The following is a 115,343-nucleotide window of genomic DNA, read 5'->3' as shown; positions in this document are numbered from 1 at the left end:
AAATCCATGACCGGCCGTGCGATCCTGCGGCTGATCCGCCGCCCGGGCCAGATGACGGCGGACCGGCTGGCGCTGGAGGGGCAGGAGCTGCAAACACTCAGCGAACGCCAGATGCGCAATATCCGCGGCGCGCGGATTTCAATGATCATGCAGGATCCGAAATTCTCGCTCAATCCGGTGATGACCATCGGCGCACAGATCGCCGAGGCGCTGGATGTCCACGAACGTCTCAGCCGCCGCGACACCCGCGCCCGCGTGCTGGAGATGCTGGAGGCGGTGCGCATCAACGACCCCGAACTGGTGGCGCAGATGTATCCGCATCAGGTCTCGGGCGGCATGGGGCAGCGGGTGATGATCGCGATGATGCTGATCCCGCGCCCGGATCTGCTGATCGCGGATGAACCGACCTCGGCGCTGGATGTCTCGGTACAGGCGCAGGTGCTGGATCTGATTGACGATCTGGTGCGGGACAAGGGCATGGGCTTGATCCTGATCAGCCATGATCTCAATCTGGTGGCGCGCTATTGCGACCGGATCATGGTGATGAATGCAGGCCGCGTGGTCGAAAGCTGCGCCGCTGCCGATCTGCACAAGGCCAGCCACCCCTATACCCAAGGTCTGCTGGCAGCGGTGCCCCGGATGAAGGAAACCCGCGACACGCTGCCTGTGCTCGACCGGTCAAGCTGGAGTGGCACATGACAGCGATATCTCTGAGAAACCTCGATATTTCCTACGGCGACACGAGGGTGGTGCAGGGCGTCACCCTGGATGTGGCCGAGGGGGAGAGCTTTGCGCTGGTCGGCGAAAGCGGATCTGGCAAATCCACCGTGCTGAAGGCGATTGCCGGGCTTGCGCCTGACTGGACCGGCGAGATCTCGGTTCTGGGTCAGCCGCGCAGCCACGGGATTGATCGCGCGTTTTCGCGAAGCTGCCAGATGGTGTTTCAGGATCCCTACGGCTCATTGCACCCGCGCAAACCGGTCGACTGGGTGCTCCGGGAGCCCCTGCGGGTGCATGGCATCGGCGCGCGCGACGCCCGCGTGGCAGAGATACTGGCCGCTGTCGGCCTCGACCAGCGGTTCCGCTTTCGCTATCCGCATCAACTGTCCGGTGGGCAGCGCCAGCGGGTCGCGATTGCGCGGGCGCTGATGCTGGAGCCCAAGGTGATGCTCCTGGATGAGCCGACCTCGGCGCTGGATGTTTCGGTGCAGGCGGAGATCCTGAACCTGCTGAAGGCGCTGCGCCATGCGCAGGGGCTGACCTATCTGATGGTCACCCATAACCTGCCGGTTGTCAGCTTCATGTGTGACCGTATGGCGGTGATGAACAAGGGGCGCATTGTCGAGATCGCCCCGGCAGAGGCGCTGCATGACGGCGCCTTTCGCGATCCCTATACTCAGGCGCTCTATGCCGCCAGCGGTGGCGCGGAGCTGACCGTGTGACAGCTGCTGGACTGACCATCAATCAGGACAGCAGACCCGACCCCATGCCAAAGGACAGACCCGATGCCCGACGATAACATGCGCAGCCGCCGAACAGACGATGCCTCCGCCGAGGCGCTGCGCCATTTCACCAACGCGCTGGCCGCCGCCACAACGGCCGAGGCTGCGTACGATGCACTCTGCGCGCTGACCAAGGCCACCGTTGGGGCAAAGCTGTTCACAGTGATGACGGTGGATATGGGCGCGATGCTGGCCTGTCGCACCTATACCGACGACAGTGTGAATTACCCGACCTCCGGCACCAAACCGATCGAGATGAACAGCTGGTTCGATATCGTCCACGGTCAGCACCGCAGTTTCGTTGCGAATACGCTGGAAGAGATCGACGCGGTGTTTCCCGACGCCGAGCTGATCGGCGCGCTGGGCTGTGGCGCGGTGATCAACCTGCCGGTTCTGCTGGAGGGGGAACTGGCCGCGACCATCAATATCCTGCACGAGCCGGGGTACTACACGCAGGCGCGGGTTGCGCAGGCGAAAGAGCTGTTGACGCTGCCCGCCATGGCAACGCTGTCGATTGCGCGACAGCTCTGATCGCCGCTGAAGGCCGAGGCGGTCCTGCCCGCCGACCCGCAGGCTCTCATGGATAGACAACACAGAGAGCCGCGCGGCGGCCGACTCTCTCTTGTCGGCGGTATGATGCGCGCGGCGCCGAGAGGTCCCCGCCCGGATCTGCCTCCCTGCACCGGGCTGGACGTCGGGCTTGACGCCGGGCTGCCCGGGATCGCTGCCGTCAGTCTTCGAGGCTGTCCTCGCGTTTTTCGTCAATCAGGCCGCGTTCCTCTTCCTTGCGCTTCTGGAAACGTGTGCCATAGCCTTCGATCTCCTCATCGGAGATGATCTCCTTGGCCCGGGTAAACACCTCGTTTTCCTCTTCCTCCATGTGGTGTTCGTAGTCGTGCTTCAGCTGCTGGAACTTGCTCATCCACAGGTCGGAGGACATTTTCATCACGTTGAGCTCTTCCATCAGATCGTCGAGCTGCTGGTGCTCATGCACGGAATGGCGGGCCGCATCCTGACCCCAGGTCTGGCTGATCAGCTTTGAGTAGAAGGTTTCTTCCTCGGCGGCGGCGTGGCTTTTCACATCCTCGTAGAAGCGTTTCCAGAGGGCGCCGCGTGCCTCAACCTTGCTGTCCTCGATCGAGGCGAGCAACTCGCGGTGGGCGTCGTGGTCCTGTTTGATGGCGTCATAGATGGATGGCATAGCGGCTCTCCGATTGATTGACCTATCTGGGCTGAGCCTCCCCGCCAGGGCTCTGGCCGCCGGGAGACAGGGGAAGAACGCCGCAGCCGGGCGGAGTGTTCCCGCAGACCGCAATATTATGCGCAGGATCCGGGTCGCGACCCATGGCCGGTGCAATTAGGTCAGGATCAGCATTGCCATGTGAGGCTGATATGACCCTTGAGACGACGCTTGCCCTGCTCGTGTTTCTGTTCCCGCTGGCCTATAGCCCGGGACCGGGCAATCTGTTCTTTGCCGCCAACGGCGCGCGATTTGGGATGCGCGCCACGATCCCGGCCACGGCCGGCTATCACATCGCCACGGCGCTGGTGACCCTCTTGATCGGATCCAGCGCCCTGCTGGCTCAGGCGGTCTCGCAGGAGGCGTTTCGATGGCTGACGCTGGCCGGGGCGGCCTATGTCCTGTGGCTGGCCTGGGGCATGTGGGGCGCCGACGGGGCGGCCTCAGGGGCACAGGCGCGACCGGCGCGCTTTGGTGATGGTGTGGTGTTGCTGCTGCTGAACCCGAAGGCCTATGTGATCATTGCGGTGATGTTCAGCCAGTTTCTGGCGCCCGCTGATCCTGCGCGCACCGCCGATGATGCAGCGTCCCTTCTTTTTTCGGGACAGCTGGGGCTGGTCATGATCATCACGCTGATCTTCACGCTGAACAATCTGGTGGCGTTTTCGATCTGGACATGGATCGGCGAGGGGCTTGCACGATGGATCTTCCGCGATGATCGGGCGCGCCGGATGAACCGGGGGTTTGCCCTGCTGCTGGCGGCTGTCGGCCTCTGGATGCTGTTGATCTGACTGCTAATCCGACGGGGCCTGTCTTGCCCGCGGCGGATTTCGACCGATCGCCCGATCAACAAAGCAGCGTAAAAAACGTGAGAGGATCCTGCCCGCGCCCGCAGGGGTGGAACATTTTTGCATCGGTGACGTTGGGTCTGTGAGCGAGCACGGAGCCCATTATGTTGGAAAGTGATCTGAGTACCGAGGCGGGTTTTGCCTCTCCCCTTGACGGCCGGTCGGCGGGACGCGCGGATGCGCAGGACGCTGTGAAATCGCTGCCGCAGATGTCTGGGGCCCCCACCGCCGCCGATGATCGCAAGGTCGGCGTCGAGATCGAGTTCGGTGGCCTCTCCGCCGCCGAGGCGCAGGGCATCGTCCAGCGCGAACTTGGCGGCGACATCCATGCGCAGGATGACACCGACGGCCCGAAACCGCACGTCAAGAACACCCGGCTGGGCGATGTCGAGGTCTATCTGGACAGCCGCTACCGGACCGAAGTCCACGGGCTGGGCAAGGCGCTGTTCTCCCTCGCAGAGCCGCTAATCCCTGTTGAAATCGTGACCCCGCCGCTGGCGCAATCGCAGCTGCCGCAGCTGGACCGGCTGTGTTCAAAACTGGCAGAGGCGGGGGCCACGGGCACCCAGGACGGTGTGCTGAACGGCTTTGGCGTACATCTGAATGTCGAAGTAGCGGATATGACGGCGGATCACATCGTCCCGGTGCTTACCGCCTTTGCTCTGCTGGATCCGGTGCTGCGCCGCAGCCCGGGCATCGACGTGTCGCGCCGGGTGCAGCCCTTTATCGCGCCCTATCCGGCGGCGCTGATTGATGCCCTCTGTGAGCACCCGCCAAAGACGATGGAGGCGCTCTGCGACCTCTATCTCGACCATGCGGCGGATAGAAACCACGCGCTGGATCTGCTGCCACTGCTGGCCGATTACGCGCCCGATCGCGTGCGCGCCGCGCTGGGCGAGGATGACAAAACCGCCGCCCGTCCGGCCTATCACTACCGCCTGCCGGATTGCCGTCTGGGGCAGCCGGGGTGGTCCATCAGCCAGGAATGGAACCGCTGGGCCGAGCTGGAACAGATCGCCCGCGACGGCCGGCTCGACCAGCTGATCAAGGCCTGGCGGAGCCGCCCGCGCAGCGAACAGCTGCTGAACCGCGAATGGGCCAAACACGCGGCCGACGTCCTGAACACCGCAGCACGAGGAGACGCCGCATGAAACCGGTTATTGCAGTCACCGTCTCGCGCCGCAGCGGCTGGCGGATCTTTCCGCTGATGGCCCTGAACATCTGGCTGGCCGGTGGCCGCGCCGTGCGCTGGCAAAGCGGCCGCGCCGCCGATCTGGCGCAGGTGGATGGTGTGGTCATCGGTGGCGGAGACGACATTGCCCCAACGCTCTACAAGGGGCAGATCATGCCGGAGGTCCGTCTGGACGCCGAGCGCGACGCGCTTGAGGCTGATATCGTGCGGCAGGCAACCCAACGGGATGTTCCGCTTCTGGGGATCTGTCGCGGGGCGCAGATGCTGAATGTGGCGCGCGGGGGCGAGCTCCATCAGGATGCCTATGCCTTTTACGGGTTGGAAAACTATAAGACAGTGCTCCCCCGCAAGAAGGTCACGATCACCAACAACAGCACACTGCGGCGTATCCTCGGGGTGCCTGAGCTGAAGGTCAACGCGCTGCACAGCCAGTCGGTCAGCAGCCTCGGGCAGGGGCTGCGCGTCACCGGGCGCGATCAGTCCGGCATGGTGCAGGCGATCGAGGATCCGGGCCGTCGGTTTGCAGTCGGGGTGCAGTGGCATCCTGAGCATCTGTTCTACCAGCCCGCCCATCTGAACCTCTTTCGCGCGCTGGTCGAGGCGGCGAGATCCAAACGCGACGACCCGGTCGAAGCGCTGGACATGGTCGGCTGATCCGCCCTGACACGTTCCCCCGAGGCTTTGCAGTCTGAACGAAAAAAACGCCCGGAACACTCCGGGCGTTTTCTATGGTCTAGGGGCAGCATGTCGCCCGAACACGCCGATGCGTGATCAGCCGATAATGCCGTTCAGCGTGGCGCTGGGGCGCATGACGGCGGCGGTTTTCACCGGATCGGTGTGGAAATAGCCGCCCAGATCAACCGCCTTGCCCTGAACCTCGGCCAGCTCCGACAGGATCTGCTCTTCCTTGGCCGCCAGCTCTGCGGCGATGGGCGCGAAATGCGCGGCCAGTTCGGCGTCATCCCCCTGCGCGGCCAGCGCTTCGGCCCAGTAGCGGGCAAACCAGTAGTGGCTGGCGCGGTTGTCCGGCTCACCCACCTTGCGCGAGGGCGAGCGGTTGTGATCCAGAATGCCCTGCGTCGCCGCCTCGGCAGCGGCACCCAGTACGCCAGCCTTGGCGTTGCCCTTGCTGTCGGCGAGGAAGTTCAGCGATTCACCCAGAGCACAGAATTCGCCCATCGAGTCCCAGCGCAGGTGGTTTTCTTCAACCAGCTGCTGCACGTGCTTGGGCGCAGAGCCGCCGGCCCCGGTTTCAAACAACCCGCCACCGTTCATCAGCTTCACGATCGACAGCATCTTGGCCGAGGTGCCCAGCTCCAGGATCGGGAACAGGTCGGTCAGATAGTCGCGCAGCACGTTGCCGGTGATGGCGATGCTGTCCTTGCCTGCGGTGATGGTTTCAAGGCTCTGGCGGGTGGCTTCGCGCGGTGCCATGATCTGGAACTTATCGGCCACGCCAGCTGCGTTCAGCACGGGCTGCACGTATTTGATCAGCTCGGCGTCATGGGCGCGGTTGGCGTCCAGCCAGAAAATCGCCTCGGAACCGGTCAGCCGCTGACGGTCCATCGCCAGCTGGATCCAGTTTTCGATCGGGGCCTTTTTCACGGTGCAGGCGCGCCAGATATCACCGGCCTCGACCTCGTGCGAATGCAGCGTCTCGCCATTTGCCAGCACGATACGGATGGTGCCATCTGCGGCCGCTTCGAAGGTGGTCGGGTGCGAGCCGTATTCCTCTGCCTTCTGCGCCATCAGACCGACGTTGGCGACGGAGCCTGCGGTGGTCACGTCGAGCGCGCCGTTGGCTTTGAAGAAATTGATGCTCTCGTCATAGACGGTGGAATAGCAGCGGTCGGGGATCACGCAGTTGGTGTCGCCCTTGTTGCCCGCTTCGTCCCAGCCCTTGCCGCCGGCACGGATCACCGCAGGCATGGAGGCGTCAATGATCACATCGGAGGGCACATGCAGGTTGGTGATGCCCTTGTCGCTGTCCACCATATACATGGACGGACGGTCCAGCGCGGCGATCTCTGCCTTGATCGCATCGCCATTGGGCAGGCCGTCGATGGTTGCCAGAACCGCACCAAGGCCCGAGTTCGCCGAGCCGCCAGCCGCTTCGATTTCAGCGCCGAATTTGTCCCAGACCGGACCCAGCCATGCCTTCACCGCGTGGCCAAAGATGATCGGGTCGGAGACCTTCATCATGGTGGCTTTCATGTGCAGCGAGAACATGGTGCCATCGGATTTGGTGTCTTCAATCGCATCCGTCAGGAAGGACGACAGCGCCTTGGCCGACATGAAGGTTGCATCGGCAACGGTGCCCTCTTCCAGCGGCCAGCTGTCCTTCAGCACGGTAACGGCGCCGTCCTTGCCGACAAACTCGATCTTCGCGGTCCCGGCCTGCGCGGCGGAAATGGTGGCGGAGACTTCGTTGGCGTAGAAATCATTGCCCGGCATCGAGGAGACTTTGGTCTTGCTGTCAGCGGACCATTTGCCCATCGAATGCGGGTTGTTCTGGGCAAAGTTCTTCACTGCGCGGGCAGCGCGACGGTCCGAGTTGCCTTCGCGCAGCACCGGGTTCACAGCCGAGCCCTTGATGGTGTCATAGCGCGCGCGGATCTCTTTTTGCGCATCGGTCACCGGGTCCGCCGGATAGTCGGGGATGTCGAACCCCTGCGCCTGCAACTCGGCAATCGCGGCGGTCAGCTGCGGCACCGAGGCGGAGATATTCGGCAGCTTGATGACATTGGCTTCGGGGGTCTTCACCAGTTCGCCCAGTTCGGCCAGATCGTTGCTCTGACGCTGGGTGTCGCTCAGCGCTTCGGGGAAGGTCGCAAGGATGCGGCCCGCCAGCGAAATGTCCTTGGTCCCGACGGAGACGCCCGCCGCATTCGCAAAGCTGCGGATGATCGGCAACAGAGAGGCGCTGGCCAGCTCGGGGGCTTCGTCTACGATGGTATACAAAATGTCGGGGGTCGAATTTTCTGCCATATTCCACAACCTTTTTTCAGCGATATCGGAAACTTGGGTGAGCGGTCGGCGCTGCACCTGATGGACGGGGTGCTGCTGCCCGGTGAGGATGCGGCGGGCGGTCATCTTGGGTCAGAACTGGTCTGACAGACCGGCAGCCCGCAAGGACAACAGCCATTCATATGGCCCCCGTGTAAATCAGGTCGCGCGCGGGTGCAATTGCCGGCATGGGCTTTGTGAGGCGCAGATTGCCGCGCTTTTGAGATTATTGGCGCGTTTTGGCGCCATTGGCCTCGATTCTATGCGATTGCGACAGGCAGGGGCGGGTCACATGCGCGACTCGGTCGCGCTCAGCTGCGCCAGCGCAGCAGGTGGCGTTCGATCAGCCCGATCAGGCTGCTGACCAGCACCCCCAGCACCGACAGGATCGCCACACCGGCAAACAGCCGCTCCAGATCATAGAGCGACCCGGCCTCCAGAATATACGCACCAATGCCATGCTCCGCCCCCAGCATTTCAGCGGCCACCAGCAGGATGATGGCAATCGCCAGGCTGATGCGCAGGCCGGACAGGATACCGGGCATCGCCCCCGGCAGCACGATCTTGCGGACAATCGACAGCCACGACAGGTTGAAACTCTGCCCCATGCGGATCAGCGAGCGGTCGACATTGTCCACCGCGCCATAGGTGGCCACGACGGTGGGCGTAAAGGTGCCAAAGGCGATCAGCGCATATTTGGACCCTTCATCAATGCCGAACCAGATCACAAACAGCGGCAAAAGCGCGATCTTCGGGATCGGAAATAGCGCCGCCACCAAGGGCACCAGCCCCGCGCGCACATAGGAAAACAGCCCGATCATCAGCCCGACGCCAATACCGACGCTGGCCCCCAAGGCCGCGCCCACGATCAATCGCGACAGCGAGACGCTGACGTGGGTCCACAGCAGGCCGGTGGCATAGAGCTCCTGCAACGTCGCCAGCACATCGCTGGGGCGCGGCAGGGTGAGGTTGGAAATCCAGCCCTGGCGGGTGCCAAGTTCGGCCAGAAGCAACAGCAGCACAAAGACCAGCCCGCCCACCCAGCGCCCGCCGCGGGGGGCGAAGCCGCCGCCGCGAAACTGAACCGGGCGGATCGTCGGTGTTGCGGGGGTGCCCGCCGTCTTGCCGGGCTGCGCCCCGGCCAATTGGGTGTCAGACATTCATCAGCTCCGCATCCGCCGCCCGCGCCTCGTCACGCATCAGCTGCCACAGGTATTTCTGTTTCTGTTCAAGCTCAGCATCGCCAAACTCGCGCTCGGCCAGCGGCGTGTCCAGTTCCACGATCTCGCGGATCTGGCCAGGACGGCGGGACAAGACCACGATGGCATGACCCAGCCGCACCGCCTCGGCCAGATTATGGGTCACATAGACGGCGGTGAAGGGCGTGCGCGTCCACAGCGCGACCAGATCATCCATCAGCAGTTCGCGGGTCTGGCTGTCCAGCGCCGACAGAGGCTCATCCATCAGCATCACTGCCGGGTTCACGGCAAGCGCCCGTGCTATTGCCACCCGCTGTTTCATCCCGCCCGACAGCTGCTTGGGCAGCGCCTCGGCAAAATCACTCAGCTTGGTGCGCGCCAGAACATCGTCAATGATCCGTGCCGCTGCCGCGCCGCGAATGCCGTGATCCTCCAGCACCAGGCTGATATTGCCCCGGACCGTGCGCCATGGCAGCAGGGCAAAATCCTGAAACACATAAGTCAGCGGATTAAGACTGCCCTCGGGCGGCTGCCCCACCTGCAGGACCTCGCCTTGGCTAGGGCGTTCCAACCCGCCGATGAACCGCAGGAGGGTGGATTTGCCACAGCCGGAGGGGCCGACGATACAGACGATCTTGCCGCTGGGGAACTCCAGCGTGATGTCCCGTAGGACCGGGATGTCGTCATAGGCATGGCCCACCCCGGACAGGCGAATATCCATAGTCTTGCTCCACGCATGAGAGGGCCGGGGCAGGCCGCCCCGGCGCTGGTGCCGGTCTGGGTCACCGGCACAGTCAGTTGTGCGTCACCGGTCCGGTGATCAGCCGATGGTGTCGACGTAGCTGGAGTCGATGATCGTCTCCAGCGTGATATCCGCATCCACCAGCTTTTCGGCCTGGAACCATGCCAGCTGATCCGCCAGCGATCTGGTGTTCATCGCCGCCCCTTCGTTCAGACGCATGGTGCCATTGATGATCGACTTGGCGGCTTTCTCGCGGGGGCGATCTGCGTAGACATATTTGTGGATCAGATCGACCATCTGGTCGACGCCTGCATCACCGCTGGCCCGGTCGATCATGGTGGCGTTGTAATCGGAGACACCGCGGCTGTAGGCGCTCAGGAAATCGCGGGTCATCTGCTGCTCACCGCTGGCATTGCTGGCCGAGGTGAACACCGTCGTCACCTGATAGTCGGGCAGATAGTCCGCCACATCACCGATGATATGCACAGCGCCCGATCCTGCCAGCGGCTTGGCGATATGAGGCACGATCGACCAGGCATCAATCTGCCCTGATTTCAGCGCGCCGATGATCGCACCGACCTTTTGCAGCGGCTTGAAGGACAGCGAGACACCTTCCTTCTGCGCCATCCGCGACCCCATATAGTGGAACGAGGAACCGGCGGTGGTCATGCCAAAGCTCTTGCCGTCCAGCGCCGCCGGGCTGGTGATCCCGGCCTGATAGGCGGCGTCGGAGACCAGAATCTTCTGCCCGTCGATACCCGGCTCCTCCGACAAGGCGCCACCGATCACCTTGATTGCACCGCGATCGGCCAGCGAGATCAGCCCGCCCGACATCGCGGTGATCGCATAATCCACATCGCCCGAGGCAATCGCCACCGACATCGGCGAGGCCGCCTGGAAAAACCGCAGCTCCACGTCAAGGCCCGCATCAGCGAAATATCCGCGCTCCTGCGCGATGAAGCTGGCTGAATGGCTGGTAAAGCGCAGCGCCCCCAGCACGATCTTGCGATTGCTTGCCAGCGCCGGTGTCGCCAGCCCCGCAGCTGCGGCAGCACCGCCAAGTGCTGCAAGCGTGCGGCGGCGTGTCCAATTGGTCATCTCTCAAATCCTCCCTCTTATGTTGGTGTCCCATCGGGTCCGTCAGGCCCGCTGATATCTAGTCTCGGTTTCCGGCGCACGTTGACCGCAGCCCGTTGTTAGCCGCCCATATCGCCGGTCACATAGATCTCCAGCGCCGCAATGGCGGCCTCGGTATTGCGGGCCAGCACAGCCTCGACCAGCACCTGCTGCTGTCGCGCGCGGGTGGCGAAATCGAGCCGCCCCTCGCGCAGTTGCGCCAGTCGGAACCGGCGGGACTGATCGTAGAATTTCAGCTGCATATCCGACAGCCGGGGCGATTGCGCGGCCTCCACCAGCACCGCGGCAAAGTTCCGGCAGGCCATGTCCCAATCCAGCGCCAGCGCGTCATTGGCCTCCTCAACCAGCGCTTCCTCGGTGCGGCGCAGCGCGTGATGCGCCGCCAGAACCCGGCCCTCCCACTGGACGTTGCCGCGCTCCAGCCCCATCCTCAGGCCCAGCCGTTCCACCTCCAGTCGCATGAACAGAATGTCCCGCAGATCATCCTCGGTCGCCGAGGTGACGCGAAAACCGCGCTGGGCGGTGGCCTCCACCAGCCCCTCGGCGCTGAGCATCCGTAGGGTCTCGCGCATCGAATGGTTGGAGCCGCCATAGCTCTGGCGCAGCGCTTCGATCTTCAGCTTCTGGTCCGGTCGCAGCACGCCAAAGGAAATATCCCGCCGCAGCGCTGCCGCCAGCACGGCGACAACCGTATCTTCCTCCGAGCGGGGGCGCCGACCAAACATGCTTTGATCCCTATTTTGGAAAATCTCCAATATTTTTGCCGGGCGATTGCGGGTCTGTCAATCCTTCTGCCCGCCGCGTGGCTGCCCGACGCCAGCCTGCCGACCGCCCGGCACCTGCCCTGAGCCGGCCGTGCAGACCCGCGTTGACGCCCCGGCGCGGCTCTGTCACTTCTGCACGTCACTCACCTGTGAAGCCCACCATCAGAGGACCCATTCCGCATGACCAGCCTGCGCCTGCTGCACACCTCCGATCTGCACCTGGGCAAACGCTTTGGCCAGTTCGATGAGGAAACCCGCGCCGCGCTGCAACAGGCCCGGCAGGGGATCCTGCCCCGGCTGGCGCAGACGGCGGCAGAGCAGGGCGCGGAACATGTGCTGATTGCGGGGGATCTCTTTGACACCGAAACCCCCTCGGCGCGGGTGATCCGGCAGGCGCTGGCCGCGATGGCCGCCGCCGAGCCGGTGCAGTGGTGGATCATCCCCGGCAATCACGACAGCGGCGCGGCCGAGCCGCTCTGGGCGGAGATGGCGCGCCATGCGCCGGACAATGTCCATCTGCTGATGCAGCCCGACCCGGTCGAGATGGCTCCCGGTGCCACGCTGTTGCCCGCCCCCTGTCAGCATCGTTTTGCCGGTCAGGATCGCACCATCTGGATGGAGAGCGCCGAGACGCCCGAGGGCCACCTGCGCATCGGGCTGGCCCATGGCGCAGTGCTCGATTTCGACCGCGACCAGAACGGTGCCGAGACCATCGCCACCACCCGCGCCAGCAGCGCGCGGCTGGATTATCTGGCGCTTGGCGACTGGCATGGCGATTTTACCCTCAATGCCCATAGCCGCTATCCCGGCACGCCGGAACGGGACCGCTTCAAACATCCGGGCCGCGGCAGCTGCCTGCTGGTGGATCTGCCGGGGCCGGGTCAGCCACCACAGCTGCGCCAGATCGAGATCGGCCAGTACCACTGGCAGGAGCTGGCGCTGGACCTGGCTCCGGGGCAGGATATCACCGCCCTGATCAGGGCCGCGCTGCCCGCCGACCCGCCGGACTGGCCCGACTGTCTGATCCGCCTGCGCGCGCGGGGCTGGGTCACCGCCGATCAGCATATGCAGCTGCGGCGTTTCGTGGCCGAGCAGGCCCCGGCCTTCTGCCATCTCAGCCTCGACGAGGAGGCGCTGCGGATCGAACACCGGGCCGAGGATCTGGACCAGATCGCCACCGCCGGCGCGCTGCGGGTCGCCGCCGAAACCCTGATGGCGGAAAGCCGGAACAGCACGCTGGCGCAGGACGACCGCGACGTGGCCGCAGCGGCGCTGAACCGGCTTTATGCGGCGGTGCAGGAGGGCGCGGAATGAAGCTGACGGCCGTTCGCCTGACCAATGTGCGCCGCTTTGTCGATCCGGTTGAAATCACCGGCATCGGCCCCGGTCTCAACCTGCTGAGCGCGCCTAATGAACAGGGTAAATCCACCATCTTCGACGCGCTTCAGGCGCTGTTTTTCAAGGATGCGAAATCCTGGGACAAGGACGTGCGCGCGCTGGCTCCCTATGCCGGCGGCGACCCGGAGGTGGAGGTCGAGCTGACCCATCAGGGCAGCCACTACCGCATCGCCAAGACCTTTACCAAAGCCTCCGGCAAGGGCACCGCGCGGATCTGGCGGGAGGGCGCGCTGCTGCATCAGGCCGATGCCGCCGAGGCCTGGCTGCGCGACCTCATTGCACCGCCAAAGGACGGCCCGGTGGGGATGCTCTGGCTGCGACAGGGGCTGACCGATTTTGCCGATGCCAAGGACACGCTGGAGGCGCGACGCGATCTGATGTCTTCGCTCAGCGGCGAGGTCGAGGCGGTGACCGGCGGTCAGCAGATGGAGAGCCTGCGCCGCCGCCTGCGCGCCGATCTGGACCGGATGGTGACCAGTCGCGGTGCCCGCAAGGGCGGCCCGCTGGCCGAGGCCGAGGCCCGCGTGGCGACGCTGGCTGAACAGCGCGACACTCTGGCAGGGCAGGTCGCGGATCTGCGCCAGCTGCTGGACCAGCGCCAGCTCCTGCGCCGCGAACAGGCCGATCTCTCGGCACCACAGGAAACCGCAGCCCGCCAGTCCCGGCTGAAAGCTGCCGAAGCCGCACTGGTCGCCGCCAAGCGGCACCGAGAGCAATGCGAACAGGCTCGCCGCGCGCTTGATCTGGCGCTGTCGCGCCGCGACGGGCAGGCGGCGCGGATCGAAACCCAGACGGCGCGCCTCGCGGATCATGCCCGCGCCAGCAAGGCGCTGACGCAGGCAACGGAGCGGCGGGAGGACGCCGCCCGCACCGCCGAACAGGCCGCCGTACAGTTGAACTCCGCCGAACTCGCCGCCGCCAAGGCGCGCGATGCCGTTGCCGCGATCCGCAAATCCATCGCCGCCGCCCTGCGCGCCGAGGCTGTGCAGCAGGCTCAATTGCGCCGTGCCGAGCTGACCGAGCGTCTGTCCCAGTTCGATGCGCTAGAGGCAGATCTGGTGGGCGATCGCCAGCTGGCCAAGGAGGCTGTCACAGCCGCCGCGATGGCCCGGCTGGAAGATCTGGCACAGTCGGTTGCTCTGGCCCGCCACGCCCGCGCCGCCTCCGCTGCCGCACTCAGCGTTGCCTATCTGCCCGGCGCCGAGGCGCGGCTGAGCCTTGACGGTGAACCGCTGCACGAGGGGGCAGAGGTGGCCCTGCCCGATGGCGGCAGGCTGGAGATACCGGGCCTTGCCACCGTGACCCTGCATCCCGCGCGCGGCAGCGATAGCGGCGCATTGTCCGAGGCCGAAACCGCCCTGGCGCGGGCTCTGGCCGACCAGGGTTTCGAAACGCTGGAACAGGCCCGCAGGGCGCATCATGCCCGCAGTGCCGCAACGGCCCGCCTGAAAGAGGGCGAGGCCACCCAGCGAGCGCTTGCGCCGGAGGGGCGCGAAGCGCTGGTCGCGGCGATCGCAGCCTTGCCGGTTGGGTCGGATGGGCAGGCCGATGCGGAGGGCGAGGCCCTGCCGGACCGGGCCGACCTGGACGCGGCGCAGGCCGGGGCTGAGGCTGGCGAACTGGCCGCAGATGCCACACTTGCACAGCGCCGCACCGAGGAGGCCGCCGCTCAGAAAGAGGCCCATGGCGCGCTGGCCCATGCCGAGGCTGCCGAGGCCGAGCTGGCCCGCGCCACCGTGGCGCTGGGAGATGCCGAGGCGGCCACGGCAGAGCTGGCAACCCTCCGCTCCGGGCTGCCCGCGCTGGAGCAGGCCGTGGCCGAGGCCCGCGCCGAAGAGGCCCGCCTGACCGCCGAGGCCCCGGATCTGGAACAGGCTCAGGCGGCCTGCCAGCGTGCCCGTTCGGTGGTCGAGACGGCGCAGGCTCGCCTGCAGGCGCTGGCGCGCGATCTGGCGGTTCTGGACGCGCGTGTCAGCGCCCATGCCAGCCACGCGGTGGAGGAAGAACTGGCCGAGGTCACCGATCAGCTGGCGGTTGCCGAAACCACGCTGGCGGCGCTGCATTTCGAAGTGGCCACCCTGCGCCGTCTGGATCAGGCGCTGGAAGCCGCGCAGGCAGGCGCGCAGGCGCAATATCTGGGGCCGTTGATGGCCGAGCTGACGCCGCTGCTGCGTAGGCTCTGGCCGGAGGCACAGGTGCAGGTTGATGCCGACAGCGTGCTGCCCAGCCAGCTGGCGCGCGGCGCCGCAGAGGAGCAGCTGACCCAGCTCTCCGGTGGCACACAGGAACAATTGGCGCTGATGGTGCGGCTGGCCTTTGCCCGGCTCCTGGCGAAATCCGGGCGCGGCATCCCGGTCATTCTGGATGATGCGCTGGCCTATACCGACGATGCCCGCATCGAGGCGCTGTTTGACGCGCTGACACTACAGGCCAATGATCTGCAAATTCTGGTGTTTTCCTGCCGTCAGAAGAGCTTTCGCGAACTGGGCGGCACCAGCCTTGCGATCCGCCCCGCCGACCGCCGCGACTGACGGGCTGATGGCTCAGTCGCGCAGCTCATCCGGGGCCACCCCCCACAGCTTTTCCTTGGGCGCCCAGCCGCGATAGCCACCGGCGGAGATTGAACACCAGCTGATGTCGCATTTGCCCAGCCGCGCCACCACGCCGAGCTCAAAGGCGGCGGTCACAGGGGCGTTGGGGTCCGGGCGGGCATGGACCGTCAGCATGTCCTCTTCGATCAGCACGGTGCGTGACCCTGACAGCAGCGCATAATGAACCCAGCCGCCGGCCCCGTCGCGATCACGCACGCGGCGCCAGTGCCCGTATTCGGCGGTGATCTCCAGCGGCATCCCGCGCCGCTTGAACACCCAGTCGATCTTATGCGTCAACGACGGACCCCGGCGCACGTTGCCCTCGGCAGCCTTCATCGACACGAACCGGGGCAGGGGCAGGTTGGTCACCGGCCCGCGTTCGTCACGGGCATGGCCGGGGGCAGGGGCCACCGCACCGGTCACGCCAATCAGGATCATGCCGACCACGGCCAGCCGGGACCGCAGATATGATGCCGAAATTTTCACTGCCTGCTCGCTTCTTATTGTCGCTGCCTGTTACCTGCCTGACCAATCCAAAAGCGCTGCGTTTTTTTGCCGACCTGCCCCTGATCTGATGTCCGGGTGCCGATCATCTGGAAAAAGAAAGCCGCGTCAGAGAGGCCGGAGGGCGGGATGGGTTCTTGTGCCTGCCCGCGTCCTGCGCCACGATGCCATGAGGCCAGAGAGATTGCAAAGCCGAGGGAGAGCAGCAGTGGCAAGAGAACGTCTGAGTGTTGTCGTTACGCGACGGTTGCCGGAGCCGGTCGAAACCCGGTTGAGCGAATTGTTCGATGTGCGTCTGCGCGAGGACGACACGCCGATGACCCGCGCCGAGCTGGCCACCGCGATGAAGGACGCCGATGTGCTGGTTCCAACCGTGACCGACACCATAGATGCCGCCTTGCTGGCGCAGGCCGGTGAGCGTCTGAAACTGATCGCCAACTATGGCGCGGGGGTCGATCACATTGATGTGGCCACTGCGCGCCAGCGGGGAGTTCTGGTGTCCAACACGCCCGGCGTGCTGACCGATGATACCGCCGATATGGCAATGGCGCTGATCATGGCGGTGACCCGCCGAATCCCCGAAGGGCTTGCGATCATGCAGAAAGGCGACTGGCAGGGCTGGTCGCCCACCGCCCTGCTCGGCGGGCGGCTGGCCGGGCGGCGTCTGGGCATTCTGGGCATGGGCAGCATCGGGCAGGCGGTGGCCAAACGGGCCGCGGCCTTTGGTATGCAGGTCCATTACCACAACCGCCGACGCCTGCGCCCGGAGATCGAAGAGCGCTTTGAAGCCACCTATTGGGAGAGCCTCGATCAGATGGTGGCCCGCATGGATGTGCTGTCGATCAACTGCCCCTCGACGCCCTCGACCTTTCATCTGATGAACGCACGGCGGCTGAAACTGATGAAGCCCGATGCGGTGATCGTGAACACCTCGCGCGGGGAAGTGATCGACGAACACGCGCTGACCCGTATGTTGCGCTCCGGTGAAATCGCCGGCGCCGGTCTCGACGTCTATGAACATGGCACTGACATCAACCCGCGATTGCGCGAGTTGGAAAACGTCGTGCTGCTGCCGCATATGGGCTCCGCCACGCTTGAGGGACGTCTGGAGATGGGCGAGAAAGTTCTGCTGAATATCAAGACATTCGAGGACGGCCATCGACCACCAGATCAGGTTGTCCCCTCCATGCTGTAGGGATATCAGGAAGGAAATATGTCCACCTGCAACTATCGGGGTGGATCAACGTTCTTAATGAAGTTCAGCTATTGGAATAGTGTTCCGGTTTATCTTTTAGTTTCGGAACATTATCCCCATGTCAATATGTCGCGGACGCACAGGCATCTGTGCGCCGATGGCGGTATCTCAGCATTGCCGGGTTGCTCTGTGAAATGCCAGCATGCGCAGAAGATCACCACAGACGAGAGGAGAGGGACGATGAAACGAACACTGATTGCAGGGGTTTGGATCACGACGTTGGGCGCTGCCCTGCCGCTTATGGCGCAGGAAGCGGCGGATGCCGTGGCGCCAGAGGGCGCGGCAGAAACCGCCGATGCCGGCTTTGCGGCCATCAGCGCCGATGTCGCCGCGGCCCTTGAGGCCAAATCCGCAGGCACCCCGGTCGAGTCCGAGAACTGGATGATTGCCGCTGCCAACCCCCATGCGGTGGCTGCCGGTGCCGAGGTGCTGCGCGCAGGCGGCACCGCTGCCGATGCCATGGTTGCGGTGCAGACCGTGCTGGGGCTGGTTGAGCCGCAATCCTCCGGTCTGGGCGGTGGCGCGTTCCTGGTCTGGTATGATGCGGCCAGCGGCGAGGTCACGACATTGGACGGGCGCGAAACCGCGCCACTGGCAGCGACGCCGACCCTGTTTCAGGACGACGCGGGCGAGCCGCTGAAATTCTACGATGCCGTGGTCGGGGGCCGGTCCGTGGGCACACCGGGCACGCCTGCCTTGCTGGAGGCGGCGCATCGTCGCTGGGGCCGTGCCGCCTGGCCGGGCCTGTTCACCGCCGCGATTGATCTGGCCGAAGAGGGCTTTGCCGTCTCCCCCCGGTTGGCCGGCCTGATCGAAAATGACGCCGACCGGCTGTCGCGCTGGTCGGATACCGCCGATTACTTCCTGCCCGGCGGCACGCCGCTGGCGGTGGGCAGCACGCTGAAGAATCCGGCCTATGCCGATACCCTGCGCCGCCTCGCGGATGAGGGCGCGCGCGGTTTCTACACCGGCCCGGTGGCCGAGGCGATCACCAATGCGGTGCGCAACGCCGAGGGCAACCCCGGCGTGCTGTCGGCGATGGATCTGGCACTCTATCAGGTAAAGGAGCGCCCCGCGGTCTGCGTCACCTACCGCGCGTTCGAAGCCTGCGGCATGGGGCCGCCGTCATCCGGGGCGCTGACCGTCGGGCAGATCCTCGGCATGTTGGGCAACTATGACCTGGCGGAACTGGGCGCCGACAACCCGCAGTCCTGGCGCCTGATCGGCGATGCCTCGCGCCTCGCCTTTGCCGATCGCGGCCGCTACATGGCCGACAGCGATTACGTGCCGGTGCCCACGCAGGGTCTGGTGGCGCCGGATTACCTCGCGACCCGCGCAACCCTGCTTGAGGGCGATGCCGCCCTGCCCGCGGTGAACGCAGGCGCGCCGGAGTTCGATCACGCGCTGCTGCTGGCCGATGATGAGTCGATTGAGCTGCCCTCGACCTCCCATATCTCCATCGTCGACCAGTATGGCAACGTTCTGTCGATGACCACGACCATTGAAAACGGCTTTGGCTCGCGGCTGATGGCGGCTGGGTTCCTGCTGAATAACGAGCTCACCGATTTCTCCTTCCGCACCCACAGCGACGGCGTGCCGATTGCCAACCGGCTGGAACCGGGCAAGCGCCCACGCTCCTCGATGGCGCCCACCATCGTGCTGAAGGACGGCAAGCCCGCTCTGGCCATCGGCTCCCCCGGCGGCAGCCGCATCATCGGCTATGTCGCCAAGACCATCGTCGCCTGGGCGGATTGGGGCATGGATGTGCAGCAGGCCGTGGCACTGCCCCATGCGGTGAACCGCTTTGGCACCTATGATGTCGAGGCCGGCACCAGCGCCGAGGAGATGGCCCAGCCGCTGATGGATATGGGGTTTGAGGTCAACGCCCGCGATCTGACCTCCGGCCTGCATGCCATCGAGATCGGTGACGGGCTGAAAGGCGGCGCAGATCCGCGCCGCGAAGGCATCGCGCTGGGGGGCTGATCGGCTCTCCGGGCCTCAGCTCAGGGCCGCACACTGCGCGCCCGCTCCGGACACCGGGGCGGGCGTTGTCTTTTGCGGATAATCCCGCACCTACCCTGTTCTGGGTATTGTCCGGGCCCGCGCGCCGACCTTAGGTTGACAGGTGACAGGTTCGGGCGTCAGCCCCGGCCGCTGAACGGGGGAGACTGAACCATGGTGCAAGCCACAAGACTGCCGCGCAACGGCGCCGGGATTGCCGCCGTCATTGACGCGTTGAAGGCGCGCTTTGGCACACAGCTACAGACCGGGCAGGCGATCCGCGAACAGCACGGCCACACCACCACCTGGATCAGCAATCAGGCGCCGGATGCGGTCGTCTTTCCCACCTCCACCGCCGAGGTGGCCGAGATCGTAAAGATCTGCGCGGACCACGGCGTGCCGGTTATCCCCTATGGCACCGGCACCTCGCTTGAGGGGCACGTAAACGCCCCCGCCGGGGGCATCTGCATCGACATGATGCGGATGGATCAGATCCTTGCTGTCCATGCCGAGGATCTGGATGTGGTGGTGCAGCCCGGCGTCACCCGCGAACAGCTCAACACCTATCTGCGCGATCAGGGCCTGTTCTTTCCCATTGATCCCGGCGCCAATGCCTCGCTCGGCGGTATGGCCGCAACGCGCGCCTCGGGCACCAACGCAGTGCGCTATGGCACCATGAAGGACAATGTGCTGGCGCTTGAGGCGGTGATGGCCGACGGCGGGGTGATCCGCACCGCTCAGCGCGCCAGGAAATCCTCGGCCGGCTATGACATGACACGGCTTCTGGTTGGCTCCGAAGGCACGCTGGGTCTGATCACCGAACTCACCCTGCGTCTGCAGGGCATCCCGGAGGCGATCCGCTCGGCCCGCTGCGCCTTTCGCAGCGTCGATGATGCCTGTCGTGCGGTGATGATGACCATCCAATACGGCATTCCCGTCGCCCGCATCGAACTGCTGGATGCGCTCAGCGTGCAGGCGGCCAATGCCTATTCCGGTCTCGACCTGCCGGAAATGCCGCTGCTGTTGCTGGAATTCCACGGCTCCGAGGCCGGTGTGGTTGAGCAGAGCGACATGTTTGCCTCCATCGCCGAGGAGTACGGCGGCTTTGACATCGCGGCCACCTCAACGGCGGAGGACCGCAGCAAGCTCTGGCAGGCGCGCCACGATATGTACTGGGCCTGCCTGCAGCTGCGCCCCGGTGCCAAGGGGATCTCCACCGATGTCTGCGTGCCAATCTCGAAACTGGCGGAATGTGTCAGCGCTGCGCGCTCAAAGGCCGAAGAGATGGGGCTTCTGGCACCGATGGTGGGCCATGTCGGCGACGGCAATTTCCACGCGCTGTTGCTGATAGATATGGACAGCGCAGAAGAACGCGAAAAAGCCGATGCCTATGTGGGCTGGCTCAATGAGCTGGCGATCTCGATGGAGGGTACCTGCACCGGCGAACATGGCATCGGACAGGGCAAACGCCCCTATCTGACGCAGGAACTTGGCGAGACCACCCGCTATATGGCTGCGATCAAGGCGGCGCTGGACCCGGAAAATATCCTCAATCCCGGCAAGATACTGGAGATCTGAGGACCGCCCGCCGCCGCCACCGCGCCGGGCTGGCGGCGGAATTTGAGTATTTGGAGAAAGGTGACGGGATGGACCTCGCTCTGTCACCTTTCCTGAAATACTCACGGCGCTGCCCTCGCAGGGGCAGAAGTTGGCCCGTTGCGAAGCCGCCGCACGGTCGGCTTACCTTTGCTCAATGGCGCAATGGCAGGATCTGAGCTGATCGCGATCACCGCCGGGCCTGACACCCCCGGCACCATGGAACAGGGCCCATTGGCATGGGCACGCACAGACGACGTTTTGCGTGCGGGGCAGAGTGCTCCGTCCCGCCTCCGCTTCTGGCGGCGCCGCCACTTGTTATTGCTCTTTGTTCTGGCCGGATATCACCACCGACCAAACAGCCGCAGCAGAGAACAAGAAAAGGACACTCCGGCAGGGCAATGCCCCGACCGGACCATATCCATGCGCATCGCGGCCTGTGCAAACCCAAAGAGGCAAATCGCGGCCAGGACCGCGAAAACCGACAGGGGGTGGGCAGAAACCTGCATTCAGGGCGATGCTAGGTCGGTTTTGTTATGTTTTGGGTCGGATGGATTTGGCGCGGAATTTGCAGGCGGGGCATAACTCCCTGCAAACGATTCATCATTTTCCGGAGAGCGGGCCCATGAAAACCCAAGTCAAAGCATTGGTCGTCGGCGGTGGTGCCGTCGGGACATCCATTGCCTATCACCTCGCCAATGCAGGCTGGGACGATGTCATGCTGATCGAGCGGGATGAGCTGACCTCCGGCTCGACCTGGCACGCAGCCGGCCTGCTGCCGCTGTTCAACATGTCCTATGCGACCACCCACATCCACAAGTACTCGGTCGATTTCTACAAGACCCTGGAAGAGGAAACCGGCCTGAACGCGGGTTTCGCCGTGGTGGGCAACCTGCGCATGGCGCAGACCCAGGAGCGCATGGACGAATACATGCTCTATGCCTCTACCGCAGAGACCTGTGACGTGGCCTATGAGTGGCTGACCCCGGATCAGATCAAGGAGCGCTGGCCGCTGATCGAGACCGGCGACCTGAAAGGCGCGATCTACCACACCGAAGACGGCTACATTAACCCGGCAGACGTGACCCAGGCGATGGCCAAGGGCGCCCGTCAGCGCGGCGTCGAGATCCACCGCAAGCTGCAGGCCGATGCCTTCCACTGGACCGGCACCCACTGGGAAGTCACCTGCACCAAGATGATCGAAAAAGGCGGCAACCTAGTGGAGAGCGACGAGCAGGTCGTGATCACCGCCGAGCATGTCGTGACTGCCTCCGGCAACCACGCGCAGCGCACCGCCAAGATGCTGGGCATCAAGATGCCTGCGATCCCGGTTGAACACACCTTCATCGTCATGGATCAGGACCCCGAGCTGGTCAAATGGCGCGAAGCCGGCAACCCCGAGCACCCGGTGATCCGCGACGCCGACAATGAATCCTACGCGCGCGAAGAGCGCGGCGGCTGGATACTTGGCATCTATGAGCACGGCGCGCCCGCGCGCTTTGAGCATGGCGTGCCCGACAGCTTCCGCGCCGACCTGTTCCCGCTGGATCTGGACCGGATTGCCGACCAGTATATGGCGATGGCGGAACGCGTGCCCTCCTGCGCCGAGAGCGGCCTGAAGGACGATTTCAACGGCCCGATCTGCTACACCCCCGACGGCAACCCGCTGGTTGGTCCGGCACCGGGCCTGCGCAACATGTGGCTGGCTGAGGGCTTCTCCTTCGGCATCACCGCCGCAGGCGGCACCGGCTACTATCTGGCGCAGATGATGGTGGATGGCGAAGCCGAGATCGACATGGCGTCGCTTGACCCGAAACGCTACTCCTCCAACTGGATGACCACCGAGTTCGCCGCGCGCAAGAACGAAGAGTGCTATGAGCACGTCTACATCCTGCACCACCCGGATGAAGAGCGCCCGGCAGCCCGCCCGCTGCGCACAGCGCCCGCGTATGAGCGCCAGAAAGCGCGCGGCGCACAGTTCGGCTGGGTCAACGGCTGGGAACGCCCGAACTACTTCGGCCCGCTGGATGCACCCGACAATTTCGACGAGGAAAGCCGCTCTTTCCGTCGTGGCAAATGGTGGCAGCACGCTGTGGACGAAGCCAAGGCCATCCGCGAAGGCGTTGGTCTGGTGGATGCAACCGCCTTTACCAAGCATGTCGTCAAAGGCCCCGGTGCGACCCAGTTCCTCGACTGGTTCACCTGCAACAAGCTGCCGAAGATCGGCCGCATCAACCTGACCTATGCGCTGACAGCTTTCGGCACCACCCGCACCGAATACACCATCGTGCGCAACGGCGAGAACAACTACTATCTGGTCTCCGCCGGCGCCTGGTCCGAGTATGACGCCGACTTCCTGCGTAAGGCGGCTGAGGACAAGATGGAGGAGTTCGGCTACATCGAGATCCAGGACGTGACCACCCAGTGGGGCGTCTTCGCCATCGCAGGCCCCAAGTCGCGCGATGTGCTGAAAGAGGTGATCGTCGACGCCGATCCGGAAACCGCGCTCTCCAACAAGCGCTTCCCCTGGCTGTCGGCCCGTCAGATCGAATTGGGCATGTGCCCGGTCAATGCGATCCGCGTGGCCTACACCGGTGAGCTGGGCTGGGAGCTGCATCACCCGATCGAGATGCAGAACTACCTGTTCGACCTCTTGGAGAAGGCGGGCGAGAAGCATGGCATGAAGCTGGTCGGCGCCCGCGCCCAGAACTGGCTGCGTCAGGAGAAATCCTACCGTGCCTTCGGCAACGAGCTGGGCCGCGACGCGACCCCGCTGGAAGCCGACCTGCCGCGCTTTGTCGATCTGGAGAAGGACTTCCACGGCAAGGACAAGCTGGTTGAGACCGGCGTCCGCGTCAAATGCTGCACCCTGCTGATCGACGGGCCGGAAGATGCCGATCCCTGGGGCCGCGAGGCGCTTTATGCCGAGGACGGCACCCGTGTAGGCCGCCTGACCTCCGGCGGCTACTCGGTGGCCTTCGAGAAATCCATCGGCATGGGCTACGTAAAGCCTGAGCACGCGGTGGAAGGCACCAAGCTGAAGGTGAAGATCCAGGACAAGTTGTGGGATGCGGTTGTCACCTGCGACAGCCCCTATGATCCAAAGAACGAAACCATCCGCATGAATGGCTAAGGTCTGACGGAAGAGATGAGAAAGCCCCGGCCATTGTGCCGGGGCTTTTTTTCATGTGTACCGGACCCAACAGCGCGATCCTGACAGGGCTGACAAACCCCGTCAGATACGTCCCTCCATGATCGCCTTGACCACAGTTGGATCGGTGATCCCTTCGGAGCCGATGATCACAACACGTGACGCAGCATCCAGCTTCAGCTCATCACGCAGGTCGTGGTCCAGCGCTCCGCACATCAATCCGATAAGACCGGCAACGGCGCTTTCGCCGACGTCGATGCCGGGATCGCCACATGCTCCACCTGCGAGCAGCCGGACGGCTGGGGCGACCAGGCTTTCGGGAATGGTCATGAAACTATCGACGGACTCGCCCAGAACCTCCCAGGCAATCTGCGAAGGCTCGCCGCAGGACAATCCTGCCATCAGCGTTTCCGAGGTGATCGAAACAGCGGTCGCCGCATTGGCCTTGCCGCTGGCAAACAGACAGGGCGCCAGTTCCGGCTCGACAATGATGCTGCGTGGAGCGGCATTGCCCCATTCCTGATGGAAAACCGCAATCACCGATGCAGCCAGCCCGCCAACGCCGCCCTGAAGGAACACATGGGTTGGCGGTTCAGGCAGGTCTCTCACGATTTCCCGCGCCATCACACCGTAGCCGGCCATGACATCCAGCGGTGGTTGCCTATAACCGGGCCAAGAGGTGTCCGACACAATTTTCCAGCCGTGTTTCTCGGCATCAATACGGGTCTGCGCAACCGTTGCATCATAGTCGCCATCGACGCGAATAACCTCGGCTCCCAGCGCCTGCATCGCTTCGGCGCGAAAGCGGCTCACTTCGGCATGGATGTAAATTCGGCACGTCGCCCCAAACCGCTGCGCGCCCCAGGCCACCGACCGGCCGTGATTGCCATCGGTTGCCGAAATCACGGTGATCTCCGAAATCTGACCTGCGAAACTGCCGCTGTGCAGGTCTTCGACGGTGATGGCCCGGCCCGTGGTCTCTGACAGCTCGCGCTGAAGCACGCGCAGAACAGCATAGGCCCCACCCAAGGCTTTGAAACTGCCCAGACCGAACCTCGGTCCTTCGTGTTTGTAGTGGATCGCCTGAATGCCCAGCCTGTCCGCAAGGCTGATCAAATTTGGCATCGGGGTCGGCTGGTAGCCGTCCCAGGTGCCGATTTCGCGGGCAGCCTCGTCAAATCCGCGACGTGGCAGAGCGTCCTGAACCTTCGGCCCCAACCTTGGTTGGGTGGTAAAGACATCTGGTTTGGTGGTTCTGAATATGTCTAGCATCATACGATCCTTTTTTTCGCCTGCGCAAAAATACGTCGCTTTACATGGTATATGGCTTCGGAATCATGGACTGCCGTGCAAAAATTGCGCACAGATATGGCATGGGAAAAGAAAATTTATCACAGGGGCTGGATTCCTATGATCTGGCGATCCTGCGGATCCTGCAACAGGACTGCACCAAGCCACAGCGTCAGATCGGCGAGATGGTCAATCTGTCGACCGCATCGGTCCAGCGGCGTATCCGGCGCATGGAGGCGGATGGCGTGATTTCGACCCAGGCCGCCCAGATCGAGCCGAAGACGGTCGGCCTGCCGCTGACCATTCTTGTGGAGGTCGAACTGAGGGCCGAGACAGCAGGCCGGATCGACGATATCAAGCGCAGCTTCCAAGACGCTCCGGAAATCCAGCAATGCTACTATGTCACCGGCGAAGTGGATTTCATCCTTGTGGCGATCGTTGGGGACATGTCGGAATATGAAGCGCTGACGCAACGGCTGTTTTTTCCGAATGACAATATTCGGAAGTTCCGCACCTTTGTCACTATGGACCGCACCAAGTCGACGATGCAGCTAAATATCTGACCGGTGCCTGACGTGGCGCAGGGCCGACGCGGTCACCTATGTGCCAGCTCTCACCTCGATTGACGTATCGCCACCAGCGCCAGATTGTTGGCGGGCATCTCGATCACCTGGCGCATCTCCAGCCCGCTGTCTTGCAGCCAGTCCATCACGTCGAAATCATCCTTGTAACCGACCTCCGGGTCATGGGCGGTCAGCTTGGCGTGAAAGCCGCGGTCGCCCTCGCTGGTCAGCTCACCGCCGCGCATGAACGGGCCGTAGATCAGGAAGTGCCCGCCCGCCGCCAGATGGCGCGCGGCCTCGCGGATCAGGGTCTGGGCCTCGGGCGTACTGATCAGATGCAGCAGATTGCACAGCACGATCAGATCAAAGCGGCCCAGCCCGTCGGGCCAGGGGGCTTCGGTGGCATCGAGCTGGATCGCCGTCGCGATATTGCGACAGCCGCTGTCACCGGTATAGGCATTGATGCTGGTCAGGCGTGCCGGGTTCACATCGCTGGGCTGCCAGTCCAGATGCGCGCAGCGGCCGGCAAAGCCGACCACATGCTGCCCGGTGCCGCTGGCAATTTCCAGCGCGCGGGGGCGAGGGCCATCCGCACTGTCGGGTTGCGGGGCAATCCGGGCCAGAAGATCCGCGATCGGCTCCAGATTGCGCGCCGCCGACGGAGCAAAGAGTTTTGCCCCTGCATCCGGCAGCGTGACGGAGGCCTCTCCGGGCACCGTGCGCACAACCATCAGCGCAGCCTTTCCGGGCTGAGCGCGGCCACGTTCGTGGCGTCGATGTCCGGTGTCTGCCCGGTGACCAGATCGGCAATCAGCCGCCCGGCGGCGGGGGAGCTCTGCACGCCATAGCCGCCCTGACCTGCACACCAGACAAAACTGGCCACCGCCGGATCCGGCCCCAGCACCGGCACGCCATCGGCTACAAAACTGCGCAGGCCGGCCCAGTTGTGCTCAACTCGGGTGACCGGGGTTGTCACCATCTCCTCATAGCGGGCCAGCCCCTCGGCAAGCACCATGTCATCGGCATAGGCATCCTGCGGCGGCACCGGATCGGCGTCAGCGGGCGAGACCAGCAGCTTGCCGGCATCGGGTTTGGCATACCAGCTCTCACCGACGCCCATGATCATTGGCCAGGTGGTGACATCGTGGCCACCGGGCGCGGGCAGCCGCGCCATGGAGCGGCGCTTGGGTTGCAATCCGATGGGCGCGATCCCGGCCATCTGCGCCAGCTCATCCGCCCAGGCCCCGGCCGCATTGATAATCGTTGTGGCGGTGATCACATCGTCACCGCAGCTCACCTGCCAGCCCGCGGTGCTGCGGTCCAGACCGGTGACAGCGGCGCGGGTGCGGATGTCACCCCCATGGGCGCGCAGCTCTCTGGCAAAGCCCTGCAACAACAGGTCCGCATCCAGATCCTGCGCCGCATCATGGCTGGCCGCAAATTTGACCTGCTCGGGATCAAGCACCGGCACCATCTGGCAGACCGCCGCAACCGAAATCTGCGTCAGATCCAGCTCGGCGCAATCGGCCTCGAAACGCGCGGCCTGATCGGCGCGCCCGACCAGCAGCAGCCCGCGCGGGTTGAGACAGCCATGGGCGCGGTGGTGGGCCTCACTGGCCCGGCTCAGCGCCTGTACCGGCGCGGGGCCGTAATTGGCCTCAAACATCGCCGCAGAGCGCCCGGAGGAGTGATAGCCAAGCGCCTCTTCCCGCTCCAGCACCAGAACACGCCCCCGTGGCGCAAGGGCGGCGGCGGCGCTCAGACCGGCAAGCCCGCCGCCGATGATCAGATAGTCGACCGCTGTCATTGCTGTTCCTCCAGCCGGTCTGTTGCGGGCGCCGGACGCGGTGACAGCGCCGACATGCGGGCGTAGAGGTCCGGCGTCATCTCGATCTCCAGCGCCGCCAGCGACGGGCGCAGCTGTGCGAGTGACCGGGCCGAGATAATGGGGGTCACATTGCGCCCATAGGCGGCGGCCCAGGCCACGGCGAGGCTGGCCGGATCAACCTCCAGTTCGGCGGCAAGATCGGCCAGGGCACGGGCGCTCTCCTGCATCCAGGGCTGACCATAGCGTTCGGCGTAACGCGGATCCTCGTCCAGCCGCCCCCGGCTGTGGCCCGCCTGCTGGGCACTGCTGTATTTGCCCGTCAGCATCCCGCCGCCCAGGGGCGAATAGGGGGCCACATGCAGGCCCTGATCAGCGCACATCGGCAGGATCTCCACCTCGACCTGACGCTTCAGCAGCGAATACATCGGTTGCAGGATGGCGGGCCTCAGGTCGAATTCCTGCCCGATCATGATCGCCTTCATCACCTGCCAGGCGGCAAAGTTCGACAGCCCCAGATAGCGGATCTGCCCGGCGTCGCGCAGCTCGGCGAGACAGGCAAGGGTCTCGCGCAGGTCCGTCTCTTCGTCGTAGCGGTGCAGGTAGAGGATATCGACCATGTCCTGCCCCAGACGCGCGCGCGACTGATCGAGCTGGCGCCGGATATTGTCAGGGCCTGCGCCGCCGGTATAGGCGACCTTGGTGGCGATCAGCAGGCTGTCACGGTCTTCCCGGATCAGCTGGCCCAGCAGCGCCTCGCTACGGCCCTCGGTATAGACCCAGGCGGTGTCGAAATGGGTCACCCCCGCAGCGCGGCAGGCCTGGTACATTTCGGCCGACTGGGCAGCATCGGCGCGGCCGCCAAATTGCATGGTGCCAAAGGCAAGGGGGCTTGCGGGGGTGCCGTCGAGGCTGATCAGTTCGGTGCTCATGCGGCGGAGGGTGGCACGCATCTGCGGCAATCAAAAGCGCAAAATATCGGCGCGGGGCATAAAGAGATCTGCGCGAGACACCGGCTCTGCCCTATCATAATCGTGAGTGGCAAAGCCCCGGTGCGCAGGGTAGGGGAGAGTATGTTCGATTCAAAAATTCGCCCGCTGATCGACCCGATGCTGAATGCCCAGGGGCAGGTCATCGCGCGCGCGGGCATCAGTGCCAATCAGGTGACGCTTCTTGGGCTGGCGCTGGGGCTGCTGGCGGCCGGGATGATCGCCTGTTCGCTCTTTGCGCTGGCGCTGCTGCCGCTGCTTCTGTCGCGGCTGGCCGATGGTCTGGACGGCGCGGTGGCACGCGCCAGCGAGCCAAGCGATTTTGGCGGCTATCTCGATATCACCTGCGATTTCCTGTTCTACGGTGCGGTCCCCCTTGCTTTTGTGCTGGCGGATCCTGTGCAGAATGGCGTGGCCGGGGCGTTCTTGCTGATGACCTTCTATGTGAATGGCACCAGTTTCCTCGGCTATGCGGTGCTGGCGGAGAAACACAAGATGACAAGCACGGCGCGCGGGGTCAAAACGCTTTATTTCACCGGCGGTCTGCTGGAGGGGGCGGAGACGATCGGTTTTTTCGTGCTCTTGTGCCTGCTGCCTGCGTGGTTTGCACCGATGGCCTGGGTGTTTGGCGCGCTCTGTCTGGTGACCGCCACCTCCCGCGTGCTCCTGGCGCTGCGGGTGTTCCGCCGCGACTGAGGGGCAGCGCCGCTGCCGGTGCGGTTTGAGTATTTATGGAAAGATGACGGGCAGGGCCGCGCGCGCTTTGAGGTTCGGCCCATGAACGGACGCGGGAGCGGACCCGAGATCTGCGGCCGGCATCTGCGCGGGGTTATCGGAGGGTGCGCAGCACCACGTTCGAATTCGAACCGGCAATCCAGTCGCTGGCCCCGATCCTGTCATTGAGCGCCGTCAGCGCGGCGACATCCGGCACGGCACATCTGACGATGGCGTCGATCTCACCGGACAGAGACAGCACCTCCTGCACGCCCTCGAGCGAGGCCATCCAGGTCAGCGCATCGGTGCATGGGCGGACCGCAATTCTGACGAAGAGGACCGCCCGGATCAGGTCGTCCTGAGGCTCCGATAGCTGAACCCGATATCCGCTGATCACGCCACGTGTCTCAAGCTTCGACAGCCTGTCCTGAACCGCGGTCCGGGACAGGCCGATCTGGCGCCCGATTTCGGCAGCGCTGGTGCGGGCGTTCCGTTCCAGAACCGCCAATATCCGTTTGTCCGTCCGATCCACGTTGAATTCCCCGATTGGCAGGCTGATCACGTCGGACCGCAAGTATCCGATCCGTTGCCGCAGCCGTAACATCGCAGTTGAGATGAACCACATCAACCACAGCAGCCGGGGGTAGGGCATGAAGAAGATCACCGCAACGGCGTTTACGGGCGAAAAGGCCTGGGACGCGCTGGATATCGAACGCATAAGCGATGCAACCGTGCGGCTGCATTGGACCGACGCGCCGTATAAATGGCATGTCAACGATGGCCCTGAGGTCTTTGTCGTGCTGGACGGTGAGGTCGACATGCATGTTCGCATCGACGGGGCCGAGCGTATCCTGCGCCTGCTGCCGGGTGACATCTTTCATGCCGAGAGCGGCGATGAACATGTGGCGCATCCCGACGGGCCGGTGCGGGCGCTTGTCATTGAAACGGCGGGCAGCATCTAGACGGCGGCATTTGCCCTGCGGTCGCGCGAGAGGAACAGCGACGGCCGCTATGAAAAAGGCCCGCCGGACTGGCGGGCCTTTCTGCTGCGGGTCATCTGAAGGCGGTGGCCGCTTATTGCGGAATGTCGCCTTCCAGGCCTTCGACGTAGAAGTTCATGCCGGCCAGGGTGCCGTCATCGGCGGTCTCGCCTTCGGCCAGCCAGTCGGAGCCGTCCTGCTTTTTGATCGGGCCGGTGAAGGCGTGGTAGGAGCCATCGGCCAGCGCGGCTTTCAGCTCCAGTGCGGAGGCTTTCACATCAGCGGGAACCGCATCGGAGATTTCACCGATGCCAACCATGCCGGCGCCAATACCGTCCCAGGTGTCGCTGCTTGTCCAGGTGCCGTCGATCACGGCCTTGGTGCGGGCGATGTAATAGGGTGCCCAATTGTCGATGATCGAGGAGACGCGCGGCTTGGGCCCGTATTCGGCCATATCAGACGCCTGACCAAAGGTGATCACATTGCCTGCGGCCTGTGCGGCGGCCTGCGGTGCGGTGGAATCGGTGTGCTGCAGGATCACGTCAGCCCCCTGTTCGATCAGCACCTTGGCGGCATCAGCCTCTTTTGCGGGATCAAACCAGGTGAAGGCCCAGACGATCTTGAACTGGACGTCAGGGTTCACCTTCTTGGCGTGCAGATAGGCCGAGTTGATGCCGCGGATCACTTCGGGGATCGGGTAGGAGCCGATGTAGCCGATGATGTTCGACTCCGTCATATGGCCGGCAATGTGGCCCTGAACCGCGCGCCCCTCGTAGAAGCGGGCGGAGTAGGTCGAGACGTTGTCGGCGCGCTTGTAGCCGGTGGCGTGCTCGAACTTCACGTTCGGGAATTTCTTGGCGACGTTGATGGTGGGATCCATGTAGCCAAAGGAGGTGGTGAAGATGAGATCCGCACCTTCCAGCGCCATCTGGGTCATCACGCGCTCGGCATCGGGGCCTTCTGCGACGTTCTCGACATAGACGGTTTCGACCTTGTCGCCGAATTCCGCAACCACGGCCTTGCGGCCCTGATCGTGTTCATAGGTCCAGCCACCGTCACCGACAGGGCCGACATAGACAAAGCCCACTTTGGTCTTGTCCTCGGCCAAGGCCGCACCGGTGGCCAGGCCAAGCGCCACGGCGGCGCTGGTCAGAAGGTTGGTCAGTTTCATCAGGTTCTCCCCAGTTGCATCTATTGGCCCCGACAGCGGGGCAGTGAAAAGCCCCCCGTCAGCGGGAGGCGTGGAAGTTGCGGCCAAGGGCGGCAGGTGCGCTGCTTTTGTCCGCCGAAAGAATGACAAGCACGATAATTGTGATCACGTAGGGCGACATTGCCAGATACTCCACCGGGATGGCAACGCCTGCCGCTTGCAGATTGAGCTGCACCACGGTGACGCCGCCAAAAAGATAGGCACCAAGGAGTGCGCGCCAGGGTTTCCAGCTGGCAAAGACCACCAGCGCCAGCGCAATCCAGCCCACGCCCGCGGTCATGCCTTCGGTCCATTGCGGCACCCGGATAAGGCTGATGTAGGCCCCGCCGATACCGGCACAGGCGCCACCGAACATGATCGCCATCAGGCGGATGCGGATCACCTTATACCCCAGCGCATGGGCAGCATCGTGGTTTTCCCCCACCGCACGCAGCACCAGTCCGGCGCGAGAGAATTTCAGCAGCGCCCAGACTGCGGCGGTCAGCGCGATGCCGAAATAGAGGATGATGTCATGGCCAAAGAGGATCGGGCCAATCACCGGCAGGTCGCTCAGGACGGGGATGTGGATGTCGCTCATCTGTGGCGGTTTCACACCGACGTAGGATTGCCCCATCAGCGCCGACAGGCCGAGGCCGAACAGCGTCAGCGCCAGACCGGAGGCCACCTGATTGGCCTGCGCCACAAGGGTCAGAAAGCCAAACAGAACCGACAGCGCTGCCCCGGCAACAGCGGCGGCAAGGAACCCGATCAGGGGCGAGCCGGTCTCCACCGCGGTGGCAAAGCCTGCGATGGCGCCGGTGATCATCATGCCTTCGACGCCAAGGTTCAGAACGCCTGATTTCTCCACCACCAGTTCGCCAATGGCAGCGATCAGGATCGGTGTGGCCGCCACCATCAGCGAGGCGATGAGCAGGACCGGGTTGATTGCAGAAAGATCCATGTCACACCACCTCGGGTTTGCTGAGCGCAATGCGGAAATTGGTCAGGAGATCCAGCGCCAGAAGGAAGAACAACAGCATCCCCTGAAACACCTGGATCGCCGCCGAAGGCAGGCCCATGTTGGACTGGGCGATATCGCCGCCGATATATGTCAGCGCCATCAGACCACCCGCCAGCAGGATGCCGACAGGGTGCAACCGGCCCAGGAAGGCAACGATAATGGCGGTAAACCCGTAGCCCACGTTGAAATCGATGGAGATCTGGCCAGAGGGACCGGAGACCTCAAACAGCCCCGCAAGACCCGCCAGCGCGCCAGAGGTGCCAAGGCAGAACAGCACCAGCCGGGTGGGGTTCACGCCCGCAAAACGCGCGGCACGTGGCGCCTCGCCAGTCAGGCGGATGTGATAACCCAGCATGTGACGGTTGAGCAGCACATAGGCAAAGATCACCGCGATCAGCGCCGCCACAACACCCCAGTGCATGCCGGTGCCCGTGATCAGCTCGGCGTTATGGGCGCTGTCCCAGGATTGCAGGTTGCGCGAGCCGGGAAAGCCAAAGCCCTCGGGGTTTTTCAGCAATCCCAGCGAGACCGAGGCGAGAAACTGCTCGGCCACATAGACCAGCATCAGCGAGACCAGGATCTCATTGGTGCCAAAGCGCGTTTTCAGCACTGCGGGGATCATCGCCCAGGCCCAGCCCCCCAGCGCGCCTGCCACCACCATCAAGGGAAAGATCAGTGCCGAGTCTGTAGGGTAAAGGGCAAGGCCAGCCCCGGCGCCACAGATGGCGCCCATGATATACTGGCCCTCGGCGCCGATGTTCCAGATACCCGCGCGAAAGCCCAAGGACAGGCCGATGGCGATCAGCACCAGTGGCGCGCCCTTCACCAACAGCTGCGGGCGGTAGTAAAAAGCAAATTCGCCAAACAGCGGATCCCAGAAAATGGTGCGGATCGCCTCAACCGGGTTCTTGCCAAGGGCCGCAAACAAAAGCCCGCCCGCGATCATGGTCGCCAGCACCGCCACCAGCGGCGTCGCCATCGACCAGACCCGCGAGGGCTGTGGTCTCTTTTCTAGCCGGATCATTGTTGTTGTCCCCCCCGGTCGCAGATCTGTGCCTGCGTGCCTGTCATCTTTCCAAAAATACTCACACTCCCGACCCGGCAGCCCGCGCTGCGGCCGGGATGGGCACGCCCGGCTGCGAGGCTAGACATGCGCGACCTCCATCCCATGTGCTCCCCCCATCATCAGGCCGATTTCATCGACGCTCAGCCCGGTTGTGGGGCGCGGCGCGCTCAGGCGGCCTTCGTTCAGGGCGGCAAAACTGTCGGCAATCTCCATCAGCTCATCCAGATCCTGGCTGATGCAGATTACCGCAGTGCCCCCGGCGGCCAGATCCAGCAGCGACTGGCGGATCGCGGCGGCGGCGGCGGCATCCACACCCCAGGTCGGCTGGTTCACCACCAGAACCTCCGGGTTTTGCAGCACCTCGCGGCCAATGACGAATTTCTGCAGATTGCCCCCCGACAGCGAACGCGCCGCGTTTTCAGGTCCGGGGGTGCGCACGTCGAAATTCTTGATGACCTTTTCGGCAAATTCCTTGGCCAGCCCCCATTTCAGAAAGCCGTTGCTGGACAGGCCTTCGCGGGTGGCGGCGGTCAGCATGGCATTTTCCGTCAGGCTCATATCCGGTGCGGCGGCATGGCCGAGACGCTCCTCCGGCGCGGCCAGAATACCCAGGCGACGACGCGCAACAGGGCCAAGGTGGCCGACCGGCGCGCCATGCATCTTGACCGCATCGGCAGCGGTGGTGGTTTCGCCGGACAGCACGCCCAGAAGCTCGTCCTGGCCATTGCCCGCCACCCCGCCAATGCCGAGGATTTCGCCCTTGCGGACGGTCATATGCACATTCTTCAGCGCCGTGCCAAAGGCCGAGGGCGCAGGCACCGACAGGCCGGTGATATCCAGCGCCACATCGCCCAGATCGCGGCCCGCGCGCTCCGGTGTCTGCAGCGCGGTGCCCACCATCAGCTCGGCCATATCGCGGGCCGAGGTTTCAGAGGGGACACATTCGCCGACATTCTTGCCCAGCCGCAGGATGGTGGCGTGATCACAGAGCGTGCGGATCTCTTCCAGCTTGTGCGAAATATACAGGATCGAGGTGCCCTCGGAGCGCAGCTTCTGCAAGGTCTGGAACAGGATATCCACCTCCTGCGGGGTGAGAACCGAGGTCGGCTCATCCATGATCAGCAGCTTGGGGTCCTGCAACAGGCAGCGGATGATCTCCACCCGCTGGCGTTCGCCGGCAGAGAGATCGCCCACCGTGCGATAGGGGTCCAGCGGCAGGCCATAGGTTTCCGAAACCTCGCGGATGCGGCTGGCCAGATCGCGCAGGGCGGGCGGCTGTTCCATGCCAAGGGCGATATTCTCCGCCACGTTCAGCGCGTCAAACAGCGAAAAATGCTGAAACACCATCGCGATGCCATCCGCCCGTGCCTGTCGCGGCTCGGCCGGGGCATAGGGGGCGCCGCGCAGCAGCATGGTACCGCTGTCCGGTTTCACCAGCCCGTAGATCATCTTGACCAGCGTCGATTTCCCGGCGCCGTTTTCGCCGAGCAGGGCATGAACCTCTCCCGCGCCGATATCAAAGGAGACCGTATCGTTGGCAACAACACCAGGATAGGCCTTTGTCAAACCTTGCAGGCTCAGGAGAGGTTGGGTCACGCGCGTCTGTCCTTCTTCAACTCGTCTGTTGCGCCCATCCGCAAGAGCTCTGCCGCGACCCCGACCGCAATCATCTGCGGATGTTTGCCAAGGCCGGGATCCCCGATCGGGCAGGTGAGCCGGGCGATCTGCTCGGGCCGGTGGCCAAGATCCGCCAGCCGCGACCGGAACCGTGCCCATTTGGTGGCAGATCCGATCACCCCGGCAAAGGCAAAGCCGCGCAGCAATAAGGCGTGGCATAGCGCCAGATCCAGCGCATGGGAATAGGTAAGCACCAAATGCCGTGCATTTTCAGGGGCATGCGGCACCAGTGCCGCAGGTTCCGCCGCCGGAACCATAGTGACTGAGGGCGGGATCCGGGCGGGAAAACGGTCAGGGCCGGTATCGACCCAGGTGATGTCGAGATCCGGCAGCGGCGCCAGCACATCAACCAGAGCGCGGCCGACATGGCCCGCCCCCCAGATCCACAGCGGGGTTTCGGCACGATGGACCGGTTCCAGCAGCCAGCCGTCGGCCAGCTGCGCGTCGGGCCGCTGCCCCTGGCTGCGGGCCAGCGCCAGCTTGCGGCGCAGGCCCAGGGGTGGCTCGCCCGGCTCGCCCAGCTCGGTGGACAGGGCGCGCAGGATCACATCGCCATCCAGCCGGTCCAGATCGGCAGCGCGGTAGATCTCGCTCCACAGGGTGACGGAGCCGCCGCAGCATTGCCCCAGATCCGGGCCAAGCGCGCGGATGGACTGCAAACGGGTCTTGCCATCCTGCAACTGGCGGCGGGCAGCCTCGGCGGCCTCATGCTCCAGCGCGCCCCCGCCGATGGTGCCGGACTGGCCGTCGTCCCAGACCAGCATGGCGGCGCCCACCTCACGCGGGGAAGAGCCGCGGATGGCGGCAATCACCACCCGCACCACCGTGCCATGGGCGCCGATCCTGCGGCGCAGATCCTGAAGATCAAACCCCATGGCTCAGGCCCCCGGCGCGATGCGACGCATCGCGCGCCAGATCTCCTCCGCCGTGGCGGGGGCATTGAGCGCAGGATAGGCGGGCGCGAAGTGCCCGACCGCATCACCAAGCGCCAGCCAGGCGGAAATCCCCAGCATAAAGGGCGGCTCTCCCACCGCTTTGGAGCGATAGATGCTGTCCTCGCGGTTCTCGCCGTCCCAAAGAGCCACATTGAACACATCGGGCCGATCCGAACAGGCGGGGATCTTGTAGGTGGAGGGCGCATGGGTGCGCAGATTGCCGGTCTGATCCCAGACCAGTTCCTCTGTGGTGAGCCAGCCTGCACCCTGCACATAGGCGCCTTCGACCTGGCCGATATCCAGCGCCGGGTTCAGCGAGGCGCCGGCATCATGCAGCACGTCGGCGCGCAGAATGCGGTTTTCGCCGGTCAGGCGGTCGACGACAACTTCGGTGATCGCAGCGCCATAGGCAAAGTAGAAAAACGGCCGCCCCTTGCCCTGAATGCGGTCCCATTCCAGTTTCGGCGTTTTGTAGAACCCGGTGGCCGACAGGCTGATACGCCCCTCATAGCAGATCTGTGCTGCACGGGCGAAGGGCAGGGCCTCGGCGCCGATCCGCACCTCATCATCGGCAAACACCACCTCCGCTGCGGTGACCTGATAGCGCTCGGCCAGATGATCGGCCATACGGTCGCGAATGCTGTCGCAGGCGGCCTTTACCGCCATCCCGTTCAGATCGGTGCCGGAGGAGGCGGCGGTGGCCGAGGTATTGGGCACTTTGGCCGTGTCGGTGGCGGTGATCTTCACCTTTTCCAGCCCGATGCCAAAACGGCTGGCGGCCACCTGTGCCACCTTCTGGAACAGGCCTTGCCCCATCTCGGTGCCACCATGGTTCAGATGGACCGAGCCGTCCTGATAGACATGCACCAGCGCACCCGCCTGATTGAGATGGGTGAGGGTGAAGGAAATGCCGAATTTGACCGGAGAAAACGCAATCCCGCGCTTGAGCCGCTCATTCCCGGCGTTCCATTTGGCGATCTCGGCCTTGCGCGCGGCATAATCCGCGCTCTCCAGCAGCTGCCGGGTCATCCCGTGCAGCTCGAAATCGGTGACCTCCATCCCGTAGGGCGTGGTATTGTCCGTCTTCTGGCCGGATATCTTCTGGCCGGAAATATCCCGGGGGGAGGCCGCAGGCCGGGGGGCAGCGCCCCCGTCGCCCGCCGTTTGGGGGGCATCGTAATAGTTCTTCATGCGCAGATCGACCGGATCCAGCCCCAGCTTATGGGCCGCGTGATCCATCACCCGCTCGATCCCGACCATCCCCTGCGGACCGCCAAAGCCGCGATAGGCGGTGGCGCTCTGCCGGTTGGTCTTCAGCCGGTGGCTTTCGATGCGGATCGCGGGGATCGCATAGGCGTTGTCGCTGTGCAGCATGGCGCGGTCGGCCACCGGCAGCGACAGGTCCTGTGCCCAGCCGCAATCGACCAGATGGGTGAACTCAACCCCCAGAATGCGCCCCTCGGCGTCAAAGCCCGCGCGGTAGGAAATGCGAAAGGCGTGACGCTTGCCGGTGATGGTCATGTCGTCGTCGCGGTCATAGCGCATCTTGCAGGTCCGACCGGTGGCGCGTGCGGCGATGGCGCAGGCGACGGCCAGCGCGTTGCCCTGACTTTCCTTGCCACCAAAGCCGCCACCCATGCGCCGGGTCTCAACCCGCACGCTGTGCATCGGCAGGCCGATGGCCTCGGCCACCTTGTGCTGGATCTCGGTCGGGTGCTGGGTCGAGGAGTTGACCAGCATGCCGCCATCTTCCTGCGGCTGGGCGAGGGCGGCCTGACCTTCGAGGTAGAAATGCTCCTGCCCGCCAATGTCGAACGTATCTTCGACCACATGGGCGGCGGCGGAGATGGCGCTGCCTGCGTCGCCTTTGCTGTAGATGCGTGGGCCGTCTTCAAACCGGCTGTCGGCGGCCAGCGCATCCTCCAGCGTCAGGAGGGCCGGGCGTTCGGCGTAGCTGACCTGACCTTTGCGCGCGGCCACCCGCGCAGCACGATGGGAGGTTGCCACCACCAGAAACACCGGCTGGCCGATATAGTGGACAGACCCCTTGGCCAGCAGCGGCTCGTCATGGGCAGACGGCGAGACGTCATTGTCAAACGGCAGATCTTTTGCCGTCAGCACGGCAACCACGCCATTGCTCTGGCGCACGGCGTCCAGCTCCAGTGCGGTGATGTCACCATGGGCCACGGTCGAAAGGCCAAAGGCCAGATGCAGGGTGTCGCGCGGGGTCGGGATGTCATCGACATAGCGCGCCTGACCGGTCACATGTAGCCGTGCCGCATCATGGGGGAGGGGTTTTGCAACAGCCATCACTTCACCTCCAGCACATGTGTGGGTGCGCTTGTCTGGCCCAGATCGTCAAAGTAGCGTGCGAGCATATTTGCCGCAGCCTCCAGCCGGTAATCGGCAGAGGCGCGCATATCGTTCATCGGGGTGAAGTCGCGGGCAAATTCGCCCCGCGCGGTGGCGAGTGTTGCGGCCGACAGGTCTTGACCAATCAGGGCGGCCTCCACGTGGCTGGCGCGTTTGGGCACGCCCGCCATGCCGCCAAAGGCGATGCGCGCGGCGGTGATCCGGCCGGCGTCGACCGTCAGGTTAAAGGCCCCCAGAACGGCGGAGATATCCTGATCGAACCGTTTGGAGAGCTTGTAGACGCGCAAGCCATCGGTCTGCCCCTTCGGGCATGCGGGCAGGGTGATCGCCTCGACAAATTCACCGGGCTGGCGGTCCTGCTTGCCATAGTCGATGAAGAAATCCTCAAGCGGCAGGCTGCGGCGGCTGTCGCCCTTGCGCAGCTCCAGCGTTGCACCAAGTGCGATCAGCGCAGGCGGATTGTCCCCGATGGGGGAGCCATTGGCGATATTGCCGCCGATGGTGGCGGCGGCGCGCACCTGCTGGCTGGCAAAGCGGCGCAGCATTTCGCCATAAGACGGATGCCGCGCGGCGAGGGCGCTGCGCAGCTGGTTCATATCCACCATCGCACCGATACGCAGGCTGCCGTCGGGCTGTTCGGAGATACCTTTCAGGTCATCGCAGCCATCGAGGAAAATCACATCCGACAGATCGCGCAGCTGTTTGGTCACCCAGAGACCGACATCCGTGGCGCCTGCAATCAGCGTCGCGTCCGGGCGGGCAGCATAGGCGGCGGCCAGCTGGTCGGCGGAGGTGGGGCGCAGAGACGTGGCATCGCCGCCTGTGTCAGGCAGGCTGATGGCATCTTCGCCGTGGATCCAGTCGGGGACGGGTTCGGCGCTGGCGGCCTCGGCGGCGCGGATGATCGGCGCATAGCCGGTGCAGCGGCAGAGATTGCCTGCCAGCTGGTCGTCGTGATCCGAGGCGCCATTTTTGTGGGCGGTCACCATCGACATGATGAACCCCGGCGTGCAGAAACCGCATTGGCTGCCGTGGTGGGTGATCATCGCCTCCTGCACCGGATGCAGCTGGCCATCGGGGCCGGCCGCGCCTTCGACGGTGCGGATGGATTTGCCGTGCAGCTGCGGCAGGAACAGGATGCAGGCATTGAGCGGTTTGGCGCCTTTGGCGTCGGTCACCATCACGGTGCAGGCGCCGCAGTCGCCCTCGTTGCAGCCTTCTTTGGTGCCGGTCAGCCCGCGCTCTTCGCGCAGCCAGTCCAGCAGCGTCGCCGTCGGAGAAACCTCCGTCAGCGCGACCTCTTCACCGTTCAGCCGAAAGGTGATTGTCATGTCAGAAACCCGTCGCGTTACTCTGGTTTTCCCTTGGTGCCATCCCTTCGATGCGACGTAGAAGACATGGCGGGCCTTGGTGGTTCCGTTGCCGATAGCCTAGAAAGCAGGCTGTTGTTCTGGCAAGGAAAAGTGACTCTGCCATGGAGTCGATGCGGGGCGCAAGATCCTTGCTGAATACCGGCGTATGCTGTTCTTTTTGAACGACTTTAGGTCAGATTGTCGCGGCGTTGATGGTTGGGTTCGATAAGACTTTCAAAGAAAGCAGAATAATAATCGCTGAATATTGCGGCATCGGGTGAAACCTGCGCGGCGGAACGGGGGATGGGCAGGGTCGCGGCTTCTCTGGTGCGGAACCGCTTTAACCTTGGCGGCGCTGACGCTAGCTTGGCGGGATGACAAGCTCTCCCCGATTCATTCACCTGCGCACCCATACCGAATATTCGCTTTTGGAAGGCGCATTGCGGCTGAAGAAGCTGCCGGATCTTTGCAAAAAACACGAGATGCCCGCGATTGCGGTGACCGACAGCAACAACCTGTTCTCGGCGCTGGAGTTTTCGGTGTCGGCCAGTGGCGCAGGGGTGCAGCCTATCATCGGCTGCCAGGTCGATCTGCGGTCTGCCGAGCCTGCCCCGGGCGAGCGGCCCAAACCGCCAGCGCCGCTGGTGCTGCTGGCGCAGAGCGAGACCGGCTATGAGCATCTGATGAAGCTCAATTCCTGCCTCTATCTGCGGCAGGGCAGCGAGCTGCCGCATGTGACGCTGGAGGAGCTGGCGCAATATGCAGGCGATGTGATCTGTCTGAGCGGCGGGCCGGATGGGCCGGTGGGGCGGCTGTTGCAGCAGGGGCAGCGCCCGGCGGCAGAGGCCCTGATGCAGCGGCTGAAAGCGATCTTTCCAGATCGGCTTTATGTGGAGTTGCAGCGCCATCCGGGCGAACACGGCCAGCCTGAAGCTGAACAGCTGACCGAGCGGGGCCATATCGAGATGGCCTATGCGATGGACCTGCCGCTGGTTGCCACCAATGATGTCTATTTCCCCAACACGGAAATGTATGAGGCCCATGATGCGATGATCTGTATCGCGGAAGGCGCCTATGTCGATCAGGTGGAGCCGCGCCGCAGGCTTACCGCGCAGCATTACTTCAAGAGCCAGGAGGAAATGGTCGCGCTGTTTGCCGACCTGCCCGAGGCGCTGGAAAACACCGTGGAGATCGCCAAACGCTGCGCTTTCATGGCCTATCGGCGCGATCCGATCCTGCCGAAGTTTGCCGATGACGAGGTGGCCGAATTGCGCCGCATCGCCAATGAGGGGCTGCAAAAACGTCTCGCCGTGATCCCCCATGCCGTCAGCGTCGAGGAGTATCAGGAGCGGCTGGATTTTGAGCTGGGCATCATCGAGGGGATGGGGTTCCCGGGCTATTTCCTGATCGTTGCGGACTTTATCCAATGGGCCAAGGATCACGACATTCCGGTGGGGCCGGGGCGGGGTTCCGGTGCGGGCTCGCTCGTGGCCTATGCGCTGACGATTACCGACCTTGACCCGCTGCGCTACAGCTTGCTGTTCGAACGCTTTCTCAACCCCGAACGGGTGTCGATGCCCGACTTCGACATCGACTTCTGCATGGATCGCCGCGAAGAGGTGATCAAATACGTGCAGGAGAAATATGGCCGCGACAAGGTGGGGCAGATCATCACCTTTGGCGCGCTGCTGTCGAAGGCGGCGGTGCGCGATATGGGGCGGGTTCTGCAGATGCCCTATGGCCAGGTGGATCGGCTGTCGAAGCTGATCCCGGTCGAAGGCGTGAAACCGATGTCCATCGTGGACAGTCTGCGCGAAGAGCCGCGGCTGCGCGAGGAGGCGGAGAACGAAGAGGTTGTCGACCGGCTGTTGAAATACGGCATGCAGGTTGAGGGGCTGTTGCGATCAGCGGGCACCCACGCGGCGGGCGTGGTGATCGGTGACCGACCACTGGATGCGCTGGTGCCGCTTTACCGCGATCCGCGCTCCGACATGCCCGCCACCCAGTTCAACATGAAATGGGTGGAACAGGCCGGTCTGGTGAAGTTCGACTTCCTCGGCCTGAAGACGCTCACCGTCATTCAGAACGCGATGGACCTGATTTTCCAGTCGGGCCGCGATCTGCATGTCGCCGCCGATGGCACCCAGCTTTATGATCCGCCGGAGGGGGCGGAGAACCAGATCAACGCCATCCCGCTGGACGATGCCGTTACCTATGACCTTTATTCGCGGGCCAAGACGGTGGCGGTATTCCAGGTGGAATCCACCGGCATGATGGACGCGCTGAAGCGCATGAAACCCACCTGTATCGAGGATATCGTGGCGCTGGTGGCGCTCTATCGTCCGGGTCCGATGGAGAACATCCCGGTCTATTGCGAGGTCAAGAATGGACTGCGCAAGATCCAGTCGGTGCATCCGCTGATCGACCATATCCTTGAGGAAACCCAAGGCATTATCGTCTATCAGGAACAGGTGATGCAGATCGCCCAGGTGATGGCGAATTACACGCTGGGCGGCGCCGACCTGCTGCGTCGCGCCATGGGTAAGAAGATCAAGGAGGCGATGGACGCCGAACGCCCCAAATTTGAAAAGGGGGCGGCAGAAAACGGCGTGCCTGCCAAGAAGGCGTCGGAGGTGTTCGACCTTCTGGAGAAATTCGCCAACTACGGCTTCAACAAATCGCACGCGGCGGCCTATGCGGTGGTCAGCTACCAGACCGGCTGGCTGAAGGCGAACCACCCGGTGGAGTTCATGGCTGGCGTCATGAACTGTGATATCCATCTGACGGATAAGCTGGCGATCTATTTCGAAGAGGTCAAAAAAGGCCTGAGCCTGCCCTATGTGCCGCCCTGTGTGAACCGCTCCGAGGCGACATTCAATGTGGTCAAGGGCGAGCTGGTCTATGCGCTGGGCGCGCTGAAAAACGTCGGTGTCGAGGCGATGCGGCTGGTGACAACGGCGCGGCGCGAGAGCGGGCAGGACAAACCCTTTGCCACGCTGTTTGATTTTGCCCGCCGGGTGGATCTGAAAAAGGTCGGCAAGCGTCCGCTGGAAATGCTGGCGCGGGCGGGCGGCTTTGACCAGCTGGACAGCAACCGGCGCCGGGTGTTTGAGAGCCTCGGCGCGCTGGTGGATTATTCCGCCGCTGTGCATGATCAGCGCAATTCCAGCCAGGTCTCGCTGTTTGGCGAGGCGGGCGAGGACCTGCCCGAACCGCGCCTGCCCAACGTGCCCGACTGGCTGCCCGCCGAACGGCTGTCGGAGGAGTTCAAGGCGATTGGTTTCTACCTCTCGGGCCACCCGCTGGACGACTACATGCCTGCGCTCAAACGCAAGGATGTGATGACGCTGGACGAGGTCACGGCCAAGGCCGAGCGCGGTCCCTTCATGGCGAAGATGGCCGGGGTTGTGGCCGGGCGGCAGGAACGCAAATCGGCGCGCGGCAACCGCTTTGCCTTTGCCCAGCTGTCGGACACCAGCGGCGGCTATGAGGTCACGCTGTTTTCCGAAGTGCTGGAGAAATCACGCGAATACCTGGAAACCGGTGCCAAGGTGGTGATCACCGCCGAGGCCACGATGGAAAGCGATCAGCTGAAGCTGCTGGTGCGATCTGTCGGGCCGGTGGATGCGGCGATTGCTGACGCCGGGCGCAGTTCGCTGCGGGTCTATATCTCGCAGGCAAGCGCAGTGGCGACGGTGGCGCAGGTGCTGGAAGACGCCAAGAAAGCCGCCCGCAACGCCTCGCGCGGGGAGGTCTATATGTACCTGCAGGATCCCGGCCTGCCCGGTGACGTTGAGATGGATCTGGGCCAGCCCTTCCCCATCAATCCCCAAATCAAAGGCGCCCTGAAGTCGCTGGACGGGGTGATGGATGTTGAGGAGATTTGACGGTGTAGACTGCCGTTTGCCCGGCTGACAGGCGCGGGCCGCGCCAAACCAGAACCTTGCCCATCATATTCCCACGCTGAATTTCCGATGAGAGAAAGGACCCATTGACGTGACCGACCACCCAGATCTCACTCTGCGGGTTGCAGATGTGGCGGATGCCTCCAGCCTAGCGGCGCTGTCGCTGGAGGTCTGGGTTGGCACCTATCTGCGTGAAGGGGTGAGCGGGTTCTTTGCCGATTATGCACTGGCGCAGCTGACGGCCGCGCGCTTTGAGGCTCATCTGGCCAACCCGCAGGAGCATTTTATCGTCTCGCAGAACCGGGTCGGCATTGATGGCTATATCCGCATCAGCCGGGGCAGTCCGGGGCCTGTGCCAGGCTGTTCGGACGTGGAGATCACAACGCTTTATGTGCAGCCGCGCCACCATGGGCGGGGGATTGGCGCAGCGCTGCTGTGGGCGGGGCTGGAATATTGCGCGGAGGAGGGCGTGCAATCCGTCTGGCTGGCCAGCAATGCCGAGAACGCGCCCGCCAAGGGGTTTTACCTGTCGCAAGGTTTTGACCGGATTGGCGAGACACGGTTTGTGATCGCGGATCAAGCCTATCTCAATGATGTCTTTGCGCGGGCCTGTTGCGGCTGATGGCGATCACAGGGCGGCGTTGAACACCGAGTTGGTGTCGAGCAGATACTGCGAGATGATCGGGCCGCTGGCAGCGCCGATGGCGCGGGCGTTAGGGCCGATGGCACCGGGGTCGATGCGCGGCAGGATCAGGCCACGGGCGTCGAGAGTGGACAAGGCTGTGCGGGTACGCTCGACCAGGGCGTTGCGCACGCTGTCGGGCAGGGCACCGTCAATCAGCACCGCCTCGAAGTCGATGACCGCGCAGGTGGCGAGGCTGGCGCGGGCAATGGCGTCGGCGGCCTGATCGAGCCAGGGGGTCAGCTCAGCCTCGAACCCGGACCAGAGCATCGGCAGCTGCCAGAGCTGGCCGGGATCCTTGCCCGCATCGCGCAGCCGCTGTTCGAGCAGATGGATGGAGGCGAGATCCAGCAGCTTGGTTTCCTGCCCGTCCGGACCCAGCATCGACAGGGACCCAAGCGCGCCGGCATTGCCCTGATTGCCCTCAAGCACGCGGTGGTTCAGCACCACGCCACCGCCGATAAAGGCGCCGACAAAGAAATAGGCATAATCGCGATAGGCCTTGCCCCGGCCATACATATGTTCGGCGCGGCAGGCGGCGGTGGCGTCATTCACGACATGTACGGGCAGGGTGCTGAAGCGCGCTATTTCAGACGCGAAATCAACCGTTTGCCAAGCCGCAAGCGCCTCTGCCGGGGCATTGATCTGGGCGTGCCAGGTCCAAAGCTGAAAGGGGGCTGCCACGCCAATGCCGCAGATGCGGGGCAGCAGGTCTGCGGGCAGCGCGGCCTCCATCTGGGCGATGCTGTCGCGCAGGAAATCAAAGACCACGGCGGGGGTGGGATAGGGGTAGCGCAGGCGCAGCTGCTGGCGCACCGCACCGCAGACATCCATCAAGAGCACTTCGACACTGCGGCGGCCGATTTTCAGCCCGTAGGAAAACAGGCCATCGGGGTTGAGGCCCATCGGGACCGAAGGTTTGCCGACCCGGCCGCGCTGCGTTTCGCCACGCTGCAACAGCCCGTCGGTTTCCAGTTTGCGCAGGATGACAGAGACAGTCTGCGGCGACAGGCCGGTGCCACGGGCCAGCGCGCTGCCGGGCATCGGGCCGTGGCGTTGCAGCAGAGACAGGATCAGCCGTTCGTTGAAGACGCGCACGCCGGTCTGATTGACGCCGCCGCTCAGGGATCTGACTTGCTCATGTTCCATGCGGCGGACCCTAATCACGCTTTGAGACCTAAGAAAAGTGCGAAGATCGACTTAATAAGTCAAGTTGATTTATATATTGACAGAGAGGCCAGAATCACGGCCCACTATGGGCGACACGACGGTTTGCCCGTCCTGTTTTGTTGCGTTGTGATGCTGAGGGAGGACATCATGAAGAAGATCCTACTGGGAACAGCCGTTGGAATTGCTGCCATGACCGGCAGCGCCTTTGCCGCAGAGGGTGTGACGGCCTGCCTGATCACCAAGACCGATACCAATCCGTTTTTCGTCAAGATGAAAGAGGGCGCCGAGGCCAAGGCGGCGGAGCTGGGCATGACGCTCAAGAGCTTTGCCGGGAAGGTGGATGGCGACCATGAAACCCAGGTTGCCGCGATTGAGACCTGCATTGCCGATGGCGCCAAGGGCATCCTGCTGACCGCCTCCGATACCTCGTCGATTGTACCGGCGGTGCAGCAGGCGCGCGATGCGGGGCTGGTGGTGATTGCGCTGGACACGCCGCTGGAGCCGATCGACTCGGCCGATGCGACATTTGCCACCGACAATTTCCTGGCTGGTGAGCTGATTGGCAAATGGGCGGCGGCGAGCCTTGGCGATGAGGCTGCCAATGCCAAGATCGCGATGCTGGACCTTGCTGTCAGCCAGCCCACCGTGGGCGTGCTGCGCGATCAGGGCTTCCTGCAGGGGTTCGGCATTGATCTTGGCGATCCCAACAAATGGGGCGATGAGACTGATCCGCGCATTGTCGGCAATGACATTACCGCAGGCAATGAAGAGGGCGGTCGCCGCGCGATGGAGAACCTGCTGGCGAAGGACCCGATGATCAATGTGGTCTATACCATCAATGAACCCGCCGCTGCCGGTGCCTATGAGGCGCTGAAGGCAATCGGGCGCGAAAACGACGTGCTGATTGTCTCGGTCGATGGCGGCTGTCCCGGCGTGCAGAACATCAAGGACGGCGTCATCGGTGCGACCTCGCAGCAGTATCCGCTGCTGATGGCGTCCAAGGGGATCGAGGCGATCAGCGCCTGGGCCACCACGGGTGAGAAGCCTGCGCCGACACCGGGCAAGGCGTTCTTTGACACCGGCGTGGCGCTGGTGACCGATCAGCCTGCCGAGGGCGTCGAGAGCATCGACACCGAAGAGGGCATGAACCTCTGCTGGGGGTGATCAGGTGACACACCCCTTAGAGGCAGGCCAGACAAGGGGCTGTTAGCCAAGGCGAGCCATGGGGGCGGTGGAAACATCGCCCCTTCTGCACCGCTGCGATCCCTGTCGCAGCCGCATCCCCGGCTGTGGGTGTCAGGCCCATCGGACGCCGGATCTTACGGAGACAGATATGACCACGCCCCACAGCTATGAAGCGGCGGCCAGCGGCAGCCCCGAGGCCGTTGCGGATTTTGACCAGGGAGAGGCCTCCTTTATCAGCCGGTTGCAGCATCTGCTGCATGTGACGCCATCGCTGGTGCCGCTGATCGTGCTGGTGCTGTCGGTGATCGTCTTTGGGCTGCTGCTGGGCTCGAAGTTCTTTTCGCCCTTTGCGCTGACGCTGATCCTGCAACAGGTGGGCATTGTCGGCATCGTGGCCTGCGCGCAGTCGCTGGTGATCCTGACGGCAGGTATCGACCTGTCGGTGGGGGCGATCATGGTGCTGAGCTCGGTGGTGATGGGTCAGTTCACCTTTCGCTACGGGGTGCCGCCGGAAATCGCGGTGGTCTGCGGACTGATCTGCGGCACCCTCTGCGGCTTTATCAACGGCTGGCTGGTGGCGCGGATGAAGCTGCCGCCGTTTATCGTGACGCTGGGCATGTGGCAGATCGTGCTGGCGACGAATTTCCTCTATTCCGCAAATGAGACCATTCGCAGCCAGGTGATCGCCACCGACGCCCCGCTGTTGCAGCTGTTTGGCGAGAAGATCAAGATTGGTGGTGCGGTCTTCACCTATGGTGTGATTTTCCTGGTCATTCTGGTGGTTCTGCTGGCCTATGTGCTGCGGCATACGGCCTGGGGGCGGCATGTCTATGCGGTTGGCGATGACCCGGAGGCGGCGGAGCTGTCAGGGGTCAAGGTGAACCGCGTGTTGATCTCGGTCTATATGCTGTCGGGGCTGATCTGCGCCTTTGCAGGCTGGGCGATGATCGGGCGGATCGGGTCGGTCTCGCCGACCTCGGGACAGCTCGCCAATATCGAGAGCATCACGGCGGTGGTGATCGGGGGCATTTCGCTGTTTGGCGGTCGCGGCTCGATCCTGGGGGCATTCTTCGGCGCGCTGATCGTGGGCGTCTTTACCCTGGGGCTGCGCCTGCTGGGGGCGGATGCGCAGTGGACCTATCTGCTGATCGGCCTGCTTATCATTGCCGCGGTGGCGGTAGACCAGTGGATCAGAAAGGTATCGGTCTGATGGAACCCATTTTGAAAGCCCGAGGTCTGGTAAAGCGCTATGGGCGTGTCACGGCGCTGGACCATTGCGATTTCGATCTGATGCCGGGGGAGATTCTGGCGGTGATCGGTGACAATGGCGCCGGGAAATCCTCGCTGATCAAGGCGATTTCCGGCGCGGTGATCCCCGACGCGGGCGAGGTCTGGCTGGAGGGGCGGAAGGTGGCGTTCCAGTCGCCGATTGATGCCCGTGAAGAGGGGATCGAGACGGTCTATCAGACGCTGGCGATGTCGCCTGCGCTGTCGATTGCCGACAATATGTTCATGGGGCGGGAGCTGCGCAAACCCGGCTGGCGGGGCAATCTGCTGCGGCAGCTGGATCGCGCGCGGATGGAGCAGATTGCCCGCGACAAGCTGAATGAGCTGGGGCTGATGACCATTCAGAACATCAATCAGGCGGTGGAGACGCTGTCGGGTGGTCAGCGTCAGGGCGTGGCCGTGGCGCGGGCGGCGGCCTTTGGGTCCAAGGTGATTATTCTGGACGAGCCGACGGCGGCGCTGGGCGTGAAGGAAAGCCGCCGGGTTCTGGAGCTGATCCAGGACGTGCGGTCGCGCGGCATCCCAATCATCCTGATCAGCCACAACATGCCGCATGTGTTCGAGGTTGCCGATCGCATTCACGTGCATCGGCTGGGCAAGCGGCTTTGCGTGATCGACCCCAAACAGCACAGCATGTCCGATGCGGTGGCCTATATGACTGGCGCGCAGGACCCATCCGGGGATCTGACAGCAGCATGACACGGGACATGACATATCTGGCGGATCTGGTGACCGCCGTGCAGGCGCTGCCCGTTGCCGATGGGCGCGCGCGCCGTCTGGTGGCGCTGGCGGGCGCGCCGGGCAGCGGCAAATCCACTCTGGCGGAGCTGTTGGTGCGGGCGCTCTGCGCCAATGGCACACCGGCGTCGGTGGTGCCGATGGATGGGTTTCATCTGGACAACGGGCTGCTGTCCGAAATGGATTTGCTGGCGCGGAAAGGCGCGCCCGAGAGCTTTGATGCGGCGGGGTTTCAGCGGCTGATGGCGGCGATGGCGACAGAGGAGGAGGTGGTCTATCCGCTGTTCGACCGGGCGCAGGATATCGCCATTGCAGGCGCAGCGCGGGTTGATGCAGGGGTCGAGGTTACCGTGGTCGAGGGCAATTACCTGCTGTTCGACGCGCCCGTCTGGCGGGATCTGGCGGCAATCTGGGATCTGTCGGTCCGGGTCGATGTGCCGCGCGAGGTGCTGCGGGAGCGGCTTGTGGCGCGCTGGCAGGCCCATGGGCTGAGCGATGCCGAGGCCGAGGCACGGGCCGAGCGCAACGATATGGCCAACGCCGATCGCATCGCCGAGGCGGCGCTGCCTGCGGATGTGATCTGGAAAGGTGAGACAGAATGATCCTGTGTTGTGGCGAGGCGCTGATCGACATGATCCCGGCACCGGTCGCGGGAGCCGTGCCAATGGTGGACGGCGCGGACGCGCAGACCGGTTTTGTGCCCCATTGCGGCGGCGCGGTGTTCAACACCGCAATCGCTCTGGGGCGGCTGGGGCAGGCAACCGGCCTGTTCACCGGCCTGTCGCGGGATCTCTTCGGGCAGCAGCTGATGTCGGCGCTCGACGCGTCGCATGTGGATCACGCGCTGGCGGAGGTCTCTGATCAGCCGACCACACTGGCATTTGTGCATCTGAAGGATGGCCATGCGGCCTATCATTTCTTTGACGAGAATTCTGCCGGGGCCAGCCTGCGACCGGACCGGCTGCCCGAGTTGCCGGAACAGGTCAAGACGCTGTTCTTCGGGGGGATATCCTTGTGCAACGGCGCGGCGGCTGAGACCTACGCGCGTCTGGCCGCGCGGGAAACCGGACAGCGCATCATCATGATCGACCCCAATGTGCGGGCCGGGTTTGCCAGCGACGAGGCGGCCTATCGCAGGCGGCTCACGGCGATGGTGGCAGGGGCCGGGATCGTCAAAGTATCGGATGAGGATCTGCACTGGATCTATCCGGGCGACGCTCCGATTGAGGACAAGATCCGGCAGGTTCTGGCCGCAGAGGCAGGACAGGGCCCCGGCTTGGTGATCCTCACCTTGGGCAGCAAGGGCGCCAAGGGCTATCTGCGCTCCGGCCCGACGGTGGAGGTGCCCGCACAGGCGGCGGAGGTGGCCGATACGGTGGGCGCGGGCGACACGTTCAACGCAGGCTTTCTGGCGGCAGCGAGCGAGGCAGGCGTGCTGGCGGATGCCGCCAGCGGCGCGATGGATCTGGAGCAGCTGCGGGCCTGTCTGGGCTACGGTGCACGGGCCGCCGCCGTCACCGTTTCCCGCCCCGGTGCCAATCCGCCCTGGCGCGACGAGCTGGCGGGCTAGGGCCGCGATCCGACATTTGATCTGCTGAGGCGCCACCCGGTCACAACTGCCGGTGTGGCGCTTTGCGTTGGGGATTGTCAGGGATCATATGTTCACGTAATGTTCTTCAGAATTGTCTAGTGAAGGATTATCAGATGATTGAGGGGAGCTGTTGCTGTGGAACGGTCAAATTCCGACTGAAGGCGGAACCATCCATGATGGGGACCTGCCATTGTTCGCGTTGCCGAAAGGCAGGGGCGAGCACCATCGTTTTTGTCAAGCGGGAGGATCTGAGCTGGGTTGAGGGCAAAGATCAGGTGGCCCTGTACCAACCAGCCCCGCCTTACAAATACGGCAGATGTTTCTGCAGGGTCTGCGGCAGCTCGCTTGGGGAGATCCTGTCAGAGGAGGACAGTTTCCCGATTGCCGCAAATGCGCTGGACAGCGAGATTGCGACGAGAAACCGGTTTCATGAATTCGTGTCGGAGAAGCCTGGCTGGTACGAGATTTGCGACGATGCGCCAAAATCCAGCGGCCATCCGGCCTGATCGATCTGGATCTAGACCCATAGGGGCGTGACTGCCCCGCAGCGCCGTATTGCACGGGGCTGCGGGGGATGGGGGACATCAGGTCTGCGCGGTCAGCGTGCCAGTTGGCTTGCAGCGCGGGCGAGGTCGCGGATGCCGTCCCAGTCGCCTGCCTCAACCAGTTTGGACGGGGCGACCCAGCTGCCGCCGGCACAGACCACATTGGACAGCGACAGGTAGCTGTCTGCATTGTCCGGGCTGACGCCGCCGGTGGGGCAGAAACTGATCTGCGGCAGGGGAGCGCCGATGGACTTGAGCGCAGGAGCGCCGCCGGAGGCCTCAGCCGGGAAGAATTTCAGCATGTCATAGCCGCGGTCCAGAAGGCGCATCGCCTCGGAGGCGGTGGCGGCACCGGGCAGCATCGGCAGACCGGCGGCCTCAGCCGCGTCCAGCAGCGTGTCGGTGGCGCCGGGGGAGACGCCGAATTGCGCACCGGCCGCGACGGCGCGGGTCACATCCTCCGGCGTGATCAGCGTGCCGGCACCAACGACGCCGCCCTCGACCTTGGCCATTTCGGCAATCACATCCAGCGCGGAGGGGGTGCGCAGGGTGACCTCCAGCGCGGGCAGGCCACCCGCGACCAGGGCCTCGGCCAGCGGGCGGGCGTGGGCGACGTCATGGACAACCAGCACCGGCACGATCGGGGCCAGCTGGCAGATCTCGCGGGCGCGGGCGCTGGCATCTTTTGGGGTGATGGGCATGGGTCAGTCTCCGATCAGGGTCGAGAATACGGTGGCGCCGGTGTCGGCCGAGGTGACGGAATTGCGGAACAGTGCGAACATCTCACGGCCGGTGCCGTGCTGATAGGCGGAGAGGTCGGCCACCACGGGGGCGCGGTCGTCAAAACCCTCGGCCTTGACCTCCAGCGTCCCGGTGAGGGCATCAACCCGCACCATGTCACCGTCGCGCAGTTTGGAAATCGGACCACCATCCAGCGCCTCTGGCACCACATGGATGGCGGAAGGGATCTTGCCCGAGGCGCCGGACATGCGGCCATCGGTGACCAGCGCCACCTTCTGGCCGCGCCCCTGCATGATGCCGAGGAAGGGCGTCATCGAGTGGAGTTCCGGCATTCCGTTGGCCTTTGGCCCCTGGAAGCGGACCACGATCACCACATCGCCCTTGTCCAGCTCACCCGCCTTGAAGGCGGCCTTGGCCTCCTCCTGATCATGAAAGACGCGGGCGGGGGCCTCGACGATGCGGTGCTCTTCGGCCACGGCGGAGATTTTCATCACGCCGGTGCCGAGGTTGCCGGAGAGACGCGCCAGACCGCCAGTAGGCTGGAAGGGGGCGCTGGCGGGGCGAATGATTTTGTCGTTGAGGGTCTCGGCGGCGCCGGGTTTCCACACCAGACCATCGTCGCTGAGGAAGGGTTCGGCGGTGTAGCTCTCCAGCCCGCTGCCTGCGACCGTGCGCGTATCGGCGTGGAGGTGACCAGAGTTCAGCAGCTGGCCGATCACATAGCCAAGCCCGCCAGCCGCGTGGAAGTGGTTCACATCGGCCAGACCGTTGGGATAGACCCGCGCCAGCAGCGGCACGACGTCAGAGAGTTCGGAGAAATCCTGCCAGTCCAGAATGATGCCGCCGGCGCGGGCCATGGCGATCAGGTGGATCAGCAGATTGGTGGAGCCGCCGGTGGTCATCAGCCCGACGATGCCGTTCACATAGGCGCGTTCATCAAGGATGTCGCAGACCGGTGTGTAATCATTGCCAAGCGCGCTGAGCGCGAGGGCGCGGCGGGCGCCTTCCTCGGTCAGGGCGGCGCGCATGTCAGTGCCGGGATTGACGAAGGAGGAGCCGGGCAGGTGCAGGCCCATGAACTCCATCAGCATCTGGTTGGTATTTGCAGTGCCGTAGAAGGTGCAGGTGCCGGGGCCGTGATAGGCGGCCATCTCGGATTTCAGCAGCTCGTCGCGCCCGATTTCACCGGCGGCGAACTTCTGGCGGACCTTGGCCTTGTCATCATTGGAGATGCCAGAGGTCATCGGGCCTGCGGGGAGGAAGACGGCGGGAAGATGGCCAAAGACCTGCGCGCCAATGACCAGACCCGGCACGATCTTGTCACAGACGCCGAGATAGACAGTGGCATCAAACACGTTGTGGCTGAGGGCGATGCCGGTGGCCATGGCGATGGTATCGCGGGAGAACAGGCTGAGCTCCATCCCCGCCTCGCCCTGGGTGACGCCATCGCACATGGCAGGGACCCCACCGGCCACCTGCGCAGTGCCGCCGACGCGGCGCACGGCGTCGCGGATCCGCTGCGGATAGGTTTCAAACGGCTGATGCGCCGAGAGCATGTCGTTATAGGCGGTGACAATGCCGAGGTGTCCGGCGGTGCCTTCGGCGAGGGACATCTGGTCCTCGCCGGTGGCGGCATAGGCATGGGCCTGACCGCTGCACGACAGATGGGCGCGGGCGGGGCCTTTGCCCTTGGCGGCGCGCATCCGATCGAGATAGGCGGCGCGAGGTTTGGCGCTGCGGGCGATAATTCGGTCTGTGACGTCGCGGAGTGTCTGGTTCAAACGCATCGGGTGCCTCTTTCAGTCGTCAGGTGCCGGTTGGTCGTGGGTCTCAGTGGCGGGGTGGGCGGGCAGGCTCAGGAGCCGATGCCGCGCCAGCGGCGATTGTCGCGGTGCATCAGCAGCAGCGCGTCCTCTGGCCCGGAGCTGCCGGGATCATAGGGCTGCGGCGTGTCATTGCTGTTGTCAGCCCAACCCGCGATGATGGGATCGGCCCAGGCCCAGGCGGCCTCGACCTCATCGCCACGCATGAACAGCGTCTGGTTGCCGCGGATCACATCCATGATCAGCCGTTCATAGGCGTCCTGCGGCCGGCCAGCCTCTGGCAGGCTGTCGGCAAAGGTCATGTCGAGATTGGCGCCGGTCAGACGCATGCCGCCGGGACCGGGATCCTTGATCGTGGTGCGCAGGGTGATGCCTTCGTCCGGTTGCAGGCGGATCACCAGCACATTGCCCTTGATACCGCCGGTGCCGGTGTCCTCGGCAAAGATGTTATGCGGCGGATCGCGAAAGAAGACGGCGATTTCCGACTCGCGGGCGCGCAGGCATTTGCCGGTGCGCAGATAAAACGGCGTGCCGGCCCATCGCCAGTTGGCGACCTCCACCTTCATCGCGATAAAGCTTTCGGTGGTGCTGGAAGGGTTGCCTGCGTGCTCGCGGTAGGATTCTCCCTCCGGGCCGCGGTATTGGCCACGGGCGATCTGATCCGGGGCGACGGGGTTCAGCGCCTCGATCACCTTCACCTTTTCGTCGCGCACGGCGTTGGGGGTGAAACGGGCGGGGGGCTCCATCGCGGTGAGGCACAGTAGCTGCATCAGGTGGTTCTGGACCATATCGCGCATGGCGCCGGATTTGTCGTAATATTCGCCGCGCCCTTTGACGCCGATGCTTTCGGCGACGGTGATCTGCACATGGTCGATGTGGGAGGAATTCCACAGGGGTTCAAACAGCGAATTGGCAAAGCGCAGGGCCATCAGGTTCTGGACGGTCTCTTTGCCCAGATAATGGTCGATCCGGTAGATCTGATGTTCTTCGAAATTGGCGCGCAGGGCGGCGTTCAGCGCCTGGGCCGAGGCCAGATCATGGCCGAAGGGTTTTTCCAACACGATGCGGCTGTCGGGGGTGGCGATCCCGGTGGAGCGCAGACGGCCGGCGATATCGGGGAACAGGCTGGGCCCGACCGAGAGGTAGAAGGCGCGGATGGCATCGTCGCGCAGCAGATCGCCAAGCGCCTGCCAGCCATTGTCGCCGCGCGCATCGACGGCGGTGTAGTGCAGCAGAGTGACGAAGGCCGCGATTTCGTCGTCGCTGGTTTCGCCCGGCTGGCCAAAGGTGCGGATGGCATCGGCGACCATCTGCTGGAAGCCTTTGCGGTCCATGTCGCTGCGGGAGGTGCCGATAATGCGGCAATCGTCGGAGAACTGGCCGATCTGGAAGCGGTGGAACAGGCTGGGCAGGATCTTGCGGCGGGCAAGATCTCCGGTCGCGCCAAACAGCACGAGATCAAAGGACTGGACGGGAATGACGCGGGAAACCATGGCTCTCTCTCTGACAGCTCGAAGGGGAAATTGGCGGTCTTTTTGGTGGCTAGGGTTGCGGTTGGGTGAGTTTCGACAGCAGGCCACGGGTGGAGCCGTCTTTGGCCTCATAAGCCTCGGCCGGAGCGCTGCCATCAACCAGCGGCAACAGGCTGACGGCCAGCTCCTTGCCCAGTTCGACGCCCCATTGATCAAAGGAGTTGAGCCCCCAGACCACACCTTCGACAAACACACGGTGTTCATATAGCGCGATCAGCTGGCCCAGCACGAAGGGCGTCAGCTTCGGATAGGCCAGGGTCACCGAGGGGCGGTTGCCTGCAAAGGCGAGATGACCTGCCATCTGCTCCAGCGCGTCGCCGGTAAAGCCGCGTTTGGCAGCGATGGTGCGGGCCTCCTCGCGGGAGCGGCCCAGCATCAGGGCTTTGGACTGGGCGAGGCAGTTGGAGACCAGCAGCTGGTGGTGATCGGTCAGATCGCCCTCATGCGCTTCGGCGGCGATCAGGAATTCGGCAGGCACCACGCGGGTGCCCTGATGCAGCAGCTGGTAGAAGGCGTGCTGGCCATTGGTGCCGGGTTCGCCCCAGACGATGGGACCGGAGTTGCGTGGCAGCGGGCTGCCATCCAGTGCGACGCTCTTGCCGTTGCTCTCCATATCCAGCTGCTGGAGATAGGCCGGGAAGCGGGACAGGCGCTGGTCGTAGGGCAGAATGGCGCGGCTGCTGTAACCGCAGATATTGTGGTGCCAGATCCCTGTGGCGGCCAGCATCACCGGCAGGTTTTCGCGAAACGGTGCGGTGCGGAAATGGCGGTCCATCGCCGCCCCGCCCGACAGGAACTCGCGGAAATTCGTGGCCCCGATGGCGATCATGATCGGCAGGCCAACCGGCCCCCAGAGCGAATAACGCCCGCCCACCCAATCGGCAAAGCCAAAGACCCGTTCGGGGGCAATGCCAAAGGCACCGGTTTTGTCCAGCGCGGTGGAAACCGCCGCCAGATGCGCAGAGGTGTCATCCCCCAGTGCGGCCCGCAGCCAGTCCTGCGCGGTGCGGGCATTGGTCATCGTCTCGATGGTGGTGAAGGTTTTGGAGGCGATGATCACCAATGTGGTCTGCGGATCCAGAGCTTTCAGCGTGTCGGCGATATGGGCGCCATCGACGTTGGAGACGAAATGGCAGCGCGGACCGTCGTGGTAGGGCGCCAGCGCCAGCGTGGCCATCGCCGGGCCAAGGTCGGAGCCGCCGATGCCGATATTGATCACATCGGTGAATTTGGCGCCGGTGCTGGAGCGCAGGCTGCCATCGCGCAGCGCCTCGGCAAAGCTTTCCATCTGTTGCAGGGTCTGACGCACCGGCGGCAGGATATCCTCGCCATCGACCAGGATCGGCGCGTCAGTCTGTGCCCGCAGGGCAGTATGCAGAACGGCGCGGTCTTCGGTGGTGTTGATCTTCTCGCCCCGAAACATCTGGCTGATGCGATCGGCAAGACCGGCCTCGGCCGTGAGACGCTCCAGCAGCGAGAGCGCGGTGGCGTCCAGCGCGGTTTTGGAATAGTCCAGCAGCAGCCCGTCGGTTTCGGCGGAGAAGCTCTGAAACCGGTCTGGCGTCTCGAAGAGCGACAGGAGCGGGATATCGGCGGTCTCTGTCCGGTGCTGTTCCAGAAGCTGCCAGATTTGCGTCCGGGTCTGCGTCATCGTCGGTCTCCCTCGGTTGTCCTTGCCCCGTTGCGAATCACTCAAGGGCACCGCTGCCGATTAGTTAGCGCTAACATGTGCATTTGTAACGCCCTAATATAGCAGGCCGCGCGAATAGGCCCAAATCGGGCTGTCACGGGTGAAAATGGGAGCCGGAATGAGGGGCGGGCCGGGGCGTGCCGGATCAGACCCGCTGACCCGCAGCATCAAAGGCGAGGCAGTTGGCCGGATCAAAGTCAAAGGTCAGCGTTTCGCCCACATGGGTGTCATGCTGACCAAAGAGGCGGGCGGTAAAGGTCAGATCCTCGCCCATGTCGACCAGAATATTGGTGTCGCCGCCCAGTTTTTCCACGTGAATCACCTCGCCTGTGAGCGGGCCATCCGGGCTGATGCGGGCATATTCCGGGCGAATGCCGATGAACTGTCCGGGGTTGCCGCCCAGACGCGGGGCGGGGACAAAATTCATGGCTGGTGCGCCAATGAATTCCGCCACAAAACGGTTGGCGGGATTGTTGTAGAGTTCCATCGGGGTGCCGACCTGTTCGATACGGCCGTCGCGCAGCACGACGATTTTATCCGCAAGGGTCATCGCTTCGATCTGGTCGTGGGTGACGTAGATCATGCTGGCCGACAGCTGACGGTGCAGGCGGGCGATTTCCAGACGGGTGTTCATGCGCAGGGCGGCATCGAGGTTGGAGAGCGGTTCGTCAAACAGGAACAGCTTGGGTTCGCGCACCACGGCGCGGCCAATGGCGACGCGCTGCCGCTGACCGCCCGACAGTTCCGAGGGGCGGCGATTGAGGTAGTCCTCCAGCGACAGCATCCGGCTGGCTTCGGCGACGCGGGCGGCGATTTCCTCCTTGGGCTGGCGTTCCTGTTTCAGGGCAAGCGCCATGTTTTCGCGCACGGTGAGATGCGGATAAAGCGCATAGGACTGGAACACCATGGCGATGCCGCGTTTGGCGGGGGGCGTGGTGGTGACGGTCTGGCCGCCGATGGTGATCTCACCCGCCGTGGCGTCCTCAAGCCCGGAGATCACCCGCAGAAGGGTGGATTTGCCACATCCCGACGGGCCGACAAAGACCACGAATTCGCCGTCCTCCACGGTGAGGTTGATATCTTTCAGCACCTCGACCGGGCCGAAGGATTTGCAGACATTGGTAAGCTGTAGGGCGGTCATGGCGGGGATCCTTCAGGTCTTCGGGTTCGCAGAGGGCGAGGTGGGCGCTGTCGCCGCGGCCTCGGTCCGTTCTGTCTGTACTGTGGTCAGGTCAACGGGCGCGCCGCTGCGGATGCTCTGGTCGGCGGCCAGACAGATCGCCAGCGAGGCAACGGCGTCCTGCATGTGCCGCTCCATGTCGATGTCCTCGGCAATGACCCGCAGCATATGGGTCTGTTCGGCAGCGCAGAGCGCCTGATGGTCGGGTTCCTCGGGCAGGTCGATGCGGCGGTCCGGGGTGTCTTGCGTGCTGCGATGCACGATCAGGCTGCCGACGGCGGTATGGCCATCGACATCGTCCGAGCCAGCCTTGTCTGTTTCGGTGATCGAGACGGATCCGTTGGGGGACACCACGTCTTTTACGAAATACGCGGTTTCGGACATCATCGGTCCCCAGCCTGCCTCGTACCAGCCGACGGACCCGTCAGAGAAGGTCACCTGAAACTGGCCGTAATTATACATATCCTCGGCAATTTCATCCGACAGGCGCAGGCCGATGCCATGGACGCGCTGGGGTGTGGCATCGGTGATCTGGCACATCACATCGACATAATGCACGCCGCAGTCCACGATTGGCGAAGTGGTCTGCATCAGTGCCTTGTGGGTCTGCCATGTAGGGCCATCGGACTGCTGGTTGAGGTTCATGCGGAACACATACGGGGGCCCGAGATCGCGGGCCTCGGCAATCAGGCGCTGCCAGCTGGGATGGTGACGCAGGATATAGCCCACCATCAGCTTGCGCCCCAGACGGCGGGCGGCGTCGGTCACTGCGCGGGCATCGGCAACCGTGGTGGCCAGCGGCTTTTCGACGAAGACATCCGCGCCGGCCTCCATTGCGGCAATGGCATAGGCGGCATGGCTGTCGGAATAGGTGGCGATGACCACCAGATCGGGTTTGGTCTGCGCCAGCGCCTGATGGAAATCGCTATAAACCGGATAGTCCTGCAAGGGGGCCTGTGCAGGCGCGCCGGAGCGGTTGACGAGGCCGACGATCTGCGCGGTTTCGTCATTGTGGTGAGCCAGCGCATGGGCAAAGCCCATATTGCCAAGGCCTGCGATCAGTACGCGGGTCATTTGGGGCCTCCGCTGTGGTGAGGATGGCTGCTGTGACGATGGCGAGAGGACAGGCTGAGCGCCGGGCCAACAAGCGGCTGAAGACTGCCGCTCCGGGGGGCTGGCCCGACGCAGCCCGGCACTGCTGCCGGACGAGCGCATAGTGTGATATGTCGGCTCATTTCACCGCTCCTGAGGTGATACCGCGGATCAGTTGGCGCGAGAAGATCACATAGAGCACCATGACCGGCAGGATCGCCATCGACAGCGCCGAGAGCACGGCGTTCCAGTCTGTCACGAACTGGCCGATGAAGACCTGGCTGCCCAGTGTCAGCGTCTTGGTTTCCTCGGCCGGGGCCAGGATCAGCGGGAACCAGAGATCGTTCCAGATCGGGATCATGTTGAAGACGGCGACGGTGGCCATGGCCGGGCGCACCAGCGGCAGCACGAGGCGGAAGAAGATGGTGTATTCCGAAAGCCCGTCGATGCGGCCTGCGTTCTTCAGATCATCGCTCACCTGTTTCATGAATTCCGACAGGATGAACACCGCCAGCGGCAGACCCTGCGCGGTATAGACGAGGATCAGCGCAGTCAGTGTATTGACCAGCCCGGTGTCCACCATCAGCTCCAGAATGGCGACGGTGCCGATGCGGATCGGGATCATGATGCCAAGGGCGAGGTACAGGCCGAGCAGCATATTGCCCTTGAACCGGTATTCCGCGAGGGCGAAGGCGGCCATTGCGCCAAACAGCAGCACCAGCGCCAGCGACACCACGGTGACAATCATCGAGTTCTGAAAGTAGAGGAAGAAATCCCCCTGCTTCAGGACGGTCTGATAGCCGACCAGCGAGAATGTGTCGGATGTCGGCAGGCCGAGAGGGTCGCGAAAGATCGCTTTGCGGGTTTTGAAGCTGTTTACCAGGATCACAAACACCGGAAACAGGGCGATCAGCGTGTAGGTGATCAGCGCACCGTGGGCGAGGATGCTGTTGAACGGGTTTGAGCGGGATTTATGCATCATCGGATCCTCAGAACTGGTAGCGGCGCAGACGGGTCTGGATGCCGAAGAGATAGATGCAGACACCGATCAGGATGATCGCGAACATGGCGGTGGCAATGGCGGACCCCATATGCGGATCGCCCAGTTGCAGCTGAAAGCCGAAGAAGGTGCGATACATGAAGGTGCCGAGGATATCGGTCGAGAAATCCGGCCCGGCAAGTGCACCTTGGGTGGTGTAGATCAGGTCGAAGGCGTTGAAGTTGCCTACAAATGTCAGGATCGAGATAATCCCGATGGAGGGTAGGATCAGCGGCAGTTTGATTTTCCAGAAGGCGGACATGCCGGTGATGCCATCAACCTCGCCGGCTTCGATCACCTCTTCGGGGATCGACAGCAGGGCTGCGTAGATCAGCATCATCGGGATGCCGACAAACTGCCAGACAGAGATCAGCGCCAGCGTGGTCAGCGCGTAGTCTTCCTTGCCCAGCCAGGGGGCAAACAGCCACTTCAGGCCAATGGCGTCGAGGAGGTCGGGGGTGATGCCCCAGATCGGCGAGAGGATCAGTTTCCAGGCGAAGCCGACGATGACAAAGCTGAGGATGGTCGGCACGAAGATCGCGGTGCGATAGAGTGCGGCAAACCGGAGCCGGGGATGGCTGAGGATCGCCGCCAGCGCCACCCCGATTGGGTTCTGCACCAGCATATGCACGATGAAGAACCAGAAATTATTGCCAAGCGCATTCCAGAACTGTTCCGACCAGTTGGGGTTGCCGAACAGGGTCTGGAAATTGGCGAGGCCGACGAACTGGCGGATCTGGTCGCTTTCGCTATAGAGCGCGAGCCGCAGGGTATTGAACAGTGGGAAGATCATGATGGCCGTATAGACCAGCACAGCGGGCGCCAGAAAAACGGCGATATGCCAGCGTCTGCGCGGTTTATAAGGGGTGTTTTGCATGATGTGTCCCATCTGTCGACGGGTCCGGGCCGCGTGAGGCCGCCCGGACTCCTGAGTCTGTGGTCAGTCAGATCGCGGCGCGCTTATTTCTGCGGCTCGTACCAGCTGGCCAGACCCTCTTGCAGTTCAGCGCCGAGATCAGCGGCGGCCTTGGTGCCCTTGATCGCGGCAACGGAGGCCCCCCAGGTTTCGTTTTCGAGGTTCGGCGTGCCGCGCGACAGGATCTGATAGGTGGAGCGGATGGTGCTCTCACATTCGCCACGCCAGGAGACGAATTCCTGCGCCAGCGGATCTTCCATCGCGACCTCATGGTTCGACAGCGAGAAGAAGCCCGGCAGCGCGTTGGCGTAGATTGCGGCGAATTCAGGCGAGCCGACCCAGTTCAGGAAGGTCTTGGCAGCTTCTGCATTGGGGGAGGCGGCATTCAGGCCAACTGCGATATCGGTGTGATCCGAGATGTAGCAGGTGTCGCCCGCCGCTTTGACTGGCGGTTTGAAGGCGCCCATGGCGAAATCGGCCTGGGTGTTGAAGCCGGAGATTTCCCAGCTGCCTGCCGGATAGATCGCGGCGCGGCCCAGGGTGAAGATGTTCTGGCTGTCGGGATAGGTCTGCGCCTCGTAGCCGTCGCCCATGTAGGCACCCCATTTCGACAGGGTCTCATAAGGGGCAACCCACTGCTCGTCGGTCAGTTTCTGCTCGCCTGCGATCAGGGCAAGACGGCCTTCCTCGCCTTTCCAGTAGTTCGGGCCGATGTTGTTATAGCCCATGGTGGCGGCTTCCCACTGGTCGTTGGTGCCCATCGCCAGCGGAATGTAATTGCCGTCTTCCTTGATCTTTTCCAGCGCCGCGAAGAACTCGTCTTCGGTCTCCGGTACGTCCACGCCCAGCTCGGCAAAGGCGTCCTTGTTGTAGATGAAGCCGTGGATCACCGAAGCAATCGGCACGCAGAAGGTGGCGGAGCCGTCATCTGTCTGCCAGGCGGATTTGGCCACGTCGGAGAAGCTACTCATCGCCTCAAGATCGGACAGATCGGCCAGCTGGCCCTTGTCATAAAGACCAAGCGAAGCATCAAAGGGGCGGCAGGTGATCAGATCGCCGGCGCTGCCCGCATCCAGTTTGGAGTTCAGCACGGCGTTATATTCCGCCGGGGCAGAGGGGGTGAACTTCAGCTTGATGCCGGGGTTGGCGGCCTCAAAGGCGGGGATGATCTTGTCCTGCCAGAGGGCGAGGTCATCGTTGCGCCAGCTCTCAATCGTCAGCGTGACGTCTTCGGCAGCGGCTGCGCCGCCGAGCACGGTCGAGCCGAGCAGCGCGAGGGTAAAGAGTTTGCGTGTCATTCTGTATCTCCCAGTTTGCATGTTTGGTATTTGAAATCAGGGTCTTGGTGACCTCTTGGGTGGCGCGTGGCCGACCGTTACACCTGTGCGAGCGCGGCTCGCAGGTTGTCCTTGTTATGGCGCAGCAGCGTGTCCGCCGCAGTGGGGGAGGCCGCACCCTGCAACAGCAGAATGGCGGCTTTCACCGCGCCGCCGGTCTGATCCAGCGCGCGGGCGGCGGCCTCGGCGTCCTGCTGTGTGAGGGTGCAGACTATGCGGATCGCGCGTTGGCGCAGCTTGGCGTTATCTGCGATCAGATTGACCATCATACCGTCCATCACATGCCCCAACCGGATGCCTGCCAGCGTCGACATCATGTTGAGCGCGGCCTTCTGCGCGGTTCCGGCGCCCATGCGGGTGGAGCCTGCGATGACCTCCGGCGGTGTTGGCAGGCAGATTGCCACATCGGCCAGTTGCAGCAGTGGCGTGTCTGCGTTGTTGGCGATCGCGATGACCTTGGCGCCGGCGGCCTGTGCGGTTTTTGCAAAGCCGATCGGGAATGGCGTGGTGCCGCTGGCGGAAAGGGTGATCGCCACATCACCTGCGGTCACTGCGGCGGCAGCCTTGCTGCCGGCCGCGCTGTCATCTTCAGTATGGCCGGGCATCCGCCCGTCGGATGGGATGCCGCCGGCCATGTGAATGGAGATCTGATCGGCGCTGATGCCGAATGTGCCGGGCAGTTCGGCGCCATCAGCCAGCGCCATAAGGGCCGAGGAACCTGCCGCCGCATAGTGCAGGTGACCAGCGTTGCGCAGGCATTCCGTCAGCAGAGCGGCGCCTGCGGCGATGGCGGGGCGGGCGCTGTCTACAGCTGCCAGTGCGCGCGATTGCCCGTCGAGAAGCGTGTCGAGGATATCGGCATCGGCGCGCAGATCGAGCCCCCTGGCGCGGGGGTGCAGCGTTTCCGTCTGCGCATCGGTGGGCGCCGATATACGTGCTGCGGACGGTTGTTGGCTGGTCGATGCCATGTGATTCCTCCCCCTCAGGTGAATGAGAAGTATTTAATACCTATACAATACCACTTGTCTACCATTTAATTATTTTCTTGATCTGATGTAGGCTTTTCAAGGTTTTATCGATTGTGGCACCAATACTTGCGGCCGATAGGTCTTTCTTTTGGTTAAAAGGTATCTTATAGGTATTGCATGACTGACTCGTGCTTTCCATATCTAATCGCCGTGGACGGAGGGGGGACCTCCTGTCGCTTTGTCCTGCTGGAGGCGGGCGATCCTGCGGCTGATCTGCCTGATACCTCCGCGCCCAAGAGCTGCGGGGCGTCGCCGCGTCGGCTGGTGGTCACCGGGGGAAGCGCCAATGTCTATACCGCGCCCAAGCTTGCGGTTGAGACGCTGCGCGCGGGATTGGGCGATCTGCAACGTCAGGCGGGCCTTGACGATGAGGCTTTCCACCAGATCCCGGTCTATGCAGGGCTGGCGGGGGTGATTGATGCCGGGTCGGCAGCCTTTGTCGCCTCGGCCCTGCCGCATCGGCATATCCGGGTCGAAGATGACCGGATGCCTGCGGTTGTCGGGGCGCTTGGCGAGGGCACTGCCTGTCTGATCGGTGTCGGCACCGGGTCATTTCTGGGCCGTCAGGTGGCGGGGCAGGTCACGCTTATTGGTGGTCACGGGGCGGTTCTTGGCGATGAGGCCTCGGGCGGCTGGCTGGGGCGGCGTTTGTTGCAGCTGACGCTACAGGCGGCCGAAGGGATCGAGCCGATGACGCCGCTGCTGCGCAGCTGTCTCAGGGATTTTTCCAATCAGACTGCCGAGATTGTCCGGTTTGCCCAGACCGCGCGTCCGGCGGCCTTTGGCGCCTATGCGCCGCGGGTGGCGCAGGCTGCCGCTGCGGGCGATTCCGTGGGGCGGCGGCTGATGGCCGAAGGGGCGGAGTATCTGTGCCACGGGTTGCAGGCGCTGGGACGTCGACCGGAGGAACCGGTTTATCATATCGGCGGTGTGGCGGCGCAATACGCCGCCTATCTGCCTGCGGATGTGGCGCAGTACCTGCAGGCGCCGGAGGGCTCGCCGCTGGACGGGGCGCTGGAGCTGGCGCGCCGCTTTGCCCGCGAGATCCGGCAGGAGGCGCTATGACGGTCGAGGAATTCCTGAAACCGGCCGCCTGGCTGGAGGACGCCGCCGGGCCACGCTATGTGCGGCTGCGCCAGCGTATCGAGGACGGTATCGAGACCGGGCTGCTGCCCAAGAGCGCGCCCTTGCCCGCCGAACGAGAGATTGCAACGCTGACCGGACTGTCGCGCGTCACCGTGCGCCGCGCCATGCAGGATCTGGTGGATCGGGGCATCGTGGTGCAGCGGCAGGGCTCGGGGAGTTTTGTGTCCGATGGCACGCCCAAGGTGGAGCAGTCGCTGTCGCAGCTCACCTCGTTTACCGAGGACATGGAGCGGCGCGGCTATGACACCAGCGTCGAATGGCTGGAACGCGGCATCCATACCCCTTCGCCGGAGGAGGTGATGGCGCTGGCGCTGACCTCGGGGGAGGCGGTTGCGCGTATTGCCCGTCTGCGGCGTGCCAATGGGCGTCCGATGGCGATCGAGCGGGCCTCGCTTCCGGTGGATATCCTGCCCAATCCGCAGGCAGTCCGGGGGTCGCTTTATGAGGTGCTGGAGCAGACCGGCAGCCGCCCGGTGCGGGCCTTGCAGCGGATTTCGGCGATCAACCTGCCGGAGTATGAGGCGCAGCTGCTGGGGGTGGAGCCGGGAATGGCGGGCCTAAGCATCGTGCGGACGTCTTATTTGCGCAACCGTCGCGTGGTGGAGTTCACCCGCTCGATCTATCGCGGCGATGCTTATGATTTTGTCGCCGAGCTGCGGCTCGGGACGAGCTAACCTGGCGACCCTGAGGAGGGAACCATGACAGATATCACCAAGATGCGTCGCGAGATCGACGAGATCCCGACCGCCGTGGATCGACTGCTGAGTCAGGGCGAGGCGGATATTGACGCGGTGGCCGAGGCGGTGCGCCGCCTTGATCCGAATATTATGGTGACGGTGGCACGCGGATCGTCCGACCATGTCTGCACCTATCTGAAATATGCCAGCGAGATCCTGTTGGGGGTGCCTGTTGCCTCGGTCGGGCCGTCGGTCGCGTCGATCTACAAGGCGCCGTTGCGGCTGCAGGGGGCGCTGAGCCTGGCGGTGTCGCAGTCGGGCAAAAGCCCGGACATCGTGGCGATGGCGGAAAGCGCGCGCCGTGACGGGGCGCTGGCGGTGGCGCTGACCAATGATGCCGCCTCGCCGCTGGCGGCTGCGTCGGACCATGCGCTGGATATTCACGCAGGGCCCGAGTTGAGCGTGGCCGCGACGAAGACCTTTGTCACCTCGGCAGTGGCGGGGCTGTGGCTGCTGGCCAAATGGGATCGCAATCAGGCGGTGCTTGCGGCGCTGCACGCCTTGCCGGAGCAGTTGGAGCGCGCCTGCCGCATTGACTGGCCAGAGGTGCGCGAGGCCATCGGCGCGCGGTCATCGCTGTTCACGCTGGGGCGTGGTCAGGCGCTGGCGGTGTCGAATGAGGCGGCGCTGAAGTTCAAGGAAACCTGCCAGCTTCATGCGGAGAGCTATTCCTCGGCGGAGGTGCTGCATGGGCCGGTGTCTATTGTGGAAGAGGGCTTTCCGGTGCTGGGCTTTGCGGCGGCGGATGCCGCTGAGGACGCGCTGGCGGGTATCGCCGATCAGATCGCGGGCAAGGGCGCGCAGGTCTTTGCCACCAGCGACAAGGTGACGGCGGCGCGACGGGTGGATCATATCCGCACGGACCATGCGCTGACTGATCCGATCAGCCTGATCGTGTCCTTTTATGCGATGGTTGAAGCCTTTGCCGCCTCGCGCGGGATTGACCCCGATGCGCCCCGCCACCTGAAAAAAGTGACGGAAACGGTATGACCGGCGACCGGCAACCGCTGCGTGCGCTGACCGGTGCCCGCATCCTGACCCCGGTGGGCTGGGAGGAGGACAGCGCGCTGGTCCTGCGCGGCGACCAGATCGCGGCCGTCCTGCCCGTCGGCAAACTGCCCGAGGGGGCGGAGGTGACGGAGCTGACCGGTGGGATCCTGACGGCGGGGTTTGTCGACCTGCAGGTCAACGGTGGCGGCGGGGTGATGTTCAACGACGCGCCCGAGCTGGAGCAGTTGCAGGTCATCGCAGCGGCCCATGCGCAGATTGGCGCGACCTCGATCCTGCCGACGCTGATTACCGATACGCCGGATTTCGTCGCCCGCGCCATCGACGCCGTGGACGCCGCGATTGCCGCCGGGGTTCCGGGCATCATCGGGCTGCATCTGGAGGGGCCGCATCTGGCGGTGTCGCGCAAGGGCGCGCATGATGCGTCTTTGATACGCCCGATGAGCGAGACCGATCTGGAGATGTTATGCGCAGCGGCCACCCGGTTGCCGGTGCTGAAGGTGACGCTGGCGACCGAAGCGGCGACCCCGGCGCAGATCCGGCGGTTGAGCGAGGCGGGCGTGCTGGTGTCGCTGGGTCATACCGATGCGAGCCACGCCGATTGCGTGGCGGCGGTTGCGGCAGGCGCGCGCTGCGTCACCCATCTGTTCAACGCCCAGAGCCAGCTTGGCAATCGCGAACCCGGTGTTGTCGGCGCCGCCCTTGATCTTGGCGGGCTGTCAGCGGGGCTGATTGCGGACGCGGTGCATGTGCATCCGGCATCCATGCGGGCGGCGCTGGCGGCCAAGACCGGGCCCGGGCAACTGTTTCTGGTCAGCGATTCCATGGCCACCGGCGGCTCCGATATCGACCGCTTTACCCTGAATGGTCGCGAAATCCGCCGTGACGGCAATCGGTTGACGCTGGCTGACGGCACCCTTGCGGGCGCCCATCTGGAGCTGGCAACGGCGGTGCAGATCCTGGTCGAGACCTGCGATCTGCCGTTGGAGACGGCGCTGGAGATGGCCACGAGCCGGCCGGCGGATTTGATCAGGCGGCCCGATCTGGGGCGCTTGCAACCCGGCGCGCGCGCCGATGTGCTGCATCTGAACGACGCGCTGGAGCTGCAGCAGGTCTGGCAGGGCGGCTTGGCGCTGTAGCTGCTGTTGCATCGTGTCGCTCAGCGATGCCTCATACGGTGAAATTTGGCGCCAATTGTTTTGCTGGTTCCGGACGCCCTGCTGGTCTGCTCTGAGGTCATGCTGACCGATCCTGCACGACCCACGAATGGCAGAAAAGCGCGGATAGTGTGCGTTGCAAAGTCGGTCATTTGACGCAACCAGCCGAGGGTTTCTGCTGCGCCGCAGCCGGCCGTTCGCTGCGACTGCGAGGTTTTGCAGCCGGTGAGGTGACACAATGCGGGACGGACCCGACTTTTGCTAATGCAGCCAGTGCTTACACAGCAATCTCTCGCGGTTGCAGAAAAATAATTCTGCGATGCGGCCCGTGTTGGACCTGTCACGTTTTAGTGCCGCCCCAGGTGCTCGTTTAAGCCACCTTCCGTTCCATAGCGGCTGAGATCAGAGTGTCACATTCATCGTGCAGCGCCTCTGCTCCATCTGGCGCATAGGTGCCGCCTTCAATCCCGCTGCCCCCCAGGGGTTTGCCGGTATCACAGGCCAGGCCGTTGATATCTTCGGGCTTCTGGCGCTGGTATTCATCGGCGATCCACATCATGGTCAGCTCATTGGTGTCCCTGTCGGGTGCCGGAACATTCATGCCTGAGTTCAGGAACCCATGGCGGATCAATTCCTGGGCAAAGCGCCGGGTGATTTTTTCCAGCTCATGTTCTTCCCGGTCGCGTGGGTCGATCCGCAGGGCGCCCTTGGAGCCGCCGAACGGCGGCCCCAACAAAGCACATTTATGAGTCATAAGCGCCGCCAGCGCCTCAACCTCTTCCTGATCGGTATCCGGAGAATATCGGATGCCGCCCTTTGCCGGAGGGTTTTGGGTGGAATGCACCGCGCGCCACCCTGTAAAGGAGTGCATTTTGCCACGCAGCCGCACACCGAAGCGGGTCACATAGGTCGCGTGGCAGATGCGGATTATTTCTCATCCAGCCCTTCTGGTAAATCGATTGTGGATGCTATGTCGTTAAACATGGCATTCACATCAGGCAAGAACGCACGACTCATCGGATGGCCCCCAGCAGGCGGGGCATCAAAGATGCCTTTGCGGTGCCAAAGCCGCCTCCGCCTGGGGTTTTCATGATGAAGACGTCATCGACCCCCATTTGAGTTTCATCATTCCCTTTCAGCATTTGCACATCCCCGTTGCTGCGCTTAACCGAGTTTTCACCGGGTTTGCCCGGTTCACCACCTGCTGCGCCATGGGGCACGGTTTCCCGATGCGAAGACAGCACCGTGACGGTCATCGGAGTGAGGAACCGCAGCTTGCGGATAATCCCGTTGCCGCCCGTGGTTTCTCCCGCGCCGCCAGAGTCCTGCCGGATCGAGAATTCATCCACGCGCACCGGGAACCGAGTTTCCAGAACCTCCGGGTCCGTCATGCGGGTGTTTGTCATATGGCTGTGCACCGCACTGGCCCCGTCAAAACCATCCCCTGCGCCTGTGCCACCGCAGATCGTTTCATAGTTTTGATACTCATCGTTCCCGTAAACGAAGTTGTTCATAGTGCCCTGCGAGCCGGCGATAACACCCAAAGCACCATAAAGCGTATCGGCAATGGCCTGGCTGACTTCGGTATTACCGGAGATCACCGCAGCTGGGAATTCCGGGTTGATCATTGATCCCTTTGGCGTTCGAACCTCCAGCGGCTTCATGCAACCTTCGTTCATCGGAATATCGGACCCGACCAGCGTGCGGAAAACGTAAAGAACAACTGCGCGGCAAATCGAGTAAGGAGCATTGTAATTCAAAGGACTCTGATCAGAGGTGCCTTCAAAATCGATGATCGCCTTGCGCTCGACTCGGTCCACCGAAATGCTGACACAGATCTTTGCACCACCGTCCAGTGGATATTCAAACGAGCAATCCTTTAGAACATCCAGAACCCGGCGTACGCTTTCTTCGGCGTTGTCTTGCACATGGCCCATATAGGCGTGCACGACACCAAGCCCAAACTGCTCTACGATATTCTGCAACTCTTTGACGCCCGTGGCATTTGCAGCCACCTGCGCTGCCAGATCAGCCATATTCTGATCGATGTTCCGGCAGGGATATGGTCCGCTGCCCAGCAAAGCGCGCGCTTCTGCTTCGCGCAAAGTGCCGCGATCCACCAGCAGGAAGTTGTCGATCAGGATACCTTCCTCATCAATGGTCTTGCTGTCTGGCGGGGCTGAACCCGGGGTTTTGCCACCAATATCCGCATGGTGACCGCGGGATGCTGTGACAAAGATGATGTTTTCCCCATCCGCGTCAAACACCGGGGTGATGACGGTGACATCCGGCAGGTGTGTGCCGCCATTAAAGGGATTGTTCATCATGAACACATCGCCCGGGCGGATCTTGTCTGTGTTTTCGCTGAGAATAGATTTGACGCTGCCGCTCATGGACCCAAGGTGGACAGGCACGTGTGGTGCATTGGCCACCAGGTCGCCGTTGGCATCAAAGATCGCACAGGAAAAATCAAACCGTTCCTTGATGTTTACCGAATAAGCGGTGTTGGCTAAAGTTGCCCCCATTTGTTCGGCAATCGACATGAACAGGTTGTTAAACACCTCAAGCATTACTGGATCGACGGTCGTGCCAATCGCCTCTTTGCGTTCCAATGGCACAATCCGCGTCAGCACAAGGTTGCCACCTTCGCGGCATTCTGCTTGCCAACCATCTTCGATGGCATTGGTCCCAGTGGGCTCAAAAATGATTGCTGGTCCGGTGACCTTGTCACCAATGGTCAAGCCGGTTCGATCCACCATTGGAACATCTTGCCAACGGCCATTGCTATACATGGAGGCGTTCAGGTTCTTACCACGCCCTTCTTCATTGACAGGAAGCGTTACATCTTCGCCAGTGGATCCGATGGATTCTGATGTCAGAAGGTCGATGATTAGCTGATTGTAGTCCGGCACAAAGCCGAAGCGCTGCTCGTGCGCTTCCTCAAATCCTTTACGCATCTCCTCGACGGTTCCAAAAGGAACGTCCAGGGTCTGATGTGAGCCATCGGTCCTAATATGAGCTGTGCGAACAATTTGAATCGCCTCTTTGGATACACCCTGTTCCAGAACTTCGTTATGCGTTTCAGCATCCAGCCCTTTCAGAACAGTCTCCGCTTCAGAGATATTTTTGATGGGCTGCGCAAACTGGTATTCCCGCAGGGCACGTACATCCGCCAACCCCATACCGAATGCTGAGAGAACGCCCGCAAACGGGTGAATGAATATACTCTCCATGCCCAGGACATCCGCAACCTGACAGGCGTGCTGCCCCCCCGCACCACCAAAACAGTTCATGGTGTATTGGGTCACATCATAGCCGCGCTGAACACTGATCTGCTTGATCGCATTTGCCATGTTTTCCACGGCGATGCGCAGGAAACCTTCGGCAAGTTGTTCCGGACTGCGCTCTGGTTCCCCGGTTTCTGCCGATATTTCTTTGGCAAGCGCTGTAAATTTCTCACGCACGACCGCCACGTCCAGCGGTTCGTCGCCATTGAGGCCAAACACATGCGGGAAGTGATCTGGTTGAAGCTTGCCAAGCAAAACGTTGCAGTCGGTTACGGCAAGCGGGCCGCCACGGCGGTATGAAGCCGGGCCTGGGTTTGCACCGGCGCTCTCGGGACCCACTTGCATGCGTCCGTTTGAGAAGCTGAGGATCGAGCCACCGCCAGCTGCAACAGTGTGGATGCTCATCATCGGTGCTCGCATCCGCACGCCTGCGACCTCGGTTTCAAAGGAACGTTCGAATTCTCCCGCATAGTGGCACACATCGGTAGAAGTGCCGCCCATGTCAAAACCGATGAGTTTGTTAAAACCAAGGGCTTCTGCACTGCGCACCATGCCGACCACGCCGCCAGCAGGGCCAGATAGGATTGCATCCTTACCTTGGAACAGGTTTGCATCGGTCAACCCACCATTGGACTGCATGAACATCAAGGACCTACATCCACCGCGTGTGGCACCAAGCGCATCGCTGACTTGCTGAACATATCGGCGAAGGATTGGCGACAGATAGGCATCCACAACGGTTGTATCCCCACGGGAGACAAGCTTGATCAGCGGGCTAACCTTGTGGCTAAGCGAGACCTGGGTGAAGCCGGATTGCTTTGCCATCTCGCCGATCTTTAGCTCGTTGTCGTGGAATCTGTAGCCATGCATCAGTGCCACCGCGACAGAGCGGTACCCGCGCCCGTAGGCCTGAGACAGCGCGTCGCGGACTTGACGCAGGTTCAAGGGTTCGATGACATTGCCATCGGCATCGACGCGCTCTTCAACTTCAATGACCTCTTCATAGAGCAGCTCAGGCAACTGAATGTTCAGATCAAATAAGCGCGGCCGGTTCTGGTAGCCGATGCGCAGCAAGTCTCTCATTCCTTTTGTGATGAGCAGGATTGTCCGATCGCCTTTGCGTTCCAGAAGCGCATTGGTTGCGACGGTTGTCCCCATCTTGACTGCATCGATCGTGCCTTCGGGGATAGGGCTGTCCGCGTCCAAGCCTAGAATTTCTCGGACCCCTTGAACTGCCGCGTCTTTGTAACGCTCGGGGTTTTCGGAAAGTAGTTTATGGGACTGAAGCGTTCCGTCCGGTTTTCGTGCGACGATGTCGGTAAACGTACCGCCTCGGTCGACCCAAAATTGCCACATGGCATAGCTCCTTTGTTTGCCGGGCAACTGCCTGGCATGTTTTCTTTGGTGAAATGCGGCCCCTTAGGGCCGCGGTTATCGCTGGATGGATTCCGGAAGGTAGAGAGCGATCTGAGGGAACGCGAGTAAGGCCGCTACCATAAGCAGCATCACAAAGACGAACGGGATGGTACCCAGCATCACGTCGCTCAGTTTCCCGCTCTTACGTGCGCCTTGCACGACATAGAGGTTCAAGCCGACCGGAGGTGAGATAAGAGCCATCTCAACCAGAACGATCATCATTATCCCAAACCAAATCACATCGTACCCAAGCGCCGCGACCAGGGGCACGATGATCGGGATCGTTACAACCATCAGCGACAAGGTCTCGATGAAAAATCCGAGTACAATGTACATGCAGACAATCACCAGCATGGTCATCAATGGTGAAAACCCAAGCCCATTGAGCAGAGCCTGAAGTTCCGCGCCCAGACCGGCTGAGGCCAGTGTGAAGTTCAGGAAAGACGCCCCAATGATAACCAGCATGATCATGGAGGTGATCTTGATGGTGCCAACGATGCTCTCACTGATCATCTTGATTGAAACGCCACCAAAGGCTGCTGCGATGAGCACTGCGCCTGCAACACCAACTGCCGCTGCCTCTGTCGGAGTGGCCCACCCCATGTAGATGGTCCCGATGATAGCACCGAAAAGGATGACGATGGGGATGAGCTGAAAGAGTCCGCGGATCATCTCAGAGATCGGGAACACCCGTCGAACACCGCCCAATTCGGGTCGGATCATACAAATGAGCACAGTGATGAGCATGAAGCCCACCGCAAGCAAAAGACCTGGCATGAGACCCGCGAGAAAAAGTTGCGGGATAGATGACTGCGTCAGGAAACCGTAGACGATAAGGTTGATTGATGGCGGGATCATGATGCCAAGTGTACCGCCAGCGGCGATGGCCCCTGAGAAGAGCTTTGGGTCATACCCGAGCTTTTCAGCCTGTGGCATGGCGACCGTTGCGACGGTCGCGGCCGTCGCGACAGACGAGCCCGAAATGGCCGAAAACATCGTCGAGGTAGCCACATTCGCGTGGACCAGCCCCCCTGGCATCCAAGACACCCAACGGTCCAGCGCGGCGTAAGTTCTGTTGGCGATACCGCTGCGGACTAGGACCTCACCGAGCAAGACAAAGAATGGAATGGCGATCAATGTGGCATTGTTTGATGTCGACCAGACCAAGTTTCCGAGTCCTTTGGTCAGCGGAAAAGGGCTGAAGAATGCGTCGATTCCGAAACCAAGGAGGAATAACACGATCCCAACAGGGATTGAGAGCGAAAGCAGGGCCAGCAGGCCGACTGAAATTGACCAAATCATGTGTGGATCTCCGCGTCTTCTTCGCCGACGATCCCGACGGCAGCTTCGGATTTTTCAAATTCACCGCGCAACACCAGCATGACTGCGGCGACCAACGTCAGCCATGCGATGAACGCAAACCAAAGCCAGCCCGCAAACCACGGTAGTTGAACCAGTGCCAGAGGTGTCTCCAGCGGTGTATTGGCGCGCGAACTGTTTATGATTGACCGCTCAACGACAGGCCAGGACCTGATGGCAATCACGGTGACGGTGCTCGACAAGACGAACAGAGAGAACAGGTCGAAGAGGGACCGTCCGAGGGCGTTGACACGCCCCCGGAGAATATCGATCCGAATGTGACTGAGTTCGAGCAGGGCAAATCCCATACCCCAGGACGTCACAACAGCCATGACGTAGCCACTTATTTCATCAGTTCCGCCGAGAGTGCCTCCCAACTGCCTGATCATGATTTCAGCGATGATGAACACGACACATGTCAAGAGCAGAACACCAATCAGCATTGCTACTGCTCGATTGAGCCGCTTCATCGTCGCAAGTATTTTCTCGGGCATTGGAAGCACTCCCAGGGAACTATCTGTTATTCTACGGCAACAGACACGCCGACGACTTGACCGACGCTAGTGTTCCACCGCTTGGCCCAATCAGCACCTGCGCGTTCAGCCCACGCCGGGAGAACTTCGCTGACCAGGGTTTCCCTCGCGTTGTTGAAGTCTTCTTCCGAAACTTCGACAAGCTTCATGTTACGCGTTTCGCCAGATGGGCACTCGCCATTCCCTGTCAAGCAGGCGATGTCATTGACCAGCGCGTCTTGAGCGACTTCCCATGCAGGCTCCTCAAATTCGGCTGACACCTGGGTTTGGATCAATTCCTGAGTTTCGGTGCTTAGAGAATTCCATTTGTCCAGATTGATGGCGGTGACCACCGGATCCCAACCACCCAAGGGGATGGCCAAAAGATTGGTAGATACTTCCCACCACCCAGAGCTGTAGCCAGATCCGGCACCAGTTACGGCGCAATCGACCACCCCTTTCTGGAGAGCACCAGGTACTTCGGCAAAGCTGACGTTGACACCCTCAGCTCCAAGGGCTTCGAGGAACTTGGCGGTCATACGCCCAGAGGCACGGACCTTTAGGCCTTTGAGGTCAGCAAGAGAGTTCACGTCACCATTGCAGAATACGACCTGTGGTGGGTAGGGCGCGATCGCCAGAACGTGACTGTTGAAGCGGTCCCGATAGATGTCGCTAACCATCGGACGTGCAGCATCGACCATCGCGCGGGCTTCGTCGGCCGTAAGTGCAAGCAGCGGCACATCCAGACCTTCGAGTTCTGGCGCATCGGCCACTGCATAGTCGCCAACTGTCATTGCAACGTCATAAACGCCGTCCCCGAGCAGACGGAAAACGTCTCCAACACCAAGGTTCATTTGGTTGTGCGTGGTCAGGCTAACGTTGATTGATCCACCGGAAGCTGTTGGTAGGGTTTCCGACCAGAAAGGTGCTTCAAATTGTTTGTGAAGTGGCAAGCCGGACCAACTGCCGACGACAGCCAAATCTTCTGCGATTACAGGCGATGCAAGCAATGCGGTTGCCGCCAGATATGCAGTGAATTTTCTCATCTTAGTTCTCCTGTTTGGACTTAGTTTGATTGATGATTGTCGGGTGCTAAGATCGGATTCTCTGCATCCTGCGGTATATCGGTAATCAGCATATGACCCGGCTTATGTGTGATGCAGAGAGGGAGTTTGGCCTGCTCGATAGCTGCCTGTGGAGTAACGCCGCAGGCCCAGAAAACGGGTATAAACCCGGCTTCCACTGGCGCTGGATCGCCCCAATCAGGGAGGTTAACGTCTTGAATCCCGATTTCCGCAGGATCGCCCCAATGCACTGGTGCCCCATGCGCAAGGGGGTAGTTCTTAGAAATGGAGATTGCGGTTTTTAGCTGATCTTCAGGAATTGCCCGCATGCTGACGACCATCGGACCGCCAAACGGTCCCGATGGAACGGTTTCGATTGATGTGCGGAACATTGGCACTGTTTTGTTATTATTAATGTGCCACAGTTGAATGCCTGCATCATTGAGTGCATGCTCGAATGTGAAAGAGCAGCCCAGAGCAAATGCGACCAAGTCGTTGTGCCAGATGTCTCGAATGTTCCCGACAGTGCTTTCCAGCTTCCCGTCACGATAAATATTGTAAGCCGGAACATCAGTACGAATATCGATGTCCCTGCCCATGGTGAACATCTTTGGATTCCCAGTGTCGGAGACACCGGTCAACGGACATGGCTTGGGGTTGCGTTGGCAGTAGCGCATGAAGTCCAGGGCGGACTCTGAGGGCATGATTGCGATGTTGGCTTGAAGAAATCCGTTACCCAGCCCAGCTGTGTGAGAGTGGTAGCTGTCGCGGCGAATAACGTCTCGAATTTCTGCTAGAGGTTTTTGGACAAGTTCTGCATGTGAGATTGGCAAAGTACGATTCCTCCCAGTGGTGGGAGTATCGATCTGGGCTAACATAAAAACAAATTAAAAAGATCTTCGCAATCCCATTAAAGTTTTTTATCGTCGAAGCTTTGTGCAGTGGCGCTTGCGATGGCCGCTGCGGTTTCTAGTAGATGGCTCTTTGGTTCACCGAGGAAAGACGCTGAGAATTTCAGGGGGTTTGGGCGCCACCCAGGATCGAACTCGCAAATTCGCCCTTCAGATACGAAGCGCTGCCCCAAGACACGCGGCAATGCAGCGACGCCCAAGCCAGATTCAACTAAGCGAAAGCAAGCTGACAGCGAAGAGGAGGGGAAGAGTGAGTAGTTTGGACCCAAATGTTCAAGAAGTTCAGAGCGCAATTCCCGAAAAGGACGCGTATTTCTTGCATATGTAAATATGGGCTTTTCTAGGTATCGAGACGGTTGGTCGTTGGAGCTTTGGTCACTTTCGGCTCGGTACCAGGCAAGATCCACTTCTGGTAACTCGACGTTGTCGACAGAGTACTCAGAAATTGGCCCTAGTAAGACGGCAAGGTCGATCTCTCTATCAAGCAACATTGTACGGAGGTTGACCGATATATCGACGTTGATCTCGATTTCGAGGGCAGGATACATTCGATGAAGCTCTTCAATGAATAACGGTAACCAGCATTGAACGATAGTTTCGGAAACTCCTAGGCGAAGATGGCCCTCGATACCTGAGGGATCCATAACATCTCGTTGCACGAGCTCTGAAAGCTGTTCGAACTGTTTTGCATAGCGGGCGAGAATATCCCCTCTCTTGGTCAAAAGAACGCCTCCACTCGTTCTTTCAAACAACTCCACGCCCAAGGTGTTTTCTAGGTTTTTGATCCGCGTAGTCACGGCTGGTTGTGTCAAGCCTAGCTCATCGGCTGCCTTGCTAAATCCACCGAGGCGCACGACGGTCAGAAATGCCCGTATTTGTTCTAAGTTGAGACGAGTGTTCATTTGGTTCTGTTCCTGTCTTCTCCGATAGAGGTCGTTCGGAAAATGCTTCATTGAGGCTTGCTGTGTTCGCCGCGCAAGGTATCGTATAAATTTCATTTATGAAATTTGAGAATTTTTTTGATTTTTATTGATGTTCGGCAACGTCGATAGGTTCGAGGGGCAGTCACCTAACCTTCGTCACAGCAAAGGATCACATTCATGCCCCGGAAAATACTAGTACCGATCGCACCGGATCACCCGACCTCCAGTGACGAAGTGCTCAGTCGGGCCAAAAAGCTTGTTAAAGAGTGGGGGAAACAATGCCTTGACCGTGATGGAGATGTGGCCCGAGAAATATGAACAGTTGAGCTAGGTGGATTTCCCGTTCCTCATCCGGCAGTGTGCCGGGACGAAGGAACAACGATGGCAAGACGACCCAGACGGAACCACAGCCCTGCATTCAAGGTGAAAGTCGCATTGGCAGCTTTGAAGGCGTTGTTGCAGAACTCTGAGTGTTAAGGATTCACATCACGAATCCATGCGGTTAGACGGGGCAGATGAGCAAGCCCGCACCTGCCCGCTACCGTACGACGAATTGGTTCAGCTACAACGATGCGCTCAGAAAGCGCGGGTCGCTTCTGATCTGGTTGGACAAAGAGATGACCTGGCTCGCGCCGCATGATGGCAGCCCCGGTCGCCCATCTGGAGCTGGCCACGGCGGTGCAGATCCTGGTCGAGACCTGCGATCTGCCGTTGGAGACGGCGCTGGAGATGGCCACGAGCCGACCGACGGATTTGATCAGGCGGCCCGATCTGGGGCGCTTGTAACCCGGCGCGCGCGCCGATGTGCTGCATCTGAACGACGCGCTGGAGCTGCAGCAGGTCTGGCAGGGCGGCTTGGCGCTGTAGCTGCTGTTGCATCGTGTCGCTCAGCGATGCCTCATACGGTGGAATTTGGCGCCAACTGTTCTGCTGGTTCCGGACGCCCTGCTGGTCTGCTCTGAGGTCATCGTTGCTCCTTTCTGCAACGCAGCTATATTGCAAATATGAAATGGATTGTCCTCGTTTGTGGAATATTACTCATCTTTGCAGCTTGGCTAATCGTTCAAGTGGGCAAAGGCGTGTTCTTCACCCATAGCGGTTTTGCGGAGTGGGATGAGGAGTTTTTGGCAGCGTATCGAGAATGTTGTTTTATGACCGATTTGCGATCAGCAGTACCCTTCGCTTTGCTTGGATTAGTATTGCTTGGGTTCGTAGCGTGGAAATTCTTGCGGAATTATGCTAACCGATCGCAATAATCACACTTAAGAGAGCAACATCCGCTTGTCCCGCCTGGCCACTCCCTTCTTAAGACTCTCCGCATGTTTTGATCAAATTATTTGCCCGCAGAGGAATGGATAGGCTAAGTCTCTGTCAGAACACTCTGCCGTGCCTTGGCAGGGGGATGTCCCGCAGATTGCGGGCGGACTGACAGGAGTGCCGATGACACCGCTTGCAGGTTTGAAGGTGGTCGAACTGGCCCGTATTCTTGCGGGGCCATGGATTGGCCAGTCGCTTGCCGATCTGGGGGCGGAGGTCATCAAGGTCGAAAGCCCCGAAGGGGATGATACCCGTCGCTGGGGCCCGCCTTTTATCGAGCGCGACGGTGATAAAACAGCGGCCTATTACTATGCGGCGAACCGGGGTAAGTCCTGCGTCACTGCGGATTTTCGCACTGAAGACGGCAAACAGACGGTGCTGGAGCTGATCCGGGATGCCGATATCCTGATCGAGAATTTCAAGGTCGGCGGGCTGGCGAAATACGGGCTGGATTATGGCAGCCTGAAAGCGGTCAATCCACGTCTGATCTACTGTTCGGTGACCGGCTTTGGGCAGGATGGGCCTTATGCGACGCGGGCGGGCTATGATTTCCTGTTGCAGGGCATGTCCGGGCTGATGTCGATCACCGGTGCGCCGGAGGGCGAGCCGCAGAAGGTTGGGGTGGCGATCACCGATATTGTCACCGGGCTTTATGGCACCATCGGCATTCTGGCAGCGGTGGAGCAGCGCCATAGAACCGGGCGGGGGCAGCATATCGACATGTCTCTGCTGGATTGCGCCACCGCGATGCTGGCCAATCAGAACATGAACTATCTGGCAACCGGCACCAGCCCGACCCGGATGGGCAATGAGCATCCCAATATTGCGCCCTATCAGGTGATGGCGGTGCGCGACGGGCATGTGATCCTTGCCGTTGGCAATGACGGCCAGTTTGCGCGGCTCTGCGAGGTTTTGAACATGGCGGCGCTTGCGGTTGATCCGCGCTTTACCTCCAACCAGCTGCGGGTGGCCAACCGGGGCGAATTGACACCGATGCTGGCGGCAGCGCTGGCGCAATGGGGGCAGGCGGATCTGTTGGCGGCGCTGGAGGCCGCGACCGTGCCTGCGGGGCCGATCAACACCATTGGGCAGGCGTTTGAGGACCCGCAGATCAGGCACCGCCAGATGCAGATTGCGCCGGAGGATGTGCCGGGCGTGCGTGGTCCTTGGGTGTTTTCCGATGCGGAGCTGGCGCTGGAGAAATCCGCGCCAATCCTGCCGGTGGCGCAGGATATGTCGCAGGGAGACTAGACCTCCGGATCGCCTGCCGATTGGGTGGGCGGCAACAGCTTGAGATTGAGCCAGACAGGAAGAGGGCGCGCCATGGCGATGGAGATCACCGGAGTTGAACATCTGTGGATCCCGCTGCCAGATGGGCGTCGGCTTGCGGCGCGGATGTGGCGGCCAGCGGCAGAGGGGTGTTATCCTGGGATCCTGGAATATCTGCCCTATCGCAAACGAGACGGCACCGCGCCGCGCGATGCCACCACGCATCCGGTCTTTGCGGCTGAGGGCTATGTCTGCCTGCGGGTGGATATCGCCGGCACGGGCGATAGCGAGGGGGTGTTTGACGATGAGTATTCCGAACAGGAGCTGAGCGACGGCGAGGCGGTGCTGGCCTGGCTTGCGGCGCAGGCCTGTTGCGATGGGAATATCGGCATGATTGGGATCTCCTGGGGCGGCTTCAACGGGTTGCAGCTGGCCGCGCGTCAGCCAGAGGCGTTGAAGGCGGTGGTCAGCGTGGCCTCAACCGTGGATCGCTATGCCGATGATATCCATTTCATGGGGGGCTGCCTGCTCAGCGATAATGCCAATTGGGCCTCGCAGATGTTTGCCTATCAAACCCGCCCGCTGGATCCCGAGCTGCGCCCGGATTGGCGCGAGGCCTGGGTGGAGCGGATCGAGACGCTGCCGTTTATGGCCGCAGACTGGCTGCGTCACAGTCGGCGGGATGATTTCTGGAAACATGGATCGGTCTGCGAGGATTGGTCTGCGATCAAGGTGCCAGTGCTGGCGATCACCGGCTGGGCCGATGCCTATGTGAATGCACCACCTGCACTGGCGGCCCATATGCAGGCGCCCGCCAATGCGCTGATCGGCCCGTGGGAGCACCGCTATGCCCATATTTCCAAGCTGGAAGGGCATGATTTCCACGGCGAGGTGCTGCGCTGGTTTGATCGCTGGCTGAAGGGCGTAGACAGCGGCGTGGAGGATCTGCCGGATTATCGCACCTACATGCAGGAGCATTTCAATCCGACCAAGGAAAACAAACCCCGGCAGGGGCGCTGGATTGCTGAGACTGCATGGCCCTCCCCGAATGTGCGCGAGGTGGCGCATCATCTGGGACAGCAGGGTACGTTGCAGGCGGTGCCGGGTGCGGGGGAGGTTGTGGTATCCAATCCAGCAACCCTGGGCATGGGGAGCGGGTATTTCTGCGCAGGTATGCGGATCGACAATGAACTGCCGGGCGATCAGGCGGGTGATGATGCGCTGTCGGCCTGTTTCGATACGGCGCCGCTTGAGACCCCGCTGGAGTTGCTGGGTCGGGCGCGGCTGCGGCTGGCGTTCTCTGTCGACAGACCGGTGGCGCAGGTGATGGCGCGGCTGTGTGATGTGGCCCCGAATGGCGTGTCGCAGCGCATCACCTATCGGGGACGCAACCTGTGCCATGACGACAGCCATGAAACCGCCGCGCGGCTGGTTCCCGGCAGGCGCTATGAGGTGGAGTTTGCGCTTAATGAATGCGCGCATCGTCTGAGGGCTGGGCATAAGCTGCGGCTGGCGCTGTCGACCTCCTATTGGCCGATCATCTGGCCAAGCCCCGAACCTGTGGCGCTGACCCTGCATCTGGAGGGCTGTGCGCTGATCCTGCCGGAACGCCAGGGCGGAGCAGAAAGCGACCCGCAGGCGCCGCGCGCCGCGCGCAATTTTCCGACCTATCAGGCCGAGGTGACGCGCGCGCCCTCCGGCACATCCAGCAGCTATGAAGAACTGGATGGCACGCTGGTGTTGGAGAGCTTTGATGACTATGGCGCGGCCATTGATCCGCAGCACGGCATGGAGGTTGGTAGCCATGTTGCCATGCGTTATGCGGTGCATCCAGATAATCCGGCAACTGCGACATTCTCCAGCCAGTGGCGGTTTACATTTGCGCGTGGTGACTGGCAGGTGCAGGTCGATACCGACAATGAGATGCGCGGTGATCGGGAGAATTTCCATCTCTGGCGCCGGGTTGTGGCCTGCGAAGGTGCCGGGCAGACCGAGGTCTGCGTTAAGGAATGGAGCGAGAGCCTGCCGCGCGATTGTTTGTGATTTCGCATCAAATCCTGTTAAAAATCGCTGTTTTTCCCCGGATTGACCCCCAGTTCGCCACGGTTTGGCCACGTTCTGTGACCAAAAACGGAACTGCGCGTTAACCATTTCGGGTGAGAATACCCCCCTTGAGATGTTTTCATCGCGCTGGAATGCCGGGCGGATGGTCCCTCGGTTGTGAGCAGACGATAAACAGAATTGGGGCGAGAAGGTGCATCTATCCGTTGTTGTACCCTGCTATAATGAGGAAGAGTCCATCCCCCTGTTGGTGGATCGGTTGGTGCAGGCAATCGAACCCTGGACGGAACGGGCCGAGATCATTCTGGTCGACGATGGTTCCAGCGATGAAACCTGGGCCGCGATGGAGGCCGCGCATGAACGGCATCCGGTGGTGCGCGGCATTCGTCTGTCGGCCAACCGGGGCCATCAGGTTGCGTTGACGGCTGGGCTGGAGGCGGCGACCGGCGCGCGGATTTTCATGCTGGATGCCGATCTTCAGGATCCGCCGGAAATTCTGCCCGATATGATGATGATGATGGATCGCGGCTATGACGTGGTCTATGGCCGCCGCGCCGAGCGCCAGGGGGAAACCCTGTTCAAGAAGGCGACGGCCTATCTGTTCTACCGTTTTCTCAATACGCTGTCGGATGTGGATATCCCCAAAGACACCGGCGATTTCCGTCTGGTGAGCCGTCGCTCGCTGGATGCGGTGCTGAAAATGCCGGAACGCGCACGGTTTATTCGCGGTATGTTCGCCTGGGCCGGATTCCACCAGATCGGCCTGGAATACATCCGCGAAGCCCGCGTCGCAGGCGAGACTAAATATCCGTTCAAGGCGATGCTGCGCTTTGCCACCGATGCGTTGACCGGGTTTTCCACCAAACCGCTGAAAATGGCCACGCGGCTGGCGTTCTTCAGCCTGTTGGTGACCGTGCTGATGGCGATCTATGTCTTTGGCTCGCTGATCCTGTTCAACACCGTTGCCGGTTGGGCCTCGGTTCTGCTGGCGATCTCTTTCTTCTCCGCGATCCAGCTGCTGACGCTGGGGATCCTCGGCGAATATGTCGGACGGCTTTATATGGAGAGCAAACAGCGCCCGCTGTATTTCCTGTCGCAGCAGACCGGGCATCCCGCCGCCCATGCGGTCGATTTCATCGGCGACAGCCGCGCCGTAGCGGCGCCACTGGCTGAACCGGCCCAAAAAGAAGCGTCATGATCCGCGCCGCCGTTCAGAAAGATCTCGGCCAGTTGATCCGCTTTGCCATTGTCGGCGTCTCGGTTGCAGCGCTCTATGTGCTGGCGTTCCTGGGGTTCCTGCATATCGGTCTGGCGGCGGGGCTGGCCAATGCGCTGGCTTTTGGCCTGGCGGTTCTGGCGCAATATGTCGGCCAGACCGTCTGGACGTTCCGCCAGAAGCTGGGCCAGCCGGACCAGGCGCTGCGGTTTGGCTGCACGGTCGGCCTTGGGTTTGTGACTTCGGCGCTGCTGACGGGTGTCATCGGCCCGATGCTGGGCTGGCCGGAGTGGCTGGCGGCGACCACCGCCGCAGTCTGGCTGCCGGTTCAGAACTACCTGTTTTTCAAGATCTGGGTCTACGCCGGACACGGCGCGTAAAGAGGAGTGGCAAGAAATGTCGCATGTGTATTCAAATGAATTCTACGATTACATCGAGGCCGGCGCGCGCAGCTCGGCGAAGGCGCTGATCGCGGCGGTGCAGCCCTGGCTTGGCGCGCGGAGCGTGCTGGATCTGGGCAGCGGTCGCGGTGTCTGGCTCAGTGAATGGGCGAATTCCGGCGTTGCTGACATCGCCGGGGTGGACGGCGATTATGTGGATCGTAACCGTCTGGCGATCCCGGCGGCGTGTTACCATGCGGCGGATCTGACTGGCGAGTTTGATCTGGGTCGGCGGTTCGAGCTGGCGCAGAGCCTGGAGGTTGGTGAACATCTGCCGACGGCGGCCTCCGCAACCTTGGTTGCGGGGCTGACGCGCCATGCCGATCGGGTGCTGTTTTCGGCGGCTGTTCCGGGGCAGGGCGGCGAGTTTCATATCAATGAACAGCCGCTGTCCTTCTGGCAGGATCTCTTTGCCGCGCGGGGCTATCGGGCGTTTGACTGCGTACGCCCGGCGCTGAGAGAGGCCGAGGGGGTAGAACCCTGGTATCGCTACAATACTGTGCTCTATGTGAATGAAGCGGGGCGTGCGGGTCTGCCGGAGGAGGTTCTGGCAACGGAGCTTTTGGCGGGGCAGCCGGTGCCGCCTGCGGGCAGTCTTGGCTGGCGGCTGCGCCGGGGTGTGGTGTCGCTGATGCCGCAGTTGATGGTGACCCGGATCGCACAGATCCGCGCTGCGATCATCGCGCGGCAGGCGCGGGCGGCAGGGCTGTTGGGTGCGGATACGGCAAAGGGCACGATATAATGACACTGGTGATGGACAGTCCGGTTGTGGCGCGCCGGGACGCTGCAACGCCCCTGCTGGCGACAATCGCGGTGGCCTTTTTCGGGCTGCTGATCGCGGCGGTGTTCCAGCTGCCGGATCCGCTGATCCGTCACGATGATTACCCTGCGCTGTTTGGCGATGCAGAGACCTATTATGTCAAAACCCTGATGGAGGGGCGCTGGGTCAATTACCTGTGGCACCTGCGCGAGACACTGTTGCCGAGCTGGGCCAACTATCTGATCTACAACGGGTTTTGGGCCGTGGTGCTGGGCTGTCTGGCGCATAATGCGCTGGGGGCCGGGGCGGCGCTGTGGCGCAAGGGCGCGGTGGCGCTGATTGCGGGGCTGTCGGCGCCTGCGCTGCTGATTTCACTGTGGTTCAACACGCTGATCCCGGGCATGGCGATCCTTGCCATCTATGCGCTGGCGACCACGCAACTGTCGGACCGGGCCTGCCGCTGGCTGCTGGTGCCCTTTGTGCCGCTGGCGCTGACCGCCTATACGACCTATCCGTTCTTTCTGCTGGCGCTCTGTCTGACCCGTGCGGACACGCAGCGCTCTGCCCGGGATCTGGCATCGCTGCTGGGGCTGTTTATCCTGTGTTTTGCGCTGGCGATGGCGTCGATCTATACGCTGAACTACCTGTTTCACGGTGTCTTCGGGATCCCGATGGCGGAGTGGCGGATGCCGAAGCCGGCGCATGATCTGGCATCGCTGCTGGCAAATATCGGGCTGATCGGTGATTTTCTCGGCAGCTCGGCCTCGCTGGTCTCGTTCCACTTCCTGCCGCTGACCGTATTTCAGGTGGCGCTGTTTGGCTGGGCCGTCTGGCTGGTCGGCAGATCCGACCCCTGGCGCGCGATCTATCCGCTGGCGGGGATCTGCCTCGGGATGGGGCTGATCTTTGTGCAGACGATCAAGACCGGCATCACCCTGCCGCCGCGTGTCTCCGGCTTTGTATGGCTGTATTACGCGGTGCTGCTGGGGCTGCTTTCGCAGGAATTGGCGGCGCGGGGCGGCGTCTGGGACCGCATCGGACGCAATCTCCTGGCCTTTGTGGCGCTGATCTACCTGGCGTTCAACCTGCTCCAGCATCGCGATGTGACCGCCTGGCAAGCCGACAGCCGCAGGATGGCCGATCAGATCCTCCCAGTGGAAGGTCCGATCTATGTCACCGGCACCTATCTGTCGCTGCCATCGGGCAAGAAAGCCGGCTTGCAGCACGATCTGTCGGTGGCCTTTCGCCTGACGCAACTGACCGGGCGTGATGTGGTGATCTGCGCGATGACACCGACGGCCTGCGCCCATCTGCCGGCGGAGGTTCAGGCCGGTGCCAAGGGGCCCGACTATGAGGTGCGCAATCTGGACGTGGGCAGCGTGGTGATGTTGTCGGCAACGCCGATCCGTGCGGCGGCGCATAACGTGCCTGCGGGCGGCTGAGGACGGCGCAAAGAACATCAAACGAGAAACGGGGGCGTGCAGGCCCCCGTTTTTCTGATCAGGTCTGGTCAAGAAACCAGAAGGTGCGAAGACCTCAGAAATCGAGACCGAGATCCAGCGTCTGCGCCGAATGGGTCAGCGCGCCGGAGGAGATATAATCAACCCCCGTGGCTGACACCTCGGCAATGCGGTCGCGGCGCATATTGCCGGAGGCTTCGGTGACCAGATGACCTTTGGCCATCGCCACGGCCTTCGTCAGGGTTGGCGTGTCCATATTGTCGAGCAGCACCACATCGGCGCCGCCCGTCTCCAGCACCTCCTGCAACTGTTCGAGGGTGTCCACCTCGATCTCTACCTTCATCATGTGGCTGACGTTGGTCGTGGCTGCGCGCAGGACGGCGGCGACACCGCCTGCGGCGGCGATGTGATTGTCCTTGATCAGGATCGCATCGGAGAGACCGTAGCGGTGGTTGTATCCGCCCCCATGCAGGACGGCCTGCTTTTCGACCATGCGCAGACCGGGTGTGGTCTTGCGGGTGCAGGTGATGCGGGTGGCGGTCCCCTTGGTCTCTGCCACAAAGGAGGCCGTCAGGCTGGCGATGCCAGAGAGGCGGCCTGCAAAATTCAGCGCCACACGTTCGCCCGAGAGGATCGACGCGGCTGATCCTGCGATGGTCATCAGGGTCTGACCAGGAGTGCAGGGGCTGCCGTCAGCCACGCGCGTTTCGATCTTCAGCGAGGGATCAACCAGATGAAAAGCGATACGGGCAATCTGCATACCGGAGATAACGCCGGTATCGCGCGCATTGAGCCGGGCCTCATAGGTGGTGCCTGCCGGGATCACCGCGCGTGTGGTGATATCCCCGCTCTGGCCGAGGTCTTCCAGCAAGGCAGCGCGGACCAGCGGTTCCAGGATCAGGTCGGGCAGAGTGGCAAAGGACGGGGTCATGTCGGATCCTTGACGGCGGCGGCGCGGATCGCACGCGCCTCGGTGAGGGTAATACCGGTGCGATAGGCCTGCGCCGGGTCGGCCTCAGGATAATCGTCGCGGAAATGGCCGCCCCGGCTTTCGCGGCGGTCCAGCGCGGCGGCAGCAATCAGGGTGGCGGTGGCGCACATATTGGCAAAGCTCTCGTCGTCGCCGAACTCTGCCAGCAGCTCCTCGATCGTTCTGAGGGCGGTTTTCAGCCCGGCTTCGTCGCGGCGCACACCGACATGGGCAGTCATGGTTTCGCGCAGGCGGGCGATGGCGCTGGCCGGGGCGGCGGGCGTTGTGGCAGGGGCGAAACTGAGGGACAGTGCAGGCGGCGTGCGCATCTGGTCCGGTTGAGGGCCAAGTGTTGCGGCAATGTCCCGGGCAGAGGTGCGGGCATAGACCAGAGCCTCCAGAAGCCCGTTGGAGGCAAGCCGATTGGCGCCATGCAGCCCGGTCGAGGAGGCTTCGCCACAGACCCAGAGACGGCCGAGGCTGGCGCGCCCCTGCATGTCGGTATCGACCCCTCCCATGTGATAATGGGCGGCAACCGCCACCGGGATCGGGTCCGCAACGGGATCAATACCGGCGCGGGCGCAGGTCTCAGCCACGGTTGGAAAGCGGGTCAGCACCTCGGCGCCAAGAGCTTCGCGGGTGTCCAGCATCGGGCGGCGGCCGGCCTGGGTTTCGGCAAAGATTGCGCGGGCGACGATGTCACGAGGGGCCAGTTCGGCGTCCGGGTGCGCGGCCAGCATGAAGCGGATGCCGTCCTTGTTGATCAGCGTGGCGCCATCGCCGCGCAGCGCCTCGGTGGCGAGGGGCGCGGGGTCTTCGCCGATGTCAAAGGCGGTGGGGTGAAACTGGACAAATTCAGGATCGGCAATGCGGGCACCGGCGCGGGCGGCAAATCCGATCACCTGGCCCCGGATGCGGGGCGGGTTGGTGGTATGCGCAAACAGCCCCCCGGAACCGCCCCCCGCCAGAAGGATCGCAGGGGCACGGATCAGCACGGGCACCGAGGTGCCGCCAGCATCGCTGACCCAGACGCCGGTGACGCGGTCGTCTGCCACCTCCAGCCGCACGGCCTGGGTGCCTTCGTGGACCTGAACCGAGGCTGTGGCGCGCACGGCGGCAATCAGCGTTTCCATGATCTGCCGACCGGCCTGATCGCCTTTCACCCGGACAACACGGGCCATGGAATGGGCGGCCTCGCGGCTCATGACAAAGCCGCCGTCAGCGGTGCGATCAAAGGGTGTGCCAAGGTCGGTCAGATCGAGAATATGATCCTGGGCAACCTGTGTGACCATGGCGGCGACCTCGGCGTCGACAGTGCCAGCACCGGCGCGCACCGTATCGGTGGCGTGGGCGGCAGGGCTGTCGGCCTGATCCATCGCGGCGGCAACGCCGCCCTGCGCCCAAGCCGAGCTGGCGCCCTCGCCAAGTGTTTCGGGTGAGATCATCAGCACCGGCCGCGGGGCCAGTTCGAGGGCGGCATAGAGCGCGGCCATCCCCGCGCCAACGATCACCACGCGATCAGTGTCACAGGCGGCGGTGGCTTCGGTCAGGGCCTGCACATCCAGCTGGGCCTCTGCCGTGTTGTCGGCCTGATGGTCAGAGACGACCTTGGCGCCGGGGGTGTCCAAGGATCAGATCCCCAGTTTCTGGCTGAGATCAATCATCCGCTGCACCGCCACACGGGCCTTTTCGGCGACCTCGGGATCGACTTCAACCGGTTCGGACATCGTGTGCAGCGACCAGAGGATTTTCTCCAGCGTGATCTTCTTCATGTAGGGGCACATGTTGCAGGGGCCGACGAATTCAACCTCCGGCAATTGGTCGGCAATGTTCGAGGCCATCGAACATTCGGTGATCAACATCGCCTTTTCGGGCTTTTCGTCGGTCACATATTTGATGATGCCACTGGTGGAGCCGGAGAAATCGGCCTCATTCACCACATCCGGCGGGCATTCGGGATGCGCAATCAGCCGGGTGCCGGGGTTCCATTCGCGGAAATCGCGCAGGTCCTTGGCGGTGTATTGCTCGTGCACGATGCAGGAGCCTTCCCACCAGACCACGTTCTTTTCCGGCACCTGCTGAGCGATGTTCTGCGCCAGATACTGGTCCGGGGTCATGATCACCGTGTCGGCGTCCTGTGCGGCCACGATCTGGGCCGCGTTGGAGGAGGTGCAGCAGATATCGGAGGCGGCTTTGACCTCGGCCGTGGTGTTCACATAGGTGACAACCGGCGCGCCGGGATATTTCGCCCGCATCTGGGCAATGCCCTCTGCGGTGATCGATTCCGCCAGCGAACAGCCGGCCTCCATATCGGGGATCAGCACGATCTTGTCGGGGCTGAGGATCTTGGAGGTTTCAGCCATGAAATGCACACCGCATTGCACGATGACGTCGGCCTCCACCTTGGTGGCCTCCATGGCGAGCTGGAGGCTGTCGCCCACCACGTCGGCGACCCCGTGGTAGATTTCAGGCGTCATGTAGTTATGCGCCAGAATCACAGCGTTGCGTTCTTTTTTCAAGGCGAGGATGGCGGCGACATAGGGCGCGTAGGTGGCCCAGTCGACGGGGTTCACCACCCGGTCCATCTTGGCGTAGATCTCTGACATCTCTGCGGCCAGAGCAGGATTTGGCGCAAGGTCATAGTGATTGGCGAGCTGATCGCGCATGGTTTGCAGATCGAACATGGCATTTCCTCAAAGCTGCGCCTGACGTGGCACTTTGGGGAATTCTTGTTTCATGTTCACATTTAGCACGCAAGCGAGTGCAGCCGCTTTGTTGCGTAAAAACCGGAAATCCTGGTGCAAATCGGCGGCAATCGGGGCGCATCGGCAACCTGACGCTGGGGGCGGCGCCAAGACCATCTGACCATCGGGCGATGTCAGCGCAAACAGTGCGCGGTCAATTTGTCCAATTTTCACACCCGGTGTCGTTTTTGTCTATTGGGCGGGCTGATATTGTGGTTTGCAGATAGCGTTCACACAGTATCGGGAAGCGGTAAGACCGGTCCCACAAGGGAGAAAATCCGCCTCCATGTCTGATCTCTGGGAAGGATTGGTCCAGGCCTTTTGGCTGGTGGTCACGCTGGATGGCGATCTGGTCGAGATCACGCTGCGTTCGTTGCGGGTCACTTTGACCGCGTTGCTGGTGGCCTCGGTGATTGCGCTGCCGCTGGCGGCGCTGCTGTCGGTGCGCCGGTTTCGCCTGCGTCGGGTCACTATTGCGGTGCTCAACGCCCTGATGGGGCTGCCGCCGGTGGTCGTGGGGCTGGTGGTCTATGTGCTGCTGTCGCGGGCCGGTCCGTTCGGGGTACTGGGGCTGCTGTTCACCCCGACCGCGATGATCATTGCGCAGGTGATCATCATCGTGCCGCTCATCGCCTCGATCGCGCATCAGTCGCTGCGCGATCTGTGGAGCGATTACCACGATCTGCTGATTTCGCTGAATGCCAGCCAGAGCCAGCGCATTGCCACGCTGCTGTGGGACGGGCGGCGGGCGCTGCTCACGGCGGCGCTGGCTGGGTTTGGTCGCGCGATCGGTGAGGTGGGGGCGATCATGATCGTTGGCGGCAATATCGACCATGCCACCCGGGTGCTGACGACGGCGATTGCGCTGGAGACCGGCAAAGGGGATTTTGCCATGGCGCTGGGGCTTGGCTTTGTGCTGATCGCATTGGCGGTGGCGGTGAATCTGACCATCCACTGGCTGGGTCAGACCGAGAGCGAGGGCCGCTGGTGAGCAAGGTGAGCAGTCTTTTTCCGCTGGTTGTCGAGGCGGCGCAGGTGCGCCGTCGTGGCAAGACACTGATTGGTCCGGTGGATCTGCGGCTGGACGGACAGGGGACGACCATCGTGATCGGACCGAATGGTTCGGGCAAGACCTCCCTGCTGAAGATGCTGCATGGCATCCTGCGACTGGGGCAGGGGCGGATCAGCTGGGGTTGCGCCATGGCCGAAGCCCAGCGGCGCCAGGCCTTTGTGTTTCAGACGCCGGTGATGATGCGCCGCTCTGTGGTGGAAAATATCGCCTATCCGCTGCGGCTGAACCGGGTGCCCCGCAAGGTGGCGCTGGCCGAGGCCGAGATCTGGGCTGAGCGGATCGGTCTGGGCGGCGATGCGCTGCACCGGCCTGCGGTGCTGCTGTCGGGCGGTGAGCGGCAGAAACTGGCGCTGGCACGGGCCCTGATCCGCAAGCCGCAGCTGCTGTTCCTGGATGAGCCTTGCGCCTCGCTCGACGGGCGCGCCACTCGCGAAATCGAGGAGATCCTGACCGAAGCGGTAGCGGCAGGCACCCGGCTGATCATGTCGACCCACAATATGGGTCAGGCACAGCGTCTGGCGGATGAGGTGCTGTTTGTTCTGCACGGTCAGATTGCCGAGTTTTCAGCGGCGGAGGCATTTTTTACCCGACCCCATACCGAACAGGGCCGCGCATTTCTAAGAGGAGACATTGTCGAATGAAACGGATTGTGCTGGGGGCACTGGCTGCGCTGACAATGGGGACGGCGACGCTGGCGGAGGAGATGAAGCTGGCGGTGACCACATCCTTCCACAACTCCGGTCTGGCAGAGGTTCTGCTGCCGCAGATCAAGTCGGATCTGGGGCTGGAGGTGCAGCTGTTGGTGGTGGGCACCGGTCAGGCGATCCGTCTGGGCGAGGCGGGCGATGTGGATGCGATTCTGGTGCATTCGAAGAAGGCCGAGGAGGCGTTTTTGGCAGGCGGCAACGGCACCCATCGCCGCGAGATCATGTATAATGATTTCGTCTTTGTAGGCCCCAAGGCGGACCCGGCGGGCATTGGCCGCGCGCAGTCGGCAGCGGAGGCACTGCAAAAAGTGGCCGTATCCGAGGTGGCTTTTGTCAGTCGCGGCGATGACAGCGGCACCCACAAGAAAGAGCTGAGCCTGTGGGCCGCGGCGGATCTGTCACCTGACGGATTTGGCGGCTGGTACAACGCTGTTGGCGCAGGCATGGGGGCAGCGCTGAATACAGCCTCTGGCATGGGGGGCTACATCATGTCGGACCGCGCAAGCTGGCTCAATTTCGCCAACAAGGGCGATCTGGCGCTGCTCTATGCGGGGGATCCGGTGTTGTTCAACCAATATGCCTATCTGCCGGTCAACCCGCAGAAACACCCCCATGTGAAGGCAGAATCCGCAGCCCGGCTGGAAGGCTGGCTGGTGTCGGATACCGCCAAGGAGCTGATCAACGGCTACCAGATCAATGGCGAGGCGCTGTTTGTGTTCAACGCGGCGCCATAGGCGATAGCGGCATCCACAGCGGTTGCAATGTGCAGACGCCGCGCCTGAGCGCGGCGCCTGGCCCAACGGGAGCGGGGGGCTTTGACCCGCCGCACTCCGGGCGGGAGGGGCCGGTTGCGGGCTTCGCGCCGTGCGTGGTCTATCAGTCGTCGGTCACATGGATGGCGAATTGTTCCAGGCCCGCCTCCTGCGGCTCGATGCTGCGATAGCTTTCCTTGACGCCCGCCTCTGTCAGCTCGCGCATCACCGTCAGCAGCGTATTGGGCGCGTGATCGGCGCAGAGTTCCGCCATATGTGCCAGCTCTTCCGCAGCCACCGGGTGGGCGGCGGCCAGATCCGGGGCGCCGTAGTAGCTGACGAAATGCGCGGCCAGCAGATCGGTGAGGCCTGCCAGCTCGCTCTCCTCGATCCGCGTCACCGCAACGAAGGTGACACGCCCGCCGGTTTCCAGCCCCATCCAGCCATTGGCAAAGGCCTGGCGTTGCTTGCCGATCAGGTCGGCCTCTTCCCAGTTGGAAAACTCAAACCCGCCCGAAATACACCATTCGCCGGTGCGGGCCGGGCTGGCAAAGACGTTCTGATCGCTCTCGTCGAAATGAATGGCGCGGGCAAGCTGCATCACGGTGTCTCCAGTAGGGTGGTCAGGGGGATCAGATGGGTTGTCGCCTCGTCCCGCAACAGCAGGCCGAAATCTTCGTCCACGCCGAGGAAGGTGCCATTCAGGCCCGCATGGGTGACGGTTTCGCCAATATCCTGGGCAAGGCCGCGCCAGGTCGTGTGCACCGGCTCCGTGCCGTCCTCTTCCCAGCGGTTGATCCAGTGCAGCGCGTGGCGGGCCCAGCTTTCCAGTAACTGGCCTGCATCCACATCGGCGCAGCCCTCGGCATAAAGCGCGGTATCCTCGGGACGATCGCCGGTTTCCCCGTCGCTCGGCGGCCAGAGCGGCAGGTCGAGGCCGATGACCAGCCAGTCTGGCACCTCTGATGGCGCGGTTGTACTGGCGGCGGCACGCAGCCGGCCGCAGCGACCGCCATTGATGCGCAGACCGCCGTCCCATTGCAGATGCACCGCCACCTCGGGCGGGGCCAGCGCGCCAAGGGCGTTTTGCAGTGCAATACCGCAGACCGGAAGCATGGTCATGGCCTGCCGCAGGGCAACCTCGGGCGCAAAGACAAAGGCCGCCTGAAGCCGGTCATGCAGCAGGTTATGCACCACCAGACCTGCGTCGCAGCCCAGAACCGCCTTCTGACAGGCGATGGCAAAGGGATCGTCGGCCCCGCTGAGCGCGAGCCCCTCCATCAGGGGGGGGAAGCTGAGGTCGCTCATTTCGGCCATCGGATCAGGCCTGACCCTTGGCGATCAGATCTGCCGCCAGATCATGGAACGCCTTGGCCTGCGCGCTGTCGGGTTTGCTGACCGCAATCGGCGCGCCACCGTCGGCGGCAACGCGCACATCCAGATGCAGCGGGATCTCCGCCAGCAGCGGCACATTCAGTTTCTCAGCCTCGGCAGCAACGCCGCCATGGCCAAAGACATGTTCCTCATGCCCGCAGTTGGAGCAGATATGCGTGGACATGTTTTCCACCATGCCGATGATCGGCACGTTGAGTTTCTGGAACATGTCGATGCCCTTGCGGGCGTCGATCAACGCCACGTCCTGCGGGGTGGACACCACGATGGCGCCGTCCACATGCGCCTTTTGCGCCAACGTCATCTGCACATCACCGGTGCCCGGCGGCAGGTCCACGATCAGCACGTCCAGCGCGCCCCATTGCACCTGCATCATCATCTGCTGGAGGGCCCCCATCAGCATCGGGCCGCGCCAGACAACCGCCTGATCCTCGTTGGTCATCAGGCCGATCGACATCATGGTGACCCCGTGGTTGCGCATCGGCAGGATGGTTTTGCCATCCGGGCTGGCGGGCCGACCGGAGACCCCCAGCATCCTGGGCTGCGAAGGGCCGTAGACATCAGCATCAAGCAGGCCGACACGGCGGCCCTGAGCGGCCAGGGCACAGGCGATATTCGCCGAAACCGTGGACTTGCCGACGCCGCCCTTGCCGGAGGCAACCGCGATGATCCGGTCGACGCCGGGAATTTTCTGCGGCCCCTGCGGCTGGGCGGCCGGTTTGGGCTTCAGGTCCGGCGGCGCCTTTTCGGAATGGGCGGTCAGCATGGCCGAAACCTTGCCCGCGCCGGGCAGCGCCGTCACCTTTGCGTCGGCTTCATCGCGCACGGGCGCGTAGATATCGGATTTGGCCGGGTCGATTTCCAGCACAAAGCGGACTGTGCCCTCTTCGATATTGAGCGCGCGGACGATGCCGGCGGCGACGATATCGCTGCCGGACACCGGGTCTTTGATGGTCTTGAGCGCCTCTAGGACAGTTTCACGAGTGAGGGACACGCCGGGGTTGCTCCTTATTGGGGCGAGCTTGGTCTAAGCTGGCTTGATTGTTTTTGATGGCCTGCGGGGCTTTTGGCCCCGGCTGTAACGGCTCTTGACGGGGATGTAGGTGGTTTCCTAGCATTTCATATGGTCTGGGTATGTACTCTTTTGCGCGGTTACGCGGGAATACTGGCGATAATTCTGCTTGCGCTGATCCTGCGACCGGCCAGCGGACAGGCCGAGAGCGATCCGGCAAAGCTGCGACTGGCCGCGCCTGCGCCACTGGTGGAGACCGGGGTGCTGGGGTTTCTGTTGCCGCGGTTTTCGCTGAAGACGCAGGTGCGGATCGAACTGGTCGACAGCAATGATGTCGCCGAGATGATGCTGGGCACGACCGGCCAGCCCGTGATGGAGGGGGACGGGACCGTCTGGCATCTGGAGCTGATCGCGCCGGATCACGCCGGGGCGCGGCGCTTTGCAGACTGGCTGACCTCTGATGTGGGCGCGCGCACGATTGCCGCCTTTGCCCCCGAGGGGCGCCAGATGTTCCGGGTGCCGAAGCAGGCACAGGCCGCGGTGGCTGTGACCACATGGGACGGCGACGCCGGACGTGGATACGATCTGTCCAAATCCCACTGCGGGCGCTGTCACGCGGTGGAGGAGGCCGGACGGATCAACAGTATCGGCTCGACCCCGTCGTTCTATGTGTTGCGCAGCCTCGCCAATTGGGAGGAGCGGTTTCAGGCCTTCTACGCGCTGAACCCGCATCCCGCCTTTACCCAGATTGCCGAGATCACGCCGCCCTTCGACGAGGCACGCCCCTCGCCGATTGTTCCGGTCGAACTCACGCTGGACGAGCTGGAGAATATCCTCGCCTATGTGGCCGTGCTCAGCCCCGCGGATCTGGGGGCGCCGTTGGAGCATAAGTAGCGTCATCATCTTATCGCGGCATTTCGGGATCAGTGATCCTTGCGTTTGCTGAGGTAGTCCTCGGTGGTGCGGACACGGGGGCGCTCCGCGCCTGCAAAGGGCGAGTTCTTTTGATGGAACTGCGCGTTGACCCGGCAATTGTCACACATCTGGATCATCCGGGCGGCATCCGGGTTGGCGAACATCGAATGTTTCCCGGCCAGTTTCTCGGTGATCTTGTCGATAGTGGATTTGACGCCGAAGAGCGAACCGCATTCGACGCAGGCAAAGGGTTCTTCCTCGTGCAGGACCACCTGTGACAGCGCGTCGGATGTCAGGTTCAGGCGTGGCTCGTAGCGGATCGCGTCCTCCGGGCAGACATTGGCGCAGAGACCGCATTGCAGACAGGCATCCTCCTGAAAGCGCAGCTGCGGCAGGTCCGGGTTGTCCCCCAGCGCGCCGGAGGGGCAGAGCGAGACACAGGAGAGGCAGAGCGTGCATTTGTCGGCGGCGACCAGAACAGCGCCATAGGGGGCGCCCTCGGGCAGGGGCAGCGTTTCGGCTTCGGGCAGCAGAGCCTTGGCGGCCTGACGGGTGATCTGGCGCCGTGTGCCCATCGGGCGCTGCGGGGTTTCCACCCGCGCCTGAGCGCCGATGCGGTCAAAGAGGCGGTCGCTCAGCTGGTCCGGGTCGTTCAGCTCCAGCAGATGCAGGTAGGGCCCGGCAATCGCCGTGGCCAGAGCCAGCTCGTGGTCCTGCACGTCGCGCTCAGCCCTAGGCGAGAGCAGCACCGAAACCTCGGCGAAACCGGCAGCGAGGGCGGCGAGGGCTTCGGCGTGACCAAAACTGTTGAGCGCCTCAACCGACAGGGGGATCACATCCGCCGGCAGGCCGCGGCCGTGGCGGGCGGCCAGCTCGACCATCTGATCACCGTGCTGATCGACCACCAGCAGGCGGGGGGCGCTGCCACCAGCCTCTGCATATGCCTTGGCCAGGGTCTGGATCCGGCGCATCAGCGCATCGGTTGGCGGCGCGTCATAGGTGATTGCGCCGGAGGGGCAGAGCACGGCGCAGGAGCCACATCCGGCGCAGATCATCGGGTCAATGCTGACATGATCGCCGGCCGGGCTGATGGCACCGGTCGGGCAGACATCGAGGCAGCGGGTGCAACCGGTCTGCTCGGCGCGCGAATGGGCGCAAAGCAACGGCTCGCTGCGCACGTAGAGGGGTTTTTCGAAAGTGCCGACCAGCTGGCTGGCGCTCAGCGTGGCCTCGGCGACGGCCGGGGCGGACTTTGGATCGGCGCGCAGGTAGCCGTCACGTTTTTCGGGCGCGGGAAACAACGGCTGGCCGCCGCGCAGGTCGAGAATGATATCGCAGACCGACTGCCCGCCGTCGCGCGCCTCGTCCCAGGTCCAGCTGCGCCCGGTGACGTCCAGCTGTTGCAGCCGGTCGATGGTGACGGAAAACTGTCCCAAGGCGCCCCGCGCATGGCGCAGCTGGCCGGAAATCACATCGTAGGCGCGGCTATGAGGGGGGTCGCTCGGCGTCTCGAGAAGCACGGTCACCGCGAGGCTCTCCTGCAGCCGCTCGGCTGCGGCATAGGCCACCTCCGGCGCGCCAAGGATCAGGCAGAGCCCCTCCGAATGCAGGTCTATGGTCTTTGACAGGGGCGGTGTCAGCGTTGCCTCAGCAATCAGCGCGGTCATTTTGGGCAGCGTCGAGGCGGTATCGGCGGTCCATCCGGCCCGGTCGCGCAGGTCGACAAAGGCCGGGGCCGGCTGGTCGATTTCCTGTGCCAGCGCCTCGAAAATCCGGTGCTCCTGGGCGCAGCAAATAATTGCGTCCCCCTGCGAGATGGCCTGTGCCGCCTGTTCGATTTGATCGGTGCAAAGCGCTGAATGCAGCTTTGAACAGGGCAGGCCTGTGCTACGGGACAATGCCTCGGAATCGATTGATTGCGTTCCGGCACAATCACATAAAATCAATTGCTTAGACATGTTTTCTCCGCGTGTTTCTCGCTTGGTGAAAGCAGCAGAAATCCGCCACTCCGGGCTTAGACTAGGCATGTTTGCGCAAGCAGGTAAACCGCAATTTGCCGGTCAGCCGTGCCGCCGGGTGGCTCAGATGAGGCAAGTGATTCGCCGTGGCAAGGCATCGCGCTTCTCCTGCGTTAAGCCTGAGTGAATTAGTCGAATTAGACTTTTCGTCCGCACTGTCCAAAGGGGGCATGTCGGGCTGGTCAAATTGACCTTTGATGTTGATTTAACGCGCCATCAGCAAAAGTTATCTTCCCGTGTGGTCGCAGAATGCGGCACTGTTTTGTCAACCGAACTGACCAAATAGGGCGTTGACGTGTCTGAGACCGGGGATCGCAGTGCAAAGACGGATGTGATGCCGCTGGGTGTCGTCCTGCGGCGTCAGCCGGGGGTGACCCGTTGGGCGCGCTGGTCGTGGAAGGCAACCTCGGTGCTACCGGGCGCGGCGCAGGCGGACTGGCAGCTGTTACGCGAAGCGGGCGAGGTGCGGGAGTACCACGCCGCCACCCTGCCGCTGGAGCTGCACCGGAGCGAGGCCGAGGCCTATCTGCACGGGCTGACCGCGGAACCACCCTGCATCTATGTGGTCCTGCGCGACGGCGTGTCGGACGATCGGCCGCTTGAGGTGCTCTTGGTGACGGCCTCGCCCTATGAGGCGCAGGATTACGCCGACAACGGCGAGGATCTGGTGGAAAAAGTACCGATGCCGGACGGGCTGATTGCCTGGGTCCGCGATTTTGCGCAGCTGCATTTTCACGACGAGCCGTTCAAGAAACGACGCCGGGACCGGGTCAAGACCGACGCCAGCGAGGACGGGATCGGCGATCCGCGCATCTCGCAGATGACCGATGTCTATCGCTCGCCCGCCCTGAAGAAGGCGCGCCTGTCATGAGCCGGGATGATTTCTGGTCCCGCCGCCGCGCCCGTGTTGCGGCCGAACAGGAGGCTGAGGCCGCCGAGGTCGCTGCTGCCGCACGTCAGGCCGCCGAAGAGGCGCTGGAGGAGAAAAGTGACGCCGAGATCCTGCAAGAGCTGAACCTGCCGGACCCCGATGAGATGCAACAGGGCGATGACTTCAGCGTGTTCCTGAAAGAGACCATTCCGGCGCGGATCCGTACCCGCGCCCTTCGCCGTTTGTGGACCAGCAATCCGGTTCTGGCCAATGTCGACGGGCTGTTGGATTACGGCGAGGATTTCACCGACAGCGCCATGGTGATCGAGAATCTTCAGACCGCATATCAGGTCGGCAAGGGCATGACCGCGCATGTAGAGGAGCTGGTGCGGCAGGCAGAAGAGGCCGCAGCCACGACCGCTGACACCGAGCAGGAGGCCGAAGCGCTGGCCGCTGAGGAGACGGTCGCGGCGGTCGCGCCGCATGAGGCAGCCTCATGCGACTCTTTGCAGGCCGGTGCAGGGCAGGCCGTGACAGCGCCGCTCGAATCCGTGCGCCGCCCGACCATGGGCTTGCAGTCGCCGTCAGATGGTGCCGGTCCAGACCATGCACAGGAGGCGGCGGCCCGGATGCCGTCAATGCCGACAGCGGCTGATCCCGTCTTTGCCGCTGTTGCTGATCCCGTTCCCGATCCGGTGGCGTCAGCGCCGAGGCGTATGCGCTTCACCTTTGCCGCTGACACCAACGCACCCGTCACCTGATCCGCCCGAAACCCAGACCAAGACCCCTGCGAGGAGACACATATGACCGCCGAGCACGCCCAGACAGAGACAGCCGAACAGACGGCCAGTCCTGCCATTCCGCAGGATGAAGACCGTCTGCGTGCGGATCTCTACAATTTTCTGGGCCTGATGCTGTCGGGCCCGCCGGATGAGATGCTGTTGGCGCAGGTGGCCGGTTTATCCGGGGATGACACCGACTTGGGCACGGCGATCAACGCGCTGGCGAAAATCGCGCGGCTGACCAAACCTGCCGCTGCTGAGCGGGAGTTCAACAAGCTGTTCATCGGTCTGGGCCGTGGCGAGCTGCTGCCCTATGCCAGCTACTATCTGACCGGATTTCTGAACGAGAAACCGCTGGCAGCCCTGCGGCAGGACATGGCCGCGCGGGGCATGACACGGGCCCAGAATGTCTATGAGCCGGAGGATAATATCGCCTCCCTTATGGAGATGATGGGGGCGCTGATTGCCGGACGTTTCGGCACGGCAGCACCGCTGGGTGACCAGAAACAGTTCTTCAACAAACACATAGGCCCCTGGGCCGGGCATTTCTATTCCGATCTGGAGGCGGCGAAGAACTCGGTTCTTTATGCCGCCGTCGGTGCCGTGGGCCGGGTCTTCATGGAGATCGAGGCCGAAGGATTTCGAATGAGTGCGGAGCAATCCGCCTGAGCCGGGACGGCGTGCCGTCCTTAACCCACGTGAGCCAACCAACTGAGGAGGAGGATCACATGACCAGAAAGACCGAGGAGGCCCAGAGCCGCCGCGACTTTCTCAAGCTGGCAGCGACCACAACGCCGATTGCGGCGATTGCGGTGGCGACGACCGGCGGCACGGCCGAGGCGGCCGAGCCTGACCTGACATCGGAAGTGATGCAGGATACCGCGCACACCCGCGCCTATTACGACAGTCTCCGGTTCTGACCGACCGGTGATGTTTTGAACGCCCACGGCGACTGGTTGCGTGACGCCCGACTGCCAAAGGCCCCCGATAACCCAGCGAACCCGTAAGGGAAGCAAGGGAGGAACACATGCTTAGGAAAAAGACCAACGGGGTTGCGCGACGCCCCCAGCGGACCAGTATCCTGTCCAAGGTTGCAGAAAGCTCCGTTGACCGCCGCGCGTTTCTGCGCGGATCCGGCCTCGCGATTGGTGGGCTTGCCGCCATCAGCGCCACCGGTGGATCCGTCACCAAGGCCAATGCCGCCACGGCTGCGGCTGGCGCGGTGGAAACCGTCAAATCCGTCTGCACCCACTGCTCGGTCGGCTGTACCGTCGTAGCAGAGGTGCAGAATGGCGTCTGGACCGGTCAGGAACCCGGTTGGGACAGCCCGTTCAACCTCGGTGCCCATTGTGCCAAGGGGGCCTCCGTGCGCGAACACGCCCATGGAGAACGCCGTCTGAAGTACCCGATGAAGAAAGAAGGCGGGGAATGGAAGCGCATCAGCTGGGAACAGGCGATCAACGAGATCGGCGACGGCATGATGCAGATCCGCGAAGAGAGCGGACCCGACAGCGTCTATTGGCTTGGCTCGGCCAAGCATAACAACGAACAGGCCTATCTGTTCCGCAAGTTCGCCGCCTATTGGGGCACCAATAACGTCGACCACCAGGCGCGGATCTGTCACTCGACCACGGTTGCGGGTGTTGCGAATACATGGGGCTACGGCGCCATGACCAACAGCTACAACGATATCCATAACTCCAAGGCGATCTTCATCATCGGCGGCAACCCGGCAGAGGCGCATCCTGTCTCGCTGCTGCATGTTCTGAAGGCCAAGGAGCAGAACAACGCGCCGCTTATCGTCTGCGATCCGCGTTTCACCCGCACGGCAGCCCATGCCGATGAATATGTGCGTTTCCGCCCCGGCACCGATGTGGCGCTGGTCTGGGGGATCCTGTGGCATATCTTCGAGAACAGCTGGGAAGATAAAGAATTCATCCGCACCCGTGTCTGGGGCATGGATCAGATCCGCGAAGAAGTGGCCAAGTGGACGCCCGAGGAAGTCGAGCGTGTGACCGGCACCCCCGGCAGCCAGCTGAAGCGCGTGGCGCGGACAATGGCCAACAACCGCCCCGGCACCGTGATCTGGTGTATGGGTGGCACCCAGCACACCACCGGCAACAACAACACCCGCGCCTACTGCATTCTTCAGCTTGCGCTGGGCAACATGGGCACATCGGGCGGCGGCACCAATATCTTCCGTGGCCACGACAACGTGCAGGGCGCAACCGACCTTGGCGTTCTGAGCCATACATTGCCGGGTTACTATGGCCTGTCGGCGGGCGCATGGGCGCATTGGGGCCGTGTCTGGGGTGAGGATAGCGAATGGCTTGCCGGTCAGTTCGATACCACCAAAGGGGCCGATGGCAAGGACAAGTCGATGCAGAACCTGACGGGTATTCCGGTCAGCCGCTGGATCGACGGCATTCTGGAAGACAAGGCGAACATAGACCAGCCCAATAACGTGCGGGCCATGGTCCTGTGGGGCCATGCGCCGAACTCTCAGACCCGTATGACGGAGATGAAGACGGCGATGGAGAAGCTGGACATGCTGGTCGTTGTCGACCCGTATCCCACCGTCTCTGCGGTGCTGCATGATCGCACCGATGGTGTCTATCTGCTGCCCGCCTGTACCCAGTTCGAGACCCGGGGTTCGGTCACCGCGTCCAACCGCTCCTTGCAGTGGCGCGACAAGATCGTCGATCCGCTGTTCGAAAGCCTGCCGGACCATGTGATCATCGCCAAATTCGCCAATAAATTCGGCTGGGGCGACCGGTTCTTCCGCAATATCGAGATGGAAGATGCCGAGACCCCGAATGTCGAAAGCGTCACCCGCGAATTCAACCGTGGTATGTGGACGATCGGCTATACCGGCCAGTCGCCGGAGCGGATGAAAACGCATATGGCCAATCAGCACACCTTTGACCGCACCACGCTGCGGGCGGTGGGTGGTCCTGCTGACGGCGATTACTACGGGATGCCCTGGCCCTGCTGGGGAACCGCTGAAATGGGTCACCCGGGCACGCCAAACCTCTATGACATGTCAAAACCTGTCTCCGAGGGCGGCCTGACCTTCCGCGCGCGCTTTGGTGTGGAACGGGATGGCGACAACCTGCTGGCAGAAGGTGTCTATTCCGCAGGCTCCGACATTCAGGATGGTTATCCTGAGTTCACCTATCAGATGCTGAAGGATCTGGGCTGGCACACCGAGCTGACCGCGTCCGAGCGGGCCTTTATCGCCAAGGCTGCCGGGGTGGATGGGTTTGCCGATTACACCCACGAAGTCGGCGAGCAGAGCATGTCGCCCTTCCCGTCGGACTATGACGACAAGGTGGCCAAGGTGAACTGGAAAACCGACCTGTCGGGCGGCATCCAGCGGGTTGCCATCGCGCATGAATGTGCGCCCTTCGGCAACGCCAAGGCGCGTGCCGTGGTCTGGACCTTCCCGGATCCGGTGCCAATCCATCGCGAGCCGCTCTATACCAACCGCCGGGATCTGGTCGAAGACTACCCGACATATGAGGACCGTCACGCCTACCGGCTGCCGACCCTCTATGCGTCGATCCAGAAGAACGACGTCTCCAAGGAATATCCGATCATCCTGACCTCAGGTCGTCTGGTCGAATATGAAGGCGGCGGCGAAGAAACCCGGTCCAACCCGTGGCTTGCGGAATTGCAGCAGGACATGTTCGTCGAGATCCACCCGCGCGATGCCAACAATATCGGCATTCGCGATGGCTCTCAGGTCTGGGTCGAAGGCCCGGAAGGCGGCAAGGTCAAAGTCATGGCAATGGTCACAGAGCGGGTCGGAGAGGGCGTTGCCTTCATGCCGTTCCACTTTGGTGGTCACTACCAGGGCACGGATCTGCGCGACAAATACCCGGATGGGGCTGACCCCTATGTTCTGGGCGAAAGCTGCAACGTCGCACAGACCTATGGCTACGACAGCGTGACCCAGATGCAGGAGACCAAATGTACTCTCTGCAAAATCAGCGCAGCATAAGGAGAAAGAGATATGGCAAGAGCGAAGTTTCTCTGTGACGCCGAACGCTGCATTGAATGCAACGCTTGCGTGACGGCCTGTAAGAACGAGCATGAGGTGCCCTGGGGCATCAACCGGCGTCGGGTGGTGACCATCAATGATGGCAAACCCGGCGAGCGGTCGATCTCGGTCGCCTGTATGCATTGCTCGGACGCACCCTGTATGGCGGTGTGCCCGGTCGATTGCTTCTACCAGAACGAAGAAGGCGTGGTCCTGCACTCCAAGGATCTCTGCATTGGCTGTGGCTATTGCTTCTACGCGTGCCCCTTTGGTGCGCCGCAGTATCCGCAGGCAGGCAACTTTGGCAGCCGCGGCAAGATGGACAAATGCACCTTCTGCGCCGGTGGCCCCGAGGAGACGCATTCCAATGCGGAATTCTCCAAATACGGGCGCAACCGGATTGCAGAGGGCAAGCTGCCCATCTGCGCCGAGATGTGCTCAACCAAGGCGCTGTTGGCCGGTGACGGCGATGTCGTGTCTGCGGTCTACCGCGAACGCGTTGTCGCCCGTGGCTTTGGCTCGGGTGCCTGGGGCTGGGGGACAGCGTATGACCAGAAGGGCGGCTGATCAGCCCTCTTTGACATGAAGGGATGGCCCGCCCGCGCGGGCCGTCCTGTTTTCCTGTTCAGTTTCCAAGACAACCCATGAAGGAGTGTGGCCCATGCTGCGCATCGCCTTTGCAATTCTGATGCAACTGACGCTGATGGCGGGGATCGCTGCGGCGCAGGACACCCAGGGTGCCCCTGCGGCGGAGGCGGTGCCGGATCGCAGTGCCACGGGTGGGGCGCAGACGCTGGAGGATATCCTGGCCCGTCAGCGCGGCGAAAAAATCGACGACAGTTTCCGCAGCGACGATACCGGTGCGGGCGCGATTGGCGCCGGGATCACGCAACAGCTGGGCACGCTCGGTGGGGCCTCCGATCCCGAACTCTGGCGCGCAATCCGCTACAACGCGGCAGATCTGCGGGTCTCGGCGGGGGGCGATGTTGCCACTGTTCTGGTGCAGGATGGCGGTATGCGCTGGCTGACTTTCCGCGATGGGCCGCTTCGCACCTATGGTGGCTGGCTATTGCTGGGCACGATAGGCTTTCTAGCGCTGTTCTATCTGTTGCGGGGCCGTATTCGCATAGACGAGCCCTCCACCGGACGCACGGTCACCCGCTTTCAGTTCATCGAACGCTTTGCCCATTGGATGCTGGCGGGATCCTTCATTCTGCTGGGCGTTACCGGATTGGCCAGCCTGTTTGGCCGGATGGTGATCGCCCCCTATCTGGGCAAGGAGATCAACGCGGGCCTGCTGATCTGGAGCAAATGGGTCCACAACAATGTTTCCTGGGCGTTCATGCTGGCGCTGATCATGGTGTTTGTCATGTGGGTGGCCCACAATATCCCCAACCGTACGGATCTGGTGTGGATCCGCCAGATGGGCGGCATTGTCGGCAAGGCCCATCCGCCCGCTAAGAAGTTCAACTTTGGCCAGAAGCTGATTTTCTGGTCGGTGATTGTTCTTGGAACCTCCATTTCGGTTTCGGGCCTGTCGCTCCTGTTCCCGTTTGAGATGCCGCTCTTTGCCAAGACCTTTGCCATCTTGAATGATCTCGGCCTGCCGCAGCTGGTGGGTTATGGCACCCTGCCGGTTGACCTTGCACCGCAGGAAGAAATGCAGCTGGCCCAGAGCTGGCACGCCATTATCAGCTTTGTGCTGATGGCGATTATTCTGGCGCATATCTACATCGGCTCGCTGGGCATGGAAGGTGCCTTTGACGCGATGGGAACCGGCGACGTGGACGAGGCTTGGGCGCATCAGCACCACTCCATCTGGTTGGAGGAAATGCGCGAAAAGGGCGAAGTCACGCCAGAGGGCAGCAGCGGTAGCGGCAGCGCCAAGGGCGCAACACCGGCGGAGTGACCGGCGGTGTGGTGCCGCCTGTCAGCGCTGGTCCTGCGGACGGGCTATCTGTGGGCCGCCTGCGCTGCGACTGTTCTGGCGCTGCCCGCAGGTGCCGATCCGGCCGACGGGGATGAGTTCACCACGTTGAAAGGCCACGGCGGCCCGGTGATGGCCTTGGCGGTGTCGCCTGAGGGTCAGGTGGCCACCGGCAGTTTCGACAATGCCGTGGGCCTGTGGAGCGATCGCACGCCACGCTGGCTTGAGGCCCATGATGCAGCGGTCACCGCTCTGGCCTTTGTCGATGCCGGTCGTCTGGTCACCGCGGGGGATGATTTCGCGCTCTACCTGTGGCCGAAGGGCGGCCAACAGGCCGAGCTGATCGGCCGCCATCTGGGCAAGATCCGGGCGCTGGCCATTGCCCCTGACCGCGAAATGCTGGTGTCGGCGAGCTGGGACGGCAATATCGGCCTCTGGCCATTTGACGGAGGAGCGGAACAGCGCATAGCGGTTGGCAGCGGCATCAATGACGTGTCAATCGGACCAGGGGGGGCGATTTATGCTGCCACGATGGAGGGGCAGATACTGGTCTACGAGGACGCAGGCCAACCGCCCCGGCGCCTGGTCGATCAGGGCTTTGGCATCAACCAGCTGGCGCTTGGCCCCGGTGGCCACTGGCTGGCCTACGGGGCTGTGGATGGCGCGACGCGCGTTGTCGACACACAGACCGGCGAGCCTGTAGCCGATTTCACGCTGGAGCGACGGCCTATCCTTGCAATGGCCCATCATGAGGGCACCGCGCGGCTCGCCGTCGGGGACGGGCAGGGCTATATCATGATGGTGGACACCGAGACCTGGCGCATCAGTGCCGATTTTCGCGCCACCCACGACGGGCCGGTCTGGGCGCTGGAGTTTGCGCCGGACGGGCAGACCATCTGGGCCGCCGGGCTGGATGATCTGGCCTATGGCTGGCCGGTTGCCCTGATGGGAGAGGCCGAGGCGCAGATGGCAGGCAACCGCGGGTTCCTGAAGGACCCAGAAACGATGCCCAACGGCGAACGGCAGTTCATGCGGAAATGCTCGATCTGCCACGCGCTCGGCCCCGGTGAGAGTCGCAAGGCGGGACCGAGCCTATATGATGTTTTTGGTCGCCCGGCGGGCACGCTGGCGGGTTATCGCTATTCGCAGGTCCTTGATGGATCTGATATAATCTGGGGAGAGGCGACAATTGATGCCCTCTTCGATCTGGGGCCGGATCACTATATCCCCGGCTCCAAGATGCCGATGCAGCGGATTACCGATCCGCAGGACCGGCGCGATCTGATTGCGTTTCTGAAACGCGCAACCAAGGTGGAGAAGTAACACAATGAAAGCCATGTTGACGGGGTTTGCCGCCATCATCGTGATCGCCGCCGGCGCCAATCTGGCACTGGATCAGGCGGGGTTCGCCTCTTATGAGGTGCATTCCGGGCCGGCCGTCCGACTGGATTGACCGTGCTGACAACCGCGCCGCCGCCCCGCGATGAATATGGGGAAAACCTTGCCGGTGCGTCGATCCTGGTGATCGATGATGAACCAGGTATGCGCAATTTCATGACCAAGATCCTGACCCCCCGCTGCAAGCGGGTGGAGCAGGCGGCGTCTGCCGCGGAGGCGTCCAATATTCTGGATCAGGCGCATTTCGACCTGATCATCCTCGACAATATCATGCCCGGCAAAACCGGGCTGGAATGGGTACAGGAACAGCATAAGGTCGGCCTGTTTGCCGATACGGTGCTGGTCACCGCCTATGCGGATCTGGAAACTGCCATTCAGGCGTTGCGGGTCGGGGTGGCGGATTTCGTGCTGAAACCGTTTCGCGCCAATCAGATCCTCAATTCCGTGGCACGGGCCCTGGACCGCAAGCATCTGCGGCGGGAAAACTACCTGCTGAAACATGCGCTATCGGCGGAGGGCACCGCTGCGCGGGGGCGTTTGCTGGGGAAATCTCCTGCGATTCAGACCGCGCGTGACATGATTACCCGGCTGGCGCCACTGCCGACGCCTGTGTTGTTCACCGGCGCCAGTGGCACCGGCAAGGAAATCGCGGCGCGGACGCTGCATTCGCTGTCGGACCGCGCGGAGAAGCCGTTTGTGGCGGTGAACTGCGCGGCCATCGCGCCTGATCGCATCGCGCATGAGCTGTTCGGTATGGTGGATTCGCAGGACCGCCGACAGGACGGGCTGTTTCTTTATGCTGATGGCGGCACGCTGTTTCTGGACGAGGTGGCCCAGATGCCCGAACAGGTGCAGGCTGCGCTGCTCCGCGTGCTGGAGGACCAGCGTATCCGGCCGGTCGGCGCAGAGCGCGATATCCCGCTGAACCTGCGGTTCCTGTTTGCCACTAATGCCGATCTGGAACAGGCCGTGGCCGAGGGCCGTTTCCGTGCCGATCTCTATCACCGGATCAATATCGTCAACATCCAGATGCCACCGCTGCGTGAACGGGTTGAGGATATCGTGGAGCTGGCGGCGCTGTTTATGGAGCAGTTCTCTACCACGCTGGCCATGCCTGCGCTGGAGCTCGACGCTGAGACCCTGCTGAAATTCAGCCGCTACGACTGGCCCGGCAATGTGCGTGAGCTGCGCAACCTGATTGAACGGTCGGTCATTCTCGGCGCCTTTCCTGAGGAGTTCGCGGGCACCGGCGGGATCACGGGCAGTGCTGCGATGGATACGCTCGATCTGGTGATGCAGCGCCATATCGTGCATGTGCTGGATGCCTGTGACGGCAATCGCGCCGAGGCCGCCCGACGGTTGGGGGTTTCGCGGAAAACGATTGATCGAAAATGCGCCAGTTGGGGGCTGTGATATCATCCGAGCGATAGGTGGATGGACGGCCAGCGTGTCGCGGGCTGTGGCTCAGTCCCCGGCCTTGACCGCAGGCAGCCAGATCGAAAAGACGGCGCCTTTGATCTCCCCGTTCTCAATCCGGGTGTCGGCCGAAATCACCCCGCCGGCGCGCTGAATCAGGGTCTGGCTGATCGACAGCCCCAGCCCGGTGCCTTCGCCCAGTTTGGTGGTGTAGAACGGGTTGAACACCGACGGCAGATCTTCGGCAGCGATGCCCGGCCCGGTGTCCGAAACCTCAAGACAGGCGCCGCTGACACCGTCGCGCTCCATCGGCCTCAGGGCCAGCAGGAGCCTGCCGCAGCCCTCCATGGCCTGCGCCGCGTTGAGGATCAGGTTGATCACCACCTGCTGCAATTCGCCCGGGTCTATGCGAACCGGTGGCGTTGCGGCGAACTGTTTTTCAACGGTAATGGCCTGTTTGGTGATCACGTGATCGACCAGCACCAGACAGTCGGAGACAACCGGGGCAAGATCCAGGCTTTCCTCGAAGGTGCCAAATTCGGTGGGGCGCGCAAATTGCAGTAGTTTGCCAACGATGGCGCTGATCCGCAGGATCTGATCGTCAATCAGCGCCAGCTCGGTGTCCACTTCCTCGGCGGCGGCGCCCAGGGTCATCCGCATCACATCGACGTTGCCCTGGATCACGGCGACAGGATTGTTGATCTCATGCGCCACACCGGCGGTGATCTCGCCGATGGAGGCAAGTTTCTCACTCATCACCAGCTGCTTATAGGTTGCCTCCAGTTTTTCGTTGGCGGCGCGCAGTTCGGCGGTGCGCTGGTCGACACGCGCGTTCAGCTCCTCTGCCCAGTCGCGCAGTTTCTGGTCACGATCCTGAACCTGATCAAGCAGGCTGTCGAGATGGGCCGCAACCTGTCCGATCTCGTCACGGCGCCCGACATTGCCGTTGCGCGCGGTCAGATCGCCACGTTCGACACGGGCCATGGTGTGGCTCATCTGCTCCAGCGGCGCAAAGATCCCTTTCGCCAGCCACAGGAACAGGGGCGCGGACAACAGCAGAACGGACAGGAATGACAGCACCACAGTCCAATAGGCGGAGAGTTTGGCCGCCGCAAAGGGCGCCTCAAGGAAGCCGACATAGAGCATCCCAACGCGACGCCCGAAGCTGTCGGTGAGCGGCAGATAGCCGGAGATATACCAGTCGTTCACCACAAAGGCACGGTCGAGCCAGGTCTGCCCCTCACCCAGCACCGCATCGCGCACCGCCTGCGAAACCCTGGTGCCAAGCGCGCGGACGTCTTCAAACAGGCGAACGTTTGTGGAGATACGGGTATCTTCCAAAAACAGTGTCGCAGTGCCCTTGCGGCTGATGCGATGACTGTCGCCCAGATAGACCAGCGCATTGATCGTATCGATGAAATCAAGATCCCGGTTCAGAAGCCGGCCCGCCACCAGCACGCCTTCACTGCCGTTATTGGTCACCGGCGCGGCGGAATGGATCACCATGCCGCGATCTTCCGCCGGTCGGGTCGTCGGCGCGGTGGCCTCGGTCTCGATCAGGGAAATACGGGCCCGGTCACGCAGGTCGGCAGAGATCTCATCCAGGTCCGCAGCGGAGAAAATGTCGATTTCCGAGGCCAGCCTGCCCTGCGCCGCGCGGTCGATCACCGGCCAGCGGCGCGCCTCGCGGTCAATATTGCGCAATGGCAGATAATAGAGGAAATCAAGCTGGAGGGATTGCCGCTGCTGGTCAAGAAACCGCAACTGATCCTGCAACGGTGCGCGCAGGACCTTGGCAAACCGGGCCGAGCTGGCGATTGCTGCCAGATCATCGCCGGTATTGGCCTGCAACTGGCGCAAATACTGGTCGGCGATTTTCAGATCGCTTTCTACATTGACGATCAGAACATTGTCGTAATCCGCGTTCCAGCGCGCCATGGCCACGACCAGCAGCAGCGGCATCACCACGCTGAGCGGCAGAAGTGCGAGCAATAGGAGGCGGAGCCGGACGGATTTCAAGGCGGCAAGGTCCTGTAGGCAGCTGGCACATCGGGTGAGTCCGCAGAGCGCATGGCTGCGTGCGGTGTTCACCCACTGTCGCATGGGGCCTGCTGGATGAGCAAGTCCGGCGCTGTGTTTGATGACACGGTCGCCACGATCTGGTGGCGATCAGCCCATCATCAGGCTGGGATTTCCTTGCCGGCCCAGTCGAACACCCGCCCGCTGTCCTTGGCTGATAGCCGGTCGATCACCTGGGCGAGGTAGGCCGCGGCCTGTTGTGGCTCGAACAGGGCGTCGTCGGGGACGTTCTTTGAAAAAGGTTCCGACAGCGGTGTTTTTACGGTGCCGGGATGCAGGCCGACACAGATCATCTCCTCGTTGCTGCGCGCGGTCTCGATGGCGTAGTTGCGGATCAGCATGTTCAGTGCCGCTTTGGAGGCGCGATAGGCATGCCAGCCGCCGAGGCCATTGTCGCTGATCGAGCCGACCCGCGCGGACAGGGCGGCAAAGACCGCGCGCCCCTTGCGAGGCATGATCGGCAGCAGATGTTTGGCAATGATGGCGGGGGCAAAGGTGTTTATTTCAAACACCTTGCGGAACGCCACCGGGTCCTGCTGACGATAGGATTTCTCAGGCTTAAGCCCGGCCTCGTCGGAGAGAACCCCGGTTGCAACGACGACCAGATCAGGGGCGATCCTCCTGCGGCGCAGATCATCGGCAAACCCGGCCAGCTGGTCCTCATCCGTGATATCGGCGCGGTAGCTGTCGACGCCGGCCTTCGGTGGCAATGCGCCGCGCGCGACCGCCGTCAGGCTGGCGGGGTTTCGCGCCGCAAAATGGTCAACCAGCGCCGACCCGATGCCACCGGAGGCACCGATAATGACGATGTGGCGCGGCGAATGGGGGCTCATTTTCCCGCCCCCATCAGGCGCAGGAACAGTTTGCGGGGAAGATGTTTGCCGATGGTGAAGACCCAGGCGAAGGGGGCGGGGAAACTGGTGCTGAAGCGCCCGCTTCGCATCGCTTTCAGGCAGGCATCTGCGGCCTCATCCGGGGTCTGGATCATCGGCATCTTGAAATCGTTCTTGTCGGTCAGACGGGTTTTGATGAAACCCGGATTGATCACCTGAACCTTTATGGGGGTCTGGATCAGATCGGCCTGGAGGTTCTCGGCCATGTGTATAACGGCCGATTTCGACGCGCCATAGCCGGTCGCTCCGGGCAGGCCCGTGTGACCGGCGAGTGAGCCGATCAGCACGATATGCCCTTCGTTGGCAGCGACCATCTGCGGTATGACGCGGCCAACCACACGAATTGCGCCCATGAAGTTCACGTCGCAGATCAGCTCGACCTTCTCGGCGTCCCAGTCCTGCGCAGGCATCGGGTCATAGGCCCCGGCACAGTAAAGGAGGCCATCCACCTTGCCGATCTGCTCCACGGCCCGGCTGATGGCGTCGGGATCGGTCACATCCAGTGGCAGGGCAGTGGCATTGCTCAGCGTGCCCGCCAGCTCCTGCAGGCGCTCTTCGCTGCGCGCTGACAGCACCAGCCGCGCGCCTGCGGCATCCAGCTTCTCGGCGATCGCACGCCCCAGCCCCTCGCTCGCGCCGAGGATCCACCAGGTCTGTCCTGCAAACATCTCACTCTCCCTTCGGTCGCATGGTGGCGATCAGCTCGGCCACCTTGATGCCGAATTTGCGCATTTCGGAGCGGTTCATGATCGTGCCGTTCTCCATCAGATACATCCAGTCGGTGACATCCAGCACATGGCCACCGGCGCTTTCTGGCAGGCGGATGCGATAGGTCAGGCGCACGGCGGCTCCCATCTGCTGACCCTGTCCGGTGCCGATGATGTCATCTGCGGTGGCGGTGAAGCTGCCGTTTTCGCCCATGGTGAGGAACCATTTCCGCATTTGCGTGCCGCCGCTGGCGTAGGAAAAATTCTCGCTCAACGTGCCGGTGTCGCCCTCCCATTCGCCCGTCATCGTGGCGACAAACCGCGAGGAGACGCGCCCCAACGGGCCGTAAATCATACCTTCGGAGATCATCTCGCCGCTCAGATGTGTGCGAATGTCGAAGGCGGGACTGGTATTGGCATAGTATTCGGGGTGCTGGCTGCGAAATCCCAGCCCAGGGCGAAGGAGCGCAAGCAGCAGCAACAGAATGATGGCAACAAGCAGGAGTTTCATGACGCGGTTACCTTTCCAGGGAGGCGGATCACCATCGCGATGGCGATAAGTTTGATGCAGCAGGGAATGATTGCGTAGGCCCATGTCAGCGTCTGCAGGGCGGCGGCGCTGTTTTCGCCACCGGGGGTGAAGCCGCTCATCTGCAGAAGCGGCAGCAGGAGCACAGCAGCGGCGGCAAGCGCGAGTTTGGCAGCAAAGGACCACAGCCCGAAGGCCTGCCCCGCCTGCAACCCGGCGCGCGCCAATGCGCGTGAAAACAGCACCGGCAGGATCACCATATCCGCGCCGAGCGCGGCCCCCGAACCAATGCAGATGGCGGCAAAGCCAAGGCCGGCTCCGGGCGGAAGAAAGGCTGCGGAGATAAAGGCAAGGATCGCCAGTGCCATCGCCGGAAACAACACCTCGCGCGCGCCGAACTTCTCTGCCGCGCGGGTCCATAGCGGCACCGATAGTCCCGCTGCGAGAAAGAACAGGACCAGAAAGGGGCCGGCCAGATCGGCAAGCGCCAACTTGTCCTCGACGAAGAACAGAAACAGTGTCGATGTCATGGCGACCGGCAGGCTGTTCACGAGGGCCAGCGCCAGCAGGCGAAGGCCACCCGCTGCACGCAGCGCGGTAATGGACAGCGGGTGTTCGGGGCGCGGTGCCGCTGTCCAGAGGCCGCGGGTCAGCCACCAGACCACACCGCAGAGTGCGGCCAGCATCCAGCCAAAAGCGGGGTAGCCGCCGTGGCCTGCGCCGACGGCAACCAGCGCGCCCGGCGCCAGGGCTGCCAGGATGATACCGGCCAATGTGCCGCCCTCGCGAAACCCGGCCAGACGGATCAGCGCCTCCGGGCTGCCTGCAAGCGCGGTGCTTTGCCCATAGAACAAAACACTTCCGAGACTATAGGCCGTGAACAGAAGCACCAGGGCGATGACGAACCATGGCAGCACGCCCCCCGCCGCCGGGCGGTAGGTGTAGAGCAGGATGAACCCCACTGCCATGCCAAAGGCCGCCAAAGCTGCAAAGGTCGCGCGTTCCTGCGGCCAGCGGTCGGTGACCCAGCCCAGCAGGGGGTCCTGCACGAAATCCAGCACCCGTATCGCCGCCAGCACCGCTGCGAGGGTTGCCAGGCTCAATCCCAGTTCCGCCGTCGCAAAGCGCGGCAGATGGATATAGAGCGGCAGACCGGCGGCGGCCAGCATCAGCGCAAATAGGGAGATACGGGTGGCTTGCATCAGTTGCCCCGCAGCTCGCTGGACAAACGCGCAGCGCGGCTGTTGGGCGACAGCCAGATATTCAGAAACCGCTTGCGGGCGTCTGCATGGCGCAGATCGCAGGTCTGTTTTCCGTTCAGATAGAGCGCCACCTGATCAGGCGCGCGGGTTGTTGCCACGAAGCTGTCGCCCGCTCTCACATCGCGAAAACAGCGATCCAGCTTGCCGACCAGCTGATCGTGATCGGCGCGCCTGCCTTCCAGCCGCAGCAGTTCCGCGACCGTGGCCTGCATCAGCTGGGATTTGCTGAACCCGCGCCGATAGCTGAGCTTGAGCGCCATCGGGTTCTGCCAGTCAAAGCGGGTCTGCCCTTCGGTGTAAAGGCTGGCATCATAGAGCGGCAGGCCAAACCAGCGGAAGGTGACCTCTCCCAGTTTGGTCGGCGAGCTGAGGCCGGTATTTGCCGTTGCAGCGCTGGCGAGACCCACGCCGAGACTGACGGCAAATGCGGCGATTGCGGAGCGCAGGTGGTTTTGGCGGATCTCAGGCATGGGCCAGCTCCACCTGAACCACGTCCGTCTGGCCGACCTCGAAGGAGGCGGCGCAGGTTTCCAGATAGTAGCGCCAGTTGCGCAGGAAGGCCTCGCCATAGCCCAGAGAGTGGATTTTGGGGGTCATCGCGACAAGGCGCGCCGCCCATTCCCGGCAGGTGCGCGCGTAATCCTGGCCAAAGGCGAAATTATCCGTAACCTTCAGACCAGCGGTGCGCGCCTGATGTGAGATCACCGCATCAGAGAGCAACATGCCGCCCGGAAAAGTATACTGGCGGATATAGTCCGAGGACTGCCGATAGATGTCGAAATAGCTGTCCTGAACGGTGATCGCCTGCACCACGGCATGGCCGTCATCGGCCAGACGGTCTTTCAGCGTGGCGAAATAGCTGGGCCAATAGCGTTCGCCCACGGCCTCAACCATTTCGATGGAAACGATATTGTCGAATTTTCCCTCCGATTTGCGATAATCGCAAAGGCGGATATCGGCGCGCCCATCGAGCCTCGCGTCGGCATAACCAAACTGACTGGGGGAGATGGTCAGCCCGGTAACATGGCGCCCCTGTTCGGCGGCGCGGTCGGCAAATCCGCCCCAGCCGCAGCCAACCTCCAGGACGCGATCACCGGCGGTGAGGCGGCTCAGCACCCGGTCGTATTTGCGGGTCTGCGCACGCGCGAGGTCATTGTCACCCGGCGCAAAGAGGGCCGAGGAATAGGTCATGCTTTCGTCCAGCCACAGCTGGTAGAATTCATTGCCGACGTCGTAATGGGCCTTGATGTTCCGCGCCGCGCCCTTGATCGAATTGGCGCGCAGCATCCGGTCCACGACCCGGAACTTCAGACTGGCCCAGAAACTCGGGTAGGCGTAATCGGTAAGATGATCGAGGTTGAGCAGCGCCACCTTGATGACGTCTTCGATGCTGGGCGTCTCCCAAAGTCCGGCGACATAGGCCTCGCCGAGGCCGATATCGCCGCGGGCGGCCATGGCGGTTATGGCGCTCCAGTCACGCAGATGGATTTCGGCGCGTGGTTCACCGGTGCCGAAATCATGGGTGTCGCCCTCTGGGGTCAGCAGGCGCAGACTGCCCTTGCGGATGCGCGCGCAGCTGTCGAGAAAGTCGTGTTTTACGCGTTTGGTAAGGAAAATCATCAGCTGACCTCATGTTCCGGTGGGGTAGGGCGGGGGCGATAGTTGGCGCCCTTGAGTTTCAATTTCAGCGCCTGCCAGTAAATCAGCGCAACCGTGCGCAGCGTGCCGGCCGGGCGGCGCAGGCTGGAGCATATGAGTGCGGCGTTGCTTAGCGGCTGGCGCGGGCCGGTCAGCGTGGCGACCACCCCTTCGCCATCGTTCTTGTGGTCGATCCGGATGGCGATCCGCCGGGGGCCGATGTCGAAGTTGAACCAGTAGTCCCCGGCAATGTCCTGAAATGGGGAGACGTGAAAGATCTTCTTGGCCTGAAGCTTGTCGGAGGGGGCGATCGCGGTGAAGCCGGGTTTGTGACAGACATAGCTGTGCCGGTCGCCAAAGGTATTGCTGACCTCGGCGATGACCGCATGTAGCGCCTTGCCGCGATAGGCCAGCCAGAAGCTGACCGGGTTGAAAATATGGCCCAGATAGCTCGGTTGAGTGAGCAGCCGAATGGTGATCCCCTCCAGATCCAGCCCGGCGTCGGCGAACACGTCCTGCGCCCATGGCAGGCCGATCCCCTGTTTCGGCGCGCCACCATGGTTGCGATCATGGACCGCAGCCAGATTGAAGCG

At 62.8% G+C, this 115,343-nt stretch carries 99 protein-coding genes and 2 pseudogenes (2 of these 101 running past the window's edge); 49 read left to right on the top strand and 52 right to left on the bottom strand.

Going from position 1 to position 115,343, the window contains the following annotated elements:
* From WLQ66_RS16865 to WLQ66_RS16855, 3 genes are all read left to right on the top strand, one after another.
* On the top strand, positions 1-699 hold the 3' portion of the coding sequence (locus WLQ66_RS16865; RefSeq protein WP_340547489.1) for an ABC transporter ATP-binding protein. 150 nt of this gene lie to the left of the window's left edge; 699 of the gene's 849 nt are visible here — the last part of the coding sequence; the start codon falls outside the window, past its left edge; its stop codon occupies positions 697-699.
* Positions 696-1,442, top strand: a complete 747-nt coding sequence (locus WLQ66_RS16860; RefSeq protein ID WP_340547488.1) for an ABC transporter ATP-binding protein — start codon at positions 696-698, stop codon at positions 1,440-1,442. Before WLQ66_RS16865 ends, WLQ66_RS16860 begins: the two co-directional genes overlap by 4 nt.
* A 63-nt stretch (positions 1,443-1,505) precedes the next feature.
* Entirely contained in the window at positions 1,506-2,033 is a 528-nt protein-coding gene (locus WLQ66_RS16855; RefSeq protein ID WP_340547487.1) for a GAF domain-containing protein, read from the top strand.
* A 199-nt stretch (positions 2,034-2,232) separates the two neighbouring features.
* Here WLQ66_RS16855 and WLQ66_RS16850 read toward each other — a convergent pair whose 3' ends face one another.
* The gene (locus WLQ66_RS16850; protein ID WP_340547486.1) at positions 2,233-2,703 is read right to left on the bottom strand and encodes a hemerythrin domain-containing protein; all 471 of its coding nucleotides are present in this window, start codon (positions 2,701-2,703) and stop codon (positions 2,233-2,235) included.
* Between the two features lie 191 nt (positions 2,704-2,894).
* Between WLQ66_RS16850 and WLQ66_RS16845 the strand changes: the two genes are divergently transcribed.
* From WLQ66_RS16845 to WLQ66_RS16835, 3 genes are all read left to right on the top strand, one after another.
* Positions 2,895-3,533: a LysE family translocator gene (locus WLQ66_RS16845; protein ID WP_340547485.1), complete on the top strand. Its 639-nt coding sequence runs from the start codon at positions 2,895-2,897 to the stop codon at positions 3,531-3,533.
* A 161-nt stretch (positions 3,534-3,694) separates the two neighbouring features.
* Positions 3,695-4,741: an amidoligase family protein gene (locus tag WLQ66_RS16840; RefSeq protein ID WP_340547484.1), complete on the top strand. Its 1,047-nt coding sequence runs from the start codon at positions 3,695-3,697 to the stop codon at positions 4,739-4,741.
* On the top strand, positions 4,738-5,436 hold the full coding sequence (locus WLQ66_RS16835; protein WP_340547483.1) for a gamma-glutamyl-gamma-aminobutyrate hydrolase family protein: 699 nt from the start codon (positions 4,738-4,740) through the stop codon (positions 5,434-5,436). The genes WLQ66_RS16840 and WLQ66_RS16835 overlap by 4 nt, the downstream gene beginning before the upstream one ends.
* A gap of 117 nt (positions 5,437-5,553) precedes the next feature.
* Here WLQ66_RS16835 and WLQ66_RS16830 read toward each other — a convergent pair whose 3' ends face one another.
* The 5 genes from WLQ66_RS16830 to WLQ66_RS16810 form a co-directional block, all read right to left on the bottom strand.
* A complete protein-coding gene (locus WLQ66_RS16830; protein WP_340547482.1) occupies positions 5,554-7,770 on the bottom strand; it encodes an NADP-dependent isocitrate dehydrogenase in 2,217 nt (738 codons plus the stop codon).
* 329 nt (positions 7,771-8,099) lie between these two features.
* Positions 8,100-8,948, bottom strand: coding sequence for an ABC transporter permease (locus WLQ66_RS16825; RefSeq protein WP_340547481.1), 849 nt, complete (start codon positions 8,946-8,948; stop codon positions 8,100-8,102).
* Positions 8,941-9,708, bottom strand: a complete 768-nt coding sequence (locus WLQ66_RS16820; RefSeq protein WP_340547480.1) for an ABC transporter ATP-binding protein — start codon at positions 9,706-9,708, stop codon at positions 8,941-8,943. Before WLQ66_RS16820 ends, WLQ66_RS16825 begins: the two co-directional genes overlap by 8 nt.
* Positions 9,709-9,807: 99 nt before the next feature.
* The gene (locus WLQ66_RS16815; protein ID WP_340547479.1) at positions 9,808-10,827 is read right to left on the bottom strand and encodes an ABC transporter substrate-binding protein; all 1,020 of its coding nucleotides are present in this window, start codon (positions 10,825-10,827) and stop codon (positions 9,808-9,810) included.
* A gap of 98 nt (positions 10,828-10,925) precedes the next feature.
* Positions 10,926-11,591, bottom strand: a complete 666-nt coding sequence (locus WLQ66_RS16810; RefSeq protein WP_340547478.1) for a GntR family transcriptional regulator — start codon at positions 11,589-11,591, stop codon at positions 10,926-10,928.
* A gap of 219 nt (positions 11,592-11,810) precedes the next feature.
* On the opposite strand from WLQ66_RS16810, the gene WLQ66_RS16805 reads away from it, so the two are divergent.
* Positions 11,811-12,944: a metallophosphoesterase family protein gene (locus tag WLQ66_RS16805; RefSeq protein ID WP_340547477.1), complete on the top strand. Its 1,134-nt coding sequence runs from the start codon at positions 11,811-11,813 to the stop codon at positions 12,942-12,944.
* Positions 12,941-15,559: an AAA family ATPase gene (locus WLQ66_RS16800; protein ID WP_340547476.1), complete on the top strand. Its 2,619-nt coding sequence runs from the start codon at positions 12,941-12,943 to the stop codon at positions 15,557-15,559. Before WLQ66_RS16805 ends, WLQ66_RS16800 begins: the two co-directional genes overlap by 4 nt.
* A gap of 12 nt (positions 15,560-15,571) precedes the next feature.
* Here the strand turns inward: WLQ66_RS16800 and WLQ66_RS16795 are convergent, their stop codons facing one another.
* Positions 15,572-16,057: an SH3 domain-containing protein gene (locus tag WLQ66_RS16795; RefSeq protein ID WP_340547537.1), complete on the bottom strand. Its 486-nt coding sequence runs from the start codon at positions 16,055-16,057 to the stop codon at positions 15,572-15,574.
* Between the two features lie 274 nt (positions 16,058-16,331).
* Between WLQ66_RS16795 and WLQ66_RS16790 the strand changes: the two genes are divergently transcribed.
* The 4 genes from WLQ66_RS16790 (at position 16,332) to WLQ66_RS16775 (ending at position 24,108) form a co-directional block, all read left to right on the top strand.
* Entirely contained in the window at positions 16,332-17,318 is a 987-nt protein-coding gene (locus WLQ66_RS16790) for a 2-hydroxyacid dehydrogenase (RefSeq protein ID WP_340547475.1), read from the top strand.
* Positions 17,319-17,558: 240 nt separating this feature from the next.
* The gene (gene ggt / locus WLQ66_RS16785; RefSeq protein WP_340547474.1) at positions 17,559-19,361 is read left to right on the top strand and encodes a gamma-glutamyltransferase; all 1,803 of its coding nucleotides are present in this window, start codon (positions 17,559-17,561) and stop codon (positions 19,359-19,361) included.
* 192 nt (positions 19,362-19,553) lie between these two features.
* Positions 19,554-20,957, top strand: a complete 1,404-nt coding sequence (locus WLQ66_RS16780; RefSeq protein WP_340547473.1) for an FAD-binding oxidoreductase — start codon at positions 19,554-19,556, stop codon at positions 20,955-20,957.
* 643 nt (positions 20,958-21,600) lie between these two features.
* Positions 21,601-24,108, top strand: coding sequence for a GcvT family protein (locus WLQ66_RS16775; protein WP_340547472.1), 2,508 nt, complete (start codon positions 21,601-21,603; stop codon positions 24,106-24,108).
* Between the two features lie 102 nt (positions 24,109-24,210).
* Here the strand turns inward: WLQ66_RS16775 and WLQ66_RS16770 are convergent, their stop codons facing one another.
* Positions 24,211-25,398, bottom strand: a complete 1,188-nt coding sequence (locus tag WLQ66_RS16770; RefSeq protein ID WP_340547471.1) for a diaminopropionate ammonia-lyase — start codon at positions 25,396-25,398, stop codon at positions 24,211-24,213.
* Between the two features lie 101 nt (positions 25,399-25,499).
* Between WLQ66_RS16770 and WLQ66_RS16765 the strand changes: the two genes are divergently transcribed.
* Complete coding sequence (locus WLQ66_RS16765; RefSeq protein ID WP_340547470.1) at positions 25,500-25,979, top strand: Lrp/AsnC family transcriptional regulator; 480 nt, start codon at positions 25,500-25,502, stop codon at positions 25,977-25,979.
* A 50-nt stretch (positions 25,980-26,029) separates the two neighbouring features.
* Here WLQ66_RS16765 and WLQ66_RS16760 read toward each other — a convergent pair whose 3' ends face one another.
* The 3 genes from WLQ66_RS16760 to WLQ66_RS16750 are packed head-to-tail and all read right to left on the bottom strand — an operon-like array spanning position 26,030 to position 28,736.
* Positions 26,030-26,710: a DUF938 domain-containing protein gene (locus WLQ66_RS16760; RefSeq protein ID WP_340547469.1), complete on the bottom strand. Its 681-nt coding sequence runs from the start codon at positions 26,708-26,710 to the stop codon at positions 26,030-26,032.
* Positions 26,710-27,786 (bottom strand): NAD(P)/FAD-dependent oxidoreductase, encoded by a 1,077-nt coding sequence (locus tag WLQ66_RS16755; RefSeq protein ID WP_340547468.1) that lies wholly within the window; start codon positions 27,784-27,786, stop codon positions 26,710-26,712. The genes WLQ66_RS16760 and WLQ66_RS16755 overlap by 1 nt, the downstream gene beginning before the upstream one ends.
* Entirely contained in the window at positions 27,783-28,736 is a 954-nt protein-coding gene (locus WLQ66_RS16750; RefSeq protein ID WP_340547536.1) for an aldo/keto reductase, read from the bottom strand. The genes WLQ66_RS16755 and WLQ66_RS16750 overlap by 4 nt, the downstream gene beginning before the upstream one ends.
* Positions 28,737-28,877: 141 nt before the next feature.
* Here WLQ66_RS16750 and WLQ66_RS16745 point away from each other — a divergent pair, with 141 nt between their 5' ends.
* Positions 28,878-29,489 carry a CDP-alcohol phosphatidyltransferase family protein gene (locus WLQ66_RS16745; RefSeq protein ID WP_340547467.1) on the top strand — a complete coding sequence of 204 codons (612 nt, stop codon included), beginning with the start codon at positions 28,878-28,880 and terminating at the stop codon, positions 29,487-29,489.
* Between the two features lie 133 nt (positions 29,490-29,622).
* On the opposite strand, the gene WLQ66_RS16740 is transcribed toward WLQ66_RS16745, so the two are convergent.
* Entirely contained in the window at positions 29,623-30,159 is a 537-nt protein-coding gene (locus WLQ66_RS16740) for an Lrp/AsnC family transcriptional regulator (RefSeq protein WP_231739530.1), read from the bottom strand.
* Between WLQ66_RS16740 and WLQ66_RS16735 the strand changes: the two genes are divergently transcribed.
* Positions 30,158-30,469, top strand: coding sequence for a cupin domain-containing protein (locus WLQ66_RS16735; protein WP_340547466.1), 312 nt, complete (start codon positions 30,158-30,160; stop codon positions 30,467-30,469). The two genes, WLQ66_RS16740 and WLQ66_RS16735, sit on opposite strands and share 2 nt — an antisense overlap.
* A gap of 112 nt (positions 30,470-30,581) precedes the next feature.
* On the opposite strand, the gene WLQ66_RS16730 is transcribed toward WLQ66_RS16735, so the two are convergent.
* The 7 genes from WLQ66_RS16730 to xdhA all read right to left on the bottom strand — a co-directional run bounded on the left by WLQ66_RS16730 (position 30,582) and on the right by xdhA (position 40,079).
* A complete protein-coding gene (locus WLQ66_RS16730; protein ID WP_340547465.1) occupies positions 30,582-31,658 on the bottom strand; it encodes a BMP family ABC transporter substrate-binding protein in 1,077 nt (358 codons plus the stop codon).
* 58 nt (positions 31,659-31,716) lie between these two features.
* Positions 31,717-32,637 carry an ABC transporter permease gene (locus tag WLQ66_RS16725; protein ID WP_340547464.1) on the bottom strand — a complete coding sequence of 307 codons (921 nt, stop codon included), beginning with the start codon at positions 32,635-32,637 and terminating at the stop codon, positions 31,717-31,719.
* Position 32,638: 1 nt separating this feature from the next.
* Complete coding sequence (locus WLQ66_RS16720) at positions 32,639-33,721, bottom strand: ABC transporter permease (protein WP_340547463.1); 1,083 nt, start codon at positions 33,719-33,721, stop codon at positions 32,639-32,641.
* Positions 33,722-33,841: 120 nt separating this feature from the next.
* A complete protein-coding gene (locus WLQ66_RS16715; protein WP_340547462.1) occupies positions 33,842-35,359 on the bottom strand; it encodes an ABC transporter ATP-binding protein in 1,518 nt (505 codons plus the stop codon).
* Positions 35,356-36,315: a xanthine dehydrogenase accessory protein XdhC gene (xdhC, locus tag WLQ66_RS16710; RefSeq protein WP_340547461.1), complete on the bottom strand. Its 960-nt coding sequence runs from the start codon at positions 36,313-36,315 to the stop codon at positions 35,356-35,358. The genes WLQ66_RS16715 and xdhC overlap by 4 nt, the downstream gene beginning before the upstream one ends.
* Positions 36,316-36,318: 3 nt before the next feature.
* The gene (xdhB, locus tag WLQ66_RS16705; RefSeq protein ID WP_340547460.1) at positions 36,319-38,685 is read right to left on the bottom strand and encodes a xanthine dehydrogenase molybdopterin binding subunit; all 2,367 of its coding nucleotides are present in this window, start codon (positions 38,683-38,685) and stop codon (positions 36,319-36,321) included.
* A complete protein-coding gene (xdhA, locus tag WLQ66_RS16700) occupies positions 38,685-40,079 on the bottom strand; it encodes a xanthine dehydrogenase small subunit (RefSeq protein WP_340547459.1) in 1,395 nt (464 codons plus the stop codon). The genes xdhB and xdhA overlap by 1 nt, the downstream gene beginning before the upstream one ends.
* 395 nt (positions 40,080-40,474) lie before the next feature.
* On the opposite strand from xdhA, the gene dnaE reads away from it, so the two are divergent.
* Together dnaE and WLQ66_RS16690 are read left to right on the top strand one after the other, a co-directional pair.
* Positions 40,475-43,987 (top strand): DNA polymerase III subunit alpha, encoded by a 3,513-nt coding sequence (gene dnaE, locus WLQ66_RS16695; protein ID WP_340547458.1) that lies wholly within the window; start codon positions 40,475-40,477, stop codon positions 43,985-43,987.
* 109 nt (positions 43,988-44,096) lie between these two features.
* Positions 44,097-44,627: a GNAT family N-acetyltransferase gene (locus WLQ66_RS16690; RefSeq protein WP_340547457.1), complete on the top strand. Its 531-nt coding sequence runs from the start codon at positions 44,097-44,099 to the stop codon at positions 44,625-44,627.
* 6 nt (positions 44,628-44,633) lie between these two features.
* Here the strand turns inward: WLQ66_RS16690 and WLQ66_RS16685 are convergent, their stop codons facing one another.
* Entirely contained in the window at positions 44,634-45,836 is a 1,203-nt protein-coding gene (locus WLQ66_RS16685) for an ROK family transcriptional regulator (RefSeq protein ID WP_340547456.1), read from the bottom strand.
* Positions 45,837-46,004: 168 nt separating this feature from the next.
* On the opposite strand from WLQ66_RS16685, the gene WLQ66_RS16680 reads away from it, so the two are divergent.
* The 6 genes from WLQ66_RS16680 to WLQ66_RS16655 all read left to right on the top strand — a co-directional run bounded on the left by WLQ66_RS16680 (position 46,005) and on the right by WLQ66_RS16655 (position 51,164).
* Positions 46,005-47,021: a sugar ABC transporter substrate-binding protein gene (locus tag WLQ66_RS16680; RefSeq protein WP_340547455.1), complete on the top strand. Its 1,017-nt coding sequence runs from the start codon at positions 46,005-46,007 to the stop codon at positions 47,019-47,021.
* A 169-nt stretch (positions 47,022-47,190) separates the two neighbouring features.
* Complete coding sequence (locus WLQ66_RS16675) at positions 47,191-48,252, top strand: ABC transporter permease (protein ID WP_340547454.1); 1,062 nt, start codon at positions 47,191-47,193, stop codon at positions 48,250-48,252.
* The gene (locus WLQ66_RS16670) at positions 48,252-49,028 is read left to right on the top strand and encodes an ATP-binding cassette domain-containing protein (protein ID WP_340547453.1); all 777 of its coding nucleotides are present in this window, start codon (positions 48,252-48,254) and stop codon (positions 49,026-49,028) included. Before WLQ66_RS16675 ends, WLQ66_RS16670 begins: the two co-directional genes overlap by 1 nt.
* The gene (locus tag WLQ66_RS16665) at positions 49,025-49,669 is read left to right on the top strand and encodes a nucleoside/nucleotide kinase family protein (RefSeq protein WP_340547452.1); all 645 of its coding nucleotides are present in this window, start codon (positions 49,025-49,027) and stop codon (positions 49,667-49,669) included. Before WLQ66_RS16670 ends, WLQ66_RS16665 begins: the two co-directional genes overlap by 4 nt.
* Complete coding sequence (locus tag WLQ66_RS16660; RefSeq protein WP_340547451.1) at positions 49,666-50,637, top strand: carbohydrate kinase family protein; 972 nt, start codon at positions 49,666-49,668, stop codon at positions 50,635-50,637. Before WLQ66_RS16665 ends, WLQ66_RS16660 begins: the two co-directional genes overlap by 4 nt.
* A gap of 134 nt (positions 50,638-50,771) precedes the next feature.
* Positions 50,772-51,164 carry a GFA family protein gene (locus tag WLQ66_RS16655; RefSeq protein ID WP_076617012.1) on the top strand — a complete coding sequence of 131 codons (393 nt, stop codon included), beginning with the start codon at positions 50,772-50,774 and terminating at the stop codon, positions 51,162-51,164.
* Positions 51,165-51,256: 92 nt separating this feature from the next.
* On the opposite strand, the gene eda is transcribed toward WLQ66_RS16655, so the two are convergent.
* The 10 genes from eda to WLQ66_RS16605 all read right to left on the bottom strand — a co-directional run bounded on the left by eda (position 51,257) and on the right by WLQ66_RS16605 (position 63,521).
* Entirely contained in the window at positions 51,257-51,904 is a 648-nt protein-coding gene (gene eda / locus WLQ66_RS16650; protein ID WP_340547450.1) for a bifunctional 4-hydroxy-2-oxoglutarate aldolase/2-dehydro-3-deoxy-phosphogluconate aldolase, read from the bottom strand.
* Between the two features lie 3 nt (positions 51,905-51,907).
* Positions 51,908-53,731 (bottom strand): phosphogluconate dehydratase, encoded by a 1,824-nt coding sequence (gene edd, locus WLQ66_RS16645; protein ID WP_340547449.1) that lies wholly within the window; start codon positions 53,729-53,731, stop codon positions 51,908-51,910.
* Positions 53,732-53,799: 68 nt separating this feature from the next.
* On the bottom strand, positions 53,800-55,260 hold the full coding sequence (zwf, locus tag WLQ66_RS16640) for a glucose-6-phosphate dehydrogenase (RefSeq protein ID WP_340547448.1): 1,461 nt from the start codon (positions 55,258-55,260) through the stop codon (positions 53,800-53,802).
* 49 nt (positions 55,261-55,309) lie between these two features.
* Positions 55,310-56,950, bottom strand: coding sequence for a glucose-6-phosphate isomerase (gene pgi / locus WLQ66_RS16635; protein ID WP_340547447.1), 1,641 nt, complete (start codon positions 56,948-56,950; stop codon positions 55,310-55,312).
* 184 nt (positions 56,951-57,134) lie between these two features.
* The gene (locus WLQ66_RS16630) at positions 57,135-58,130 is read right to left on the bottom strand and encodes an ABC transporter ATP-binding protein (protein WP_340547446.1); all 996 of its coding nucleotides are present in this window, start codon (positions 58,128-58,130) and stop codon (positions 57,135-57,137) included.
* Positions 58,131-58,142: 12 nt separating this feature from the next.
* A complete protein-coding gene (locus WLQ66_RS16625) occupies positions 58,143-59,243 on the bottom strand; it encodes a Gfo/Idh/MocA family protein (RefSeq protein WP_340547445.1) in 1,101 nt (366 codons plus the stop codon).
* A 157-nt stretch (positions 59,244-59,400) separates the two neighbouring features.
* Positions 59,401-60,240 carry a carbohydrate ABC transporter permease gene (locus WLQ66_RS16620; protein ID WP_044040979.1) on the bottom strand — a complete coding sequence of 280 codons (840 nt, stop codon included), beginning with the start codon at positions 60,238-60,240 and terminating at the stop codon, positions 59,401-59,403.
* Positions 60,241-60,250: 10 nt separating this feature from the next.
* On the bottom strand, positions 60,251-61,177 hold the full coding sequence (locus tag WLQ66_RS16615) for a carbohydrate ABC transporter permease (RefSeq protein ID WP_340547444.1): 927 nt from the start codon (positions 61,175-61,177) through the stop codon (positions 60,251-60,253).
* A gap of 83 nt (positions 61,178-61,260) precedes the next feature.
* Positions 61,261-62,514, bottom strand: coding sequence for an ABC transporter substrate-binding protein (locus WLQ66_RS16610; protein ID WP_340547443.1), 1,254 nt, complete (start codon positions 62,512-62,514; stop codon positions 61,261-61,263).
* 77 nt (positions 62,515-62,591) lie between these two features.
* Entirely contained in the window at positions 62,592-63,521 is a 930-nt protein-coding gene (locus WLQ66_RS16605) for an N-acetylmuramic acid 6-phosphate etherase (RefSeq protein WP_340547442.1), read from the bottom strand.
* 177 nt (positions 63,522-63,698) lie between these two features.
* Here WLQ66_RS16605 and WLQ66_RS16600 point away from each other — a divergent pair, with 177 nt between their 5' ends.
* From WLQ66_RS16600 to nagA, 4 genes are read left to right on the top strand one after another with little or no spacing between them, the layout of a single operon-like run.
* Entirely contained in the window at positions 63,699-64,646 is a 948-nt protein-coding gene (locus WLQ66_RS16600) for a glucosamine kinase nucleotide-binding domain-containing protein (RefSeq protein ID WP_340547441.1), read from the top strand.
* Positions 64,643-65,401 carry a GntR family transcriptional regulator gene (locus WLQ66_RS16595; protein ID WP_340547440.1) on the top strand — a complete coding sequence of 253 codons (759 nt, stop codon included), beginning with the start codon at positions 64,643-64,645 and terminating at the stop codon, positions 65,399-65,401. The genes WLQ66_RS16600 and WLQ66_RS16595 overlap by 4 nt, the downstream gene beginning before the upstream one ends.
* Before the next feature lie 24 nt (positions 65,402-65,425).
* The gene (locus WLQ66_RS16590; protein ID WP_340547439.1) at positions 65,426-66,454 is read left to right on the top strand and encodes an SIS domain-containing protein; all 1,029 of its coding nucleotides are present in this window, start codon (positions 65,426-65,428) and stop codon (positions 66,452-66,454) included.
* A complete protein-coding gene (gene nagA / locus WLQ66_RS16585) occupies positions 66,451-67,611 on the top strand; it encodes an N-acetylglucosamine-6-phosphate deacetylase (protein WP_340547438.1) in 1,161 nt (386 codons plus the stop codon). The genes WLQ66_RS16590 and nagA overlap by 4 nt, the downstream gene beginning before the upstream one ends.
* A 475-nt stretch (positions 67,612-68,086) precedes the next feature.
* Here nagA and WLQ66_RS16580 read toward each other — a convergent pair.
* The 7 genes and pseudogenes from WLQ66_RS16580 to WLQ66_RS16550 all read right to left on the bottom strand — a co-directional run.
* Positions 68,087-68,646: pseudogene (locus WLQ66_RS16580) on the bottom strand (Glu/Leu/Phe/Val dehydrogenase dimerization domain-containing protein); the annotation flags it as partial.
* On the bottom strand, positions 68,643-72,272 hold the full coding sequence (locus WLQ66_RS16575; RefSeq protein ID WP_340547437.1) for a hydantoinase B/oxoprolinase family protein: 3,630 nt from the start codon (positions 72,270-72,272) through the stop codon (positions 68,643-68,645). The pseudogene WLQ66_RS16580 and the gene WLQ66_RS16575, both read right to left, overlap by 4 nt.
* A 75-nt stretch (positions 72,273-72,347) precedes the next feature.
* The gene (locus WLQ66_RS16570; RefSeq protein ID WP_340547436.1) at positions 72,348-73,634 is read right to left on the bottom strand and encodes a TRAP transporter large permease; all 1,287 of its coding nucleotides are present in this window, start codon (positions 73,632-73,634) and stop codon (positions 72,348-72,350) included.
* Positions 73,631-74,185: a TRAP transporter small permease subunit gene (locus tag WLQ66_RS16565; protein ID WP_340547435.1), complete on the bottom strand. Its 555-nt coding sequence runs from the start codon at positions 74,183-74,185 to the stop codon at positions 73,631-73,633. The genes WLQ66_RS16570 and WLQ66_RS16565 overlap by 4 nt, the downstream gene beginning before the upstream one ends.
* Positions 74,186-74,211: 26 nt before the next feature.
* The gene (locus WLQ66_RS16560) at positions 74,212-75,249 is read right to left on the bottom strand and encodes a TRAP transporter substrate-binding protein (RefSeq protein WP_340547434.1); all 1,038 of its coding nucleotides are present in this window, start codon (positions 75,247-75,249) and stop codon (positions 74,212-74,214) included.
* Between the two features lie 20 nt (positions 75,250-75,269).
* On the bottom strand, positions 75,270-76,100 hold the full coding sequence (locus WLQ66_RS16555; protein WP_416536605.1) for a putative hydro-lyase: 831 nt from the start codon (positions 76,098-76,100) through the stop codon (positions 75,270-75,272).
* 77 nt (positions 76,101-76,177) lie between these two features.
* Positions 76,178-77,080: a LysR family transcriptional regulator gene (locus WLQ66_RS16550; protein ID WP_340547432.1), complete on the bottom strand. Its 903-nt coding sequence runs from the start codon at positions 77,078-77,080 to the stop codon at positions 76,178-76,180.
* 536 nt (positions 77,081-77,616) lie between these two features.
* Between WLQ66_RS16550 and WLQ66_RS16545 the strand changes: the two are divergent.
* The 8 genes and pseudogenes from WLQ66_RS16545 to WLQ66_RS16510 form a co-directional block, all read left to right on the top strand.
* A pseudogene (locus WLQ66_RS16545) lies at positions 77,617-77,760 on the top strand (IS5/IS1182 family transposase); the annotation flags it as partial.
* A complete protein-coding gene (locus WLQ66_RS16540) occupies positions 77,738-77,887 on the top strand; it encodes a hypothetical protein (RefSeq protein WP_340547540.1) in 150 nt (49 codons plus the stop codon). The pseudogene WLQ66_RS16545 and the gene WLQ66_RS16540, both read left to right, overlap by 23 nt.
* A 654-nt stretch (positions 77,888-78,541) precedes the next feature.
* On the top strand, positions 78,542-79,669 hold the full coding sequence (locus tag WLQ66_RS16535) for a CaiB/BaiF CoA transferase family protein (protein WP_340547431.1): 1,128 nt from the start codon (positions 78,542-78,544) through the stop codon (positions 79,667-79,669).
* Between the two features lie 72 nt (positions 79,670-79,741).
* Positions 79,742-81,730, top strand: coding sequence for a CocE/NonD family hydrolase (locus tag WLQ66_RS16530; protein WP_340547430.1), 1,989 nt, complete (start codon positions 79,742-79,744; stop codon positions 81,728-81,730).
* 211 nt (positions 81,731-81,941) lie between these two features.
* Entirely contained in the window at positions 81,942-82,946 is a 1,005-nt protein-coding gene (locus WLQ66_RS16525) for a glycosyltransferase family 2 protein (RefSeq protein WP_340547429.1), read from the top strand.
* Positions 82,943-83,344: a GtrA family protein gene (locus WLQ66_RS16520; RefSeq protein ID WP_340547428.1), complete on the top strand. Its 402-nt coding sequence runs from the start codon at positions 82,943-82,945 to the stop codon at positions 83,342-83,344. Before WLQ66_RS16525 ends, WLQ66_RS16520 begins: the two co-directional genes overlap by 4 nt.
* A gap of 16 nt (positions 83,345-83,360) precedes the next feature.
* The gene (locus WLQ66_RS16515) at positions 83,361-84,146 is read left to right on the top strand and encodes a class I SAM-dependent methyltransferase (protein WP_340547427.1); all 786 of its coding nucleotides are present in this window, start codon (positions 83,361-83,363) and stop codon (positions 84,144-84,146) included.
* Entirely contained in the window at positions 84,146-85,606 is a 1,461-nt protein-coding gene (locus tag WLQ66_RS16510) for a hypothetical protein (protein ID WP_340547426.1), read from the top strand. Before WLQ66_RS16515 ends, WLQ66_RS16510 begins: the two co-directional genes overlap by 1 nt.
* Positions 85,607-85,700: 94 nt before the next feature.
* Here the strand turns inward: WLQ66_RS16510 and nadC are convergent, their stop codons facing one another.
* Genes nadC through nadA form a run of 3 tightly spaced genes read right to left on the bottom strand, consistent with a single transcriptional unit; the run spans position 85,701 to position 89,278 of the window.
* Positions 85,701-86,555 carry a carboxylating nicotinate-nucleotide diphosphorylase gene (gene nadC, locus WLQ66_RS16505; RefSeq protein WP_340547425.1) on the bottom strand — a complete coding sequence of 285 codons (855 nt, stop codon included), beginning with the start codon at positions 86,553-86,555 and terminating at the stop codon, positions 85,701-85,703.
* Positions 86,552-88,222, bottom strand: a complete 1,671-nt coding sequence (locus WLQ66_RS16500) for an L-aspartate oxidase (protein WP_340547424.1) — start codon at positions 88,220-88,222, stop codon at positions 86,552-86,554. Before WLQ66_RS16500 ends, nadC begins: the two co-directional genes overlap by 4 nt.
* 3 nt (positions 88,223-88,225) lie before the next feature.
* Complete coding sequence (nadA, locus tag WLQ66_RS16495) at positions 88,226-89,278, bottom strand: quinolinate synthase NadA (RefSeq protein WP_340547423.1); 1,053 nt, start codon at positions 89,276-89,278, stop codon at positions 88,226-88,228.
* Between the two features lie 346 nt (positions 89,279-89,624).
* Here nadA and WLQ66_RS16490 point away from each other — a divergent pair, with 346 nt between their 5' ends.
* Genes WLQ66_RS16490 through WLQ66_RS16480 form a run of 3 tightly spaced genes read left to right on the top strand, consistent with a single transcriptional unit; the run spans position 89,625 to position 91,851 of the window.
* Positions 89,625-90,329 carry an ABC transporter permease gene (locus tag WLQ66_RS16490; protein ID WP_340547422.1) on the top strand — a complete coding sequence of 235 codons (705 nt, stop codon included), beginning with the start codon at positions 89,625-89,627 and terminating at the stop codon, positions 90,327-90,329.
* Between the two features lie 5 nt (positions 90,330-90,334).
* A complete protein-coding gene (locus WLQ66_RS16485; RefSeq protein ID WP_374015537.1) occupies positions 90,335-91,051 on the top strand; it encodes an ATP-binding cassette domain-containing protein in 717 nt (238 codons plus the stop codon).
* Positions 91,048-91,851, top strand: coding sequence for an ABC transporter substrate-binding protein (locus tag WLQ66_RS16480; RefSeq protein ID WP_340547420.1), 804 nt, complete (start codon positions 91,048-91,050; stop codon positions 91,849-91,851). Before WLQ66_RS16485 ends, WLQ66_RS16480 begins: the two co-directional genes overlap by 4 nt.
* 142 nt (positions 91,852-91,993) lie before the next feature.
* Here WLQ66_RS16480 and WLQ66_RS16475 read toward each other — a convergent pair whose 3' ends face one another.
* The 3 genes from WLQ66_RS16475 to apbC are packed head-to-tail and all read right to left on the bottom strand — an operon-like array spanning position 91,994 to position 94,255.
* Positions 91,994-92,470, bottom strand: coding sequence for a DUF6505 family protein (locus tag WLQ66_RS16475; protein WP_340547419.1), 477 nt, complete (start codon positions 92,468-92,470; stop codon positions 91,994-91,996).
* Positions 92,470-93,177, bottom strand: a complete 708-nt coding sequence (locus WLQ66_RS16470; RefSeq protein ID WP_340547535.1) for a DUF4444 domain-containing protein — start codon at positions 93,175-93,177, stop codon at positions 92,470-92,472. Before WLQ66_RS16470 ends, WLQ66_RS16475 begins: the two co-directional genes overlap by 1 nt.
* Before the next feature lie 13 nt (positions 93,178-93,190).
* A complete protein-coding gene (apbC, locus tag WLQ66_RS16465; protein WP_340547418.1) occupies positions 93,191-94,255 on the bottom strand; it encodes an iron-sulfur cluster carrier protein ApbC in 1,065 nt (354 codons plus the stop codon).
* Positions 94,256-94,384: 129 nt separating this feature from the next.
* On the opposite strand from apbC, the gene WLQ66_RS16460 reads away from it, so the two are divergent.
* Positions 94,385-95,167 carry a hypothetical protein gene (locus WLQ66_RS16460; RefSeq protein ID WP_340547417.1) on the top strand — a complete coding sequence of 261 codons (783 nt, stop codon included), beginning with the start codon at positions 94,385-94,387 and terminating at the stop codon, positions 95,165-95,167.
* 29 nt (positions 95,168-95,196) lie between these two features.
* On the opposite strand, the gene WLQ66_RS16455 is transcribed toward WLQ66_RS16460, so the two are convergent.
* Positions 95,197-97,146 (bottom strand): 4Fe-4S binding protein, encoded by a 1,950-nt coding sequence (locus WLQ66_RS16455; RefSeq protein WP_340547416.1) that lies wholly within the window; start codon positions 97,144-97,146, stop codon positions 95,197-95,199.
* Between the two features lie 394 nt (positions 97,147-97,540).
* Between WLQ66_RS16455 and WLQ66_RS16450 the strand changes: the two genes are divergently transcribed.
* The 10 genes from WLQ66_RS16450 (at position 97,541) to WLQ66_RS16405 (ending at position 107,639) form a co-directional block, all read left to right on the top strand.
* A complete protein-coding gene (locus WLQ66_RS16450) occupies positions 97,541-98,077 on the top strand; it encodes a DUF3305 domain-containing protein (RefSeq protein WP_340547534.1) in 537 nt (178 codons plus the stop codon).
* Positions 98,074-98,838 carry a DUF3306 domain-containing protein gene (locus tag WLQ66_RS16445; RefSeq protein WP_340547415.1) on the top strand — a complete coding sequence of 255 codons (765 nt, stop codon included), beginning with the start codon at positions 98,074-98,076 and terminating at the stop codon, positions 98,836-98,838. The genes WLQ66_RS16450 and WLQ66_RS16445 overlap by 4 nt, the downstream gene beginning before the upstream one ends.
* A 42-nt stretch (positions 98,839-98,880) precedes the next feature.
* Complete coding sequence (locus tag WLQ66_RS16440; protein WP_340547414.1) at positions 98,881-99,528, top strand: TorD/DmsD family molecular chaperone; 648 nt, start codon at positions 98,881-98,883, stop codon at positions 99,526-99,528.
* 59 nt (positions 99,529-99,587) lie between these two features.
* Positions 99,588-99,779: a twin-arginine translocation pathway signal protein gene (locus WLQ66_RS16435; protein ID WP_340547413.1), complete on the top strand. Its 192-nt coding sequence runs from the start codon at positions 99,588-99,590 to the stop codon at positions 99,777-99,779.
* 107 nt (positions 99,780-99,886) lie between these two features.
* Complete coding sequence (locus WLQ66_RS16430) at positions 99,887-102,862, top strand: formate dehydrogenase subunit alpha (protein ID WP_340547412.1); 2,976 nt, start codon at positions 99,887-99,889, stop codon at positions 102,860-102,862.
* Between the two features lie 12 nt (positions 102,863-102,874).
* Entirely contained in the window at positions 102,875-103,468 is a 594-nt protein-coding gene (gene fdh3B, locus WLQ66_RS16425) for a formate dehydrogenase FDH3 subunit beta (protein WP_014875661.1), read from the top strand.
* Positions 103,469-103,562: 94 nt separating this feature from the next.
* A complete protein-coding gene (locus WLQ66_RS16420) occupies positions 103,563-104,810 on the top strand; it encodes a formate dehydrogenase subunit gamma (RefSeq protein ID WP_340547411.1) in 1,248 nt (415 codons plus the stop codon).
* A 6-nt stretch (positions 104,811-104,816) separates the two neighbouring features.
* A complete protein-coding gene (locus WLQ66_RS16415) occupies positions 104,817-106,151 on the top strand; it encodes a c-type cytochrome (protein WP_340547410.1) in 1,335 nt (444 codons plus the stop codon).
* A gap of 4 nt (positions 106,152-106,155) precedes the next feature.
* Complete coding sequence (locus WLQ66_RS16410) at positions 106,156-106,281, top strand: hypothetical protein (protein ID WP_340547409.1); 126 nt, start codon at positions 106,156-106,158, stop codon at positions 106,279-106,281.
* Complete coding sequence (locus WLQ66_RS16405; protein ID WP_340547408.1) at positions 106,278-107,639, top strand: sigma-54-dependent transcriptional regulator; 1,362 nt, start codon at positions 106,278-106,280, stop codon at positions 107,637-107,639. The genes WLQ66_RS16410 and WLQ66_RS16405 overlap by 4 nt, the downstream gene beginning before the upstream one ends.
* Before the next feature lie 51 nt (positions 107,640-107,690).
* On the opposite strand, the gene WLQ66_RS16400 is transcribed toward WLQ66_RS16405, so the two are convergent.
* The 8 genes from WLQ66_RS16400 to WLQ66_RS16365 form a co-directional block, all read right to left on the bottom strand.
* A complete protein-coding gene (locus WLQ66_RS16400; protein WP_340547533.1) occupies positions 107,691-109,661 on the bottom strand; it encodes a sensor histidine kinase in 1,971 nt (656 codons plus the stop codon).
* Between the two features lie 161 nt (positions 109,662-109,822).
* Positions 109,823-110,554, bottom strand: coding sequence for an SDR family NAD(P)-dependent oxidoreductase (locus WLQ66_RS16395; protein WP_340547407.1), 732 nt, complete (start codon positions 110,552-110,554; stop codon positions 109,823-109,825).
* Positions 110,551-111,282, bottom strand: a complete 732-nt coding sequence (locus WLQ66_RS16390; protein ID WP_340547406.1) for an SDR family NAD(P)-dependent oxidoreductase — start codon at positions 111,280-111,282, stop codon at positions 110,551-110,553. The genes WLQ66_RS16395 and WLQ66_RS16390 overlap by 4 nt, the downstream gene beginning before the upstream one ends.
* A gap of 1 nt (position 111,283) precedes the next feature.
* Entirely contained in the window at positions 111,284-111,832 is a 549-nt protein-coding gene (locus WLQ66_RS16385) for a DUF3833 domain-containing protein (RefSeq protein ID WP_340547405.1), read from the bottom strand.
* Positions 111,829-113,052: an MFS transporter gene (locus WLQ66_RS16380; RefSeq protein ID WP_340547404.1), complete on the bottom strand. Its 1,224-nt coding sequence runs from the start codon at positions 113,050-113,052 to the stop codon at positions 111,829-111,831. The genes WLQ66_RS16385 and WLQ66_RS16380 overlap by 4 nt, the downstream gene beginning before the upstream one ends.
* Positions 113,052-113,582 carry a chalcone isomerase family protein gene (locus WLQ66_RS16375; RefSeq protein WP_340547403.1) on the bottom strand — a complete coding sequence of 177 codons (531 nt, stop codon included), beginning with the start codon at positions 113,580-113,582 and terminating at the stop codon, positions 113,052-113,054. Before WLQ66_RS16375 ends, WLQ66_RS16380 begins: the two co-directional genes overlap by 1 nt.
* Positions 113,575-114,732 (bottom strand): class I SAM-dependent methyltransferase, encoded by a 1,158-nt coding sequence (locus tag WLQ66_RS16370; protein ID WP_340547402.1) that lies wholly within the window; start codon positions 114,730-114,732, stop codon positions 113,575-113,577. The genes WLQ66_RS16375 and WLQ66_RS16370 overlap by 8 nt, the downstream gene beginning before the upstream one ends.
* On the bottom strand, positions 114,732-115,343 hold the 3' portion of the coding sequence (locus WLQ66_RS16365) for a DUF1365 domain-containing protein (protein ID WP_340547401.1). Its footprint extends 141 nt past the window's final position; 612 of the gene's 753 nt are visible here — the last part of the coding sequence; its start codon lies off the right edge, out of view; the stop codon is at positions 114,732-114,734. Before WLQ66_RS16365 ends, WLQ66_RS16370 begins: the two co-directional genes overlap by 1 nt.

It is taken from the genome of Phaeobacter sp. A36a-5a (genome assembly GCF_037911135.1).
Lineage (GTDB): Bacteria > Pseudomonadota > Alphaproteobacteria > Rhodobacterales > Rhodobacteraceae > Phaeobacter > Phaeobacter bryozoorum.
The sequence above is the reverse complement of the archived record's forward strand: the minus strand, read 5'-3'. Positions and strand labels throughout refer to the sequence as shown.

Excerpts from the sequence above, each read along its gene's own strand:
- WLQ66_RS16735 (WP_340547466.1), top strand. The coding sequence starts at position 30,158 with ATGAAGAAGATCACCGCAACGGCGTTTACGGGCGAAAAGGCCTGGGAC.
- WLQ66_RS16535 (WP_340547431.1), top strand. The coding sequence starts at position 78,542 with ATGACACCGCTTGCAGGTTTGAAGGTGGTCGAACTGGCCCGTATTCTT.
- WLQ66_RS16730 (WP_340547465.1), bottom strand. The coding sequence starts at position 31,658 with ATGAAACTGACCAACCTTCTGACCAGCGCCGCCGTGGCGCTTGGCCTG.
- WLQ66_RS16550 (WP_340547432.1), bottom strand. The coding sequence starts at position 77,080 with ATGAACACTCGTCTCAACTTAGAACAAATACGGGCATTTCTGACCGTC.
- WLQ66_RS16795 (WP_340547537.1), bottom strand. The coding sequence starts at position 16,057 with ATGATCCTGATTGGCGTGACCGGTGCGGTGGCCCCTGCCCCCGGCCAT.
- WLQ66_RS16765 (WP_340547470.1), top strand. The coding sequence starts at position 25,500 with ATGGGAAAAGAAAATTTATCACAGGGGCTGGATTCCTATGATCTGGCG.
- xdhC (WP_340547461.1), bottom strand. The coding sequence starts at position 36,315 with ATGGGGTTTGATCTTCAGGATCTGCGCCGCAGGATCGGCGCCCATGGC.
- WLQ66_RS16810 (WP_340547478.1), bottom strand. The coding sequence starts at position 11,591 with ATGTTTGGTCGGCGCCCCCGCTCGGAGGAAGATACGGTTGTCGCCGTG.
- WLQ66_RS16575 (WP_340547437.1), bottom strand. The coding sequence starts at position 72,272 with ATGTGGCAATTTTGGGTCGACCGAGGCGGTACGTTTACCGACATCGTC.
- WLQ66_RS16610 (WP_340547443.1), bottom strand. The coding sequence starts at position 62,514 with ATGACACGCAAACTCTTTACCCTCGCGCTGCTCGGCTCGACCGTGCTC.
- WLQ66_RS16670 (WP_340547453.1), top strand. The coding sequence starts at position 48,252 with ATGGAACCCATTTTGAAAGCCCGAGGTCTGGTAAAGCGCTATGGGCGT.
- WLQ66_RS16615 (WP_340547444.1), bottom strand. The coding sequence starts at position 61,177 with ATGCAAAACACCCCTTATAAACCGCGCAGACGCTGGCATATCGCCGTT.
- WLQ66_RS16470 (WP_340547535.1), bottom strand. The coding sequence starts at position 93,177 with ATGAGCGACCTCAGCTTCCCCCCCCTGATGGAGGGGCTCGCGCTCAGC.
- WLQ66_RS16510 (WP_340547426.1), top strand. The coding sequence starts at position 84,146 with ATGACACTGGTGATGGACAGTCCGGTTGTGGCGCGCCGGGACGCTGCA.
- WLQ66_RS16540 (WP_340547540.1), top strand. The coding sequence starts at position 77,738 with ATGATGGCAGCCCCGGTCGCCCATCTGGAGCTGGCCACGGCGGTGCAG.
- WLQ66_RS16595 (WP_340547440.1), top strand. The coding sequence starts at position 64,643 with ATGACGGTCGAGGAATTCCTGAAACCGGCCGCCTGGCTGGAGGACGCC.
- WLQ66_RS16860 (WP_340547488.1), top strand. The coding sequence starts at position 696 with ATGACAGCGATATCTCTGAGAAACCTCGATATTTCCTACGGCGACACG.
- WLQ66_RS16840 (WP_340547484.1), top strand. The coding sequence starts at position 3,695 with ATGTTGGAAAGTGATCTGAGTACCGAGGCGGGTTTTGCCTCTCCCCTT.
- WLQ66_RS16775 (WP_340547472.1), top strand. The coding sequence starts at position 21,601 with ATGAAAACCCAAGTCAAAGCATTGGTCGTCGGCGGTGGTGCCGTCGGG.
- WLQ66_RS16605 (WP_340547442.1), bottom strand. The coding sequence starts at position 63,521 with ATGGCATCGACCAGCCAACAACCGTCCGCAGCACGTATATCGGCGCCC.
- xdhA (WP_340547459.1), bottom strand. The coding sequence starts at position 40,079 with ATGACAATCACCTTTCGGCTGAACGGTGAAGAGGTCGCGCTGACGGAG.
- WLQ66_RS16450 (WP_340547534.1), top strand. The coding sequence starts at position 97,541 with ATGCCGCTGGGTGTCGTCCTGCGGCGTCAGCCGGGGGTGACCCGTTGG.
- zwf (WP_340547448.1), bottom strand. The coding sequence starts at position 55,260 with ATGGTTTCCCGCGTCATTCCCGTCCAGTCCTTTGATCTCGTGCTGTTT.
- WLQ66_RS16370 (WP_340547402.1), bottom strand. The coding sequence starts at position 114,732 with ATGATTTTCCTTACCAAACGCGTAAAACACGACTTTCTCGACAGCTGC.
- WLQ66_RS16655 (WP_076617012.1), top strand. The coding sequence starts at position 50,772 with ATGATTGAGGGGAGCTGTTGCTGTGGAACGGTCAAATTCCGACTGAAG.
- edd (WP_340547449.1), bottom strand. The coding sequence starts at position 53,731 with ATGCGTTTGAACCAGACACTCCGCGACGTCACAGACCGAATTATCGCC.
- WLQ66_RS16805 (WP_340547477.1), top strand. The coding sequence starts at position 11,811 with ATGACCAGCCTGCGCCTGCTGCACACCTCCGATCTGCACCTGGGCAAA.
- WLQ66_RS16560 (WP_340547434.1), bottom strand. The coding sequence starts at position 75,249 with ATGAGAAAATTCACTGCATATCTGGCGGCAACCGCATTGCTTGCATCG.
- WLQ66_RS16565 (WP_340547435.1), bottom strand. The coding sequence starts at position 74,185 with ATGCCCGAGAAAATACTTGCGACGATGAAGCGGCTCAATCGAGCAGTA.
- WLQ66_RS16680 (WP_340547455.1), top strand. The coding sequence starts at position 46,005 with ATGAAGAAGATCCTACTGGGAACAGCCGTTGGAATTGCTGCCATGACC.
- nadC (WP_340547425.1), bottom strand. The coding sequence starts at position 86,555 with ATGACCCCGTCCTTTGCCACTCTGCCCGACCTGATCCTGGAACCGCTG.
- WLQ66_RS16460 (WP_340547417.1), top strand. The coding sequence starts at position 94,385 with ATGGTCTGGGTATGTACTCTTTTGCGCGGTTACGCGGGAATACTGGCG.
- WLQ66_RS16675 (WP_340547454.1), top strand. The coding sequence starts at position 47,191 with ATGACCACGCCCCACAGCTATGAAGCGGCGGCCAGCGGCAGCCCCGAG.
- WLQ66_RS16430 (WP_340547412.1), top strand. The coding sequence starts at position 99,887 with ATGCTTAGGAAAAAGACCAACGGGGTTGCGCGACGCCCCCAGCGGACC.
- WLQ66_RS16440 (WP_340547414.1), top strand. The coding sequence starts at position 98,881 with ATGACCGCCGAGCACGCCCAGACAGAGACAGCCGAACAGACGGCCAGT.
- WLQ66_RS16480 (WP_340547420.1), top strand. The coding sequence starts at position 91,048 with ATGAAACGGATTGTGCTGGGGGCACTGGCTGCGCTGACAATGGGGACG.
- WLQ66_RS16850 (WP_340547486.1), bottom strand. The coding sequence starts at position 2,703 with ATGCCATCCATCTATGACGCCATCAAACAGGACCACGACGCCCACCGC.
- WLQ66_RS16515 (WP_340547427.1), top strand. The coding sequence starts at position 83,361 with ATGTCGCATGTGTATTCAAATGAATTCTACGATTACATCGAGGCCGGC.
- WLQ66_RS16490 (WP_340547422.1), top strand. The coding sequence starts at position 89,625 with ATGTCTGATCTCTGGGAAGGATTGGTCCAGGCCTTTTGGCTGGTGGTC.
- fdh3B (WP_014875661.1), top strand. The coding sequence starts at position 102,875 with ATGGCAAGAGCGAAGTTTCTCTGTGACGCCGAACGCTGCATTGAATGC.
- WLQ66_RS16770 (WP_340547471.1), bottom strand. The coding sequence starts at position 25,398 with ATGCTAGACATATTCAGAACCACCAAACCAGATGTCTTTACCACCCAA.
- WLQ66_RS16375 (WP_340547403.1), bottom strand. The coding sequence starts at position 113,582 with ATGCCTGAGATCCGCCAAAACCACCTGCGCTCCGCAATCGCCGCATTT.
- eda (WP_340547450.1), bottom strand. The coding sequence starts at position 51,904 with ATGCCCATCACCCCAAAAGATGCCAGCGCCCGCGCCCGCGAGATCTGC.
- WLQ66_RS16410 (WP_340547409.1), top strand. The coding sequence starts at position 106,156 with ATGAAAGCCATGTTGACGGGGTTTGCCGCCATCATCGTGATCGCCGCC.
- WLQ66_RS16825 (WP_340547481.1), bottom strand. The coding sequence starts at position 8,948 with ATGTCTGACACCCAATTGGCCGGGGCGCAGCCCGGCAAGACGGCGGGC.
- nagA (WP_340547438.1), top strand. The coding sequence starts at position 66,451 with ATGACCGGCGACCGGCAACCGCTGCGTGCGCTGACCGGTGCCCGCATC.
- WLQ66_RS16570 (WP_340547436.1), bottom strand. The coding sequence starts at position 73,634 with ATGATTTGGTCAATTTCAGTCGGCCTGCTGGCCCTGCTTTCGCTCTCA.
- WLQ66_RS16455 (WP_340547416.1), bottom strand. The coding sequence starts at position 97,146 with ATGTCTAAGCAATTGATTTTATGTGATTGTGCCGGAACGCAATCAATC.
- WLQ66_RS16740 (WP_231739530.1), bottom strand. The coding sequence starts at position 30,159 with ATGCCCTACCCCCGGCTGCTGTGGTTGATGTGGTTCATCTCAACTGCG.
- WLQ66_RS16685 (WP_340547456.1), bottom strand. The coding sequence starts at position 45,836 with ATGGAACATGAGCAAGTCAGATCCCTGAGCGGCGGCGTCAATCAGACC.
- WLQ66_RS16435 (WP_340547413.1), top strand. The coding sequence starts at position 99,588 with ATGACCAGAAAGACCGAGGAGGCCCAGAGCCGCCGCGACTTTCTCAAG.
- dnaE (WP_340547458.1), top strand. The coding sequence starts at position 40,475 with ATGACAAGCTCTCCCCGATTCATTCACCTGCGCACCCATACCGAATAT.
- WLQ66_RS16800 (WP_340547476.1), top strand. The coding sequence starts at position 12,941 with ATGAAGCTGACGGCCGTTCGCCTGACCAATGTGCGCCGCTTTGTCGAT.
- WLQ66_RS16835 (WP_340547483.1), top strand. The coding sequence starts at position 4,738 with ATGAAACCGGTTATTGCAGTCACCGTCTCGCGCCGCAGCGGCTGGCGG.
- WLQ66_RS16830 (WP_340547482.1), bottom strand. The coding sequence starts at position 7,770 with ATGGCAGAAAATTCGACCCCCGACATTTTGTATACCATCGTAGACGAA.
- nadA (WP_340547423.1), bottom strand. The coding sequence starts at position 89,278 with ATGTTCGATCTGCAAACCATGCGCGATCAGCTCGCCAATCACTATGAC.
- WLQ66_RS16620 (WP_044040979.1), bottom strand. The coding sequence starts at position 60,240 with ATGCATAAATCCCGCTCAAACCCGTTCAACAGCATCCTCGCCCACGGT.
- WLQ66_RS16845 (WP_340547485.1), top strand. The coding sequence starts at position 2,895 with ATGACCCTTGAGACGACGCTTGCCCTGCTCGTGTTTCTGTTCCCGCTG.
- WLQ66_RS16475 (WP_340547419.1), bottom strand. The coding sequence starts at position 92,470 with ATGCAGCTTGCCCGCGCCATTCATTTCGACGAGAGCGATCAGAACGTC.
- WLQ66_RS16520 (WP_340547428.1), top strand. The coding sequence starts at position 82,943 with ATGATCCGCGCCGCCGTTCAGAAAGATCTCGGCCAGTTGATCCGCTTT.
- WLQ66_RS16665 (WP_340547452.1), top strand. The coding sequence starts at position 49,025 with ATGACACGGGACATGACATATCTGGCGGATCTGGTGACCGCCGTGCAG.
- WLQ66_RS16750 (WP_340547536.1), bottom strand. The coding sequence starts at position 28,736 with ATGAGCACCGAACTGATCAGCCTCGACGGCACCCCCGCAAGCCCCCTT.
- WLQ66_RS16725 (WP_340547464.1), bottom strand. The coding sequence starts at position 32,637 with ATGGATCTTTCTGCAATCAACCCGGTCCTGCTCATCGCCTCGCTGATG.
- WLQ66_RS16630 (WP_340547446.1), bottom strand. The coding sequence starts at position 58,130 with ATGACCGCCCTACAGCTTACCAATGTCTGCAAATCCTTCGGCCCGGTC.
- WLQ66_RS16820 (WP_340547480.1), bottom strand. The coding sequence starts at position 9,708 with ATGGATATTCGCCTGTCCGGGGTGGGCCATGCCTATGACGACATCCCG.
- WLQ66_RS16625 (WP_340547445.1), bottom strand. The coding sequence starts at position 59,243 with ATGACCCGCGTACTGATCGCAGGCCTTGGCAATATGGGCTTTGCCCAT.
- xdhB (WP_340547460.1), bottom strand. The coding sequence starts at position 38,685 with ATGGCTGTTGCAAAACCCCTCCCCCATGATGCGGCACGGCTACATGTG.
- WLQ66_RS16855 (WP_340547487.1), top strand. The coding sequence starts at position 1,506 with ATGCCCGACGATAACATGCGCAGCCGCCGAACAGACGATGCCTCCGCC.
- WLQ66_RS16390 (WP_340547406.1), bottom strand. The coding sequence starts at position 111,282 with ATGTTTGCAGGACAGACCTGGTGGATCCTCGGCGCGAGCGAGGGGCTG.
- WLQ66_RS16590 (WP_340547439.1), top strand. The coding sequence starts at position 65,426 with ATGACAGATATCACCAAGATGCGTCGCGAGATCGACGAGATCCCGACC.
- WLQ66_RS16380 (WP_340547404.1), bottom strand. The coding sequence starts at position 113,052 with ATGCAAGCCACCCGTATCTCCCTATTTGCGCTGATGCTGGCCGCCGCC.
- WLQ66_RS16755 (WP_340547468.1), bottom strand. The coding sequence starts at position 27,786 with ATGACAGCGGTCGACTATCTGATCATCGGCGGCGGGCTTGCCGGTCTG.
- WLQ66_RS16780 (WP_340547473.1), top strand. The coding sequence starts at position 19,554 with ATGGTGCAAGCCACAAGACTGCCGCGCAACGGCGCCGGGATTGCCGCC.
- WLQ66_RS16395 (WP_340547407.1), bottom strand. The coding sequence starts at position 110,554 with ATGAGCCCCCATTCGCCGCGCCACATCGTCATTATCGGTGCCTCCGGT.
- WLQ66_RS16530 (WP_340547430.1), top strand. The coding sequence starts at position 79,742 with ATGGCGATGGAGATCACCGGAGTTGAACATCTGTGGATCCCGCTGCCA.
- WLQ66_RS16420 (WP_340547411.1), top strand. The coding sequence starts at position 103,563 with ATGCTGCGCATCGCCTTTGCAATTCTGATGCAACTGACGCTGATGGCG.
- WLQ66_RS16660 (WP_340547451.1), top strand. The coding sequence starts at position 49,666 with ATGATCCTGTGTTGTGGCGAGGCGCTGATCGACATGATCCCGGCACCG.
- WLQ66_RS16600 (WP_340547441.1), top strand. The coding sequence starts at position 63,699 with ATGACTGACTCGTGCTTTCCATATCTAATCGCCGTGGACGGAGGGGGG.
- ggt (WP_340547474.1), top strand. The coding sequence starts at position 17,559 with ATGAAACGAACACTGATTGCAGGGGTTTGGATCACGACGTTGGGCGCT.
- WLQ66_RS16445 (WP_340547415.1), top strand. The coding sequence starts at position 98,074 with ATGAGCCGGGATGATTTCTGGTCCCGCCGCCGCGCCCGTGTTGCGGCC.
- WLQ66_RS16385 (WP_340547405.1), bottom strand. The coding sequence starts at position 111,832 with ATGAAACTCCTGCTTGTTGCCATCATTCTGTTGCTGCTGCTTGCGCTC.
- WLQ66_RS16815 (WP_340547479.1), bottom strand. The coding sequence starts at position 10,827 with ATGACCAATTGGACACGCCGCCGCACGCTTGCAGCACTTGGCGGTGCT.
- pgi (WP_340547447.1), bottom strand. The coding sequence starts at position 56,950 with ATGACGCAGACCCGGACGCAAATCTGGCAGCTTCTGGAACAGCACCGG.
- WLQ66_RS16760 (WP_340547469.1), bottom strand. The coding sequence starts at position 26,710 with ATGGTTGTGCGCACGGTGCCCGGAGAGGCCTCCGTCACGCTGCCGGAT.
- WLQ66_RS16720 (WP_340547463.1), bottom strand. The coding sequence starts at position 33,721 with ATGATCCGGCTAGAAAAGAGACCACAGCCCTCGCGGGTCTGGTCGATG.
- WLQ66_RS16745 (WP_340547467.1), top strand. The coding sequence starts at position 28,878 with ATGTTCGATTCAAAAATTCGCCCGCTGATCGACCCGATGCTGAATGCC.